We start from the raw sequence: 115,343 nt of genomic DNA on the forward strand, positions 1-115,343 counted from the left end.
TAAGGCCGTTTTAAGGGTTGCACGCTCCACGCTGCCCGGCGCATAATTAAGCACGGGTTCGTTTTGCGGTATCGGGACGTTGAAAAATCCTTTAAGCATAGTAAGTCAGTTAATTAATATAAAGGTACGTATAATGTGCAGATTAGGAATATGCTAAAGGTGCAATTTACGTGCCGCTGACTCACTAAATATAATTGTCATTTCGAGTGAAACGAGAAATCACTACACACGCCATTCAGCAATGTATAGATTTCTCACTACGTTCGAAATGACAGAGGATACTAAATCGTTTACTCAAACACCACAGTTTTATTATTATACACAAACACCCTATCCTCAAAAACCAGTTTAAGTGCTTTGGCTAATACGGCGGTTTCAATTTCTTTACCGGCTTTTACCATATCGGCCACGGTAAACGAGTGGTTCACCGGGTTTATTTGCTGCGCGATAATTGGTCCTTCGTCTAACTCATTTGATACAAAATGTGCGGTTGCACCAATTAATTTAACACCGCGCTCATAAGCCTGGCGGTAGGGGTTGGCACCCACAAATGCCGGTAAAAACGAGTGGTGAATATTAATAACCCGCATAGGATATTGGGCCACAAACTGCGGCGAAAGTATGCGCATAAATTTGGCCAGTACAATATAATCGGGTTCATAAGGCTGTATAATTTGGGAAATTTGCTGTTCAAACTCTTCTTTAGTTTTTTGCTCATGCGACACTAATGAGAAAGGCATACCAAATCGTTCGCAAATATTTTGCAGATCAGGATGGTTGCCAATAACGCATTGTACCGATGCCCCAAGCGTATTAAAAAAGTTGCGGGTAAGTATATCCGTAAGGCAATGATATTCTTTAGTAACCATAACCACTACCTTTTTTAATGGCAACGGATTAATATGTAATATTACATCAGCAGGAAGCACATCTTTTAATTTATTTTCAAGCATTCGGGCATCTGCTGCTTCCTCTATCTCCAATCGCATAAAAAACAAATTGGCTGATGTATCGACATACTCGCGCAGCGAAATAATATTTAGTTGCTCTTTTGCCAGTACATTAGTAATACCGGCTACTAAACCTACCTGGTCCTTACATTGAATTACGATGATCATGCAACAACAAAGTTATAAATAGATAGGATATTTAAATTGGGGTGTTCCAAAGTGTACCACTTCTTAAAAATGGAACACCTTTTCCCTGATTTTTAGGACACGACAAAATTTATGTAAAAATGCGGGTATAAAATTGCTGAATAATCAATTAATCCATTAATTTTGTTGCCATTACAAAGCATAGATATGAAACACCACACTACAGAAGAAAAAAGCTACGATTATTTATACTATTTGGTAGCATTATTTACCGGCGTTTTTGTTGGCGCTATTATAGAGCAAGGATTTGTGTATGTTATTGTTGGCGCTGTTTTGGGCCTGTTATCTGCCGCTTTCTTCCTGAATGTATTAGTTAAAGGACGTGGCGACGCCTGATCCGGAACTGCCATCATTTATAAAAAACTGGAACCAGTTTTACAGCATTGTTGTTGTATGGCTGGTTTTTTTAATTTTGGTATTTTCCATAATTACCAAAATTCTTAAATGAGCCTTATTGATTGGATAGTTCTGGGTGCCACTTTGCTTACCATAGTTGCCTATGGTGTTTGGAAAAGCGGCAACAATAAAAACATTGATCAATATTTAATGGGCGGCCGCTCATTACCCTGGTATCACGTGGGCTTATCGGTAATGGCTACACAGGCCAGTGCCATCACCTTTTTATCGGCTCCGGGCCAAGCTTATTCAGACGGGATGCGTTTTGTGCAGTTCTATTTCGGGCTTCCGCTGGCTATGATTGTTTTGTGTATTACGTTTGTACCTATATTTCATCGCCTTAAAGTATACACCGCTTACGAGTTTTTAGAACAGCGTTTTGACCTGAAAACCCGTGCGTTTACCTCCTTTTTATTTTTAGTGCAGCGCGGGCTATCAACCGGAATAACTATTTATGCGCCGTCAATTATACTATCAACCATACTTAATATCAATACCGTTTATACCACCTTATTTATTGGTTTGCTGGTTATTGGTTATACGGTGTACGGTGGTACAAAAGCAGTGTCTTATACGCAGGTATTGCAAATGAGTATTATTTTTTTGGGGATGTTTGCCGCAGGCCTGGTGGTAGTATTGCTATTACCCGGTGGTGTAGGTTTTACTGATGCGGTGAAGGTAGCAGGCAAGTTGGGCAAAATGAACATTATTGACTGGAAGTTTGACCCTGCCAATCGTTACAATATTTGGAGCGGTATTATAGGTGGGTTCTTTTTACAGTTATCTTATTTTGGCACAGATCAGAGCCAGGTAGGGCGGTATTTAACCGGTAGCTCGGTAGGGCAAAGCCGGATGGGTTTGATCATGAACGGCTTGATAAAAATACCCATGCAGTTTTGCATTTTGCTGATAGGCATATTGGTATTTGCTTTTTACCAGTTTAACAAGCCGCCTATGTTTTTTAACCAATACGAGGTAAAGCAAGTTAAGCAAAGCAGTTATGCTGCCGATTATAAAGTTTTGGAGGATAAGTATTCCGCGGCTTTTAACCAACGCAAACAAAAAACTGATGAACTGATAGTAGCGCTGGATAGTAAAGACAATTCAAAAATAGATATTGCACAACAAGAACTTAAAGCAGCAAGTAAAGAGGCCGCGTCTATTAGGCAGCAAGGTATTGACCTGATGAAGGAAAATAGCAACAAGGCAGATCTGGACGATACTAACTATGTATTCCTGAATTTTGTAACCCATTATTTGCCACGTGGCCTAATAGGCTTGTTAATAGCCATTGTATTTTTAGCTTCGATGGGGTCAACCGCCAGCGCATTAAACTCGCTGGCCTCAACAACCGTTGTTGATATTTATAAAAGGACAATTAATCCTAATGCTACCGCAACCAATTATTTAATTGCATCGCGTATAGCCACCATATTTTGGGGGTTGGTATGCATTGCTATGGCTTTATACGCCAGCCAACTGGGTAATTTGCTGGAGGCAGTAAATAAACTGGGTTCATTTATATACGGTACTATATTGGGGGTATTTATAACTGCCTTTTATTTTAAAAAGATAAGCGGCACCGCGGTTTTTATAGCAGCGGTACTTACAGAAATAGTTATTTGCTTTTGTGGTTTTTATGAAGTTGTAGCTTATTTATGGCTTAATGCCATAGGATGTATATTATTGATCTTAATTGCCTTGCTAATCAATCCGTTTATTAATGAGAAACCCCGCGACCTGGGAAATGTTATAGCTGATATTTAGGAAAATTTGATAAATAAAAAGCCGCCCCTGCCTTGCGCCGGGCGGCTTTCAACCTAAACCTTATCACAATTAAACCGGCAGATTGCCGATTCGTTATATATATAACAATTACTATACCAAAATATTGCAATCAAACTGATTTTTTTGTTCAAAGTAGATAATATTCTTTTTAGGAATAAATTTTATCTGAAACGCTATTGGTGTTTTAAAAATCTTCGTTTACGCAGGAAGGTGTCCAAAAACAACAACCCTATTACTGTATCAAAAAACAGAAAGGCGTTTAACACCGAGCCGTTTAATACCGAATTTAAATTAGGTAATTTTAAACTATTCACAGTTTCGGAACCGGCAGGCCAATCTGTAGTAGAAAGAAATGCAATTAACAGCCCTGCAATTACTAATACAAAAAATATGGCAATACCTTTTATGATGTAGGTGTTTATGCTTGCCTTTAAAGGCTTTTGTGCTTGTTCGGTACGTATGGCCTCCATTACGTTGTAGGTAAAGGGCATTGATGGCTCATCCAGTTCCATGCTATTAAATTCGCTGTTAAGCTGCAACAACGCATGGTATTTGTCCTGGTAGGCTTTATCAGTTTCAATCAATAAACTGATAGCTTTTTGTTCATCGGCAGTGCAGGTACCATCAATATAATCCCAAAGTTTTTCTTCTATGCTTTTCATATCAGTTCTTTAGCTTCATGTTTTAAATTGCGCTCCAGTTTTTCTTTTAAACGCTGGCGCGCCCTAAATAGTTTAACTTTTACCGCGTTGGTTTCTATTCCTAAAGCCTGGCTTATTTCTTCAACAGATTGTTCGCCTTTATAAAATAAGGTAAGCACCGCTGCATCATCAGGTAATAATTGTGCAATAGCTTGGTTAAGGTAATACGATCTTGAATTGTTTTCTGCGTGATTAGTATCTATTACAGCTATTTGTCCTTCTATTTGTGAGTTATCATCGTCATTATGTATAGATGATGTCTCGATCCGTTTCTTTCGTAAACGGGTCATGGCCGTAGTATATACAATACTATACAACCATGTACTAAATTTTGACTGTTGCTGAAAAGAAGCTAATGACCGGTATGCTTTTACAAAGCAATCCTGTGCAATTTCCTCCGCATCCTCACGGGTTTTTGAAAATCGCAGCGCCAGCGTAAATACAAAGCGCTGGTGTCGTTTGATCAGGTCGGCATAGGCGGATTGGTTTCCACCCAGAGTTTGCTGTATCAATTCTATGTCCGAAAGCTGGCTTTGCATTTATGATAGATTTGACGACGAATAACTTATTAAGGTTACACCTATTAGTAAATATACCCAATACTTTACATCGCAAATTTTTATAATTGTCTGTAACCTAATTAAAAATCAGGTAGTCATAGCTTACAAATACATCAGTAATCACTTAAAAAAAATAAAATTATGGATAAAGCAGTAATGACCATTGCCGTATTAGTACCAATAAGCGCTTTTGCATTGATATTCGGCATATTTTACTTACGGTCCAGGGAAAAAATGGGTATGATTGAACGTGGTATGGATCCTACCGCAGGGATAAAACCTCTTAACTCAAGCTATATGTTAAGATTAGGTTTAATTGTAATAGGCACAGGATTGGGCTTTTTAATTTCAGTAATTATAAACAGGTTTGATGACGAGTTAGGTGCATTATACCCTGCGTTGATGGCCATATTCGGTGGTAGTGGCGCTATTTTAGCCTACGTAATTGAAAAAAAAGATATTAATAAAACTGGAGACAACTAAGCTAATGACTCTTTTACAGGTATCGCTCTTTAATTAAATTAATATGGTGCATTTCATGGCCGGCAGCAATATAAAGTAAAGCCCGAACTGAGATTATATTGCTGTTAGCTATACCTGTAGCTAATAACTGCTGTGGCGTTAATGACCGGAACAGAAATAAGTTAGCTTCCCGCACCAATTTAAATTCTTCTGCAAGGTCTGCTAATGTGCGGCTTTTAAAGGTCGACAGGGCCACATATTCATCCTCTTCAAAACCCGGCAATTCTTTTTGTCCGCGCGAAAATGCCAGTATACGATAGGCAAAAGTACGTTCGGCATCAATCATATGGCCAACAACTTCTTTAATAGTCCATTTGCCTTCAGCATAGGCATAATCGGCTTTAGCAACAGGTATAGTGCTTAAAAAGTTATAAGTACTATCCTTTAATTCGGATAGTATGGCTACTACATCACCATCACTTACTTTACTAATATAATTATTGTGAAAAGGAGAATACTCCTCAGGCTTCGGTTGGTTGCTCATCTCTTATACGTTTTAAAGTTATTCTAAAAGTTGTACCCTTACCCATTTCTGATTCGCGAACAACAATATGGCCATTATGATAATTCTCTACCATGCGCTTAGTTAACGATAAGCCCAGCCCCCAACCCCGTTTACGGGTAGTATATCCCGGTTGAAACACCGTTACAAACTTTGAACGGGGTATACCTTTGCCGGTATCGGTAATATCAATAAATATTTGGTCCTGCACCTTATTAGTGGATATGTTTATTGTGATACTCCCTTTCCCTTCAATGGCATTAACCGCATTTTTAAGCAAGTTTTCAATTACCCAATCAAATAATGGGATGTTTAGTCCGGCTTTTAGATCACGGTTGCCGTTCAATTCAAAACTAATATTATTACTAACCCGCACTTCAAAATAATCAACAAATTCTTTTATGGTATCGTAAACTGAATGTTTTTCCAGCTTAGGCACCGAGCCTATTTTAGAAAAACGATCGGCTACTATTTCCAGCCGTTTTACATCGTTCTCCATTTCGGCTACTAATGGATCTTCTTCGGCGTTAAATTTATCTTTTATTAATTCTAACCATGCCATTAATGAGGAGATGGGCGTCCCCAACTGATGAGCTGTTTCTTTAGCCAGGCCTACCCAAACCTGGTTTTGTTCGGACTTGCGCGACGAGTTAAACGCTGTATAAGCTACCAGTAAAAATACCGCGATAACTGATAATTGTATATAAGGGAAAAGTTTTAACCGGGTAAGCAGCACCGAATCTTTATAATATATCAGATTTTCGCCATTACCTATACCCGGCAGGGTAATCCTGATAGGCTCGTGCTGCGACTTCATGATTTCCAGTTCCCGATGAAAATACTCCGGATCATATACAGGAGTTTTTACCCCCGGAGTTTGTTCAATATCATCTAATTTGATAAACGTTTTATTAGGATCCAGGCCTTTTGTAGTAGTAATTTCACCTGTTTCATCAGTAACAATTGCCGGTACTATAGAGCTATCCCGAACGGTAAGTACATAAGGTAAAAAGTCGTTATCTTCAGTCATGATGCTTTGCTTCATGCTCAACGCCCACAATTGCGCACGTGTACGTTCAGACTGTGCAATATTTCTTACCAGGTAGTTAGTGTATAATAACGAACCGCTGGCTATAACAACCGCAAAAACAAGCAGTATATATTTCCAAAGTCGTTTATTTTGGTAAGCATTGATCATATCAGGTATCAAATAACGTAAATAGGTTTGTATAATTATAATATGTTAGTCCGAAAAATCAGTAAGTCTGTATAAGTCCGAAAGTATTAAATGTAATTTCAACATCTTTTTTTAAAGGATAATCCATTTTCTGACTTCCGGACTTTCCGACTTTCCGACTTTCCAACTATCTTCGCGCCATGTCAGATCAAAGAGTCAGGGTTCGTTTTGCGCCAAGTCCAACAGGTGGCTTGCATTTAGGCGGTGTCCGCACAGCGTTGTTTAATTACCTTTTTGCCAAAAAACATAATGGCGATTTTATTTTAAGGATAGAAGATACTGACCAAAACCGTTATGTAGAAGGTGCGGAGCAATATATAATTGATTGCCTAAACTGGTGCGGCCTGACACCTGACGAAAGCCCGGTAAACCCCGGACAGTATGCTCCATACCGCCAAAGTGAGCGTAAAAACCTTTACCGCCAATATGCCGAAAAATTGGTAATGGAAGGACATGCTTATTATGCTTTTGATACTGCCGAAGAATTAGAAAAGAATCGTAAAGAAATACCTAACTTTCAATACGGCCATGCATACCGTAATAGCTTGCGCAATTCGGTAGCGATGCCACAACATGAGGTTGACGCACTTTTAGATGCCCATACACCGCATGTTATACGTATAAAAGTGCCAGAGGATCAGTCAGTAAGCTTTACGGATATGATACGGGGCCGGGTAAGTTTTGAAACTAATCAAATTGACGATAAGGTTTTATTGAAGGCCGATGGTATGCCAACCTATCATTTAGCTGTAGTGGTTGATGATTATTTGATGAAGATATCGCATGCCTTTAGGGGCGAGGAGTGGCTGCCATCAGCACCGGTACATTTATTATTGTGGGATTATTTGGGCTGGAAAGCCGATATGCCGCAATGGGCACATTTGCCATTAATATTAAAACCGGATGGACATGGGAAACTAAGTAAACGTGATGGTGCCCGCCTGGGATTCCCGGTTTATGCTATGGATTGGCAGGATGCCCCCGGATTTAAAGGCATGGGATTTTTGCCCGAAGCATTTATAAACTTTTTAGCCATTTTAGGTTGGAATGACGGAACCGAGCAAGAGATATATACACTGGATGAATTAGTTGCTAAATTTTCAATAGACCGTATTAGTAAGGCAGGGGCTAAGTTTGATTTTGAAAAAGCCAAATGGGTTAATGCCGAGTGGATAAAGAAGCAGAAAGCAGAAAGCTTAAAGGATAAAGTAAAAGAGGTATTGGTAGATAAGGATATCACCATAAATGACGATGCTTATTTGTTAACCATTATTGATCTGGTTAAAGACCGTTGTGTTTTACTGACTGATTTTTACCTGCAAGCCGGGTACTTTTTTGAAGTGCCAAAAGAGTATGACCTGAATTCGGTTAAACCAAAATGGACTGACGAGAAAACCGCATTTTTTAATGCGTTTAAAGATATTTTGAGTGGCGAAGAATTAAATGCTTCCGATATGGAAACCAAATTTAAAGCCTTAGCCGAAGAAAAAGGATTAAAAACCGGTGATGTGATGTTGCCTTTCCGTATTATGCTGGTAGGCGGTAAGTTTGGCCCGCATGTATTTGATATTGCGGCACTATTAGGCAGGGTAGAAACTGTTAATAGAATAGATAAAGCCTTATTAGCTTTTAGATAATTTATTGGTTCATTTGTGCGCCTGATAGGAAATACCCTACCAATTAACCAACCAATTTTAGTACTGTTCTAAAGTAATTTGTCTTTTTATGCTTTCCTCTAATGATATAAAGGTTTCGGTACGTTGTATGCCTTTAACGCTTTGTATTTGCTCGTTCAATATTTCGCGCAGATGGTTGGTATCATGGCAAACAATTTTGGCGAAGATACTCCAGCTACCGGTGGTATAATGTAACTCAACTATCTCTTTTACTGTTTGTAACTGTTTTACGGCTTCGTTGTATTGCGATCCTTTTTCAAGGAAGATGCCTAAGAAAGCGGTAATATCGTAACCTAATTTTTGAGGGTCAACCTCCAAACTGGCACCTTTTATTACACCAAGTTCTTCCAGTTTCTTCATCCTTACGTGTATGGTTCCACCGGATACAATTAATTCTTTTGCGATCTCGGTATAAGGCGTAGTCGCGTTTTTCATCAATATTGATAAAATTTGTATATCAAGATTATCAATTTCTGAATTTAGAGCTTTTCTTTGAGGCATAAATTTTAATATCTATATTGAAATACAAGTTTAATTAAAATTTGAATAAAAATAAAATATTTTTGTTGAAATATTTGCAAGGAATTGATATCTCTTTTAAATTTGTATTATAAATCGACAGAAACCTATTTGTTCTTTTAAAAAATTATAATGTTGGGTGGTGAAATTTTTGGCAGACACACCTCCTTGTCCCGGTGGCGGAGATCATAGGAAACCCTTCGGGGCTAACTACTCTGTGGAGGTTCGAATCCTTCCCCAACAGCAATATCAACCGGCGTTGATATGATATCCTGTAGGATGGTGAAACTTTTGGCAGACACACCTCCTTGTCCCGGTGGCGAAGAATATGGGAAACTCTTAGCAATAAGAATAACCACTTCGTGAAGGTTCGACCCCTTCTCCTACAGCTCTTCTCATAATTTAGGTTTATAATTGGTTAGTAAAGGCCCCTGCCCATCAGGGGCTTTACTTGTTTTAGGCCTTTTTGGAAACCATCTAATAAATAATATCGAATAATGAATGTTGAACATCGAAGTTTTTTACTTCATTATTCAATATTCGTAATTGGGTGTTCGATATTAAAAAAAAAGCGGCTGTCCTTTTGAGACAGCCGCTTTGGATAAATTTTGTTGTCATTAAAAGAATTTAAAGCCTACACTTACGGCCCATAAGTTTTGTTTTTGGCCATAGCTTTTATTAATTTCTGTAAGGCCGCCTTCATAACGTACATCGGCAGTTATGGGGCCTACATCAAAACCGGCACCCGCCTGGTAACCCAGGGTACTATTGTTATAATTGCCAAAATCGGCATAAGCACCACTAAAATTGGCCGAGAAGTTTTTGTCCTGGTTCATAATATAAGAATACACCGGGCCAACCATTAAACGGAAGTTCAAATTGTTGGAGCCAAATGATTTACCGAAAAGTAAAGGCACATTTAATGTGGTAAATTTAATGTCGCCATTGTAAGCAGCTGCACCTACATTGCCGTTAACCTTACCGCCTGAACTGGCTACATAAACCTCGGGTTGTACATAAAAACTGCTGCCAAAACGGGCAAATAATCCTGCCTGGTAACCTGTTACAGTAGATTCGTTTAAATTATCGGTATTGATTTTTGAAAAATTTATACCCCCTTTAATACCAAAGGTACTTGATTGGGCATGTGCGCTTATGCTAATAATTAATAACGCGGCTGCACTTAATAGATACTTTTTCATAGTTTTAAAATTTAGTTAGTATAAAAATATATTAACAATACCCTTGCCAAAATTTTACAAACAGCAACCTTGTTTTTTTATATTTTTGTGAAAACATTTAATTTATGGCCGAGATCAGTATTTCAAATAAAGATTGGGAAAGAATAAAAATAAAAGTGCAAAGAAAATATAACCACTTAACCGATCAGGAATTACAATACACCGAAGGGCAGGAAGATAGCCTGATAACCCGTTTAATGGACCTGGTAAAGCGAGATCGTAAGTATGTGGTTTTTACACTACAAAAAGCTTTAGTAAACATAGATAATAATCGGCTATAAAATCAGTTACTTATATAAACTAGCTTGCTTTTTTGTAGTTTTATATATTATATCAATCATATCTAAACATAATAAAATGAAGGCTTTGGTAAAAGCATATAAAAAGCTGATCATATCCGGTGGGATAGTGTTATTGGCTATAACTACATGGAGTTTTAGCGATGATCTGTTCCAGATATCAAAGAACCTTGAAGTGTTTGTATCTCTGTACAAAGAGATAAACGTTAATTATGTAGATGATATTAACTCATCTAAAATGATTAAAACGGGTGCTGATGCTATGTTACAGGGGCTGGATCCCTATACAGAGTTTGTACCCGAATCGGAAATTGAAGATTACAAGCTGCATTATGTAAGTACACAGTACGGTGGTATAGGTGCCAGCATATTTATACGCGATAAAAAAATATTGGTATCGGGTGTTTTTGAAGGCTATCCGGCTCAAAAGGCTGATATACGTGCAGGGGATGAATTATTGCAAATTAACGGTGTATCGCTTGAAGGAAAGAACAACGACCAGGTAAGCCAATTGCTAAAAGGCTCAAAAGGCGCTACGGTAAAATTAATTGTAAAACGTGGTGATGGCCAACCAACCGAAAAATTGCTTGCCCGCGATGAAATTAAGCAACCCAACGTATCCTACTATGGTATGGTTGATGGTAATATGGGCTATATTAAATTGGACAGGTTTTTAGAGAACTCGGCCCAGGAGGTTATGGATGCCCTTATTGCGGTAAAAAAGAATAATCCCAATGGTATTATATTAGATCTTCGCTCAAACGGTGGTGGTATATTGCAGGAAGCCGTAAAAATTGTAAACCTGTTTGTGCCCAAGGATGTAATGGTGGTATCGCAAAAGGGAAAAATAAAAGAGAAAAATTATACCTGGAATACGGTCAGCACTCCGCTTGCGGCCGATTTGCCTTTAACTGTATTAGTAAATGGTAATTCTGCTTCAGCTTCTGAAATTGTAGCGGGGTCTTTGCAAGACCTGGATAGGGCAGTAATTATTGGCCAGCGTAGTTATGGTAAGGGGCTGGTACAGCAAACATTTCCGTTAGAGTATAATAGCTTAGTAAAAATCACTATAGCCAAATATTATGTCCCATCCGGGCGTTGTATACAAGCACTTGACTATACAAATCGCCAGGATGATGGCAGCGTATTAAAAGTAGCTGATTCGCTTATACACGAGTTTAAAACTAAAAATGGCCGTTCGGTATATGATGGCAGCGGTATTTATCCCGATCTATTTATAAAGCAGGATAAATATGCTACGGTTACCCAAGCATTGATAAGTAAATTATTTTTGTTTGATTACGCTACAAAATATCGCGAAGCTCATCCAAAAATTGCTGACCCGGCCACCTTTAAACTGACCGATGCAGAGTACGATGATTTTGCAAAATATCTGTCAACCAAAAATTACACTTACAGCACCCCGGCCGAAAAAGTGTTGGATAATTTAAAATCAGAGGCAACAAACGAGAAGGAGTTTAAAGAGATACAAACTGAATATGATATTTTAAAGGCAAAACTACTTAATAGCAAAAAGAACGACTTGCAAATACATAAAGATGAAATTAAACAATTGCTTGAAAACGAAATAGCATCGCGTTACTATTTTGAAAAAGGGCGCAGTTTGAATAGCTTTAAGTATGACAAAGAATTAGCCAGCGCTGTAAAAACCATGCAGAATAAAGCACAACTGGCAGCCATATTAAAAGGCGATGGGGCATTTAAGGTTATTGGTAAGCCGGTATTAGCCATGGCCAATAAAAAAGCTGCCGATGATAATTAATAAATAATAATATAATTATATATAATAATAAGTGCCGGGCTATAGTCCGGCATTTATTATTTATAGCTTTTAGCTTTAAATGTTTCCTTATTATGTTAGTAAAAAAATAAACTAAACTATTTGCGATAATGGTTGTCTTATCTTACAAATAACAACTATTATTATGAAAAAGATCATTTTTAGTGCAGCATTGATATTGAGCTGCTTATTAGTCAAAACAGCCGATGCGCAAATACAAGTTAATGTAAACTTAGGTGCTCAGCCAGATTGGGGCCCGGTAGGCTACGAAAGAGCAGATTACTATTATATACCGGATATTGATGCTTATTATGATGTACCGGCGCGCCAGTACGTATATTATAACAACAGTGGTTGGATACACTCATCAAGCTTGCCACCGGCTTACAGTAACTACAATATATACAATGGGTATAAGGTAGTAGTAAATCGCCCTAATCCATGGACGAATCATAAATTCTATAAAACCAAATACGTAGGTTACAAAGGCCGTAAACAAGTAATTTTACGCGACAAACCAGGTGCAAGAACGGTGGTTCATGTTAAAAAGGGTTCGGTTAAAGTCAAAGGTCCGGGCAAATCAAATGGCAAAGGTCACGGTAAACACTAACCTAATAATATTATACAAAACAGGCTCTTTATTTTACGAAGGGCCTGTTTTGTTTTATAACATTTGAGTTGATTGATATACGCCGCGTTGCACGTATTAGATAGTTTAGGGTTTACAATAATTTACACATCTGCATATTTGCACATCTGCATATTATTACCGTACTTTTGAAATAATATGCCCACAGGTAACAAGCTTTATTTCGCATCCGATTTTCATTTAGGAGCAGGTGGTTATTTAGCCAGCCGCGAGCGTGAGGACCGTTTGGTACGCTGGCTGGATACGATAAAAGCCGATGCAGCCGAGGTATATCTAATGGGCGATGTATTTGATTTTTGGTTTGAATACAAAAGCGTAGTGCCCCGTGGTTACATCCGTTTTTTAGGTAAGGTGTCCCAGTTGGCTGATGCAGGTATAAAACTGTATTTTTTTAAGGGCAACCATGATATGTGGATGTTTGATTACTTTGAAAAAGAACTGGGAGCCACCATTATTACCAATGAATTGGAAATAGAGCGCAATGGCAAAAAGTTTTACTTGCATCATGGTGATGGCTTGGGCCCGGGCGATAAAATGTATAAGTTTTTAAAGAAAATTTTCAGAAGTCGTATATGTCAATGGCTATTTGCGCGCCTGCACCCAAACTTAGGCGTAGGCATAGCTAATTATTGGTCAAACCACAGCCGTATTGCAGGTAGCAAAAATATTGAACGCGTAAATACCGAGGATGAGTGGCTGGTTATTTATAGTAGGGAATTATTAAAAGCTAACTTTTATAATTACCTGATATTTGGCCATAGGCATTTGCCATTAGATATTCAATTAACCCAAAATAGCCGTTATATTAACCTGGGCGAATGGGTAAACTATAACTCATACGCTGTTTTTGATGGAGGAGAATTAACCCTACATCATTTTGAACAACCCGATAGCAAAACTTTATAAACGTAAAGTAAGCTTTTGGCTTTCCTCTTTTCGCATTCAGCTTTAATACGTACTTTTGTGGGCTTTTTAAGCGGGTGCTGTCTTTAAAAGACGGTTACAATTAAGAATGATATGTTAGAAAAATTAGAAGCGATATTTCAACGCTGGAAAAACGTAGAAGGTGAATTAAGCAACCCTGATGTAATGTCAGACATGAAGCGTTATGCCCAGTTAAATAAAGAATATAAAGACTTAACCAAAGTTGTTGATGAGTATAACGTATACCGCAACATTATGAGTAATATAGATGCCAACAAACATATATTAGCTACCGAAAAGGATGAAGAATTTAGGGAGATGGCTAAGTCAGAATTGGATGAATTATTAGTTCAGCAGGAGGAAAAGGAAGAGCAGATACGTTTGATGCTGATCCCTAAAGATCCGGAAGATTCTAAAAATGCTTTGGTTGAGATACGTGGCGGTACCGGTGGCGATGAGGCGGCATTATTTGCTGGCGATTTATACCGTATGTATATGCGTTATTGCGAAAAGCGCGGCTGGAAAACTGAATTGGTTGATTATACCGAAGGTACATCGGGTGGTTACAAAGAGATTGTATTTAATGTAATTGCCGAAGATGCTTACGGTAATTTAAAATATGAATCGGGTGTGCACCGTGTACAACGTGTACCTGATACCGAAACGCAGGGCCGTGTACATACATCAGCTGCATCGGTAGTGGTATTGCCCGAAGTAGATGAATTTGATATTGATTTACAGGTAAGTGATATCCGTAAAGACCTGTTTTGTGCTTCAGGACCGGGGGGACAGTCGGTAAATACCACCTATTCGGCAGTGCGTTTAACCCACTTACCTACGGGTATAGTAGCACAGTGCCAGGATCAAAAATCGCAGTTAAAAAACTACGATAAAGCTTTACAGGTATTACGTTCAAGGGTTTATGAGATGGAGTTGCAGAAGCACCTGGAAGAAACATCCAAAAAGCGTAAAACCATGGTTTCTACTGGTGATAGGTCTGCCAAGGTACGTACCTATAATTATCCTCAGGGCCGTTTAACAGAGCATCGCATAGGTTTAACCATATATAACCTTACAGGGGTGATGAACGGTGATTTGCAGGAAATAATGGAAGCCCTGCAATTTGCAGAAAATGCAGAAAAACTAAAAGAGGGAACTGTAGCGTAATTTAAATGCGCCAATCTTTCCACATTTGCACATTTTGGCCATTTTTCATGTTAATTTCATAATAGTCGGTTAGTTTAGCTAATGTGTAGGCAGTGTGTGTTTGTATAAGTGCAAATATTGCTTTGCTATTTTATTAGTTAATTTAATTACTTGACTATGCTGGCAGTAAAAAAATCATTAACAAATAATAATTTAACCATCTTCAGGCATTCTGCGCGATTGATGGGTGATAATTTCGAAATTAGTGTGGTTGGTAATGATCCTGTTTGGGCCAATCAGCATATAGATACTGCTCTTAATGAGATAAGCCGGGTAGAAAAACTTCTAAGCACATTTAGCGATGATAGCATCATCAATCAAATAAACCGTAATGCCGGTATTGCCCCTGTAAAAGTAAGTACCGAGATATTTAATATGTTTAGCCGGGCACTGCAAATATCTGAACTTACCTATGGCGTATTTGATATCACATACGCTTCTGTTGAAAAGGATTTATATACGCGCGACAGTGGTTTATTAACAAAAGACGTTTATTGTATCAATTATAAAGATATAATACTTGACGCTGCAAAAACCACCGTTTTTTTAAATAAAAAAAATATGCGGGTAGGTTTTGGTGCTGTCAGTAAAGGCTATGCTGCTGATAGGGCAAAATACGCTTTGCAAATGGCTGGTGTAAGCAGTGGAGTAATTAATGCAGGTGGCGATTTGCTGACCTGGGGCTTACAACCTGACTTTACAGCATGGACCGTTGCAGTTGCCGATCCGGAACAGGAAGGAAAGCCATATGGGCATATTAACATTAGTGATATGGCAATAGCTACATCAGTTAATACCGAAAAATATGTGGCTATTAATCCGGTTGTATCAAACACCATTGATCCTAAAAGCGGATTTATAGTGAGTGATATTGCCAGTGTAAGCATATTGGGTCCAACCGCTGAATTTGCTGATGCTATGGCTACCCCGGTAATGGCCATTGGTATAAATGGCGGACTTTATTTAGTAAACCAGCTAAACCAAATAGGTTGTATCATAGTTGATGACCATAACCGTGTTTACACATCAAGAGATATCCTTATCACAGAATAGTATTACGCTATTGTATTTTAATTGCAGTTGTATAATTTACAACTGCTTTTTTGTGTAATACAAATTGATACATTAGCTTAAATAAACCACATTTGACATTTTTTAACACTCGTTTTTTTTAAATGGTAAAGCGGATTGCATATATTGTTATGTTATTGGTGTGTGCATCGCGCTTATCATTTGCTGGTGATGTAAAAGTTACCAGCGATGGATCTGCCATTCTATATTTAAAACTAATACAGGTGCCTCAGGATTCTTTGTCAAAGAAGTCAAAACAGCAGCAGGAAGAAGAAAAAAAGAGAATTAAAGAAATTTCAAAAGCAAGGCGCCAGGCAAAGCCAGAAAAAATTGATGAAAATGGAAACGTAGAAGTAATTGTACCTGTAAAACCAAAAAGTCAACGTAGGCCGGTGGGTGTTGAGCGCCCACCAGAAATTCCTAGAAGAAATGGCGATTGATGCATTATCAAACATTATTAAGAAATGAGATACTTTAGCATACTGCTTTTTGTTGTAGCCCTAGCCCCCGTTAAATTAATGGCGTTAAATCGCCATGTGTTAGCTGTTCCTGTAAAGCAGATGGTTGCAGATACTGATACCATAGTTCGTAAGCAATCAGTTTCTGTAGGTATCGCCTACGGCAGTGATGCCTTATTTTTTGGCCGTACCGGTCCAATTAAGTATCCTTTCCTATCAGCTAATGCGGTATATAACACTAAGCAGGGTTTTTTTGCTTATGGTTCAGTATTACGTTTAATAGGTTATCGTACATCAATTGATGAAATTGATATTGGCGGCGGATATTTGTACAAACCTTCAAAACAATTAACCAGTGTTATTAGCTACACGCACTTTATTTTTAATAAAGAGAGGCGAGTTATAGAATCGGCATCGTCGCATGATATTAACTTTAAAAATACTTATGATTGGAAGTTTATGCGTTCAAGCATAACTTTAGATTACCTTTTTGGAAAAGCTTCTGATTTTTTTGTTACCCTAAATGTTTCTAAGTATTTTGAGCCTACATGGCGCCTTTGGGGTGAAGATGATTACTTAACATTTAACCCTGGTATTAGTGCCATAATCGGTACACAAAATTTTGTTGAAAAATATGCTATTGATCAAAAAGACAGATTGGTATATAACAATATTATAGTAAATGGCACTCCAAATCGTGTACCCTATAATAATGGGCGGTTTAATGCGCTTAATTATAGTTTTAAAATACCAATAGCTTATAATACGCCTCATTATACCTTCGAAGCATCTTATAAATATTCAATACCGGTAAATGTTGAAGGGTCATTACGTAACAGTCGCGAAGGTTTTGTTAACTTAACATTTTACTATTTATTTTATTAAAGGCAAATGAATGTTTTAGTAATTGAGGACGAAAAGGCACTGGCGCATGAGTTAGAAGTATTTTTAACCAATTACAATTATAAATGCGAAGTATGTTTAACAGGAAAATCGGCCTCGGAAAAAATAGGGGTTAATTTATTTGATTTCATACTAATTGACCTGGGGCTGCCCGATTACGACGGGTTGGATTTATTAATAGAAGCAAAAAAGAGCAACCCTGATGCGGCTTGCATTATACTAACAGCACGCGCCGAGGTTACTGACCGTATTAAAGGCCTTGACCTGGGAGCAGATGATTACCTGCCTAAGCCTTTCTCATTATTAGAACTGCATAGCCGCATGCAGGCAATAGTACGTCGTAAATTTGGCTTAAAGCAAAATGTGGTGGAGTTGGAGGATTTTGTAATTAATCTTACCGAACGGACTATAGCCTATCAAACTACTGATATAAATACCATTACTAAAAAAGAGTTTGACCTGATAGCCTATTTAATATTGCATAAAAACCGCACACTAACACGTATGCAATTAAGCGAGCATATTTGGGGCAGCATTGTTAATAATGATTATGACTCCAATTATATTGATGCACACATAAAAAACATACGTAAAAAATTAAATGTTTATGCCCAACCCGATTGGTTGGAAACCGTACGTGGTTTAGGGTATAAAATAAAAATTAACGCATAAGTAATTTTGAAACTTAAAACCAAACTTACGCTGTTTAATGCCATCTCAAAACTGGTAATAGTAATACTGTTTATATTACTGTTGCCGGTGATTATTAAAAATATTAATGAAAACTTTACTGATAGTAAGCTTCGTAAGCAAAAAGATCAGATACTGAAAATTATTAAAAATGCAGGTGTTGAAGATTATGTTTACGCTACCTATTCGCCGCTTAAAGAGGAATATTATAGCCTCGATATTGATTCTTTAAATGAGGGCTTAGATACCATAAAGAATGAAAGCCGTAAAATAGAGGGCGATACTATACAGTACCGAATTTTGAGTTATAACTTTGTAGATGGCAATCAAAACTACCTGCTTGAAATTGGGAAAAGTGTTGATACCATAAGCGAAACTGCCGCACCATTACAAAATATAGCTTTCCAGGTTTTGGTGGGGATGGTTTTGCTGACCATATTGGCCGATCAGTTATATTCAAACCATTTACTGCGACCATTAGGCCTTATTATTAAAACCAAGTTAATAGGCCGCAAATTTCCCAATTTTGGTTCGTACGTAGAAGTGAAAACTACTACTACTGATTTTAAGTACCTGGATATCAGCATCCATAAAATGGTTGAAACCATTGAGCAGACCTTCCAAAAGGAACGGGAATTTATTTCAAACGCTTCGCATGAGTTAATGACCCCAATATCAATCCTTCAGTCAAAAATTGAAAATATGTTTGAACAGGATGATGTGGTTGATGAGGTTAAGGTGCGGCTGCTGGAGATGCAAAAAATATTAAATCGCCTAAAAAGCATAACCAAAACTTTACTCCTGATATCTCAAATTGAAAATGAGCAATTTTTAAAGGAAGATAAAATTGAAGTGGTTGACCTATTGCAACAAGTTAATGATGAAATATCCATTAGGCTACAGGATAAAAACATTAATTATGAATTATCAGTTCCGTCAAATTGGATGTTTGTAAACGTCAACAAATTTTTGCTGTTCAATTTGTTTTTCAATTTGATTAATAATGCCATTAAATACAATGTTGATGGTGGCGACATTAAAGTTATTGGTGTTACTGAAGGGAATATTTTAAGCATACATATCATAGACACCGGTATGGGTATTGCCAATGAAGATATGCCCTATATTTTTCAACGCTTTAAAAAACTGAGCCAATCATTACAGCAAGATAGTTTTGGCCTGGGCTTACCTATAGTAAAATCAATAGCCGGCTTTCATGGTATTAAAGTGGAAGTTGAATCTGAAAAAAATGTAGGCAGTACCTTTAAACTGGTCTTCCCACCCGGGTTAATACAAACGTACTATAGTTCATAAAAACCGTTTAGGGGCTTAATGGTTATACTGATTGCTAATCGTTATAATTATGAGGTCTATCTGGAAAGGTTCAATTGGTTTTGGTTTGGTAAGTATACCTGTAAAACTGTTTTCGGCAGTGCAAACCACATCTTTAGATTTTGATATGCTGGATAGCCGCGATCATTCTCGCATACGTTATCAACGCGTAAATGAGCATACCCACAAAGAAGTGCCTTACGATAAAATTGTAAAGGGTTATAAGCTAAATGACGAATATGTGGTGATGGACGACCAGGATTTTGAAGAAGCCGCGCCCGAAAAAAGCAAGGTTATTGAAATTCAAAGCTTTGTTGATATAGCCGAAGTTAATCCCATGTTTTACGAAACATCTTACTATACCGAGCCGGATACAAAAAACAATAAAGCTTACGCGCTTTTATTACAAGCCTTGACCAAATCAAAAAAAGCGGGACTGGCCCGTTTTGTATTACGTAGCACCGAAAGTTTGTGCATGGTGCACCCGGTTGAAAATGTATTAGTGGTAACCCGTATTCGCTTTGGCCAGCAAATACGCAGTACCGAGGATTTGAATATTGCCAAGGTAGAAGTTAACAAGAAGGAATTGGAAGTTGGCATGGCACTAATTGACCAATATGCCGAACAGTTTGATGTATCAAAGTTTAAAGATGAGTACAACGACCAGTTGTTAAACATCATTAAAGCTAAATCAAAAGGTAAACGTGCTACGGTTAAAAAACTAAAACCGCGTAAAACTACAGGTGATGATTTATATGAGCAGCTACTGGAAAGTCTAAAAACAAAAAAAGGTGCCTAAATTTCATTATTAGGATAATTATTTTCTATTAGCGCAATTGTTGGTACGATATGTGTATTTGTATTTGAAAAACATATAAAACATACTACCATGGCAACTACTAAAGTTAAACAACCACAACAAACCGACGACGTACAAGAGTCGGCTTTAAACGAATTATTTATTGACGAATTAAAGGACATTTACTGGGCAGAGAAGCATCTGGCTAAAGCCTTGCCGAAAATGGCCAAAGCAGCTACATCTGAAGAATTGCGTACGGCAATTGAGGATCACTTAGCTGAAACTGAAAACCATATTACCCGTTTAGAAGATGCTTTTGAGTCAATTGGCGAAAAAGCAGTAGCAGTTAAATGCGAAGCTATGGCCGGATTGTTAAAAGAGGGCGACGAAATAGTAGCCGAAACTGAAAAAGGCAGCCTTACCCGCGATGCGGGTATTATATCAGCTGCGCAAAAAATTGAGCATTATGAGATTGCTTCTTACGGTACTTTAAAAACGTTAGCTGCCACATTAGGCTATAGCGAAGCTGCGGAATTACTTGATGCTACTTTACAGGAAGAGAAAAGTGCTGATAGCAAATTAACAGCTATTGCCGAAGCGGGTATCAACCAATCTGCTTCAACCGAAAAGGAATAGTAAAAGTTGAGTTTTTGAAAAGGGATCAGCTAACAATGCTGGTCTCTTTTTTTTTGAAATTAGATTTGTGATAACAAAAAACGCCGCTTCATTCGAAGCGGCGTTTTTTTAGATATTGCTAATTTAAAGTGTTGTTGGCCTTCTGATTATACCTAATATAAAAGCTATTAAAGCAATTACCAATAATATGTGGATTATACCGGTTGCCGAATAAAGAAAAAATCCTAATGCCCATCCTATAACCAGGATAACAGCAATAATATACAATAGTGAATTCATAGTAGTATGTTTTAGTTAATGTTTCATAGATATATATATAATATATATTACTACGAAATTGTTTTAACTAAAACCACACTATTGTAATTTAAGCCACTTGTTTCTTACTGTTTGCTGTTGTGCGCTTAAAGTAGGTAATGACTCTATTGTATATTTTACCTGGGTGTTTTTTAACAGCGTAACAGCTATATCTCTTTTCAACCCGTCTCTGTCAACGGTAAAAATTACTTTGTCGCCGGTTTGTTTGTCATTTAGCAATCCTTTTACTGTAGTTAATGTTTTACCGTCCATCGCCAGTAACTGATCGCCCACATTCAGACCATCCTTCCAGGCGGCACCGTCACGTAATACCGCTGTAACAACTATTTTTTTATCGGCATTAACACCCGTTGCAATACCTAATGCAGGGTCATTACTGCCCGCATATTCGTCTTTTAATTCATAGCCTGCATAGCCCAGGTATTTATTAAAATCAAGCGGAGTTAAACCGTTAATGTAGTTTTTATAAAAATCATCCAGGTTTTTACCCGCAAACTTTTCAAGCCCCAATTTAAACTCGGCATCTGTATAGCCACGTTTTTTTATTTTATAATACTGCTCATACATGTACCTCATCACATCATCTAATGATTTGGTGCCACTGGTATTATTAATGATCTCCAGATCAAGCAGCAACGCAATAAGCGAGCCTTTGCTATAATAGGATATGGTACTATTGGCTGAGTTTTCATTTGGGCGATAAGCCTTTATCCAGGCATCATAACTGGCATCAGCTACCGGTTGTATGTTTACCCCAGGCTGGTTTTCTAACGCGCTTATATTTTCGGCTAAGGTGCCCAGGTAATTTTCAGGCGGATATAATTGCGCGCGCCTTAAAATAATATCCTGGTAGTATGATGTAAATCCTTCGGCTATCCAAAGATTGGTCGTATAATTTTCATTGTCATAATCAAAAGGTCCTAAGGCTATAGGGCGTAAACGTTTAACGTTCCATAAGTGAAAATGCTCATGGGCTACTAAACTTAAAAAGCCTTGGTATCCCTTTTTTTCATCGGTGTATGCGCTACGGGAAGCACCTAATACGGTTGAGCTTAAATGCTCTAAACCACCTCCGCCTTTTAAATAATTATGTACAATAAAAGTATAATGCTTGTTAGGGTTTTCACCAAAAACAGCAACCTCTTCTTCTACAATTTTTGCCATATCTTTTTTAAGGCGCTCTTTATCATAATTGGCTTCTCCGCACATGGCTACATCATATTTTACACCACCTGTGGTAAAGCTAAATACATCCTGGTTGCCAACTTCAATAGGCGAGTCGAACAAAATGTCATAATTAGGAGCTGTTAAAGTAAATGTATCATCGTTAATCGTAGCTAAACTGGTCGATACTTTATCCCATTTTTTATAGGGGATGATATGTATGGTTGACGGTTGATTAAGCATCCCGTTAGGATAAATAAAAATATCTGCTGAGGATAAAAAAGCATGATCAACGTCAATAAAACTGGTACGTACCGAAACTTCAAAAGCATATACCCTGTATTTTACCGTAATAGTCGATATGCCGGTGGTGTTAATATGCCATATATTTTTACGGGTTTTTTGAATAGTAACAGGTTTGCCGTTAGCAGAGGCGCTTATGGTTTCAATATTCCTGGCAAACTCTCTTACTAAGTACGAACCCGGTGTCCATACAGGCATTTTAAGTTCAAGGCTGTTTTGTTTTAAACCACTGAGTTGCATTTCAACATCAACATAGTGCGCCTGCGCTTCAGGAAAAGTTAAAGTATAGGATATGTTTGTTGTCCCTGCTGCATGGCCTGCCGATGTGATCATAAAAGATAGAAATAAGAAAAATAGAACGTTTATATGAAGTTTTTTCATGAATGCAATTTATGAAATTTTATTTTTTTATAAGTTTTAAGTTGTATAAACTCATCGTGTAAAATAGTTGATACAGGTAATTACGTAGAAGAATAACTAACTAAATTTATAGCCGAATAAGTATATAATCCCCCTAAAAATTACTTTGCATAAAGATACCTGCTATAGCACCTTTTAAAACAGGTAAAATAGGTGTATTTTTGCACACATTTTTCCGTTATAGTACAACATTTCAAAGCATTAGTATCACCCATTATATGAAAATCAGGTATATAGTATACATTATAATAGCCTTTGTAATAGGCTTGTTAGTTTACAATAAGTTTTTTAGTGCAAGTGCCAAAAAAAAGGCTGCTGTTAATGAAAGCAAGGGCGGACCTGGAGGACCTGGCGGTGCCAGAGGGGGTAAAAGCGGTCCCGGTGGAGGTAGAAGAGGTGGTCCTATACCTGTTAATGTAATGATTGTAAAGGATACCACCATAAGCAATGATATTGATTTAACAGGTACAATTGATGCCAACGAAAAAGTGAATTTGATAAGTGAAGTATCAGGCAGAATTACCGGCATTTATTTTAATGAGGGAAGTTATGTAAAAAAAGGGCAGCTACTGGTTAAAGTAAATGACCAGGATTTGGTGGCGTCGCTTAAACAAAATGCCTACCAGATAGCGCTGGCCAAGCAAAACGAAAGCCGCAATAAACAATTATTACAAAAGGAAGCGATAAGCGAGGTGGAATACGAAACTTCTTTAACGAGCCTGAATACCTTGAATGCGCAGGCAGATATGATAAAAGCACAGATTGCTAAAACAGAGTTGCGCGCACCGTTTTCAGGCACGATTGGTTTGCGTAGTGTAAGCCCCGGGGGCTATTTATCACCTAATACAGCTATAGCAACCTTGGTAAATATGGATCCTGCCAAGATTACTTTTTCGGTGCCCGAAAAATACCAGGCATATATTAAGCCGGGCAGCAAAATAAGTTTTAGTGTTGCAAGTACACCTGACGATTTTAAAGCAACCGTATATGCTATTGAACCATCTATTGATGTTAGTTCGCGTACAATTACCGTACGCGCAAAGGCAGCTAACTCAAAGGGCTTACTTAAAGCAGGAAGCTTTGCCAAAATAAACCTTGCGCTTGACCAAATACCCAAAACTATTATGTTGCCTACCGAAGCGGTTACACCAGATATTAAAGGCAATAAAGTTTTTATTTATGAAAATGGTGTGGCTGTGCCCCGGTCGGTTACTACAGATCTGCGTACGGATGCTGAAATTCAAATTACCGACGGCTTAAAACCCGGCGATAGTGTGGTAGTATCAGCCATTATGCAAATGCGCCCTAAGGCACAGTTAAAGTTGATTAAAACAATTAGATAATAAGTTTTTGCATGAGTTTATCCTCAGTTAGTATAAAAAGGCCGGTACTGGCAACAGTTATGTCTGTTGTAATAGTTGTATTTGGTATAATAGGCTACAATTTTTTAGGTATTCGTGATTTTCCATCGGTTGATCCACCCATTATAAATGTACGTACATCTTATACGGGTGCAAACTCCGATGTTATGGAGTCGCAAATTACCGAGCCATTGGAAAAGGCCATTAATGGTGTACCCGGTATACGTAATATATCGTCAACAAGCTCGGTAGGTAGCAGTAACATTACTGTTGAGTTTGACCTGGATGCCGACCTTGAAACCGCTGCCAATGATGTGCGTGACAAGGTTAGCCAGGCGCAACGCCAGTTACCTCAGGATATAACTGCCCCACCGGTTGTTAGCAAGGCCGATGCTAATGCCGATAATATTATCACCGTATCAGTAAAAAGCAATAAGCGCAATATTACCCAGGTAAATGATTTTGCCGAAAACGTTTTAATGGAGGGCCTGCAAACCATATCCGGTGTAAGCGCTATCAACTTGTTAGGAACACGTCAGTACGCTATGCGTATATGGATAGATCCATCAAAATTAACGGCCCTGGGCCTGGCAGCTAATGATATTACCACAGCTATCAACCGGGAGAATGTGGAGCTACCTGCCGGTAAAATTGAAGGTAACAGGACAGAACTAAGTATAAGGGCGATAGGCAGAATGACTACCGAAAAGGAGTTTAATGATTTGATAATACGTGCTGATAGTAACCGTGTTATAAGGTTAAGCGATATAGGCTACGCGGTATTAGGATCTGCAAACGAACAAACTGCTTTTAAAGAATCCGGTTCGTTACAAGTGGCATTGGGTATAGTGCCACAGCCCGGAGCTAATTATGTTGAGATTGCCCAAGAGTTTTATAAAAGATTCGATCAGTTAAAAAAGGATCTTCCGGAGGACATAGAGGTTAAAGTATTGAATGATAAAACCAGGTTTATTAAGCAATCAATTAATGAGGTTGAAGAAACATTAGCCATATCGTTCATACTGGTTGTAATTATTATTTATCTGTTTTTTAGGGACTGGCTCATTGCTTTCAGACCGCTTATTGACATACCCGTATCATTAATAGGTACTTTCTTTATCATGTATGCGTGTGGGTTTTCTATCAATATCTTAACCCTATTAGGTATTGTACTTGCAACAGGACTGGTGGTTGATGATGGTATAGTAGTAACGGAGAACATTTATAAGAAAATAGAAGGAGGGATGGAGGTTCGTAAAGCTGCTTTTCAGGGTTCTGCCGAAATATTTTTCGCTGTAATTTCCACATCCGTTACACTTGCGGCGGTGTTTCTGCCGATAATGTTCCTTCAGGGATTTACAGGACGCTTATTCCGCGAGTTTGCGGTGGTTGTGGCAGGTTCTGTATTAATATCGGCTTTCGTATCACTTTCGTTAACACCTATGCTGAGTGTTAAATTAATACGCAAGAATCAGAAAAAGTCTAAATTTTATGAGCGTACCGAGCCATTTTTTATAAAAATGACCAATGCTTATACCGAAACGCTTACTAATTTTATGAAGCGCAAATGGATAGCAATTGTTGTGTTGGTAGCTTCTTTGGGTATTGTATGGGGGCTAAACGGTGCAATACCTTCAGAACTTGCACCTTTGGATGACCGTAGCTTTCTTCGTTATTCTGTAACAGGCCCCGAAGGTGCATCATACGAATTTATGGCCGATTACATGGATAAGGTTTCAAACATGGTGGCCGATTCTGTGCCCGAAGCTACTATGAATGTGGAAATTGTTGCCTTTGGCGGTGGTGGCGGTGGTGTAAATAGTGGTTTGGGTTTGATTGGGCTTGTTGAGCCGGATAAGCGCAAACGCTCACAGCAGGAAATTGCCGACGCGTTAACTAAAAGCTTACAAAAATTTCCTAACGCCAGGGCAATTGTTACCCAGGAACAAACTATAAGCGCTGGTGGTGGCGGTGGCCGAAATGCTCAGCCAATACAATACGTTCTTCAGAATCAAAACTTTGAAAAGATACGTAACGTGCTTCCGGGATTTTTAGAAAAGGTAACACAAAGCCCGGTATTTGTAACACCTGACGTGAATTTAAAATTTACCAAACCCGAATTGAGAGTTACAACTGATAGGGAGCGTGCCCGCGACCTGGGAGTTTCTGTAGCTGATATCGCGCAGGCATTGCAGCTATTTTATAGTAATAGCCGTTTAAGTTACTTTTTAATGAACGGAAAACAATACCAGGTTATAGCGCAAGCTGATAGGGCCAATCGTGATCAGCCGTTGGATCTTAAAACCCTGTATGTCCGTAATTCGCGCGGTCAGCTTATACAGTTAGATAACGTAGTAAAGGTTGATGAGGATGCTACACCACCTTCCATATTACACTTTAACCGTTTTAAAGCAGCAACCATACAGGCGGGCCTTGCTCCGGGTTATACTATAGGCGATGGTATAAAAGAAATGGACCGTATAGCTAAAGAGACTTTAGACGAAACTTTTAGCACGGCACTCAGCGGGCCATCACGGGATTTTGCCGAAAGCGGATCAAATATTATGTATGCTTTCATATTTGCCCTGTTGCTGATATACCTGGTATTAGCCGCGCAGTTTGAAAGCTTTAAAGATCCTGTTATTGTAATGCTTACCGTGCCGTTGGCAGTTGCCGGTGCATATTTGTCGCTATGGTTTTTTGATCAAACATTAAATATATTCGGGCAGATAGGTATAATTACCCTGGTTGGTTTGGTAACCAAAAATGGTATTTTAATTGTGGAGTTTGCTAACCAGCAAATGGAGCATGGCATGAAAAAATACGATGCTGTAGTTGCAGCCGCAACAGCGCGTTTACGTCCAATTTTAATGACCAGTTTGGCAGTAGTGTTGGGTTCGGTACCTATTGCATTAGCATTGGGTGCAGGTGCAAAAAGTCGGGTATCATTAGGTATTGTAATTATTGGCGGTATGCTATTCTCATTGGTGTTAACCTTGTATGTTATACCTACTATGTATGTACTTATAGCATCAAAAACACGCCGCGACCCGGATGAGGAGCCAAGTGAAGAAAAGCCTAAAAAGAGAACACCAAAATTAATTGAACAAGAATAAGTACTAATAGATGAAACTTAAAATAATAGCTTGCTTCATTTTTTTATTTACTGCTTGCATAGGTATGGTAAAGGCACAAGATCCGCCTTTATTAACTTTACAGGAAGCAGTTGAAATTGCATTGCAGAATAACTATAATATTAAAATAACACAAAACGCAAGTACCATTGCCAAAAATAACGTAACGCTGGGTAATGCCGGTTTTTTACCATCAGTTAATGGCAGTTTTAGCTCAACCAATAGTGTGCAAAATACTAACCTTACACGGGCAGATGGTACAAAAACCTCTTTTACTAACGCGAAAAATACTAACATAAGCCGCGGTGTTGCGCTTAACTGGACCATATTTGATGGCTTTGCCATGTTTGCTAATTATGACCAATTAAAGGAACAAAATAAGTTAGGCGAAATATATGCTCGTGATACTATAGTAAGAACTGTAAGTAATGTGGTTTCTACATATTATAACCTCGTTAACCAAAACGAGATATTGTCATCATTAAAGGGTGCTATGCGTATTTCAAAAACGCAGCTGCGATATGCCAATGATAAATTTAGTGTAGGTGCTGTTTCACGACTGGAAGTATTAAACGCGGAAGTAAACGTAAATACCGATACTGCCAATTACGTAAGACAATTACAACAGTTTAAAAATACCAAAATACAGTTGAACCAATTATTGGTAAGGGATCTTCAAACCGATTTTGTGGTGGCTGATACTATAATTGTTGACGATAAAATTGTTTTAGCTGATATATTATCCAATGCAGCTTCGCAAAACCCTACTATTTTAGCAGCGCAGATAAATAATCGTCTGGCCGAAATTAATTTTAAGCAGGTAAGGGCAACCCGTTACCCGCAAATAGGGGTTACTACCGGATATAATTTTAGCAACAGTCGGTCGCCGAGCGGGTTTGCGCAGATGCAAAACGCGCGGGGACTAAATTACGGTTTAACAGCCACCATCAACATATTTGATGGTTTTAATCAAAATCGCCTTGAAAAAAATGCAAAGATCCAGATAGATAATTCGGCATTAGCTTTTAAAAGGGCCAAATTAAATGTAGAGACGCAAATAAATACATTATATACCAGCTACGTTACCGGTTTAGAGTTAACCAGGCTGGGCCAAAGCAATGTTGAAGTGTCGCGCCGTAATTTGGAGATCACTTTAGATAAATATAGGTTGGGTAATATAACTACATTGGAAGTTAGGCAAGCAGAAGAAAACTATGTGAATGCACAGGTAAATTATTTCGCGGCGCAATACCAATCTAAGATAGCCGAAATAACTCTTAAGCAAATTACTAACAATATTAATATTCAATAATATAATATTAAACTAAAAGCTTATTTTTGGTTTAAATGACTGAATATTATCGCACTTCTTATAATACCTGCCTTGTAATTGACGACAATTACATTGATAATTTGGTCACTCGCAGGCTTTTGGAAATGTGCAATTTTGCCAAAAATATTATTTTAACCGAATCTCCTACTGAAGCCATAGAGGCTTTGCGTAATGGAACTGTAGTGCCTGATATTATTTTTTTAGATATCAGGATGCCAATTATGGATGGGTTTGAGTTTATGCAGGAGTTTGAAAAATTGGATATAAGTAAGAAAAATATAAAAATATATTTATTGTCATCGTCACTTGACCCGGCAGATGTGCAAAAATCATCAGACAACGGATATATAACGCAGTTAATACACAAACCGCTTACCAAACAAATACTTGAAGGAATTTCTGTATGATATTAGTTGCTGATAGCGGCTCTTCAAAAACTGATTGGTTGCTTTCGCAGCCCGAACAAAGTCCCAAAGAATTTAGGACACCCGGATTAAACCCTTATTTTTTAACAGAAAAGGAAATTGTAAAAGTACTGCAGGAAAAAGCTAAAGACCTTATTGCCTATGGTGCAAAAGTTGCTGAAATATATTTTTTTGGCGCAGGCTGTTCAAGTCCCGACAGGCATGAGATAGTATCAAACGCGTTAAGCGTATTATTTCCTAAAGCTTATATAAGTGTAGATAGCGACCTGTTGGGTTCTGCATACGCCACTTGCGGGCACGAAAAGGGACTGTGCTGTGTATTGGGTACAGGCTCCAACATATCTTTTTTTGATGGCGAGGAGATACACTCGGGCAAGCATGGCCTGGGTTTTGTTTTGGGGGATGAAGGATCAGGTACGTGGTTTGGAAAAGCCCTGATAACTGATTTTTTATATGGTAATATGCCGAATGACATTCATTTTAAGTTTGATAAAACGTACGGCTTAACAAAGGAGATCGTAGTAAGCAATGTTTACCAAAAACCACGGGCCAACTCATACCTGGCATCGTTCGCGCGGTTTTTAAATGTGATACGCAGTACCGATTACGGACAGGCAAAACTTAAGGAAGGGTTGTTAGAGTTTATTGAAACCAATATCAAATCGTACCCACAATATCATAAGTATAAATGTAATTTTGTAGGCTCAATAGCCTACGTATTTGCCGACGAATTAAAAGTGCTGTGCGAAGCCAGCAATATTAAAGTAGGCAAGATCATCCGCCAACCCATACATGACTTGCTGGATTTTATTTTGACCAGGGAGGAAGGCGGCCCCCGCTAAATGGCGTAGCCTTCATGAACACCACATAAAATTAATTCTATGTGAATAATCTCCCCCGGTAGGGGAGACTTTAAATTAAGTCCTCCCTTCCGGGGAGGGTTGGGTGGGGCTTACTTTCCTTTTCAACCGTACCCGCACCATAATAAACAATATCCCCATTACGGCTAAAAAGCTTCCTGCTTTAGGTACATAATCGCCGTAGGTAACATAAAAGGTAAGGTCCGAATTGAGGTTAATATCTTGCTTAATAGCTGTTTTAACCCACCATTTGCTTTGCTGTACAATATCACCGCGTTGGTTAATAAAAGCCGATATACCCGTATTTGCCGACCGGCACACCCACCTGCGGGTTTCAATAGCACGTAGCTTGGCATAATCTAAATGCTGGTCCTTGCCTGAAGTGTTTTCCCACCAGCCATCGTTGGTAATAATAGCTATGAATTGCGCGCCGCTACGCACAGATCTGGCCACCCACTCGCCCCAAATAGACTCATAACAGATTACCGGGGCAGCACCAATACCGCTTTGGGCATATAATACGCCGGGTTCATCCTGCCCGGTATAGGAGCCTGTGGCCCCGCCCAGATGGGCAAATACCCGTTTTAAAAAAAACAAAATGTTAGCAAAAGGTAATGACTCAGCACCGGGCACCAGTTTTGATTTATGGTAAAACTGCACTTTTGATGAGTTTTCGATATTTAGCGCGGTACTGTAATTATCAATAAACTGATTGGTGCCAGGCATTGCACTTGCCGTTTTTGTCTGGCGAATATTGTATAGTTTATAAGTTTCGGCTCCGGTTATCAAGTTGCCGTTTTTATATTTACTAAGGAAGTTTTGTGCCTGTAAAAAGTAATTATTGGTGCGGATATGTTCCTCATCTATCTGATAAGCAATAGCAGTTTCCGGCCATATAAAAAACTCCGTGTTTACTTGCCCTAAAGAATCAGACAGATGTATTAAAGTTTGCATTTGCTCCTCAACAGATATATCTCCGCTTTTACCATAAGGATCAATATTAGGTTGTACCACTACAATATTTGACGGGTCGTTTTGCTCTTCATAATTATAATAACGGTAAAGCGAAAAGCTAAGTGGCAAAACTAATGTAACGATAAAACCGCCAATTAATAACTGTCTTGTTTTTTTGTTTTGCGCTTCGCGGAAACCAACATAAATTAAAAACGATAAAACATTTATCACCCAAATCCAAATAGTACCGCCATATACACCGGTATACTCATACCATTGTATCCACGAGTGAGATACCGCAAAGCCATTTCCTAAAGTCATCCACGGGAAGTTCAAATCCCAGGTTTGGTGTAAGTATTCGTATCCTATCCAAAAGCAAACCAAGCCGGCTAAACCCCAGGCGCGGTTAGATATAAGCCTAAATCTGTAATATAACCAAAACGCAGTTGCCATTAATATTGGCCCTAATGAATAAGGTATCAAGGTAATAGGTATAGCCACTACTTCGCCTATTGTTTTCAATGAATTATAAACCCAATAAATGGATAAGGTGTTCCATATAAAAAAGCCAATAAAGGCAGTGCCAAATATTTGTTTGCCTTTTTTAGGGGATGGTGATTGGATGATGTTTTCTATCGCTACCAACATTGGCACCATCCCAAAAAATAAAAAGAAGGTGGTATAGTGCATAGGCGGCCATGCCAGCCAAAGCAATAGGCCAGAGAATATGGATAGTAGGATGTTTCTTTTCATATATTAATAAAATCCGTCATTGCGAGGAACGAAGCAATCTCTGCACATGCAAATCAATGTACCATATGTTCATTTATAATTAAAGCAATTATCTGTTTGACTATCCTATGTAGAGATTGCTTCGTTCCTCGCAATGACGCTTGGTTATTTTTTTATTGTTTTCCCGCTACACATATCACAAACTCACCTTTTATCGGGTGCGTTTCAAAATGGGTTTTAACCTCGGTTACGGTGCCACGTACAGTTTCTTCAAACATTTTGGTCAATTCGCGCGATACAGATATCTGACGCTCGGCGCCAAAATAAGTAGCCATTTCATCCAGCGTTTTTAGTAAACGGTGCGGCGATTCGTAAAGTATAATGGTGCGCTCTTCCTCAGCCAAAAACTTATATCGGGTTTGCCGCCCTTTTTTCAAAGGTAAAAAGCCCTCAAAACAAAACTTATCCGTAGGGAAACCCGAATTAACTAAAGCCGGAACAAATGCAGTAGCCCCCGGCAGGCACTCCACAGCAATATCATTTTTTAAAGCCTCGCGTACCAAATAAAAACCCGGATCAGATATAGCCGGTGTACCCGCGTCAGATATTAAAGCAATGTTTTTTCCTTCCAGCAAAAACTTTACGATCTCGTTAGATGATTGATGCTCATTATGCTGATGATGCGAAAATACCTTTTGATGGATATCAAAATGCTTCAGCATAGGTGCAGATGTACGGGTATCTTCAGCCAAAATCAGATCGGCCTCTTTTAAAACGCGTATCGCCCTAAAAGTCATATCCTCCAGGTTGCCTATGGGGGTGGGTACAAGGTATAGCTTACCGCTTTGGTTCATAGTTTTTGGGTGGCAGTTGCAGTGGCTGGTGGCAGTTATTACAGTTGGTGATAAAAAAAACTGCTACTGCTACTTAAAACTGCTACTTAAAAAATATCTTTGCCTAAAAATAAAACAATGCTGCAAGTTAACTATATCCGCGATAACAGGGAACAGGTTTTAGAACGTTTGGCTGTAAAAAATTTTAAACAGCTTGATTTGGTTGATGAAATTATTCAACTGGATGAAAAACGCCGTCAAACTCAAAACCGGGTGGATAGTGTTTCGGCAGAGGCGAACGCGGCGGCCAAACAAATTGGCGAGTTAATGCGCAATGATAAAAAAAAAGAAGCGGAAGCTTTAAAAACTAAAACCGCATCTTTTAAAGAAGAGATAAAACAACAGGGCGACCAACTGGCTGCTTTGGAAGAAGAAGTATATCAAAAGCTGGTATTGCTGCCTAATTTGCCGCACTCATCTGTTCCGAAAGGCTTAACGCCCGAGGACAATGAAGTGGTTTTAGAGAACGGCAACAAGCCCGAGCTACCTGCCAACGCCCTACCGCATTGGGAACTGGCCGCAAAATATAACCTGATTGATTTTGAATTGGGGGTAAAAATAACAGGGGCAGGTTTCCCGGTATACACCAATAAGGGTGCAAAATTACAGCGAGCCCTCATTAATTTTTTTATTGACGAGGCCGAAAAAGCAGGTTACAAAGAAGTAAGTGTACCGTTAATGGTTAACGAAGCTTCTGGTTTTGGTACCAGCCAGTTGCCTGATAAAGAAGGCCAGATGTATCATGTAGGTATTGATAACCTATACCTGATACCAACTGCCGAAGTGCCTATTACTAACTTGTATCGGGATGTGATTTTAAAGGCGGATGAATTGCCTGTTAAAAATTGCGGGCATACGCCATGTTTTCGTCGCGAGGCGGGTTCATATGGCGCGCATGTGCGTGGATTGAACCGTTTGCACCAGTTTGATAAAGTGGAAATTGTACAAGTTGCCCATCCGGATGATTCTTATACCATATTAGAGCAAATGAGCCAGCATGTGCAGGGATTATTGCAAAAATTAGGTTTACCATATAGAGTACTACGTTTATGTGGCGGTGATATGGGTTTTGGCTCGGCACTAACCTATGATATGGAAACATGGAGTGCCGCGCAGCAACGCTGGCTGGAGGTGTCTTCTGTATCTAACTTCGAGACATTTCAGAGCAATCGCTTAAAATTACGTTTCCGTAACACCGAAGGCAAAACCCAATTGGCGCATACCTTAAATGGCAGTGCATTGGCATTGCCACGTATTGTAGCTACGCTATTAGAGAATAACCAAACAGAAAAAGGTATAAAAATACCTGAAGCATTAGTGCCCTATACCAGGTTTGAGTGGATTGATTAATGTATAAAGCGCAAAGCTAATTTGCCGGAGAAAATGCCTTTTAAGGCACTGTTTGATGTTTTAGCGGGAGTAGCTATCGCAGGCTGCTTTTGTTCTTGCGCATAAATAAACTGTTGTACCCCTAACGTTTTTAACAGGTCATCAACCCTGGTATGTGGCTTGGTTTTATAACAGGATATTTTTATATCCTTATAAAACGGATTGGACCTCAGGCGGCGCAGAATTTTCTCCATTTCAACTCCCAGGAAATCATGGTCCAATATGATACCATCGGGTTTATGCTCATGTATGGCCGGAAAAATGCGGTTAATACAATTAATATGTACCAGATTTTTTTTAACCGGTACTATAATATGCGCGGTGGTATTGGCTACAATAAGTAATGATTTAAGTTTGATCTGCATCTCAAGTCTAATTGTGATGTTGCTTTATACGCAAGTTGCAATCAGTAAGTTACAACATATTATTTGTTTTTTTTAAGAGTTTAATTACAGCTTGCTACCTTTACTAAATGCAAATTATCACCTGGGATGATTTTGAAAAAGTAGAGCTGCGGGCAGGTACCATTTTAGAGGTACTTGATTTTCCTGAAGCACGTAAACCTGCTTATAAATTAAAAGTTGATTTTGGTGAGTTTGGTATCAAATGGTCAAGCGCGCAAATAACCAGGCACTATACCAAACAGGAGTTATCCGGCAGGCAAATAGCAGGTGTTATTAACTTCCCTAAAAAACAAATAGCTAATTTTATGTCGGAGTTTTTGGTTACCGGCTTTGCAGATGAAAATGGCGATATAGTTTTAACTACTGTAGATAAACCCGTGCCTAATGGCAGTAAATTGATATGATTATGAAAATAGCCAATTGGATAGTCGGCCCGCAATTAATAGGTGTGATCATTTTATTAGCAGGATGGATCATGGTAAAATATCCCCCTAAAAAAATCAACTACTTATATGGTTACCGCACAGAATTGTCTATGAAAAATCAGCAAACATGGGATGAAGCAAATCGCTTCTCGGCCCGTTTAATGGTAAAAATAGGGGGAGTATTAATAGCTTTGGGTTTAATAATAAGCCTGATTTTTAGCGTTGGTATTTTACGGTCTGATATAGAAAATATACTTCGCACGGCATTATTATTTATTAGTTCAATTGTATCAGCAGTTATTTTAATTGTTGGCACCCAAAGGCATTTAGAGAAAACATTTCCTGAAAACAAATAATGAGATACGTTACATTCGGTGATGAGCCGGCTATATCGCCGGATGATTTTTTTATGAAAGAGGCACTTAAAGAGGCCCGACTGGCTTTGGCTGAGGATGAGATACCTATTGGTGCCATTGTGGTTTGTAACGGGCAAATTATTGGTCGCGGTCATAACCTAACCGAGCGGCTAAATGATGTATCGGCCCACGCCGAAATGCAGGCGCTGACAGCTGCCGCTAACTTTATGGGAGGTAAGTATTTAAAAGATTGTACCCTGTATGTAACCCTGGAGCCCTGCGTTATGTGCGCGGGTGCAAGTTATTGGTTCCAGCTAAGTAAGATAGTTTTTGGCGCTTATGATACCCAGCGGGGTTTTGGCCGCATCAGTCAAAAAATTGTTCACCCAAAAACCGTTGTAACAGGTGGCATATTTGAAAATGAATGCAGCCAGTTAGTGAAGGATTTTTTTAAAAAGAAAAGGTAACTCAACTATAAACTTATAAAAACTGACATTAATATAGAACAATAAGTAGCTTCAAACCTTATATTTGTTTACATTTTTAAACTTTAAAAACACAACAATCATGGCATTTACACTACCTGCGTTACCATACGCCACCGATGCATTAGAACCGCATATTGATAAACTTACAATGGAAATTCACCATGGCAAGCACCACCAGGCTTATGTTACCAACTTAAACAAGGCGCTTGAAGGCAAACCAGAGGCCGATGGTAAAATTGAGGACATCATAAAAAACATCTCTAAATACCCTGCTGCGGTACGTAACAACGGCGGCGGCCACTACAACCACAGCTTGTTTTGGACCATATTAGCTCCAAATGCCGGCGGCGAGCCAACAGGCCCTTTGGCCGATGCTATTAAAAGCACTTTTGGTTCATTTGCTGATTTTAAAACCAAAGTATCTGAAGCAGGTGCAACCCGTTTTGGATCGGGCTGGGCATGGTTAATTGTTGGTGCTGATAAAAAATTAGCCATAACATCAACCCCTAACCAGGATAACCCATTAATGGATCTTCCCGAAGTAACCAAAGGGACTCCTATTTTAGGTATCGACGTTTGGGAACATGCTTACTACTTAAAATATCAAAACCGTCGCCCTGATTATTTGGCGGCTATCTGGAACGTTATTAACTGGGCAAAGGTATCTGAATTGTACGCGAAAGCGATATAGTTGATTTCGTCCCGATAGTTATCAGGATCGAATTTATTGAAAGACTTGCAAGGTTAACCTTTGCAAGTCTTTTTTATTGATAATACATAAAACCAATTTGTAAACACGCTGGTTAGTACTAAAAATCATGGTTTACACTTTTTGATAACGTAAATATATAAATCATTTATTATCAAGTATTTATATAAAAATTAGTTGAAAATGTGTTAAGTTGTGTAAACCATAAAATAAAGGAACTTAAAGAGCTGTTACCAGTCATTTATAAATCCGAAATTGAACATCCGAAATCCGAAATTGAATATGAAAGCCATTGTATTAGAAGCTGCCGATAAACCTTTAACCTGGAAAGAAGTTGCCAAACCAACATTAGCACCCGGCGAAGTTTTAGTGCAAATTAAAGCCGCTGCCCTTAACCGCCGCGATTATTGGATAACAATTGGCAAGTACGCCGGTATAAAGTACCCAACCATTATAGGATCAGACGGAGCCGGGATAGTCGCCGAAGTTGGCAGCGATGCGGATAAGCAATGGCTCAATAAAGAGGTGGTCATTAACCCATCAAACAACTGGGGTGAACACCCGGAGTATCAGGGTAAAGATTTCGCCATTTTAGGTTTACCCGAGGATGGCACCTTTGCTGAGTATGTTAAAATTAAAACAGAATATCTGCACCCAAAACCCACCCATTTAACCTGGGAGCAAGCAGCAGCAGTTCCCCTGGCGGGATTAACGGCTTACCGTGCGCTATTCACCAAAGCCAAACTACATAAAGGCGATAAGGTATTAATTATAGGCGTTGGCAGCGGTACAGGAACGTTTGCTTTGCAGTGGGCCACCGCAGCAGGCTGCCAGGTGTTTGTAACCTCAGGCTCGGGCGAAAAAATTGAACAGGCTAAAAAGCTGGGTGCAGCCGCAGGTGTAAGCTACAAGGCGCAGGATTGGGTACAGCAGCTACAGCAACTGGCTCACGGCTTTGATGTGATAATTGACAGCGCCATTGGTCCTGACTTTGGTAAAGTACTTGACCTGGCTAACCCCGGTGCCAGGATAGTTTCTTTTGGTGCTACGGCAGGAGAAACCGGGGCTTTGCCATTCCGTAAAATATTCTGGAAGCAACTGCAAATATTGGGTACCACCATGGGTACTAAGGAAGATTTTGAAGCGATGTTGCAATTATTAAATGAGCACCAGATCGTCCCGGTTATTGATGAAGTTTTCCCGATGGCAGAGGCTAATGAGGCTATTCAAAAAATGGGTAATTCGGCTCAGTTTGGTAAGATTGTATTGCAGGCGTAGCATATGTTGCAGTTAAGGGTTGAAGCGATAAAACAGGAAACACCGGACACGGCTACCTTTTATTTTGCGCAGCTTTCCGGCAAAAAAATTAACTATACAGCCGGGCAATTTATTACGCTGGTGTTTACCCATCATCAAGAGGAGATACGCCGTTCATATTCCCTTAGCTCATCGCCTGATGAGGATCTGTTATCCATTACCGTAAAACGAATTACCAACGGCGAGATATCCCGCTTTATACTCACCAAAGTAAAGGTGGGCGATATCATCAACGCGGTTGAGCCATCGGGCAGGTTTATTATCTCAGACTTTGCTCAACCTAAAGATATCTTCCTTTTCGCAGGTGGTAGCGGGATAACGCCTATCTATTCTCAATTAAAATACATCCTTAATCGCCACGGTGAAAGTAAACTTACATTGATATACAGCAGCCAGGATGCAGGTGCTGTTTTGTTTAAAGCAGAGTTGGATCAACTACAAATTCAATATCCCGATAGGTTAAAAATTATATACCTGCTTAGCAGCGAGGGCAGGCGGTTAACCAATATTCTAGTGGAGCAATTAGTTCGCATTAATGCGCAAATCGATTTAAGCAAAGCGGAATTTTATCTCTGCGGACCGTTTCCCTATATGCGGATGATAAGGCTCACCTTACTATATATGGGTTTGGACCCGCGCCAAATCCGCAAGGAAAATTTCGTGATCGAAACAGTGCATGTCAGCACTATCCCCATCAATTATCCACCCCAAAAAATCAAGATCAAATTTAACGGCGAAACGCATGACCTGATAGTGGGCGAGAACCAATCTATACTGCAAGCCGCGCTGCAAAATGATATTGCTTTACCTTATAGTTGCCGGGCGGGAATATGCTCGGCGTGCTCTGCCAAATGCAGTAGCGGCAGGGTACAAATGGCGGTTAATGATGTGTTAACTGATTTGGACATGGCGCAAGGTTGGATACTCACCTGCACCGGTCACCCCGTTACTGATGATGTAGTGATTGAGTATCTTTAGATTTTAAATCTATTAAGAATTCGTAACCACTTATCTAAATTAGACTGTTGCTTTTCGCTCAATAAAGCTAACAATCAATTTGCTATCTGTAACCATAAAATAGCCTATTAATGCTTTGAAAAGATAAAAAATAACAAATCCGGTTTGAGGATTTTTTATGATAGAATTATAAATACTTTCATTTTGAAAGTAAATTGAAATAGACCTGCAAAATGCGGGGAATCCCTCAATAAAAAGAAAAGCACCTACTATAATTACAGCTATTTTTAATATCGAATTTTGGGATATATTAAATTCAAACTTATCCTCTTTAAACCTTTGATCCAATCTGAGTTTATCAATCACAATTTCAGTTTTAAAGAGTGCGTATCGTATACCAATTATATAGAGTATAAAAACTATTAAGGCAATTATATATTCCGAAAAAGGATAATAACTTCCATCTGTTTGATTAAAATAGGATGTTAACAGTCCGAGTAATTGAATAGCTATATTGATGGATTGTATTAACATAAAGATAGCTAACAATCTTATCGCTATTAACCAAAATGATCTTGGTGTCATGGTTTATTGTTAAGGTTATAAACCATTAAAGATATAATTTTATATGATATTATAATGGACCGTCAAGTGGTCCCGTACCTTTAGCCAATGTAATAAGCTTTGCTGCAGGTGTCAGAACTTTACGTAGTCAATTGTCTTTTCGTTGTTCTGTGATGAACTGCTTCTTTTGCTTTGTTGGTTTTAGATTTTTTGCGCCTGCCCAGCCAAATGATAAAACCTGTAATGGGTAAACTGGCGCAAATTAAGCTGGCTAAAAAAGCAATAATTTTACCCGGTAAACCTAATATCTGCCCCACATGGATATCATAATTCATGGCATTTATTTTTAAACCGGCACTTTTATTTTGATGAGGGATAAAGCGCATCAGTTTGGCATTGTATTGATCAAAATCATAAATATCGCTTTTGTAATAGTGCATGGATTTGTAATAAGCATAAGCCGTAATAGGATGGCCCTGCACCTTATCATCGGTATGCAAAAAAAACATATGTGCCTGTGGTGAATTATGCTTCACATATTTAAAAGCTTTATCCATTGGGTTAATAATGGCCAAATGCTTTTTTGTAGAATCAGACTTTGGCTCCTCTAATTCATAAGCATAGCTCTTACCAAGGTTGGCTGCTTTGTAAATGCCTTTATCTACCCATTGAAAGGCGATGGATAATCCTGTTATAGCTAATATAAAGGCAATACTGCTGGCATAAAAACCCAATACATTATGCAGGTCATAATTTACCCTGCGCCAGCGTCCGCCCCATTTAATGGTAAAGCTGCGCTTACGGTCGGTTTTACGTTTGGGCCACCAAAGGATAATACCCGTTATCATTATAATAACAAATAGTATAACCGATATGCCTACTATAACTTTTCCAACTTTAGCAGGTAGTAAAAGGTACAGGTGTATATATTCAACTATGATAAAAAAGTTCTTGGTGATATCCTGGCTAAATAAAATTTTCCCGGTGTAAGGGTTTATATACAGGTAGCGGGTGCCAACTTTAGGTATGTCAAGACCAACTACTGCCGGCCTGTCCTCGCCATAATAGCCGTAGTAAGTGGTTTTAGCCGCAGGGTATTTTTTTAGTGCTACAGTTGTTAACTGCGATGGTAGGATGTAGGGTTTGTTTTGCGGTTCAACTTTTCGGTAATCTGCATACAACGCATCCTGTATCTCATCCTGGAATACAAATAAGCACCCGGTTATACTTACAATAACCACCACCAGCCCGGATATAAATCCGAGCCAGCGATGGAAAAAAAGTAATGCTTTTTTAAATGGGGTCATACTTAAAATTTAAAGGCCACACTTGCAATTACTGCCCGCGGGGTTTGTGCCTCAATGGTCGACCATCCTTTGTAATATTGTTTGTTGGTCAGATTATCCATTTTTAAGTTTAAGCTCCATGCTTGTACCGAGTAAAATACAGATGCATTTAATACTGTGTATGATGGTAATGCAAATGTTCCGGTTGTTTGCCTGTTAAGGATATAGTTTTCGCTGGCATAGTTACCGCCAAATCCAAAACCTAAACCTTTAACACTACCTTGCTCAATACGGTAGCTTATCCAGGCGTTAATCATATTTCTTGGTCCGGCTTCTTCCGGCCTTCTGTTTAAATAATCAGATACTGTATTGGTTTTAGTAACCTTGCTGTCATTATGGCTATAGCCTGCAACAATGTTTAAGCCCGGTATTGGGTTGGCGGTGATGTCTACTTCGAAACCACGGCTATAATTTTCGCCATCCTGAGCGTAAACGTTAGGGGCAATGGTGCGTACTACATTATTTACTTTAATATCATAGTAGCTTACTGTAGCCGCTAATTTGCTTTCAAACAGGTTCACTTTGACACCGGTTTCCCATTGGTTGGCCTGCGATGGTTTAAACACATAAGTTTGGCCCGGAACAATTATAGGGGTTACATTTTTAAAGCCATTCATGTAGTTGGCAAATATGGATACCTTATCGGCAATTGGCTGATAAACCAAACCCAATTTAGGCGATAGCGCATTTTGTGAATACCTGCTGGCTGCTGCCGTAGTTAATCCCGTATTACTAAAACGATCTGCACGTAAGCTTAACATGACAGATAATGTTGGTGTAAAGTTAATTACATCAGATGCGTAAACACTGTAAGTTTCTTGTTCGGTGTTGCTGTTGTTTACAGCTAAAGGGGCTATTTTAGCATCAATATTTTGTTTGGATAAAATGCCGGTTTCGCCGCCTGCCATGGTTATTGTACCAACATTGGCATATCCTGTACCGTTGTCAACAGCTACACGGCTCAAATAATCAAAGCCAATAACTATGCGGTTACGTAATTTACCGATCAGAAAATCGCCATTAAAATTTTGCTGAATATCAGTAGTATTAGTAGTAGCGTTTTGATAGTTGATGTAACGGTTAAATGTTGACGGGATATTTGGATAACCCGGTGCAAATTGCGAAACCTCATACAAGTAAGAGTAGTACCCTATTGATTTTGCCGTGCTGCGAGATAAAACGGTTTGCGAGGTCCATTGATCATTAAAACGGTAATTCATTTGCCCTTGCAAGGTAGTTGTAGGGTTGCTTATGCTTAAGTTATTGCTGGTAAATGATTTTTTAGGATCATATCCTAACTCGGCTATGTTTTTAACCTTTAATGCAGTTCCTCTGTCTAAAAATAACATGGTAGGGTTAGTGCCTTCGGATGCTAATATTTCAGCATTGAATAAAAAGGATAATTTATCATTTGCTTTATAGGATAGTGTTGGTGCAAAGAACCTGTTTTTACGGAAACCGGCATCCTGGAAACTGTTTTGATCATGGTAAGCCGCGTTAACACGTAATAATACTTTTTTGTCTTTATCCAAAGGCGTGTTTACGTCGGCAGTAAACCGGTTTAAGCCAAAACTGCCAGAGGTGTAAGCTACTTCAGTTTTAAAACTGTCAAAGGGCTTTTTAGTTACCACGTTTATTAATCCACCGTATGATACCAGGCTGCTGCCAAATAAAGTACCTGACGGGCCTCTTAAAACTTCAATACGTTCAATATTGGCTACATCCAAACCGCCGTTGGTTAAGCCGGGTAGGCCGTTTACCATAGTAGGCTGTACTGCAAATCCGCGTAACGAGAAATAGCCTGCACCGTCGCCACCACGACCGGTCGAGGTCCATAATTTATCAACGCCTGGTGCATTTTTTAATGCGTCGTTAAAGTTGGTTATGGCCTGCTCTTTAATTAATTCGCTTGATATTACACTGTAAGATTGCGGGTTTTCTAAATTTGCCAAAGGCATTTTAGCTACATAATTGCTTTTTTTAATATTAAAACGATTGGTGCGGTTGCCGGTAATATCCACTTGCTGTAATTCAGATGAACTAACGTTAAGTGTTATATCACCTACAGTAGTAGTTTGCCCTGCAGTTATAGCAGCCGTTATATGCTGACTTTGTACGCCCACGTGCGATACTTCTAAAGTATAATTGCCTTGGGGCGCTCTTAGTTCAAATTTTCCATCTTCATCAGTTACGGTAGTTGTTTTTGTTCCTTGAAGGGAGATAGTTACATTTTCTGCAGATTGGCCCGATGAAGTAAGTACACGTCCTTTTACAGTACCCCTGTTTTGAGCGAATACCGCTGTAGTAGTTATTAGGAGTATGGCCAGTAAAATAAGCCTTAGTAAGTTGAGATTTGGTTTAGTTGTTTTCATTTATTTATTTAGACTAATTATTAATAGTGCAAAAGTACAATGCATTTTCATTAATCCAAATATTATTTAGAATAATTCTAATTAATTAAATGATGCTTGAGATTCAAATGGTTAGAACATAAAAAAAGGCAAAGAATACGTTATCTTTACCCTTCAAATACTAATTAGTCAGTCTTAATCACCAATAACTATACGTATATGCGCCAAATGGTGCTTGCCGTGCCAGGCATAAATAGCCAGATTTCTTTTTAATGTGGTGTTTATCCCGGTTTCGGGGTGGATAAATGAGCGGTCCCAGTCGGCATCTGTAAACGACGCAAATAATCCTAATAAGCGTTCATGTATTCCATCCAACATAATTAATGATGGCTCTATCGGCAATTTTGAATCGGCCAATTTGGCCCAGGCAACCTGGTTATAAGGCTTAATAGTTGGGGTATCTTCGGTTAATGCCCATTTAAAACGGATCAATGAATGCATGTGGCTATCGGCCAGGTGATGAATCACCTGTCTTAACGTCCAACCTTCAGGCCGGTATGGCGTTTCCAGTTGTTCTTCGGTTAAAGTAGCGGCAACCTTGCGCAAGTTGGCAGGTAATTCTTTAATATCATTTATAAATCCTGCAATGGCTTCTTTAGTGTATTCGGCAGGTGGCGTAAACTTGCCAATAGGGTATTTCAATTTTTCTTCGGTCATAATAATTCGTTGTTATATAAGCTTTAGGCTAATTTAGCGTTTTGTAGTAATTACTCAAACGCATGGCTAAAAAGTTACTTTTCGCTGTTTTTTTATTTTATGCCAACTTTAGCTGTGCCCAAACTATTAAAACGGATGTGTTGGTTATTGGCGGTACACTCAGCGGAGTTGCGGCGGCAGTACAAAGCGCGAGAAGTAAAGTTAAAACCACCCTAATTATGCCTGGGCCGAGTATCAATATGGGGATGACACTCGCTATTCCTAAAGATATGTTAAAAAGCCTGCCTGACATAAGTAATTATAAGTACATCATAGAAACTAACCGTAATTTAGCATCAGGCATTTGGGGCGAATTTAGAGATAGAGTAAGAACATTTTATAAAACCATTCCGGGTTATGATACTACTTATAGCGCACCAATAAGTTTTGAAGAGTACACAGGCGCAGCCATATTGAAGAGTATAGCTGACACAGTTAAAAACCTCACAGTAAAAGTGAATACTACATTTACCACTATAAAAAAAGATGGTACGGGCTGGGAAGTGAGCGTTACCGTAAATGGCAAAAATAACATCATAAAAGCAAAAGTAGTTGTTGATGCTACTTATGATGCTGAAGTGGTAACCAAAGTAGGAGCAGTTAGGCCCCAATATTTTGAACCATACAGGGATAGAAGTGATGAATTATATAGGACATCAATAGCCGTGGGAGATTATGGTATACCGCCACGAACAAATGAACATACTGATTTTACTACAACAAAGTTTGGGGGCTATGACATACCTATGAAGTATGTTATAGTAAATAATGCTGATAATTTATTGATTACCGAAATTGTAATGCCTAACCTTTCAAGGACAGATTATGTTCCGATACAATTAACATTAGGCCAAGGCGTAGGCTGTATAGCCGCTTATTGCGCATTTTTTAAAACCACTACAAAAAATTTAAATGTGCGTATTATACAGCAAGAGCTACTTGATTTTAAAGGATTTTTAATGCCATATGCTGATGTTAAACAAGATAATAAGTACGTACGTGCGATACAACAGATAGGTGCAACCGGCATTCTTAATAGAATTTTTAAAAGATTTGACATGGTTTTTATGCCCGATACCACGGTTACCACTGCCGAAATAAAACCAGTGTTAAACGAGATTTACAGTCGCGCATTCATCTGGTTCGACAAAGAAAACCCCGCAGAGTTATTCACCGTAGGTAATACCCTATCATTAATAAGCGAGTTTACTTTAACCGATCCTAAAACGCTTCAAGCAACCCTGCAAAAAGACTGGCAGGCAAAATATGGATTTATAAATTTTGATACGGATCGCCCAATAACTCGTTTGGAGTTTGCAGTGTTAGTGAACCAATATTTAAACCCTTTTGCCCGTAAAATAGACCTTGAAGGAAATATGGTTAATTAAGCGTCTACACTGTCCATTACCACTACTTTAGCTATTAGTGGTTTTACATAATCAACTAAAAATTTTTCATGTATAGGGTCAACCTGGTAAGCATCTTGTGCTTCCTTATTGTCAAAAACAGTCAATAATGATGCATGATAGGTGTTGTCAACAACATCTTTAGGTGTACCTGCTACTACACCTATATGTATATACTGTACGCCGCCTATGTTCGCTAACGTTTGTAATCCTTCAATCAATTTAGGCTGATCGGCCTCGTCTTTCAACCAAAAATAAACCTGGTGAACAAATACATTGGTAAGTTTCATAGTGTTGTGTTTAAATTGTAAGGTTACAACATTTTATAAAAAGCTCAATCCAAAATTAAAAAATAAATTACCTACAGTATTAAAAGACAACAATTAATCAACATTAAAACTGCGTAGGAAATACCCATTTTAAGTGTAACCTAATATCACTAACAACCGTATTCCTATCTGTAAATTGTTTAGCCGATGTCAAATCTTGGTTATAAATGTGTTTAAACCATAAATAAATCGCAAATTTGTAATCAATCTAAATACTTAGCCCATCCGTAGCATTGATATGAGCGAAAAAACAATTTTGGTGTGGTTTAGAAATGATTTGCGTGTTCATGACAATGAGATATTGTTAGAAGCAACACGCAAAGCTGATAAAGTACTGCCTGTATATTGTTTTGATCCGTATTATTTTCAGCCAACAACATCAGGCACGCCAAAAACAGGCAGCTTTAGGGCAAAGTTTTTAATTGAATCGGTTGCTGATCTGCGTAAAAACTTGCAGACATTGGGTGGCCAGTTAATTATCCGCATAGGTAACCCTGCCGAAATTATACCTCAGCTGGCCGAAGAATACCAGGTAAGTGAAGTTTATCATCACCGGGAGGTAGCCTATGAGGAAACGGAAATTTCTGAAAAAGTAGAGACCGCACTTTGGAAGATCAAACTCAACCTTAAGCATTTTATAGGACATACCTTATATCATAAAGAGGACCTGCCGTTCCCGATAAAAGACATACCTGATAGTTTTTCGACTTTTAAAAAGAAAGTGGAGCGCGATAGTGATGTAAGGCCATGTATTGCTACACCAACTACTATAATCACTCCGGAAATAACAGACGCAGGAGAATTGCCAGCTTTGCAGGACCTGGGTTTAGAACCACCTGTTGATGATATTCGTGCCACTAACAAATTTATAGGCGGCGAAACAGAAGCTTTAAAAAAATTACAACAGTGTTTTGTAAATATTGATCAGGTTGGTTTATCCAAAGTAAAACCCGGCTCTGTTTATACCGATTGCTCCTCTAAACTTTCTCCATGGATAAGTGTAGGCTGCATATCTCTTCGCCAGGTATATTGGGAAGCGATAAAACATGAACAGGAAACTCATGCCAATGCTCATGGTACACTGATATTGGAATTATTGTGGCGCGACTATTTTAGATTTATGTTTAAAAAGCATGGACAAAAATATTATAAGGCAGAAGTTTTAAATGATGCTGATAAAACAACAGATGTAAACGAAGATGCGGCCTTTGCGAAATGGAAAACCGGCAATACAGGTGTGCCATTTATTGATGCCAGTATGCACGAGTTAAACGCAACCGGCTACATTAACAATTACAGCCGCCAAATGGTAGCCATATATTTAATACGCGACCTGGAAGTTAACTGGGCAAAAGGGGCCGCTTATTTTGAGCAAAAGCTTATTGATTATTCGCCGGCCAGCAATTGGGGTAACTGGGCGTTTATTGCTGGGGTGGGTCACGATCCAAAAGACAATAAGTATTTTAATATTAATAAGTCGTCAGCAGATTTAGAAACCCAAACCGATTTTGTAACTATCTGGCTGTCTGAATTAAATAGCGCAACCGAAGAGTTGAGTACTTCTACATAGTTATTGCGGTTTTATAAAATCATTTTACAATTTATACTATTGTGGTTTTTGCGTGGGTAGATTAAACGGTTTTACGCATATTCTTACCAAAAATAATTAAGTGATAAGTGTTGATGTAACGTTTTTAGTATATAAAACCATTTTGTTTGCTAAAACCTCATTTTTATCATGTTTTTACAAATTAAATTTAAAGTTTATAAGTGGTTATGCTTACTTTTGTACCGTTATAACCATTGGTTTCTACATACATGGATCGTCTCAACTATATTAATAGCGCAAACGCCGCTTTTATTGACTCTTTATACGAAGAATACAAGCAAAATCCCGAATCGGTAGATTTTGGCTGGCAGAAATTTTTTGAAGGTTTTGACTTTGGCCGCGGCTCTGAAGCCCCGGCTGTAAGTGCCGAAACTCCTGATCACTTTTTAAAAGAGATCAAAGTATTAAACCTGATCGACGGTTATCGTAACCGTGGGCACTTATTTACTGATACTAACCCTGTACGCGAACGTCGCAAGTATTTTCCGGGTAAAGAACTGGAAACTTTTGGTTTGTCTGATGCCGATCTGGATACCGTGTTTAATGCCGGTGTTGAAATTGGTTTGGGCCCTGCCAAACTACGCGATATTGTACAAATGGTTGAAGATACTTATTGCGGTACCATTGGTGCGGAGTATAAGTATATACGTAACCCTATAAAAGTTAACTGGTTCCAGGAGCGTATGGAAAGCATACGCAATAAGCCTCAATTTACTGCCGAAGAGAAAAAGCTAATGCTGAATAAACTGAATCAGGCGGTAGTATTTGAGAACTTTTTGGGCACTAAATTTTTAGGACAAAAACGTTTCTCGTTAGAAGGTGCCGAGGCATTAATACCCGCATTAGATTCGGTTATTCAAAAAGGTGCTGAGTTAGGTTTACAGGAATTTATTATTGGTATGGCTCATCGTGGCCGTTTAAACGTACTGGCCAATATCATGGAGAAAACCTATAAAGAGATTTTTGCCGAATTTGAAGGTAAAAACTATGATATGGATTCGCATTTTGGTGGCGATGTTAAATATCACTTAGGTTATTCAACCGATGTGGATACCAAAAGCGGTAACAAGGTTCACTTGAGCCTTTGCCCTAACCCATCTCACCTGGAAACAGTTGACCCGGTGGTTGAGGGAATTACGCGCTCAAAAATTGATTTTAAATATAATGGCGATCATTCAAAGATCGCTCCTATATTGATACATGGCGATGCTTCAATAGCGGGCCAGGGTATAGTGTACGAAGTTTTACAGATGGAAAAACTGGACGGTTACCGTACCGGTGGTACCATCCACCTGGTAATTAATAACCAGATAGGCTTTACCACTAACTATAAAGATGCCCGTTCAAGTACTTATTGTACCGACATTGCTAAAACAGTATTGTCCCCTGTTTTCCACGTTAATGGTGATGATGTAGAAGCATTAGCTTATGTGATCAACCTGGCAATGGAATATCGCCAGCTTTTCCATGACGATGTATTTATAGATATATTATGTTATCGCCGTTATGGCCATAACGAGGCAGATGAGCCTAAATTTACTCAGCCGGTATTATACAAAGCTATTGACGCACACCCTAATCCGCGCGAGATCTACCTTAAAAAATTATTATCCGAAGGTAGTATTAAGGAAGATGAAGCAAAAGCAATGGATAAAAGCTTCCGCGACTTGTTGCAAGGCCAGTTAGATGAAGCCAAAGCCGAGGAAAGATTTAAAGACAGCATAGCCATGTTTGCTGGTGCCTGGAATGGGTTACATCTGGCATCTGACACAGAGGTTGCAGTGCAGTCAAAAACAGCGGTAACTGAGAAAGAACTGTTAGCTATTGGTAAGAGTTTAACGCAGCTTCCGAAAGATAAAGTGTTCTTCAAAAAAATTGAAAAATTATTTGACGACCGTGCCAAAATGGTGAATGATACCCAAAGCTTTGACTGGGCAATGGGCGAGTTATTAGCCTACGGTACTTTATTAAAGGAAGGCCATCGTGTACGTTTAAGCGGCGAGGATGTTAAACGCGGAACTTTTTCGCACCGCCATGCTGTTGTAACATTAAATGAATCGGAAGAGGAGTATACTCCACTTAATACTATTGAAACAGAAGCTAAATTCCATATATATAATTCATTACTATCCGAATACGGTGTGTTAGGTTTTGAGTATGGTTATGCTTTGGCTAACCCTCATGCCTTAACTATATGGGAAGCACAGTTTGGTGACTTTTTTAACGGAGCCCAAATTATAGTTGACCAATATATTGTCAGTGCCGAAACTAAATGGCAGCGAGGTAATGGCTTGGTAATGTTATTGCCGCACGGTTATGAAGGCCAGGGCCCTGAACATTCATCAGCGCGTATTGAGCGCTTTATGGAGCTTTGTGCCGATAATAATATCCAGGTAGCCAACTGTACAACTCCGGCTAACTTCTTCCACATTTTACGCCGCCAGTTAAAACGCGAATTCCGCAAACCATTGGTAATATTTACACCAAAAAGCTTATTACGTAATCCTAAATGTGTATCGCCTTTGGCGGATTTCACTAATGGTGCTTTCAAGGAACTGATTGATGATGACAACGCAGATGCTAAAAAAGTAACCCGTGTATTATTCTGCTCTGGTAAAATATATTACGATTTATTAGAGAAACAACAAACTGATAAACGCAGCGATGTAGCTATTGTGCGCTTAGAACAGTTATACCCAACCCCAATAGATCAGATCGCTAAAGTGAAAGCTAAATATGCTAAAGCTACCGAGTTTGTATGGGTACAGGAAGAACCAGAAAATATGGGTGCATGGCCTTACTTATGCCGTAAGTTCCGCAATAACGATGTTTTTAAATTAGATGTAATATCGCGTGCGGAAAGCGCAAGTACAGCCACCGGTTATTCAAAACAACATACTGCGCAGCAATTGCAAATTATTGCTAAAGCTTTCCATGCATCGCCTGGCGATGCGGTGAAAGAAGTAGTAAAAACAACAACAAAAAAAATGGCTAATGCCGGTGCTGATTGATAGGTACTATATTAAGAAGCATACAACATATAAACCTACAACAAAAACGAAATGAGTTTAGAGATCAAAGTTCCGCCGGTAGGCGAATCAATTACAGAAGTAACCTTATCAAGCTGGATCAAAAAGGATGGCGATACAGTAGCAATGGATGAGGCTATTGCCGAGTTGGAATCAGATAAAGCAACGTTTGAGCTTACTGCCGAAAAAGCAGGCGTATTAAAAACTATTGCTAAAGAAGGCGATGTATTAGCTATTGGTGCTGTGGTTTGCAGTATTGAAGAAGGTGGTGCTGCACCTGCAGCCGCTCCTAAAGCAGAAGCAGCCGTAGCCGCAAAAGCTGAGGCTGCACCTGCTGCCGCTGCTCCTGCCGAAAAAGGTGCTACTTATGCTTCAGGCACTCCATCGCCTGCTGCAGCAAAAATATTAGCCGAAAAAGGCGTCGATGCTGCTTCTGTAAATGGTAGTGGTGTTGGCGGACGTATCACCAAAGAAGATGCTCAAAAAGCATCTGAAAGCCCGCAAAATGTTAAAGCACCCGTTAAAGCTGAAACTGTTGCGGCAGCACCAGTTGCCCAGGCTGGCGAAAGAGGCGAGAAACGCGAAAAAATGTCGTCGTTGCGCAAAACTATTGCTAAGCGATTAGTAGCCGTTAAAAACGAAACCGCCATGCTGACTACTTTTAACGAAGTAAATATGGCTCCAATTATGGAGATGCGTGGTAAGTATAAAGATAAATTTAAAGAAAAACACGGTGTAGGCTTAGGCTTTATGTCGTTCTTCACTAAAGCGGTTACCGAGGCATTAAAAGAATGGCCATCAGTAGGTGCCCGTATTGAAGGCGAAGAGGTAGTATACAGCAACTTTGCTGATGTATCCATCGCTGTATCGGCTCCTAAAGGTTTGGTGGTTCCGGTAATCCGCAACGCGGATAGCATGAGCCTTGCCGAAATTGAAAAAGCCATAGTAGGTTTAGCAACTAAAGCACGCGATAACAAATTGACTATTGATGAAATGACCGGCGGAACATTTACCATCACCAACGGTGGTGTATTTGGTTCAATGCTGTCAACACCTATCATCAATGCTCCGCAGTCAGCTATATTAGGCATGCACAATATTATTGAGCGCCCGGTTGCTGAAAACGGCCAAGTAGTTATTCGCCCGATGATGTACCTGGCTCTTTCATACGATCACCGTATTGTTGATGGCCGCGAGTCGGTAAGCTTCCTGGTAAGGGTTAAACAATTACTGGAAGATCCTGCAAGGTTATTGTTAGGAGTGTAACTCGATAAGACCATAAAAATAAAAAAGCCGGACTTGTCCGGCTTTTTATTTTTATATCCCTTTTTGTCATTCTGAGCGTAGCGATGAATCCATACACGTGCATTCACAGCTTGATAAATGCCTCGTTCTTCAGCATGACCATTGTTCAACTATATCGAACTTAACAACGCCCTTCTCTGCGCCATTATATACCCAAAATGCAATCCCTCATGGAAAGGCAAAAACTTAAAAGCATCTTCAACATTGTTTAGGTCTACACCGTAACGGGTGGTCCAGGCAACATAGTTGGCAAAAAGGTTGTTGTTATAATCTACAATAAATTGATCAAGAGTAGAAGTGAAATAGCCTTTAATTTCCTCCAGCTCTGCCTGGCTGATAAAGCGTTCAGGCTTGCTACCCGGGCCGTAGGTGTTATAGTAATCTTCGCTGATTATCATATCAACACCTGCACGGCGATAGCAAATGCCTTGTTGTGCGGCTACCAGGTGGCCCATGTTCCAGATAATATTATTGTTAAAACCTGCGGGCACCTGGTTTAATTGTTCGATGCTCAGGTCTTTGATCAACTCAAATAACGCAAGTCTTGGTTTTTTTATAATTTCTATAGTTTTGGTCATGGCGGTAAAATATCAGCTAATGTAATAAACTGCTGATAGATGTGAAGCGGCTAAATTATTATTTACCTTTACGCGACAAAACTTTACCTGTTAATGCCGGCATCTACTTTACAAAAACCTGTACGATCTGACAAACCTATACATTGGTTTTTACTATGCTGGACTATATTTAACGCTATACAAGCCTACACTTTAGAGGTGCATGCCGATGAGGCTTATTATTGGATGTACTCCAAGTTTATGGATTGGGGTTACTTTGACCATCCGCCCATGGTGGCACTGTTCATCTGGCTGGGCGACCACGTAATGCATAACGAGTTGGGTCTGCGCTTAGTGACAGTTTTAAGCAGTAGTACGGCAATATATCTGCTATGGCTTATCCTAAAAAAATACACTATAGATGCATGGCTGTTTATACTGGTAATATCGGGTATGCTTATCATTCACATGTATGGTTTTACCACCACACCGGATGCCCCTTTGTTTTTCTTTACGGTGGTATTTTATTACCTCTACCAAAAATATATTGAGGATGATAATTGGTTATTAGCCGCATTGCTTGGCGTTGTAGTTGCCTGTTTAATGTACAGCAAGTACCATGCTATATTGGTAATAGGATTTACACTGGCATCAAACATCAAACTATTAAAACGTGGCACATTTTGGGGTATTGTAGTTATTGCACTGATATTATTTGTACCGCATATTATATGGCAGTTTCAGCATGATTTCCCATCATTAAAATACCATTTGTATGATCGGTCGGCTACGATTTATAACCAAGAAAATACTTATACCTATATACCCGGTCAGTTATTAATGGCTGGGCCGTTTATTGGCTGGTTTTTATATTACAGTGCGTTTAAAGTACAGGTAAAAGATGCTTTTATCCGATGCCTGTTGGTAAACTGCATAGGGGCATTTTGTTTCTTTTTCTTGTCAACTTTTAGGGGCGAGGCACAACCCCATTGGACGCTGATAGCTTTTGCACCTTTAGCCATGTTGGCTTTAATTAGGCTCAATCAAATAAATACTATACCGCGTTGGTTTTATAGCGTGGCCATAATTAATGTGGTTTTAATTCTATTTATCAGGGTGAGTATGATGTTTGGCTTCTCATTTATAAGCCATGTAGGGCAATTGAAAAGTTATTACGGTTTTAAAGATTGGGCACATCAAGTAAAAAATAAAGCCGGAGATAATTATGTGATTATGAGCGATGGTTTCCAGGACCCGTCGAAGTATAATTATTATACCAATTCCATAAGGGCATACTCTTATGATTCGCGGAACTACCGACATACGCAATATGATATATGGCCTATAGAAGAGCAGTTTCAAGGCAAACGGGTTTATTTTTTGCAGGATTTTCCTCAAGAGGAAACGGTAGACACTATAACTAATGCATCAACCAAAACCAATTGGTATGCACAATGGGTAGATGATGCCCGCACCTATCAAAAAATAGTTATTGAAACTGATGTAAAAGCATTAAAACTTTCAGCCGGACGAAAACAAACTATAGGCTTAACAATCACCAATCCGTACCCTTATTCTGTAAATTTTAGCAATAAAAGCACTAAACATCCTGTTACGCTTGAAGCTTGCTACTTTAATGATGGTGTGATTGTAGTTATTTTACCCGCGGATAATTCATTTTATAATTTAATTTTGAACCCGGGAGAGAGCAAGAAATGCAATTTTACTGTTACCGCACCTTATATCGAAAATGGGGATTATGAGTTGTTGTTTTCTATCCGTACTACACCATTTACAGGGGGGAAAAACAGCCGGATGATACCTGTTACAATTAACTAAAATATGTTTAAAAGGATATGCTTATTAACTGCCGTTACCATTTTAACAACTACTGTTGCCATGGCGCAGCAAAGTTTGGATGTAAACTTTAGCGGTTTAGGTTTTTTAGATAACCGCGAGTATAAGGCTTTTATCCCGCGCTCGCGCACCTATTCTGGTACACGTACCGCATTAGATTTTGGCCTGAACCTGGATAGTTTGAACCATTTTGTAGTAGGTGTAAATGCCTTGCATGAATTTGGAGCTAAGCCATTTTTTGGCCAGGTGGACCCTATTGCTTATTATAAGTATGAAAGTAAAAAGTGGTTGTTTAACGCAGGTATGTTTCCGCGAGAGGGTACGCTGAGCAATTATCCGCGCGCTTTGTTAAATGATACCTTACGTTATTACCGTCCCAATGTACAAGGTTTGCTTGCGCGATATCAAAATGAGCACTTTACCGAAACGGGATGGATTGATTGGGTAAGCCGCCAAACTGCTACCGAGCGCGAACAGTTTTTATTTGGCTTTGCGGGTAAGTATAAGCCGGCAGTAAAAGGCCCGTTTTATATTTCGCACTACTTTTTACTAATGCATGATGCGGGGGCAGAAGTGCTATTACCTACCGATCATATTAACGATAACGGTGGCGGCCAAATACGTTTAGGGTTAGACCTTAGCCATAAAACGGTATTTGATTCCTTGGCTGTAGAAGCGGGTGGTATGATGTCGTTTGAGCGGGAACGTGGGGTAGATGGTTTTAAAACTCCGGGTGGTTTTATCGCCAGTGTTTATCTAAGCTACAAGCGGTTTGCTTTGTTTAACGAGTTTTACAAGGGCCAGGGCAGCAATATTATTTACGGTGATTCTTATTATTCAAAACCGACCTACAACCGGTTAGATATTATATATACCCCATTTTTATTTAAGCACGTAAAAGGGCAGTTTATTGCAAGTTTCCACTTTACGCCGGGCTATTCTAATGATAACCAGCAGGCTTTCCGTATCAGTTATGATCTGGGCAGGAAGGTGTTGAAGAGGTTTAGGGATGATAGGTAATTACTTTGCCAGATAATAATTAAACATATCAACCTCTATATTATCTTGTGTTAACCCTGCAATATCAACGGGCTTAAAATCAGTAGTTGGTTTAATAAATTTATAATCGTCGTCTTTAGTTCGTACCCTCACCGGCATATTAAAATCTTTAACATTGGCTACCCAGCGGCTGTTTAGCTTGCCGTTAATAGTTGCAAACTCCAGTTTAGGTAAATCTTTATAATTTAAATATTGCTCAAAAACAGGGGCAAGGTCAATGCCTGCCTGTGCGGATATATAATTAATTACCTGATTTGAAGTTACAGTTTGATGGTAGAATGTTTTATTTAATCCGCGCAATATGGCCAGCCATTTTTTATCATCGTTAATAATAGTGCGCACCATATTTAAAATTACTGAACCCTTATTGTACACATCTCCTGAGCCTTCCTTATTGACATTATATGGTCCAATGATCGGTCTGTCGTTTTTTATTTTGGCACGTAAACCGTACACGTATTCCTGCCCGGCTTGTTTGCCATAATAGCTTTCAATAAACAACGATTCAGAATAATCGGTAAAGCTTTCGTGTATCCAGGTATCGGCAATATCTTTGGATGTAATATTGTTTCCAAACCACTCGTGTCCACTCTCGTGTACCACAATATAATCCCACTTTAACCCCCAGCCTGTTTTTGACAGGTCAGTACCCAAATAGCCATTTGCATATTTATTCCCATAGGCTATAGCACTTTGGTGCTCCATACCCAAGTGAGGGGTTTCAACCAGTTTATACCCATCTTCATAAAACGGATAAGGACCAAACCAATGTTCAAATGATTTAAGCATGGGCTTTACGTTTTCGCCAAATTGTTTTTTGGCTTTCTCCAGATTTTCGGGCAGTACCCAATAATCCAAAGTTAATTTACCTTTCTCCCCATCATAAGTATCATCAAAATGAACATAGTCAGCAATGTTGACGGCCACATCATAATTGTTTATAGGGTTGGCTACAAACCAATCAAAACGCGTATAACCATTATTTAATTCGGTCACTTTACGCAAGCGGCCGTTAGATACATCTTTTAATCCGGTTGGTACACTGATGCTGATCATCATACTATCCACTTCATCGTACTGATGGTCCTTAGTTGGCCACCATGCACTTGCACCCAAGCCCTGGCAAGCTGTAGCCACATAAGGCTTGCCCGATGCAGATTGTGTGTATACAACACCGCCATCCCAGGGAGCATTTTTAGCTATAATGGGATTACCAGAATAGTAAACTGTAAACTCATCCTTACTGCCTTTAACAATAGTTTTAGGGAAGGTGATAAATACGGCATTAAACTCGCGCTGATAAGGCAGTTCTTGTCCTTTATAAACCACCTTCTCAATTTTTAAATTATCAAAAAGGTCAAACTGTAGTTTGGTAAAATCCTGCGTAGCAGCAAATTTAAACAGGTTGCTGCCACTGATGGCTTTGCTGGCAATATCAAACTGCACATCCAAATGATAATAATTGATATTATAGCAGGTGCGTAAAGGTGTCAAGGCACCGCGCAAAGTATCGGCACGGGTAAATACACTTTTGAGTTGCATCAATTGCGCGCTGCAATTCATCACCACAAAAATTAAAATGCCCGACAAAAGGGTAGATATTTTCATTTTATGCATCTAATTTCAAATATACGGTAATGCGGATATATTGCAAACCAACTATATGACCCCAAAATCATAAAAAAGTGACAGTTATACACTTCATTAGGCTATTGAAATGTTTAACTTTACCCACCAAAACAATCCAATATTATTATGCAATATGATGTTATCGTAATCGGTTCGGGCCCTGGTGGCTATGTTGCCGCAATACGTTGTGCCCAATTAGGGTTAAAAACTGCCTGTATCGAAAAATATGCTACCTATGGAGGTACTTGCCTAAATGTAGGCTGTATTCCATCAAAAGCGTTGCTTGATTCGTCTGAACATTACTATAATGCCGGCCATACATTTAAAACACATGGTATTGAGCTGAGCAACCTAAAAGTTGATTTCGGCCAGATGATCAAGCGTAAAGAAGATGTAGTTGCAAAAAATACCGGAGGAATCCAGTTTCTGTTCAAGAAAAATAAAATTGACGGCTACCAGGGTATGGGGTCGTTTAAAGATAAAAATACCATTGTTATTACTGCTGCCGATGGTAAAACACAAGAGATCACCGGTAAAAATGTGATCATTGCTACCGGCTCAAAACCATCAAGCCTGCCGTTTATCAAAATAGATAAAAAAAGAATTATCACCTCAACCGAGGCTTTAAACTTAACCGAAGTGCCTAAACATTTAATATTGATAGGCGGTGGTGTTATTGGTTTGGAGTTAGGATCGGTATATGCACGTTTAGGGGCTAAAGTATCGGTAATTGAGTACATGGATGGTATTATTCCAACTATGGATAAAGCTTTGGGTAAAGAGCTGCAAAAGGTGTTACAAAAACAAGGTATGGAGTTTTACCTTGGCCATAAAGTTACCGGTGCTACCGTAAAAGGTAAAGAAGTTACCGTAACTTTTGATAACCCTAAAGGGGAAAAGCAGGAACTAAAAGGCGATTACTGCCTGGTTGCTGTAGGCCGTGTGGCTTATACTGATAGTTTAGGTTTAGATAAAATAGGCATTACTGTTGAAGAGCGTGGACGCAAAATTACCGTTGACGAGCACATGGAAACCAGCGTTAAAGGTGTATATGCTATAGGTGATGTGGTACGCGGTGCTATGCTTGCCCATAAAGCCGAAGATGAAGGTACATATGTAGCCGAAACCATTGTTGGCCAAAAACCACACATTAATTATAATTTGATACCGGGTGTTGTTTATACCTGGCCTGAGGTTGCCGCTGTTGGACAAACCGAAGAGCAATTGAAGGAAGCCGGTGTAAAATACAAAACTGGTTCGTTCCCGTTCCGTGCAAGCGGAAGGGCTGTAGCCAGTATGGATATGGATGGTTTTGTTAAAGTATTGGCAGATGCCGCTACAGATGAAATACTTGGTGTACATATTATAGGCCCGCGTGCCGCCGATATGATTGCCGAGGCCGTAGTAGCTATGGAGTATCGTGCCAGTGCCGAGGATATCTCTCGCATGAGCCACGCGCACCCTACTTATACCGAAGCAATGCGTGAAGCTTGTTTAGCCGCTACGGATAACAGGCCGATACATATTTAAAAGCTAAAATATAAACTAATAAAGCAAGGCCCATTATTTAAATAATGGGCCTTTTTATGTTTATAGCGGTTTATACTATTACCGGGATAATTTAAGGTAACTTACACCAATTTGGATATCATCTTCGACGAACTCATCGATAGTTACCTTGCCACCAATGTTGGTACGGTCAGTAATTTTCTTAGTGCCGCATTATCAGCACATCTGGTAGATAATATTAACATGCTTTATGCCGACGATAGGATGTTATCGGCAGGTACAGGTAACCATAAGTTGGTTAACCATGATAAATTGGTACGAAGCGATAAAATTTATTGGTTAGACAGGTTGCATAACAACCTTCATGAAAATACTTTTTTTGACTTGATGGATAGTTTTGTAAGCCACCTTAACCGTAGTTGTTATGCAGGTATTACAGGTTATGAGTTTCATTATACACTTTATGAAAAGGGTAGTTTTTACAAACGGCATCTGGATAATTTTAAGCAAAACGGCACCCGCGCATTCTCTATGATCATGTATTTAAATACCGAAGTTAACGGCGGATCGTTGCGCATTTACCAGGGAGATGGATTTCAGGATATTTCACCCAATGCCGGTAAAAGTGTATTTTTTAAAAGTACGTTACTGGAGCATGAAGTTTTAATTACCAATTTACCCAGGATGAGTATCACAGGGTGGCTAAAGACCTAAATTTTCTGCTTGGCTTTTATTTCAAGGTACCTGTTAATGGTATTAACATTTAAGTTTTGTGGAGTACTTAAAATTGATTGTATACCGTATCTGCTTAGTTCCTTTGCAATAAGTTCCTTATCGTAAGCAAATTTTTCGGCAATGGTTTTTATATAAATATCCTCAACATCTTTAGCTTCCTGCTCATTAAGTTTTTTTAGTTCGGTGTTTTCAAAAAATACAACTAATAGTAAATGAAACTTAGCTATTTTTTTCAAATAAGGCAGTTGCCTGTTTAGTGCCGATAAACTTTCGTAGTTGGTAAAAAATACTACCAGGCTACGCTGCTTAATTACCTGGCGAATAGTGGAGTACATCAGCTCCATATTAGTTTCCAGGTAGCGTGTTTTTTCTTTATATAAAACCTCCAGTATTTTGTTCATTTGCATTACCTTACGGTCGGCTGGAACAATGCTGCCCTTTTTTTCTGACACAGTGATAAGCCCTGCCTTGTCTTGCTTTAATAAAGCAACATTTAATAACAATAAGCTGGCGTTTATGGCATAATCAAGTAAGCTTAAACCTTCAAAAGGCATTTTCATACTTCGTGATTTATCAATCACACAATACACGTGCTGCGACCGCTCATCGGTGTACGAGTTGATCATCAAATTACCTTGCCTGGCAGTTGCTTTCCAGTTAATGGATCGGTAATCATCGCCGGTAACGTAATTTTTCACCTGTTCAAACTCAAGACTATGACCCAAGCGACGTATTTTTTTTACACCCATCTCGTTCAACCGGTTTGATATGGCCATCAGCTCGTATTTGCGCATTTGTAAAAACGAAGGGTATACCGGTAATACCTGGTTTTGTGCAAAATTGTAGCTTCTGCTTATTAATCCCAATGCCGACCTGACATATACACGTACCTGGCCAAAAGAGTACTCGCCCCGCTTTAATGGGCGCAAGGAATAGTTAATTATTTTTGTTTGTTGCGGATGTAATTCGGTTTTAAACCATACATCCCGTTTTTGAAACTGAAAGGGAATCTCGTCAATAATACCTGCGCAAATATTAAATGGATAGCGGTTTTCAATATAAATGCCCAGTTCATTATCGTCGTTATTGCTTAAACGCTCGGGCGCTTCCCGACGGGCAAACATTCCGCTAGTAGTACGGTAAAGCAATATTATGTCAATTAAAACCAGTGCAACAACGGCCCAAAGTAATAATTGCGGCAATATACCCAACCATGGGAAGAAGAACGATAGCAAAAAGAATATAACACAGCAAGACAGCGCGATAAAAAACCGGCTGGTTAAAAAAAGGTTACTGTAAAAATTGCTGATTATATTTTTCAACTGAGTATTAACGTGGTACTTCAATTTTTTGAACTATTTGCGCTACGACATCATCAGGTGTAAGGCCTTCCATTTCTTTATCAGGGGTAAGCATAATCCTGTGCCTTAATACAGCCGGTGTTATAAAAATAATATCATCAGGTGTAACAAAATCACGACCTTTTATGGCTGCAAATGCTTTTGCCGCGTTAATTATTGCAAGTGACGCGCGCGGCGAACCACCCAGGTACAATGATTTATTATTGCGTGTTTCGTGAATTATTTTTGCTGTAAACTCTAATAATTTAGGCTCAACATTTAAATTTTTTACCTGTTGCCTTAATGCTACAATATCCTGTATAGATAATACCGGCTTTACATCATTTAATTGATTAATAGGGTTTTGCTGATGCTGTTGAGATATTATGGCAATTTCCTCTTCAAGTGTTGGGTATTTAATCTCTATTTTAAATAAAAAGCGATCCAACTGTGCTTCAGGCAGCCGGTAAGTACCCTCTTGTTCAACCGGATTTTGGGTAGCCAATACAATAAAGGGTTCCTGCATTTTATAGGTTTCGCCATCAATGGTTAGCTGCCGCTCTTCCATTACCTCAAACAAAGCCGATTGCGTTTTTGCAGGAGATCGGTTTATTTCATCAATTAAAATAATGTTGCCAAATATGGGCCCTTTTCTAAACTCAAAATCGCTGGTTTTGGGGTTAAAAACAGATGTGCCTAAAACATCAGATGGCATCAGATCAGGTGTAAACTGTATACGCGAATAGTGCGCATCAATAGCTTTTGCTATCAGCTTGGCAGTTAATGTTTTGGCTACTCCGGGCACGCCCTCTATTAGTATATGCCCATCAGCCAGTATACCCGCTATGATTAGGTCAATGGTATCGTGCTGGCCAACTATTATTTGTGCCAGTGTTGCCTTTATTTGCTCAACCGCGGTGTTAAGTTTGCTAAGGTCGGTTCGTTGTTCAAATATTTCGTCTTCCATATATATTTAAGCTTGTGCGTAAAATTTCTCTATCAGTTGGTTTAATATAATTAGTTCGTGATCGGTAATATTTTGTTGATGGTATATATAATTAATATGGTCAACCAACTCCCGGGTTAATGATTGGTGTACACCGGTTTTATTGGCCATAGTATCAGCAAACTCATGGTCCATTTTACCGGTTTTTAATTGATACCGCTCGCGAAGATAGCTTTGCAGGTAAATTATTTTTTTAACGGCAATGTTGGCATTATCACGTTTGTCATAATATACTTTACCCACTACTTTAACAAAATCAAGCGTCGAGTTTTTTAAAGGTTCAATAACCGGTATAACCCTTTGCCTGCGTTTAACTTCAAACAATAAAAAAATCATTAAAGTTATAAGGGCTAAGTAGTAAGCATACTTTAAATTGGTGTGTTCAAAAATCACCCGCATAGGTGATGAATCTACCGGGATGTCATTATTTTGATGCTGATCCCAATAGATGTTTTGTTTAACAGGTAAATAGGATATTGCTTTTTCTGCGTAATTCTTACCCTGCGCCGATAACAGGCTGTAATTACTAAACAATTGCGGATTGGCACAAACAAACAATTTGCCTTTTCCGTATTGAAAACTCAGGTAATTGCTATGTCCGCCACTATTCATACCCAAAATTGTGGCTTTTGCAGTATCAAACTTGCTAAAGTATCGTTCGCTTATTTCTTTATCAAAGCGGTAATAACCGGGGACTTTTAAACTGGGATTGGTGAAATTTACAAGCGTGTTTTTTTCTTTAATTTCTGTCTCTGCATCAAGGTGCAATTCCGTGCTAAAATATCCATCCCAGCCAAAAGCGCTTATAAATACATTATTGCCGTCCTTTATGTACTTAATCAGCTCATTAAAATCAACCTTGCTTAATTTTACCTCATTAGCAATAATTATATAATTGCCCGGCTCAATACCCTGTTTAAAAAGACTGTAAATGGATTTGTTGGTCCTGGTAATATTGGTTTCTGGAAATATATCATTTAGCTGATGATAAAATATATAGGTTCCAAAAGGTATTTTATCATTGTACCGAAGGCTTGTTTCCCAATTAAATGGCACAGGTTTGTTATACTCAATAACCACATATACAGTTAATAGTAAACAGGCCCCAATAATGTAGTATTTAAAATCTTTCATGCCCTGTTAACTTTAAAATCAGTGAACATTGCATTAATCTGGCTATATATTTTTTCGTTGATGTTAAACTCGCCATACCATACGTATTCAAACTGCCGGGTTAAAATATTAAAAGCCTGCCGCTGATCGGTATTGGTTAATTCATTAACATAAACTGTATTGGTTTTATTAATATCCCAGGCAATTTGCCCGGCATCGCTTAACTGCTTAAGGCATTTTAAATAAAGTAACCTTACTGCCAAGCGGTAATTGTGTTGCTGCGTGGCAATTTGTATACCATTATCCAGGTCCATTTCGTGAATATTCTCCGTAAATTCATCGTAAAGAAGGGCAACGTGTGCCGTTTTACCCTTTATAATGCTTGCATTAAAACCGCTTAGTTTTAAAATTAAAAATATCAATGCGGCTACACCTAACGCTATTAAAAAGTAATTTGTAACGCTGTTAAGGGTAGGGTTTACATCAAACAAATTCCAAAACCACTGCTTAAAACGCTCCCATGGCGATGTGCCTACAAAATTATCATCATATTTAAATTCCCTTTGTTGGCTGTAGTTTTTTAAAGCATTGGTATTAAAATGTCTTGGTGCAACCTTTGTAGTATCGTTACGGACAACCAAAGCAGATAAAACCTGCTTTGGTATCTTAGTAGTCGTATCTGCATTAGCAATAACCGCATTTAGCGTTAAAAAAAAGAAAAATAAATACAGGTATCTAAACATTAGTATTCTTCGGCCGGTAAATTGTTATCAGCATCGTTATTACCTAATTGATTTATGCGGTTCAATAATCCGGCACCTTCTTTACCTTCGCTAACACTAAAATAGCATAGGGCCAGTGTTACAAAAGGTAATACGTACAAAGCATGACAAATTTGCCCAACAATTACCGCTGCAACCGCCATCGGTTTTGAAATTTGCAGGCCTTTTTGCGGGTTTACCAATGTATCAATAAAACTGGTTACCGAGAACGGAGCGACTGCTATACCCATGGCGATACTTACTATTAAACCCATTATAAATAATGACCCAAACACCAGCCACCAATTGTTTTTAATAAGTTTAAAACTCTTACTAAAAGCATAGCCATAACTGGTGTTCTCCACCATCATAATAGGAAATATTAATCCTAAAATGGGGTATAGATATATACCAGGAATAACACAAAAAATGAATCCAATAAATGCTATAACTATGTTTATTAATGTACTGCCAAAAATTTTAAGATAATAGTATTTAAAGTACCCCCAAATTTCTTCGTTGGTAGGAGCAATGTTTCCTTTTTCTCTATACAAAGTTATATATGTCAGCGTGGTTACCATAATAGCTGTAATACTAAGCATTGAAAACAGCAGGGCTAAAAAATATTCGACACTAAAAATTTTGGCCACGGCATTTGATGCCATTTGCGGATCTCTGTAAACATCAGCCATTTTAAATTGATTCAAGATACCTAAAACTGCGGCAGCTAATAAAAAAATACCGCAAAAGGTAAAGAAGGCTGAAATAAGAGATTTAAAATTTTCGCGTACAAATAAAAACGAGTCGGAGATGATCTCTCCAAAATCGCGTACTTTGGCAAATTCAACTTTAGGTTCCATAATTATGAGGGTTAAGGTTTTTTGATAATTTGTTAGGGTAAATAATTACATACCATATAATAAATGCGGTAGAAGCACTTAGTATGAAAATACTCATCCATATAGGCATTTCGGTATGTCGGGTAATAAAACTTTCAAAAAAAGCAGCAATCACAAAAATAGGAGCCAGGCCGATAGCTATTTTCATTCCATCTTTAGCACCTTTTTTTAAAGATACCATACGACTGTAGGTTTTTGGGAACAACAAGCTATTACCTAAAACTATACCTGCGCCACCCGCAATTACAATGCTGGACATTTCAAGTACGCCGTGTATGCAAATAACCAGTATAGATGCCATCCCCAGGTTTTTACTAAAGAAAAAATATTCGAACGATCCAACCATTAAACCGTTTTGTAATAAAAAGTAAACAGAACCCACAGATCCGAATATACCGCACACAAAGGTTACTAATGATACCCAAATGTTATTTGCGCCAATCTGCAAAAACATCAAAAATTCGCCGTCTTGTTTATATACAGCAAATGGGTCGCCTTTGGCTATATTGGCCAGTGTCATATCTACATAAGCATCGCCTAAAATAAGCCGTATAAATGTTTCGTCGTACTTAGCGGAGAGGGCACCCATCAAGCAAAAAACAGTAAAGAAAATAAAAGAATACAGTAGTTTATTTTGGTGGAATTTAAATAGCAAAGGCAGTTCATACTTCCAGTACAAAATAAAGCGGTTACTTTTTTCGGTTTTGTTTTTATAGATGGATTGATGCAGCTGCGAGGCTAACCCATTTAAATAAGCCGTAGTTTTTGATTTTGGGTAAAAGGTTTTAGCATACGCCAGGTCATCAGTTATTTGTATAAAACGGTCCGCCAATTCGTCAGGGTTGCTGGCAGGGTTTTCAAAACTTTTCCATTTGGCCGAGTTTTGCTTTACAAATAATGGTTCGCGCATGGGGCAAGGTTGGTATTATTGGGTTAATTTAATTACAAAATTTGTATCATTCAATTAATTGTTGAATATTCAGTAAATAAATTTTATCACATGCAAACCATCCGTATAACTACATCACAAAATATTGATATTGATTATGAGATTGCCGGCGTGGGCGAGCGCATATTGGCTTACCTTATTGATGGAGCTATTTTTGTATTGGTATTTATAGCACTTTCCATTTCCTCTGCTTTTATTAGTGGCGGTAACAGAACCTTTATAATTATTATAGTGATGATTTGGTTTGCGATATTTATTTTTTACGACTTGATATGCGAGATTTTCATGAACGGCCAAAGTGTTGGCAAGCGTGTGATGAAAATAAAAGTGATAAGCCTTGATGGGAGCCAGCCTACTATAGGCCAGTATATGCTGCGCTGGCTATTCAGGATAGTGGATTTTAGCCTAACCAGCGGCCTTTGTGCGGTGATATCAACCTCTGTAAGTAAAAATAGCCAGCGCGTGGGCGATATGGTTGCGGGCACAACGCTTATTAAAACAACATCGCGTACACAAATAGAGGCTATAGCATTTACCCCGCCTGACGAAAATTATAAACCTGTTTTTACTGAAGTTTCTCAACTAAAGGACAGAGACATTATATTGATACATGAGGTACTGTCCAATTATATAAAGTTTGGCAATTACGATATATTGGCTGTTGCCGCGACTAAAATAAAGGAGTTGTTAAATATTAAAACCGACATGGACGATGTAATGTTTTTAAATACCCTGGTTAGAGATTATAACCATACCATAGCTGCCGAACAAGTTATATAACATTGGCATAACCCAGCATTTTAATAGTGTAACTGAACATTATTATTAATGCAACAATAATTAATAAGGGCTTTAGCGGTATGCTTTTTTGTTGCTTTGATTTTAAAATTAAGGCAAGTAGGTAGTAAATCAAGAGCATCAATATGGGTATAGCCGGTGGATATAGTAAAAAGCTTTTTTTTAAATTCCCCTGAAATAGCTCAATTACCGACCGTTGAAAACCGCACCCCGGACAATCAATACCGGTTAGGTATTTAAAAGGGCAGGGTAGTAAATGATGAAGTATCCAGTTAAACATTAATGCAAATATTTACAATATTATACAAAATGCATAAAGTAGCGGTGATGGTTCAAAGAAATTAATTAGCAGTGTTTGGAACGATCGATTGCACGGATAGAACTACTCCATTTATTTTTTCATCAAGTTCATTTACAGCACTTTCCATCATAGTCAAACAATCTTTATCAAATTCATAATCATATTCTTTAATCACATTCATTAACCCAAGTATGGATGCTACTGGTCTGCGGTATTCATGTGACTGTATGTAGGCGATACTTAAAAGCGACTCGTTTTGAGCTGTTATTTCGGCAAGGTGTTGTTTCTTTTCATTGATATTAGTGGCGTTAAGGCTTATACTAAAAATTTCACCTTCGTCATTTTTTACGGGGTCCAATAATATGTTCCACCAAATGGATGTTTGGTTATCATAATTAACCAAAATTTCACGGTTAACGCTTTTGCCAGATTTTGCTAATTTAAAGTCGTTAATAAAAGTTGCTTCATAACCAGCATTAATAAAATTGAGAAAGTTTTTTCCGTTTTTAATATTTTTCCCGCTTGTTTGTTTAAAGAAATTAAATACAGATTTGTTAAAGTGTAGTATTTCAAAATCTTTTCCTAACAATAAATAGCAGGATGACGAGCTGTTAAAAAACGCCCTTATCTTACTCTCAGAATTTGCTATTTCGATCTGTTGATTTTTAACCACTAACAAATTCATTTCCAACTCCAGTAAGTTCATTACTTGCTTTGATAAGATAGTTAACATTTGTTTTTGACGATCGGTAAAATCTTGCGGGGTTTGGTCAAATACACAAATTGATCCAAGGTGATAGCCATCATTGGTGATTAAAGGTGCGCCTGCATAAAAGCGTACACCGTATTCGCTTTCAACTAAAGGATGGTTTTTAAAACGTTCATCAGCCAAGGTATCCGGTATCACCATGGCCTCATTGGTGTTGATCAGGTGTTTACAAAATGAGTTTTCTCGTGTGTTTTCAGATATATCTACACCTAATACAGATTTTATCCATTGAATTTCTTCGCCCATTAAAGTAATCATGGCAATAGGAACCTGGCATATCTCTGATGCAAGTGTAACCAGGTCATTTAATTCCCGGTTATTCTTAAAATCAAGTTCGTTAAATTTTCTTACTACATCGAGTCTTTTTGTTTCTGAAATCATACATAGCAGCTAATAAACTAATAAGATAAGTACGTAAAGTTGTAAGAGACTGGTTTTGAATACTACTTACAGACAAGTGAAATGATTAATAGTTTCATTGTAATGACAATCTAATTTTTAAGCAAAAAAAAGCCCCGCAGAAATGCGGGGCTTACATAAATTTTATGTCGATCTATTTTACACGTTCAACGTATTCGCCGGTGCGGGTATCTACTTTTATTTTATCGCCTACGTTTACAAATAGCGGCACTTTTATTTCAATACCATTTTCGGTTGTAGCGGTTTTTAATGCGCCCGATGATGTATCGCCTTTAACGGCAGGTTCGGCATAGGTAATTTCCAGTTCCACAAAATTTGGTGCCTGAGCCATTATCGGTTCTTCGCTTTCAAAAGAAACTATTACATCCATGTTCTCTTTTAAAAATTTAACAGAGGGGCCAAACAAAGATTTTGGTATGCTGAATTGATCATAAGTGGTATTATTCATTACCACCATATTATCACCTTCTTCATATAAATATTGGTAATCGTTGGTTTCTACACGGCAAATTTCTACCTGCTCGTCTGTAGCTAAACGGGCCTCTACAATTTTGCCTGTTTTAATATTACGAAACTTATCTAAATAAAAAGCGCCGCCTTTACCCGGTGTACGGTGCAACACTTCGGTAACAGTTACCAGTTCGCCATTGAAACGTAATATGTTCCCAACTTTAATTTCAGATGCTTTTGCCATTGTATGCGTTTATAAATTGTGCCCAAAGATATATTAAGTTGTCGAACCATTAAATTAAAATCAAAGATTGTGATTGTTAACATAATGATAACATGCAATTTTGTAGCATTGAAGTTAATTAAGGCGTAATGATATAAAAAAACACGCTATGAAAACTTTATCAAAACTAATCCTGATTGCACCTGCCTTGATGTTATCAATAGCATCATGTACCAAACAAACCATTACTATTCCCGATGACAACAATTTAACCGCTTGCCCGGTAAACGGCCAATGCCAATCGTTATTTACAGAGAATGCAGATGTGAATGAGCAAGACATGGCACTATTTGCAGGCCAGTATCGGTTGTTTTGGGATGAATATCAAACAGAGAGCCACTCTACAAAAATATTTGTTAAAGCGCCAATGACCGGTAATAGCTTCTATTTAAAGGCAGAGGATATTGCAGCGGGTAAGGTGTTGGTTATTCAAGGCTGCCCTACATGTTTAATGGTGGCTTACAAACCTGTAGCAGGTTATGTAAAGGGAGTAAACCGCGAGCCCGGAAAGCGCGCTGATCAATCGCGATGGTTACTGGAGGCTCAAATAATAAGGCAGGCCATGAACCACCCCGAACTAAAAGATACTCTTTACTTTAAAAGATACTTTACTCCAAATTTTGTATATAATTGATAAACAGTGTTACCTGTTAATCGGATCGTAATTATATACAATTTGGTATGAGGAATTTTTAAGGTTGCTTGATAGCTGGCCAATGCCAAGGTCCTTTAACTGCGGCGTTGGCTCGCATACCGAATAGCTTTTGCCATTATAAACTATTTGCTGGCCTATAGGCTTATTAAATTGTACAGCAATGTTTATATGGGTAGGGTATAAAACAGCTATCATTGGCAGATCATAAATTTCTTTTACCAGGTAAAAAAATAAGGCGGCACGGTCATCGCAATCACTATATTCCGAACTTAATGTTCTTTCAGGCGACAGGCGTTTTTCTTTACCGAAATTACGTTCGTCATCTTCATATAAAAAGGCATAACGGGTAAAACGCATCAGGTAATCAACTCCATCTTTTTGGCTCATGCCCTTTACATTTTTAGCCAGGAAGGGTACAATGGAGTTATAAGTTTCCTTACTAAGGGGGATATTAAAATAAGACTCATAATCTACTACAGGGTAATTAGTAAATATTCTGTCCACATCAGCGTTTAGCCTTATGCTAAAATTATAGCTCTTGTTTTTATAATCAAAGTTGATCTGTTTGGTATAATAGTCCTCCGGTTTAAAATCGGGCATCCTTGTTACTTTATATGAAAATGGTTTTACCGCATCAGGTACGGTAATATTAACAGGTATAGGAAGATATTTATGCAGATCCATATTACCCAGATCATGGTAGTTTAAAGTGGTGTATTTTTTTTTGTCAATAATAAAGTACGGCAGGTCAGAAACATCTTCCTCATTTAAAACATAAAATACCATGCTTTTATTGGCTATGGCCAACCGCGCATCATAGCCCGATTTGGTCATTAAAAACCATTTATACAGCGTGTACCTATCGTAATTAACAGCCTTAGGGCTTATTTGCTGGGCAACTTTACGTACCAGTTGGTAATAAAGCCAATCATTAAGTTGGTGCTTGTTTCTATAATTGGTTAATGAATCAACGATAGGCTGATAATTACCGGCACTTATTTTACTATAAAATTGTTTAACGGATTGGGCTGATAAGCTATCCGGTGCATCAATAATTATAGACTTATCAAACTGCAGATTAAAAACTTTATCATAAAATTCAAAGCATACCTGTTTATTCACATCCTGGCAGTAGCCGGATATGCTCATTACCCATAAGGCAATGCTTAAACAAATTAACTTTAAGTAGCGCATTAAATATAATTGGTATATTAAATCTACGTAATCTAAACGTTAAATACAAGTTAATTGTTTATTATGACATTTATAATGCGCTGTGTATTAAGCTAATATTAAGTTACACTTTGGGCTTAACCGTAACTTTTTTCCAAAGGGAGTAAATACCGTAAAAAAACATGAAAATGATAAATACATATACCCACCACGAGATATTGCGCCCTGCAATAATTATGTAGGTATAGGGAATGCTAAAGAAAACGCAAGCAATTAATAATGGTGTAATTACCGACTTTTTTGTCCTGATATTTTTAAATACCCACCCTAAACTGGTGAAGAAGCATACTTTACTAATCAAGTATAATGAGCCCAATATTAAAGGGTCAACCCCATGTTTTTCGCCCAGGGTAATTACCCATTCTTTAAATATTTCAATGTATTCCATCCTCGGCGCAAGATAGACATATTACCTAGTAGTAGGGTTTGGCAATCAAATTAAAAGCATGTTGTATACGGTGCTTATGAAAGGCTTGTGAATAAATTTTATATTTGTTTGAATTAGCAAGTAACCATTGAGCATAAATATGCCTTTTTTAGATGATGTGTTAAGGCCCCCCAGATACGGATGGCAAAATGAAAAAGGTAAGGTTGTTAAACCTACTTTAAAGCAGCTTTTTGGTGAATATTTTTATAATATCAACATCTTTAAGTCCCCTAAAAACTGGCTTGCTTTTTTCGATTTTATAGTGACAGTATTAACCCAGTTTTGCTTTATAATTTTTATTTTCAAGTTTTTGAGTTGGTTAACCTTAATAGCCCTTATTTTAGGTGTATTTGTGTTGAGTATACATCAAACTGTGTGGTATCATCGTTATTGCACGCACCAGGCCTATAAGTTTCGAAATGCTTTTTGGCGGATAATTACTCAAAATTTAGCCCTTAGGGTGCTTTCTGAAGAAAGCTATACAATATCTCACCATGTGCATCATTTTAAACCAGATCAACCCGGTGATCCTTATAACGCAGAGTGTGGGTTTTTTTATTGTTTATTAGCCATAGTAAATCATCAGCACATTGTCCAGGATCTTGATGAGGGGGCTTATAATAAGATTAAACGTTTAATGAAACATACTGGAGTTCCCGGAAATACCTATGAGCAATATCTTCGTTGGGGAACATATACTAATCCCTGGAAAGCCATGTTATCATGGTTGCTTAACTGGTCATTTTGGAGCCTCATTTTTTACTTAATAGGAGGTATATCTATGTTATTCTGCTTGTGGGCAACAACAGGAGTTTGGCTGGTTTTAGTTCGCAATTTCAATCATGATGGTCATTCGTTTGGTGGAAACTTGCAACGAGATGGAATTGATTTTAATTCCAAAGACCGATCTATTAACCAAGTAGCGTATGGTATTGTAGCCGGGGAATGGCATAACAACCACCATCTATTTCCGACCAGTGCAAGGAGTGGGTTTAAACCTGGTCAGATAGATATGGCCTGGTACTACATTAAGTTTTTGAGTAGGATAGGTGCTGTAAGTTCTTACCGGGATTCAAAAAAGCAGTTCTATGAAAAATATTATATTCCTTATATGAAAAGTAAAGCATCAGTATCTGAAAATGCCGTTTCAAGTATTTAAAAGCAATGCCGGTACTTAGCAACAAGGATATGAAGTATATACGCATATTGTTATCTGATAATAGTTACACTGCCAGAAGCGAGTTTCTTCCCATTATTTGTGATAGTGTAATAATAAGTTCCTGATGGAAGCTGGTTGCCATTATAAAAGCCATCCCACGGAAAATATTTTAAATTTTTGTAAACTAACGAACCATATCTGTCCCAAATAGCGACATCTACACTAGCGCCTTCAATAAGTCCTTTTATTTTCCAACTATCATTTATGCCATCGCCATTAGGTGTAAAAGCATTTGGAATAGTCAATACTCCGATTTCGTCATCAGTAATTTCTATATCTACAATATTGGTAATATCAAATGGCCTGGTATTAAAGTCTGTATTGTCAGCGTTGAAAATAATTTGCCTGTAGTTATAAGGGTTGACAATATTATCATCAAGTACTTTAATTGGAATTTGAAGCCCGTTTTGAAAAGCAGGTAAAACCGCATTATTAATAATAGAGTCAATTCGCTTATCATTGTTTATTTCTACACCCTGCCAAGTGTATTTAACAGCAGTATTGCTTTCCATTACGTAATCTTCAGGAAGTTTTAAAGTATAATGGTCAGAGTTTCCTTCCCTGATGATCAACTTTTGAGGCTGTAATTGAAAAAATGCTTTAGAAAGGTCGTTGTCAACCGCTAATAGCCGTAATGTATCTGAAATTATATTATTGTTTTGCCTGAATTTAAATGCCCCCAGATAATTATCTGAAGCTGATAATGTAATGGTTATATTTTTATCTGTTCGGATCACATGATCATCCGGATAGGTTATAGTAAATACTTTTGAGGGGTTAGCGTTATCAATTATAACCTGATTAGCCGACTGCTGTAAAAAAGAAAACCATTTAACTGAATTGATTTTAATAGTTAAAGGCGATTGTAGTTTGTACGGCGATGCTAATTGTAATGAAAAATCTGCTTTACCGTTCTCTAAAACATCATTAATACCTGATATATCAATAAGTCTGTTTGCAGGTACATTATCAATATCAATTATCTTTATCTCTATAGTATTATTTACAGAAGTAAATGCGCCAAGATTGGTGCTATCGGCAACTATTTTGCCACTAATAAATTCATTGCCCTCCAGCACATTATCAATAGTTGCGCTTAATGGTATAGTTACGCTGTTAGTATCAGCCGGAATTGAAATATTAATAGGATTATAATCAACACCGAGTGTGGCTTGATGCGCCGTAGTATCTATTAAAAAGTTGAAATTTAATCCTTGCTTAAACCAAACATGATCAGGAAAACTAACTTTAATTGTACCGGGAGGACCCCCTTCTGTAAGTTGTGGAGTGTATGAAATTACATATGCTCTGTTTTCATTATCCTCAACCGTAAAAGAAATATTAGGTTCAACTTCATAACCAATTGCTAAAGCTCTTGCTTTAAATTCTAAAACAAACTTTTCAGTATTTTCAACATAATAATCATCAATAACAGGTATGCTAATTGTGGTGTCTGAAGTACCTTGCTTTATAACAATGGTTGAGGGTAATGTAATATCATTATCATTAACACCTGTTAAAATTTTAGTATCAATGACAATATCTTCGCTAGCCGGACAAGATGCCGGAAGCTTAAACTTTAGCTTTACATTCCGTGTCCCCTCTCTTCCGTTTTGCACCAGTTCCACTTTTACCTTTTTACATGAATCTGGGTCTTGAAGTATGTATTTTACCCAAAAATAACTCATATGTAAATTATAAGAGACTGTGTAGTTTTGATTGTTGAAGGTATATGAGGTTGAATATGTGTTATTCCTGCGCATTTGCATATTAAGTGTGTCACCTTCCATTTTAACAAAATTTCGGGTGAAAGCACTTAAACCGCTATTAGGATCTTTAAGTTCGGGCTTTAATATAGTTTGATTTAAATTTTTATCCATAAATATCCAGTCAAACTCTGTCCCGGTAAATCCTACCGGTAAATTTAGATAATAGCCTTTGTCGTTTTTATTGATGCCGTCGTAAATTTTTCTGCCGGTACTGGAATACAGTTTTACAGAATCGATCATGTTGAGGTTTTTATCAAATTTAAAATCATAATAACCTATATGGTACACTCCATTTTGATTATGACCATACAAATTTGTAAGCATTTGATACCCGTTGTTATATTTTCTTAGTTCTGTTGGAAAATCACCGTATAATATAAACGGCTTCTCTGATAATACATTACAATTAGTATTAAGTATTACTGTTTTTCTTGTAGTATTATCACCCCGAAAACTAACTAGTGCCGCGTTATCATTATCAGCAGTAACCATTATTTGAGGTATAGATGCCCTTGTAGGGTCATGGTAAATCGCTGTAATTTGTCCGCTAGAATTTACTTTTGCTACAAAACCATTTGGAGAAAACCCGTTTGGATCATTATTATTTAATGTGTAATTCTGTATTTTTAATTGTCCATAAAATATGGAACTCCAATAAACTCCATCATTGGCCAATGCAATTGGTCCACCTATCATGTTACCTGCATTAGCTGTGTTTTCTGATATGATGCCCCAAAGTGACTTGCCCGCTTTATCAAATTTAATCAGGAATGTCCCTGCGGTTAAATTTTTCCCATCATCAAGCGTAATGCCTCCTCCAGCTCCTGATATATATATATTCTGATTTTTGTCAACTTTGAGGTCATAAATCCTATCTGTAGCATTAATATTGGGACTAACAACTGCCGTTAGTAACCTTGACCATAACAATTGACCCGAACTATTATACTTGCCTATTACTGAATAATCCGAAGATCCGTGTCTTACATATAACTGTCCATGAAAATTTATATCATATCTTGAGTTAATGATGACGTAAGCGTTTCCGACATCATCTTTATATATTTTACAGTTAGAATCTTGTGCATATCCTAAATAAATGGACTGTAAATAAGTGTTTTGAGCGACTGCACTAAAACAAATTATAATACATAACACAAAAAGAATGTAGACTTTCTTCATTAAATTTAAATCATGAAAGTAATATTTTTTAAATAATAAAAGAGCATCATCAGCAAACAAAAAAGCCCCGTGGAAATCGGGGCTTAATCAATCGAACTTAAAACAAACAATCAATTATTATTATTCTGGAAATTCAATTTCTTCAAACATTTTATAGTTGTCGATATTAGTTGCCGGGGCAAAAAAGCATATCACTTTCATTTCCACATCGCCGGTGTTTTTTAGCATATGTACTTTGCCCTGCTCAAATAATATAGCCGAGCCTGTCTTCACTTCTCCAACTTCACCTTCAATCATTACTTTACCATGTCCTGACATAATATAGATCAGTTCCTCGCTTTGCGGATGCGAATGTGCCGGCCTTACGGCTTCGCCCGGTTGCACGCGTATTACGCAAACCGATAAGTTTTTGGCCTGTAATGAATCTTCGTTAACCAGCCAACGCATTGACCTGCCCGGATGCTGTACCTCAGGTACATCTGATTCATGTATAATGGTCATCTTATTATTTCTTTAAAGTTTTTAAAATCGTCTCGCTCAGTTTAGCGCCATTTAAATTATAATGCGCGGCCAATTCGTTATAGGTACCCGAGTGGATATAATGCAATCCGCCTTTGGTTGTGGTATTGATAGCTATCAGGTTTTTGGTGTTGATACTGGCTTCCTGCTCAAATAACACCTTCCTGAAATGCGACCACAAATAACCATTGTTTTGCTCGGCAATAAACACCGGTTTGCCTGAACGATATAGTTCGACAATAGCTTTCTCATCTACTGTAGGCATATCCAGTACATTAACAGTTATTCCCTGCGCCTCTAATTTAGCAGCGGCATCCAAAGCCTCATATACTCCACGGCCCGAGCTAACTATAGTAGCTTGCGCATTTGCTGAGTATTTAGCGTCATAAGCTTTACCAAATTCAAAAGTAAAATCAGCGTCATATAGCGCGATAGAAGGTGCCCGGAGTATACGCAGGTATATCATTCCTTTATTGCCTTCTGCAATCCATTTAAGCACGCCCAATAGCTGTTGCGGGCATGATACGTTGATGATCTTTAATTGAGCAACCTCATTAAACAGCATCACATCATCATTACCCATGTGCGTAGCGCCGTTTGATTGGGTCTCCAAATCAGCAGCGGTAGCAACCATGGTATAATCCAATCCGTGCCCTTCAGATAACCAGCCGTTTTTCTCGGCTATAACCTCCAAACGTTCCTGGTGGCCGACTGCAATACGGCGCATTACTTTCCAGTCAAAGAAAGGGCAGAAGGTACTTACCCAGGCATTTCCGCCCAATATGGCAAAGGCTTCGCCCAATAGCATCATGTTTGATTCGGCCACACCGGCATTTAACGCGCGGTATTTATCTACAAAGCCAATACCAGCCTGCAAGCCACTGGTGGATGCCAAATCCGAGTCGACAGAAAATATTCTATTGTCCTTCGCAAAAACCCTCATAGAAAGCTCGATGATCTTGCTTGACACGTATGACTGGCCTTTTTCTACCTTGGGCAATTGTACCGCTTCGTATTTTATCTTTTTATCCCGGACAGGGGCCTTTTTGGTTTTTACAGGAGTTTCAACAATCCCCAGTTTACCCTTGCCAACTTTGAATCCCATTTTTTCAGCATGTTTTAAGATGGAATCTTTTACACCTGCCAAATCATCGCCCGCTAACTGATCAAAGAATTTGAAAAAGTCTTTTTCCCGTGCATTGCGTTGTTGTATCTGTAGCGCATCTTCCTGGTCTAAGATATCAGCAGCTATTGTAGCCTTATGGGTGTTCATGTAATCAGAAAGCCCGCCGTGACCTTTGGTGGTTTTACAAATGATAACGGTTGGCCTGCCATCCCTATTGCCGTATTTAAACTCCGCCAAAGCAGCATGAACGGTATGATATTTAGTAGCATCAACCTCAAACACCCGCCATCCAAAACTGGCGAAAGTATCGCCCAAGCTATTGTGGGGGAAATGCAGTGTGCTTACAATGTCCAGTTGCCCGCCATTATTGTCTACCAGTACGCAAAAATTATCTAAACGTTTGGAGCCGGCATACATTACAGTTTCCCAAACCGGCCCTTCCTGCAATTCGCCATCGCCGGTTACGGTGTATACATCAAACTTAGGCGAACGTTGCCCTGCAATAGCAAAGCCCTGCGCCACGCCAATACCTTGTCCCATTGGGCCGGTAGCTACGTGTACACCCGGCAATAATGGACCTGGATGCCCATTCAACAAGCTGTTTACCGAACGAGAGTTTTTTAATACAGCGCGGTCAAAATAACCCAGGTCAGCATAAATGGAGGCTAAGGTTGCTACCGCGTGACCCTTGCTCAATACAAACATATCCTGGTCGGTTGCCGTTGGCTGCTCAATGTTTAAGTCGATGATGCCGCCGTAAAATAGGCTCACCATGGGTATTGTGGCAGATGATGCGCCACCTATATGGATAGAGCTATCAACCGCGTGCCTGCACTGGTATAAATTCAATAATCTTATATCAGAATCCTTTACCTCTAACAGGTGCGTGATTCCTTTATTTATTAACGATTTTCTATTCTCTAAATGAACCAAAACGATATTTTTTAATATTACATGATAGACCAGCCGCCATCTACAAAATAGGCAGCACCGGTTACAAATGAGGCTTCGTCTGAAGCCAAAAAGTACATTACGTTGGCTACTTCGGCTGATGTTCCCATACGTCCAAATACACTTTTTGAACCCAGGAATGCTTCTGTCCCGGCAGGGTCAGGAGAATCATTGATTGAGCCTCTTAACAACGGCGTATCAATAGCACCAGGCACCACGCAGTTAACGCGTATGTTATCTGCAGCCAAATCAAAAGCCATGCTGCGGGTTAGCGTATCAATTGCTCCTTTTGATGATGAGTACGCAGCACGCTCGCCAACGGTACGGTAACCTAATATAGAACCGGTGTTTACAATAGCGCCTTTACCTTGCTCTATCATCATTGGCGCGAACGCTTTAGACATATAATAAATACCTTTCAGGTTGATATCATATAAGCGGGTCCAGTCATCTTCTTCGCATTGTAAAATACTGCCACGCACTTCTAAACCGGCGTTGTTTATCAAAACATCCGCACGGCCAAAACGCTCTTTAGTGGTTTTAGCGGCGGCTTTTACCTGGTCGTTGTTAGATATATCGCATAAACAAAAAACAGCGTCAACACCTAAGGCTTTTATTTTATCTTCAGCCTGTTTACCTTTTTCGGCATTGATGTCTATTAATACAATGTTATATCCGTTTTTGGCAAATTTTTCTGCAGCAGCCAATCCTAATCCGGATGCCCCGCCGCTTACAATCATTACTTTATTACTCATATTAGTTTTGATTTTAAATTTTTGTCAATATTATTTGGTGCCCATTCCGTTTGGCTTGGTAGCTACTTTAATAGCGCCCTCTTTTCTACCTTCAAAAACATCCAGCGCGGTTGCAAAATCTTTTAGCGCAAAGCGATGAGTCATTAAAGGATTCAAATCAACACGGCCGTTCACCAACAGGTCAATAGCTTCCTGAGCGGTATTTGGATTGGCACGGTTGCCTATCAGTTCCACCTCGTCCAATACAATCCTTTTTATTGGCAGCGACGGCTCATCATGCGGAATACCTATTAATGATACCACCCCGCCTTTTGATGCCGCTAAACACGCCATTCTTATGGATTCGGCAGTACCGGCACATTCTAATACGGCAGGCACACCCAGGCCATTAGTTAAGTCTTTTATTTTTGCCAATACATCACCTTCTTTATAGCTAATGCCAATAGCGCCTAACTCTTGGGCTTTTTTTAAACGCTCGCCGCTGCCTACTGCCAGTATTCTGCCTGCACCCATTGCCTTGGCGCAAAGTATAGCCATTAAGCCCTGCGGACCTGTACCCAATATTAGTATATCATCGCCCGGCTGCATGCGTGAACGTTTAACGGTATATAATGCGATACTTAATGGATCAACACAAGCCGCATATTCTAAGGTCATAGAATCGGGCACCTTATAAATACTTTTTACTGATGTACGCATATATTGCGCGTAAGCACCCGGCGTATAGTGCCCATATTGGCGGTGACCGCGTTCTTCATGGCCATAATTCAAGCAGTTATTAAAACGGCCCTTCATGCAATTGGCACAATAACCGCAACCGCAATGCGAAATGCCACAAACACGGTCGCCTTCTTTCCAGCCTAATGAAAGTGCTTTTGGTCCTGATTGTACAATGGTACCAGACCACTCATGACCGGGAACAAATGGATATTCTCTTGGCCAAAATTTAGGGAAATCGCCATTAATAATGTGCGGATCTGTTCCGCATATATAGGTAGTATCCACTTCGCAGATAACCTCATCGGCATCCGGCTGTGGTACAGGTACAGTTTGTATGATAAAATCACGAACGCCTTTCAGTACAACGGCATCCATTTCTTTAGGTAAAGCCATAATTATTTTTTGATATTATTTTCAGGAACAATGGCTACCCCTCTGAATGGTGAGCCCGAACCACCCTTAATTTTAAGCGGTAAACCAACAAACCAAAACTCATGGGCAGGTATCATATCTACCTGTGCTAAATTTTCAATATTTAATATCTCTCTTTCGCGGCATACAATGTGGGCTGGCTGTTCTTTTACTACTGCCACCTCGTTGTAGCTATCAATACTTGGCGCGTCGGCACCTATGCTAATGGCACCTAAATCGTTCAGGTATTCAATAGCGCTCCTGTCAACACCAGGATAATCGCGGATGTAGCCAAAATTGTCTTTCCATTTTTTATACCAGCCGGTATAGTATAAAACTACCGATTGGGGCTTAATGGTAACACCTGTTTTAGCAATAGCATCTTCAATATCAGCTTTGCTGATATAGCTGCTTGGTTCTTTATGTGAAAAATCAAACCAAACTCCCGGCGCCATAAACCACTCTAATGGCAGTTCATTAACGGCACGTGCATCAGGCTCGTTCACTACGTGGTTGATAGCATCAACGTGGGTGTTAGAATGATCGCACATGGTAAAGCCAACCACTTTGTAGGAATAGGGTGGTTTGGTTAAGCCCATCTTTTGCGTTTCTTCATGCGAAAGATGGTTCCATATCAGCGTACGCTGGTGGCCAATAAATGTAGGGTCGTCGGCACTGATGGTATGACTGAGGTCGGTAACCACACAGTCAATACCCATAAAGTTCATTTTTGTCTGTAGTTTAAACTCAGGACAAAAGGCTTTTTTAAACATATAATATAAATATTAAGCCCCCTCTAAATCTCCCCGGCAGGGGAGACCTTTAAAGCCCTCCCTTCCGGGGAGGGTTGGGTGGGGCCGGTTAAAATTTACGAGACCACTCTTTTGGCCATCTCTCAATTACAATTTTTGTTTGGGTAAAGAATTCGATGGCGTGACGGCCCTGACCGTGCAGGTCGCCAAAGAAGCTTTCTTTCCAGCCACTGAAAGGGAACTGTGCCATAGGGGCAGCAACACCAATATTAATACCGATGTTACCTGCATTGGCCAAACTCCTGAATTTACGTGCATTGGCACCGCTGTTGGTAAACAAGCAAGCCATATTGCCATACTGTCCGTTATTGATGAAATCCAAAGCTTCATCAACCGTACTTAATTGTATCAGGCTCATTACCGGGCCGAATATTTCAGTTTTTATAACCTCTCCATCTAAAGGCAAACCTTCTAAAATAGTGGGCCTGATGAAGTTTCCGTTTTCAAAACCGGTAATACTGGCTTTACGGCCATCTAATAAAACTTTTGCGCCTTCGCTTTCGGCTTGTGCTATCAGGCTCTCTACGCGCGATTTGCTTTCGCGACTGATAACGGGACCCATTTCGTTTTTTTCGTCTAACCCATAACCGGTTGTACGCTTTTTGGCCGATTCGTATAAAGCTTCTTTAATATTGCCACTATCGCCAACAGTAATAATGTTTGATGCTGCTAAACAACGCTGGCCGGCACAGCCGTACACACTATCAGTAATGATCTGTACAGACATATCAATATCCGCATCAGGCAATACCACTACCGGGTTTTTTGCGCCTCCTTGTGCCTGTACACGTTTGCCATTGGCCGCACCGCGCGCATAAACGTATTTTGCAATTTTTGATGAACCCACAAAGCTGATAGCTTTCACTTCAGGGTGATCTAACAAAGCATCAACAGTTTCTTTACCGCCATGTACCAGGTTAATAACACCTGCGGGCAAGTCAATTTGTTCAATTAACTTAAAAACCTTCATCATGGTTAATGGTACTTTTTCTGATGGTTTAAGGATATAAGTATTTCCGCAGGCAATAGCATAAGGCAAAAACCAAAAAGGTATCATCCCAGGGAAGTTAAATGGTGCTATACAAGCGCAAACTCCCAAAGGCTGGCGTATCATAAACTCATCAACGCCACCGGCAATATTTTCAGAAAATTCGCTTTGTATCAACATAGGTGTACCACAGGCTACCTCTACGTTTTCAATGGCGCGTTGTACCTCGCCGCGTGCCTCAACTAATGTTTTACCACTCTCTGCTGATATAGTACGGGCAATGTCTTCGGCATTTTCATCCAATAATTGTTTTAGCTTGTAAAGTGGCTGTACCCTTTTCATCACCGGTACCTGGCTCCATTCCTTGTAGGCCTGGGCTGCTGCTGCAACTGCCTGGTCAACGTCTGTAGCTGTACCGGTTCCGTAAGGTACTCTTGCCAGTACTTCTTGTGTGGCCGGGTTCAGCACATCAGTAGTACTGGTTTCTTTACTTGTTACCCATTTGGCGTTAATATAATTACTAAGAATTTCCATGTTTATTTTTTGTCTATCCGAGCCCCTCTGTATAAAGAATAAACCGCGGCATTACAATGCAACAAGGCATTGTTGTTATAAATTGTATTTGGTGTTAATTAAATTGTTTTTTTATCGAATTTATAATCCATGTTGGCTAAAAAGTCTCTTGAAATTTTTGCTGCTTCTAATGGGGTATAGGGTGGTTTTACCCGGTTATCATAATCCAGCTCAAACATGATCATGCCTGCCATATCTTTTTTACGCTTTTCAAGCATATCTAATATTTGCTTCATATCCACTTTGCCTTGTCCAAGCGGCGAATAGCCTAAATAACCGTTGTCGCCGCCTATATAATCTTTCAGGTGTACGTGCTCAATCAACGGCATAAAGTCTTTTACAATTTTTACCGGGTCGCCACCACCTTTTTGTATCTGGCCCACATCTGGTCCAAATTTCATATAGCGGGTATCTACATTCTCCATTATAAAGTATATCTCTTCCTCGGTTTCAATAGCGGTGCCGGTATGCGGGTGTAATGCACAAATTAATCCCTGGTCGGTTACGGCTTTTGCATAATCATTCATTGACTCAACCATATATTGTTTGTGGTCTTTATAGTTAAAGGTTCTCCTGTTAACATTGGATGCACAATATTCAATTACCTTACCCCCGTTTGCTTTTGTGAGTTTTGCCCAGCGCGTAAGTTTTTCCATGTCCGCTTGTTTCTTTGATGGATCAACAACATCAGTCATACAAAAAGCGGACATTAACGGCACTTTATACTTTTGTAAAACTTCCTTAACTCCGCCGGGTTTCTTTTCAAAATCATCCAAAACGTTGCCAAAAGTTTCAAAAGAATGGTAGCCTAATGAAGCTATATCCTGCAATGCCTGCTCCAAAACGTTTGAGCCATATCCCCAAAGGATAAAAGTCGCCCCTATATTAAATTTCCTTTTTGCGGCTTCTGCAAAAAGAAGGTTTGGGTTAACTAATGTCGCCGCACCGGCTATACCGGCTATGCGCATAAAGTCTCTCCGATTGTATGAACTTAAATCTTTCATAATATTTACTATTTAATCCTTTTATTTTGAAAGCGTCACAGTAGCAGCACCTGCTACCAATAGTAACGCACCAGCTAATTTTGTCATTGAAATTGGTTCAAGTGGCGATCCGAATAAACCAAAGTGCGAAAATATCATCCCTGAAATTACCTGCCCTGCTATCATTAACACAAAAGCATTACCTGCTCCTAATTTTGGCATGGTCCAGGCAATGCCAAATACCAGCGCACCGCCCATTACACCTGCTGTAAGTAACCAAAGCGGCACTTCTTTTAAACGCGCAAAAACTGCAGGGTCCCAATCTGTAAGGCCAATTAATACAGCGGTAGCAGCACCAATAACCCAAAATATAGCATTACCCATACGTGGATTTTTCAGGATGGCGCCTACTTGCGAATTCATGGCCAGGTGAAGGGTTAATACAAACCCGATAATTAGCATTAGAGCGATCAAATAAATTTTCATAATTTTTTGTTTAGTGGTTTATATAAGGTTAGTTAATAATTGGCACACCAAAATTTATTCTAAGTTACCCGGGACAAAAATCCGGACGACCTTTTATACACAAAAAATAAGCACTGTTTGGTTTATATGATCGGCTACGCTATTAAAACGCATGTTTGCCATATCTTATTTCAAATATACTTCATTAGGTCTGTAAATAATTTATAACTAATTCGCAACAATTAATACTATAGTAACCTATATTTGGATGAATTATACTATTTAAGGTAGATTTTATATCTTTTGTGTTATGAAACCACATTTGTTAAAAGTTCCTGCCAAGCCCGAATCATCCATTACTATATCCAAAGTAGATAAATTTTATAACCAATGGCATTTTCATCCGGAGATAGAATTGATCTACATACATAAGGGGCGCGGAACAAGGTTTATTGGTAATGATGTACACCGTTTTGAGCGAGATGAGTTATGCCTGGTAGGCTCCAATATGCCGCATATGTGGCGCTGTGACCCGGAGTATTTTATAGAAGGATCAAAATTAAAGTTGGATGTGACTGTGATTTATTTTCACCATGATTTTTTGGGGGATAAATTTTTTAATACACCCGAACTAAAAAATATTGATTCGCTATTAGAAGAAGCTAAGCAAGGTATCAGAATAACAGGAAGCACCATGTTACAGGTTAAAGAGTTGGTAGGAAAACTATCCAAAGCAACAGGGCTTGAGCGGATTACTACTCTTTTAAAGATATTGGAAAAAATTACCCTCTCAAAAGAAAAGGAGTACATTAATACCATATATAATCCGGAAAAGATCGAAAAATCAGAAGCTGATAGATTGAATAGCGTATTTCAATATATCTCAGATAATTTTCAACGGAAGATAACGCTGGAGGAAATTGCATCGGTGGCCAACCTGAGTGCTAAGGCGTTTTGCCGATATTTTAAATCAAAAACCCGCAAAACATTTTATAATTTTTTGCTGGAAGTAAAAGTGGCCCATGCCTGCAACCTGATACTGGAAAAGGATATGAGCATTAACGAAGTGTGTTATGATAGCGGCTTTAATAACCTATCAAACTTTAACCGCTACTTTAAAAAGCTGATGAACAAAACCCCGCTGGAGTTTAAAAAGGAGCATAGTTTGTTGAGGGAGTAAACAGCTATAATGTATGTTACATACAAATTACCGGGTAAGTTCTGCAGCTTTTGGGGTTGCTTTTCCTATCCTTTTGTCTCGTTTAGTGATGAGCTCACAAATTTGGATAGCTGCGCTTTCAAAATCATCATGCCCATCTTTAAGTTGTAGCCAGTTAGGCTCAATGGCGTCTTTCTCGTCGAAGACAAAGTCTGTAACAGCAGGTACTTCCGTTTTGAGGCTTGCATGATCTTCCCGACGAGTGGCGATCCATAGCCCATTGTGCTGGCTGTTTTTATTGACTTTGCGAAAGATCAAAACAATTTTACCCTCCCAGTAAATGTAGTACATACCAATGGCTGGTTTTATAACTACACCTGCAGGTAAATAGTCCAGCAGAAAGTCAAATGGCATACTTTTCTTCATATGCACTGTATAAGATGAGAGATGCTTTTTGGCGGGTTAAAAAGTTGATCTTTTACGATATGCGGATTGAATTTAATAGATTCAATTCCTTGTTTATCAAACCACTCATAACTGTAAACCTTGCCATTTATATTTTTTATGAAATTGTCGCCCGGGCGAAGTGTTTCACTTGTTGCATGATAAACTAAGTTAATTTCATGATAATGTTTTTGTTGAAATTCAAAGAAATTCTCAATCAACCATAAAACTGGACCCACTATAATTTTCTCGTTGATCTCCTCCTGCAGTTCTCGTTCTATAGTATGACTTGATTCTTCCCCAAACTTACTTCGTCCGCCAGGCAAGTTATAAAAATCATCTTCTGAGAGTTTATGCAATAGTATAAAGCCATCAATATTGAGCAAGCAAGAAACCCTGTAATTAAATACTTTGAAGTTTGTTAGTTTGTATTGAATATCTGTTTGCATTGCAGGTTAATATTATACCAATATCAGAAAAATTGGCACTATAAAATGCATTGCTCTATCATATTTATTCAAAATCCCACCAGTCATCTTGCTTGGGCGGGTCACCCAGGGTATAAGGCTCGCCAATGCGCGGAACATTTACCGGTATATCCTTCTTTTTTGCAGCGGGAATAAGCTTGTTAATGGGTTCGGTCCACGGATGATCTGCGGCAGGGAATTTTGCCCAATGAATAGGCTGTAACATTTTGGCCTGCAGGTCAACAGCAGCCTGGGCAGGTTTTTCGAGCAGCAAATGCGTCCACGGCCAGTTGGGGCTGTATTGGCCGCATTCCAGTAAGGCAAGGTCAAAAGGACCATATTGTTTCCCTATTTGTTTAAAGTGATCGCCATAGCCACCATCGCCACCATAAAACAAGCGATAAGTACCTGCTTGTATAACATATGATGCCCAAAGTGTTTTGTTTGCTGTAGTATAGGTGCGGTTGCTTTTGTGCTGTGCAGGGGTTGCTGTTATTTGTAAGCCATTAGGCAAAGTTGTTGATTGGTTCCAGTTAAGTTCGATAATTTTTTTTGGATCAAATCCCCAATAACGTAAGTCGGCCCCAACACCCACAGGCACTACTGCCATTTTGATCTGGCTTTTCAATTTCTTTAGGGTACGAAAATCCAGGTGATCATAATGGTCATGCGAAATGATGAGCACATCTATCTGTGGCATGTCCTGAGCGTTATAATTCATAGTACCCGGGAATGCCTTCATCAAACCGGGTACTGGGCCGGCGTGGTTACTAAAAATAGGATCAATCAGTATATTTCCCTGTACGGTTTTGACAAGTAAAGAGGAGTGGCCAAACCAAACAATGGTAGGTGCTGTAGCAGTTAGTTTCCTCAAATCTGTTTTTACCCATGGCAATGGTTTTGAGGGCCGGATAGTTTCGGGACGTTTTTTAAGAAAAAGCCACTTAGTATGCTTTACTGCCGAATCAAGCTGCGCAGTCAAGTTTTGAAACGCGCCATTTTTGTAATTGGGCAAAGTATCCAATCGGGTAAGTTCTTTGCCCCTGGGATTTTCGCCCATTGACTTCCATACACCACACCCGGCAATTACTGTCAGTAACAGCGCAAACATCCCGGCCGTAAACCAATTACTCCTCATGCATTAAAAACGCTCAGTATATGGGGTTTGTTTCCTGATATCCGAAAAGTGACAAATTTATTGGAATACAGAGATTATTTTGTGAGGATGAACTCATCCCATTATGACTATTTATTATTATAAAATAATAAGCGTAATCCATTAAAAACCACCACTATGGTTGAGCCTTCATGACCAACTACTGCCGGGCCCATACCTACAATCCCCAACATGGTTAATGGTATAAGTAAAGCCACCATCCCCATGCTTATAACCAGGTTTTGTTTGATGATATTGCGCGATTGGCGGCTTAAGCCAATGGCGAAAGGCAGGTTATCCAGCCTGTCAGACATCAATGCAATGTCAGCAGTTTCTAAGGCTACATCAGAACCCGCCGCACCCATTGCTATACCTACCGTACTTTTGGCCATTGCAGGTGCATCGTTTACCCCATCACCAATCATTGCTACCTTTTTTTCTTTTTTTATCAGGTCCTCAATGGCTTTAACTTTTTGCTCAGGCAGCAAGCTTCCCCAGACATCAGTTATGCCAATTTGTTGAGCAACAGCCTCGGCTACTTGCTGGTTATCGCCTGTTAACATGATCATACGCTTAATACCCAAGCCTGATAGTTTTCTCAAAGTAGCTTTAGCTTCCTTGCGGGGTACATCCATTAATGCTACTAAACCAATTATATCATCATTTTGTTCAACCAGCATGGTTGTGTTGCCCTCTTTTTCCAGTTGCCCTACCTGCTCATTTATGTCAGCAGGTATCTTTTTAAACAAACTACGATTGCCGATAACTATTTTTTTGGTCCCGACTGTAGCTTTTACCCCGTGGCCGGTTACTGCTTCAAGGTTAGTGGCTGATGGAATGTCTTTTTGCTTTAATCGCTCCAGGCCCCCCTTAACTATAGCCGCTGCCAACGGATGGTCGCTTAGTTTTTCAACCGCTATGGCAATTTCTAATATTTCATTTTCAGTAAATTTCCCAAAAGCTACAACACGCGTTAACCGTGGTTTGCCTTCAGTCAATGTTCCGGTTTTGTCAAAAGCTATTGCCGATAGTCCCCCCAATTGTTCTAATGGCCCGCCGCCCTTTATCAGTACTCCGCCACGCGCGGCCCTTGCAATGCCACTTAATACCGCACTTGGGGTAGATATAGCCAAAGCACAGGGGCTGGCTGCAACCAGTACCGCCATTGCCCTGTAAAAACTACTGCTAAACGGTTCATCAATAACCAAAAACGCTAATAACAGAATAGCTACCAAAATTAATACAGCAGGTACATAGTACTTTTGTATTTTGTCAGTAAATAGCTGTGTTGGCGATTTTTGTGCCTCTGTATCATTAACCAGTTTAATCAATCTGGATAAAGTAGAATCGGCAGCCAGTTTGGTAACTTTTACCTCTAATACATGATTGCCATTAATTGTACCGGCAAAAACCCGGTGCTCGGGCTTTAATATTTTGTCGTTTGTATAATCTTTATCAGGGTCATCTACCGGAGATTTATCTACAGGAACACTCTCACCGGTAATTGGTGCCTGGTTTACACTGCTTTCTCCCTTTATAACCACACCATCGGCAGATATTTTGCTATTGGGTTTAATGATAACTACATCATTTACTACCAATTCTTCAATGCTAACTTGTATTTCTTTTCCGTCGCGGTGTACAATGGCCGTTTTAGGCGAGAGTTCGGCCAATGCAGCAATAGATTTGGTTGCCTTTGCCATGGCATAATGTTCTAACGAGTGCCCCAAGCTAAACAGGAACAATAAGAGTGCACCCTCTGCCCATTGACCAAGGAACGCTGCTCCAACTGCGGCTACTAACATTAAAAAGTCTATTTCAAACTTTCCTTTGCTTAAAGCCAGGTAAGCTTCTTTTGTTGTATAAAATCCACCAAAAAAATATCCAGCCCCATATAAAAAGGTACTCGTTAATGTTGGTAGCGTATTAACAAAAGATATCCCAAATCCTAACACCAGGAATATACCTGAAAGGCCCGCGAAAACTAACTCCGTATTTTTACCAAACAGGCCGCTATGCTCATGCGTGTGCCCGTCATCATGTTTACTGTGGTTATGATCTTCTTTGCTTTTAGTCATTGGGGGAGATGAATTTTGGTTGTATCAGTAACTACTAATGTACATTAAAAATATTAGGGCATAAAAAAAGCCTCGCATTTCTGCGAAGCTTACTGCTCCTGAGGCTGGGCTCGAACCAGCGACCCTCTGATTAACAGTCAGATGCTCTAACCGGCTGAGCTACTCAGGAATCATTTTCCGGTTTGGAGTGTGCAAAAGTATGATTATTGAGCAATTTTCACAATATTTGTTGCAAAAAATTTATAAATATTTTTACATGAGTTTATTAGTTATTGGTACTGTGGCGTTTGACGCTATTGAAACCCCTTTTGGTAAAACAGATAAAATTGTTGGCGGCGCTGCTACCTACGCCGGCTTGGCCGCAACTTACTTTTATGATAAAGTTAAAATAGTAGCCGTAGTAGGTGATGATTTCCCGGCAGCCGAGATCAAAGATTTTGAAAAACACGGCATCGATACCGAGGGGCTGCAGGTTAAAAAAGGCGAGAAATCGTTTTTTTGGAGCGGTAAATACCATAATGATATGAATAGTCGTGATACCTTAATAACCGAACTTAATGTTTTAGCTGATTTTGACCCCGTTATTCCTGAAAGCTATCAGGACTGCGAATACCTGATGCTGGGTAATTTAACTCCGCAGGTGCAACAAACCGTTATAAAACGCTTAGCCAAGCGCCCTAAGCTAATTGTAATGGACACCATGAACTTTTGGATGGACATTGCTATGGACGACCTGAAAGAAACTATAAAACTAATTGATGTATTAACCATTAACGATGCAGAAGCACGCCAATTATCAGGCGAATATAGCCTGGTTAAAGCTGCCCGTAAAATATTAACCATGGGCCCTAAATACCTGATCATTAAAAAAGGCGAACATGGCGCTTTGCTATTTGATAAGGATAGGATATTCTCGGCACCGGCATTGCCATTGGCTGATGTATTTGACCCAACCGGCGCCGGTGATACCTTCGCGGGTGGATTTATTGGTTATTTAGCTAAAGTAGGCACCATCAACTTTAACAATATGAAAAATGCGTTGATCTATGGGTCAGCATTAGCATCTTTCTGTGTTGAAAAATTTGGTACCGAAAAAATTAAAAATCTGACAGAAAAAGAAATTACAAGCCGTATACAGGAGTTTGTAAGCCTGTCGGCATTCGAGATAGTTTAATAGCTCAAAAATAAATATTTAAGCCCTGCAGAGATGCGGGGCTTTTTAGTTACAGGAGTTTCCCTATCGGATCAAAATTTTTAAACACCCATTCATCATGGGGGGCATCAGCAAGTTCGGGGGTAAGGTCCTGGCCGGCCCAGTGTTCGTAGTGTTTGCCGTTGCGCCATAGGCGGCTGTCGGTTACATCATATACCAGCCCTTTATAGGCAATCCATACTTCGGGTTTATCCTGCCCGTTGCGCAGGGCCAGTTGCGATTTGGTATACACAGGTAGTTCGCTCATGCTATTGATCTCTGTTTAAAATATTCAAAAAAGCCTACGTTCATTAACAGCATGGCCATACAGTAAAAATGATCCTCTAAGGGTATGGTGCCTACCCGTATAGCTACATTCTCGAAATCGTTATACAATACTACAGGGATAGCCGTTAGCAAACCATTTACGATATAAAACGGAATTAACGCAACTAAATAGGTTAAGTAAAACCGATTTAACCATTTTACTTTCAAGCCGTATTGTAAAACTGCCAGTAATATTAATAACAAACTAAAGGTTACTAAAGTATATAACCTGTCGTGATAAAAAACTAAAGCCGCTATACAGCCTACCATTAAAAGGTTGGTAATTATGCGTGTTACCGTGTCGCTTATTTGCCATTTAACATAGTAATTTAAACAGGCGTAAATAAACAGGCAGGCAAAAGGTACGGTTAAAAAGAACAGTATCTCTTCCAGCGGCAGTTCCATAAAATTTAGGCCGATGATGCGTTCTGTATTAAAACTCCACACCCCATTAATGGTAAACAATACGTCCCAAAACAAAAAAATAAAACCGGTTATAGCCATACCCGGCCAAATAAACCGCCAGCTATTATAAAACCGTACATTTTTATCAAATGATAGCAGTACCGGGAACAGCACAGTTAAAAAATTGATAATCAGGTAAGTATACTTCACTGTAACAGGGCTAATTGTTTATTTAAATACACATGCTCGGCTGCTGAGTGGATATTAGCTTCCAGTAGAAAGTTAATGATAGTGACCACTAATTCTTTATTATCAGCCGAATAATTTTTTTTGTTGAGTTGTGCTATGATCTCGTCTTTATCCCCTTCCATATTTTTAGTGTAGCCTAAAAGCCCCGGCAGTTTATAATCTACCGAAAAGCGCAAAAACCGTATCTCCATATTATGCGGATCAGCGGCTATGGCTTTGGAAAAAGTTTTTTCGGCATCATTTACATATTTTACTTTGTAATACGGATTCCAGTGGTGCTTGGCTTTTAATGCCTGCAGGGTGCCTATGTAGCCCGTAATTAATGGTGATTTATTGGGCATAGCAGCCAGGATTTTATAAAGGGAGTCGGTGGTTTTACTGCTGTTGATGGCTTGCATAACCTGGCGGCGCAGGGTTTTATTTTTTTGATCGGACGTTTGTGCGGAGGCCGGGTTTTGAGCCAGGCACATTAAAAAAATACCTGCTAAAATTAATATCCGCTTCATGGTTAAATTATCTTCAGTTTCCGTTTAAGCAATGCTTTACAGTACAGGGCACGTTTATGGTTGTCTGATACTCTTATACGTTGTTGCAATATAGTGTTTGCAGATGTATTGACAATTTTTTTAAATAGTTGCAGGTAATATTTATAGGCAATGTATACGCCTAAACGAGAGTTTTTTGGTAATAATAATATGCCTTTATAAGCTTTGTCAAGGTCGGTTTTAATATCCTTTTCTATATCTCTTTTATCCTGCTGTGTGAAATTTGTAAAATCAACTCCCGGAAAATAAGTGCGGCCGCGCTCTTCCAGGTCGGACTTTACATCACGTAAAAAATTAATTTTTTGAAAAGCGGCGCCCAAACTGCGGGCCATAGGTAGTAATGATTGATAAAGCTTATCGTCATTATCGCAAAAAATACGCAGGCACATCAAACCTATAACCTCTGCCGAGCCATAGATATAGGTTTTATAATTAGCTTCATCATAAGCTTTTTTATCCAGGTCCATTTCCATTGAGCGTAAAAAGGCTTCTATCAGTTCCTGCTCAATGTTGTATTGATTTACTACCATTTGAAAGGAGTGAAGTACCGGGTTCAAACTTATTTTTTGGTCGATGGCTTTATAGGTATCTTCCTTAAAATCGGCAATTAGCTGTGCTTTGTCGCGGTCATGAAAGGTGTCTACTATTTCATCCGCATAACGTACAAAACCATAAATGGCATAAACCGGGTATCTTAATTCTTCATGAAAGGCTTTAATGCCGCTGCTAAACGAAGTGCTGTACTTTTCGGTTATTACTTTACTGCATTCAAAACAGGTTTCGTCGTACAGGTTCATTTTAATGGGATCCATTGTAATCAAATGTACAAAAATTAAACCCTATTGTTTTTGAAGTTGCCGTTAACAAATTGCTTACTTTGGTTGCTTAAAGCTGATAATGGATAATTTAAAACATATAGTTGTAATTGGGAGCGGTTTTGCTGGATTATCTGCTGCCTGTGTATTGGCTAAAGAGGGCTATAAAGTTACCGTGCTCGAAAAAAATAGTCAGCCGGGCGGCCGCGCAAGCGTGTGGGAAACTGATGGTTTTAAATTTGATATGGGCCCCAGCTGGTATTGGATGCCAGATGTTTTTGAAAATTTTTTTGCCCTGTTTGGTAAAAAGCCAGCCGATTATTACCACTTAAAAAGACTTGATCCCGGCTATCGTATTTATTACGGCAAGGATGACTTGATGGATGTACCCGCAGATATGGCCGAACTGGAGCAAATGTTTGAAAACAATGAACCGGGAAGCAGCGCGCATTTACGCGAGTTTTTGGAACAAGCCGCATATAAATACAAAGTTGGAATGGGGGAGTATGTTTTTCGTCCGTCGCATTCTATTACCGAGTTTATCGACTGGAACCTGATCAAGAAAAGTTTCAGCATGCAATTGCTCACCAGTTTGCGTAAGCATGTGCGGCAGCATTTTAAAAACCCTAAGCTGGTTAAGTTATTAGAGTTCCCGGTGTTGTTTTTGGGTGCTACTCCGCAGGATACGCCCGCTATGTACAGTATGATGAACTATGCCGACCTGGCTTTGGGTACCTGGTATCCATTGGGGGGTATGAATGAGATTGTGAAAGCCATGGTAAAGCTGGCCAAAGAATTAGGAGTAACTATTAAACTGGATAGCGAGGTTATCAAAATTGAGGTAAATAATAATAAAGTGAGTAATATCATCACCAAAAATGAAACTTTAAAAGCCGATTTTGTAATTGCCGGTGCCGATTATCAGCATGTTGACCAAAAACTTTTAGATAAAGCTTACCGAAACTACACAGATAAGTATTGGGATAGTCGTACTATGTCGCCATCAAGCTTGTTGTTTTTTGTGGGGATAAATAAAAAGTTGAACAGCATTGAACACCATAACTTATTTTTTGATGAAGATTTTGAGCAGCATGCCAAAGAGATATATACCCATCCGCAATGGCCATCAAAGCCGCTATTCTATGTAGCATGTACTTCAAAAACAGATGATACGGTTGCACCTGCCGATAGCGAGAACTTGTTTTTTTTAATACCGGTTGCCCCCGGACTGCATGACGATGATGCTACCCGCGAAAAATATTTTGATATGGTGCTTAGCCGATTTGAAAGCATTACCGGTGAAAACATAAAGGATAACATTGTAGTAAAGCGCAGCTATGCTTTGAATGATTTTAAAGCAGATTACCACTCGTTTAAAGGCAATGCCTATGGCTTGGCCAATACATTGGCACAAACCGCTTTTTTTAAGCCCGCTATGCGTAATAAGCATATTAAAAATTTGCTTTATACCGGGCAGTTGACTGTGCCGGGGCCGGGTGTGCCGCCGGCGTTAATATCGGGGCAAATTGCCGCCAAAGAGGCGATAAAAGCACTATCAGGCAGTATGTCGTAAAAATGACGTAAATAAGTCGACAATTAATTTGCAAATTAGATTTTACTTTTGAGTATTAATCAGCACCAATTATGAATAATTTTGATATCGGGAAAAAGGTCAAAGAACTGCGTAATCGAAAAGGTTTTAGCCAGGAAGAGCTGGCAGACTTAACCCAATTGAGTTTACGTACTATTCAGCGTATAGAAAATAACGAGACTGAAGCGCGAGGCGACAGTTTAAAAAGATTAGCAACCGCTTTTGGTATTGATCCCGAAGAGTTAACAGATCATCCGACTGAGATAGATAAATCAGAAAACGCTAATAGGAATAAATACTTGATAGTAGTTAATTTATCGGCATTTAGTTTCCTGGTATTTCCTATGGCTGGTGCTATCGTACCCTGGGTATTATGGTGGTTAAAAAAAGATGCGATAAAGAATATTGATATAGATAGCAAACGAGTGATCAACTTTCAAATATCATGGTTTATATTTATTACTGTTATTCCAATGGTTATTGTAGTTATGACTATTTATCATATCTCGCATTTTGGCATTTTTAACAGGGAGCACTTTTTAATAGCTGTAATTGCTTTGTATGCTTTTAATATTTTTTATATCATACTTAATACATTACGCCTACGCCAAAATAAAGGAGTGATCTATAAACCGGCAATACCATTTATAAGGTAATAACACTTGTGTAGTACAACAAAAAAGCCTGCCCTTTAACAAACAAGGCAGGCTTTTATTATATAATCGAGTTTAATATATGGATTAGTTTTCTGCGTAGATTGGTTTTTTAATACCATTATCATACGCTTTTAAGTTTTTCTTTAACAGTTTGCGGGCAACGTGTATGCGGGTTTTAACGGTACCGATTGGAATGGTTAAATGATCGGCAATTTCATGGTATTTATGTCCTTCAAAGTACATTGTAAATGGTACATAATAATCAGATGGCAATTTATCCATGGCTCTTTTAATGTCATCCATTACAAATTTTGCTTCGCCTTGATTTTTGCTTGAGCTATATACCAGGTTTGGAGATGATATTTCATCAGATTTAGTTACAAAAGTGCTCATTTTAACAAGGCGACGATAATTGTTAATGAAGGTGTTTTTCATGATGGTATATAACCATCCTTTTAAATTGGTGCCTTCTTTAAACTTATTGTAGTAAGTTATAGCTTTCAACATTGTATCCTGTACAAGATCGTTAGCATCATCTGCGTCGTGTGTAAAATGCAAGGCGTATGACCTTAATGAACTTGCTTGACGTAATACCAGGGTGTTAAACTCAATCTTTGTCATATTGTTTTTGTTTTTTGTACAGTGTTTTATTCAAACATGATACCATCCGCAAAAACATACAGTCTAAAAAAGCATAAGAAGTCATCGAATAAATGAATTACTTATATAGTGTTAAAATTACACCAAAATATACATAACATATTGTATTTAAGATAGATAAAGTAAATTTAAAAAAGGAAATAGCCGGCTTTAATAACTGTTCAAAAAGTAACCTATCTAAAATAGATTTAATTAATAATATTCACTTCACGTTGTAGGGTAACGCCAAATTTAGTGTACACACTGTCTATGATTTGCGACGAAAAGTTAAAAATCTCTTGTCCGGTAGCACCGCCGTGGTTCACTAAAACCAGTGCCTGGTTTTTCCATGTGCCCGTGTTGCCCACCACTTTACCTTTCCAGCCGCATTGCTCAATTAACCAACCGGCGGCCAGTTTAACATAGCCATCCCCGGCAGGGTAATTTACAATCCCCGGGAATTTTGCTTTTATCGGCTCAAACTCGGTTTGGGCAATTACCGGGTTTTTAAAAAAGCTCCCCGCGTTGCCAATGGTTGATGGGTCGGGTAGTTTAGATACACGTATATGTGATACAATCTGTGATACATCTTTAAGGGTAGGGTTGGTTATACCCCTTGTAGACAATTCCTGCTCAATAGCGCCGTAGCGCAAATTAAGGTTAGGTATAAGTGACAGCTGGAATTTTACCGAAGTGATGATATACTGACCTTTTACTTCGCTTTTAAATATACTTTCGCGATAGCCAAATTTACAGTCGGCTTTGGTAAAAGTTTTAAAAGTGCCGGTGGCTATTTCAAATGCCTTGCAGCTATTAAACACATCCTGCAGTTCCACACCATAAGCACCAATGTTTTGAATGGGCGATGCACCTACCGAGCCGGGTATCAGGCTCAAATTTTCTAAACCTGCATATTCGCGGGCCACACAAAAGTTTACCAGGTCGTTCCATACCTCGCCGGCGCCTGCTTCAACAAAGACCTCGGTATGGTTTATGCGGTGCTCAAAGCCACGAATGTTCATATGGATAACCAGCCCATCAAAGTCATTAATGAGCAGCATGTTGCTGCCGCCACCCATTACCAGCAGTTCCATTTGCTTCCATTGCGGATCCATAAACAACTCCACCACTTCATCTTCGTGGTTTATTTCCACAAAATATTTGGCACTGGCTTCAACACCAAATGTGTTAAAGTTTTTAAGGGATACGTTTTGTTGTATTTGCAGCATGGTGAGGGCAAATTTACATTTTTTTAAACCACTTCCTGCTTGCCACCAACAACCCAAACTCTTCCGACGGGTTTTTATCGGTTGATTTATGGTGGATCTTATGCGCGCGGCGTATCCCTGCTAAATAACGGTTATTGCTTTTAAATGATTTATAACGATTATGTATAAATCCATCATGAAAAATAAAATAGATGGTGCCGTATAGGCTTATCCCGGTGCCTATCCAAAAGCGGTAATCTAAATTAGTATGCCCCAACCACAATAAGTATAAAGCGATAGAGGCGAAGAGTAGGCTAAAAATATCATTTAATTCCAGCCAGCCGTGCCTTTGCTGGTGATGTGTTTTATGGATAAACCACAAAGGCCCATGAAAAAGGTATTTGTGTATGGCCCATGAGAAAGCCTCCATCCCCGCCAGGGTCAATAAAACAATACCTGTATTTATTAATATCACCATTTACAGCCAAATTAGTAATTTGCAATTGATAGTTATGAAATTTAAACTCACCCTGCTTTTATTGTTACACGCTTGTGTAACACAGGCACAGGATTCATTGTTTGTCCGGCGAATGGTGGATACGCTTACCTCGCAGTACTTTTGGGGGCGCGGCTACACCAATGATGGTATGGGCAAAGCAGGCCGTTTTATTGCAGACCAGTTTAAAAGCTATGGTTTGCAACCCTTAGCCGGCAATAGTTATATGCAGGAGTTTAGCTTTAATGCTAATACCTTCCCGGGTAAAATGGAGGTGAGTATTAATGGCGTGGCTTTAGTGCCCGGGCGTGAGTTTATTGTTGGTCCGCCAAGTAGGGGAGTAAAGGCAACAGGGAAATTAAGTCAGGCCGACAGTATAAGTTTTATAAATCCTGAGAACAGAATATTAGTCGAATTGAAAAACAAACTTACATGGTCTGTTGATCAAGAGGTAATAGATCATACTATAATACAGGTTGATAAAAAAGCACTTAAGGAGTTACCTTCGACTATAAATGTCAATATCGAAAATAAACTCATTAATAACTTTAAAACAGCTAACATCTGCGGAATGGTGAGGGGTACTACCAAACCCGATTCGTTTATTGTATTTACCGCGCATTATGATCATTTAGGGGGTATGGGGACTGATACTTACTTTCCTGGTGCTAATGATAATGCCAGTGGAGTAAGCCAGTTATTAAGCCTCGCTAAATATTACGCGGCCAACCCTCAGCCCTATAGTATGGTATTTATCGGCTTTTCGGGCGAGGAGGCAGGTTTATTGGGATCAAAATATTTTTCAGAACATCCGCTGATCAATTTATCAAATATCCGTTTCCTGGTTAATATGGATATTTTAGGTACGGGTGATGAAGGTATAATGGTAGTGAATGCCACGGTTTATCCAAAGGAGTTTAATTTATTAAAGGAGCTTAACACATCAGGAAAGTATTTGCCTAAAATAAGCTCGCGCGGCAAAGCGGCCAACAGCGACCATTATTGGTTTACCGAAAAAGGTGTACCTGCATTTTATATGTATACCATGGGCGGAATAAAAGCCTATCATGATGTTTTTGACATCAGCAAAACCTTGCCTTTGAATGGGTATAATGGCGTGTTTAAACTGCTAACAGGTTTTGTAAAAGAGTTATCAAAATAAATAGAATTATAAAATTTAATGTAACATTCTTGTTGTCAATAAATTAAATGGAGTATTCCGGGCAACCATAAGGTATATTTGTTTGTATAGTAATAAACCAATTATTTGCTAATTAAATCATAAAACAATGAAAAAAGCGTATGTTTTTCTTGCTGCAGCAACGGCCGGTGTGCTATTGTTTGCAGGTATCAGTCTTAAGCCAACAGCTCCTTATGGTTTTGTAAAAGGCAGTCCCGAAGTAAAATCAATTACGGCGTTAACCTTTGGGCCAAACGGCGTATTATTTATAGGCGATTCGCAAAGTGCGGCAGTATATGCGGTTGACACTAAAGACGCGGCAAAAGCTACCGCCAAACCTTACGATATACAAGGCATAGATGCCAAAATTGCTTCGGCATTGGGCACTACCAAAGAAACCATCACCATTACTGATATGGCGGTTAACCCGGTTTCAAAAAAATTATACATCGCTGTAAAAGGTGCTGATGGTACGCCGGTATTGCTTACTGTAGATAATAGCAGCAATATTAAAGCAGTTTCATTAAAAGATGTTGATTTTTCATCCGTAGCATTAAATGATGCGGCTACTGACAGAAACCGTGTTTCATCCATATCAGACATGGCCTATGCCGATGGTAAATTAATGTTAAGCGGTTTAAGTAATAAAGAGTTTAGCTCATCATTCCGTACTATCGCGTTTCCGTTTACAGGTAAAGCAGGTGATATAGCCTCATTAGAGATGTATCATGCTTCGCACGGCAGGTATGAAACTACCTCACCAATCCGTACATTTTCGACTACTACAATTGATGGTAAAAACTATATGGTAGCCAGTTATACCTGTACACCATTAGTACTTTTCCCTATGGACGAGTTAAAACAAGGCGCACATGTTAAGGGCCGTACCATTGCCGAGATGGGTAATGGTAACACCCCGGCAGATATGATCTGGCTAAAATCAGATAAAAACTATTTGGTAATGGCTAACAGTGCCCGCCCTGCAGTTAAGGTAAGCTATGATGATATAAAAAGCTTCCAGGGTACTTTAACCGAGCGTGTTGCTACTACCGCAGGTACCAATTTTATTAAACTACCTTACGAAAAAGTATTACAGTTAGATAAACTGGATGATGGCCGTGCTGTAGTTATACAACGTAAAGCTAACGGCGATCTGGACCTTTGGACATCTGATGGCAAAAACATATAATTTAAATTTTTTCATTAACACCAGGCTATACGTAATGTATAGCCTGGTGTTTTTTTTATTGGCAATTTTACCCGCTTGCGATAGTCACCACGACAAAATTGCATTTGCCTGGGATAAAGACAACCATGCCACAGGCATATTGATCCCATCTTACTTGCTGCATGTGGAAGCGGGCGTCCCTATTGAATCTTCTTTAAAAGTAACATTAGCCGATGGCAACCAAAATATATTAGGCACTTTAAGCGAAGACGGCGACGCCATATTATTTACACCGGTTATTCCACCATCGCCGGGACTAACCTATAAAATTATACAGGCAGGTAAATATATAGGCGAGATAAAAGTGCCGTTAAGTAATATTAACGATGCGCCTAAGATCGTAGCCATTTATCCGCAAGGCGATACCTTGCCAGAAAATAACTTAAAATTTTACCTTCAATTTTCACATCCCATGCTTACCGGGAGCGCTATAGATCATATTACACTGCTGGATGGTAAGGATACCCTGCACGATGTTTTTCTTAATCTGCAACCCGAGCTTTGGGATACTACGGGTAAGGTGTTAACCCTATGGCTTGATCCCGGGCGTATTAAGCGTGGATTGGTGCTTAACCGCGAGAGGGGCAATCCCCTAAAAAAAGCAGACAAATATCGGCTGGTAGTTTCATCAAAATGGAAGGATAGCCGTGGTTTAAATTTGCAGGAATATAGTAAGGAATTTGTAGCCGGTGCATGGGATGATCAACAGCCTGACATTAATAAATGGGGAATTAATTTGCCGTCATCAGATACAAAAAACCCATTAGTTATAAAATTGAATGAGCCGTTAGATCATTATTTGTTACAAGAATCAATAGTCATTTTAAACAGCAAAGGAGCAGTGGTGAATGGTGCGGTTAGGATTAGTGACAACGATACCGTTTGGAGTTTTACCCCAACGGCACCATGGCAAAAGGATGATTACACGTTACGTGTTAACTCAAAACTTGAGGACCTTGCCGGCAACAACCTGAACAAAGTTTTTGACCGCGATATAACCAAACAGGCTAAGCGCGATGAATTATACTATCAGCGTAAATTTGCGATAGTACGATGATGAAATTAAACCTTTGCATCTTATAAGTGTATATTAGTAAGGTTTATGATGATGGCAGTACGGTTTTTTCAATTTCGTTTATCAAAGGTTCTTTTATTATCGGGGCTGCTTTTTCAACTATCGTATGTGCGTGCACAAACCACCTGGAAGTTTTTGGGTGAGAAGGATGGGATAAAATCTTACAATAGTGATATACCCAATTCAAAGATCAAAGCCATAAAGTTAGAGTGTGTTATGCAGGCACCGTTAAATCAAATAGTGGGTGTTTTACTGGATATTAAAAGCTCGCCTGAATGGGCGTACAAAACCAAATCGGCTACTGTACTTAAACAGGTGTCGCCTACCGAAGTATATTACTATACCGTATTAAACATGCCCTGGCCCATTGTTAATCGCGATTTTGTCGGACATCTTACAGCTACTCAAAATCCAAACACTAAAGTGGTTACTATTGATGGCCCGGTAGTATCTGATTATATGCCTAAAAAGAAGGACCTGGTACGTATAGAAAAGTCAGTTGGCAAATGGGTGCTTATACCTTTGAATGACCGTGAAACCAAAATAGAATATAGCCTGCAGGTTGATCCCGGAGGTAATGCGCCTGCCTGGTTGGTTAATCTTTTCTCATCAGAAGGGCCAACGCAAAGTCTTAAAAGTTTGCGTGCACAGTTAAAAAAGCCCGATCATAAAAATGACCCGCTGCCTTTCGGCCGTAATTAAAAGTGGGTTTACACAACTTAACACATTTCGCATTTTATTTTAGGTTAAATATTTGAAATTCAATTGTTTAAGTGGTTTACGTACTTGAAAAATGTAAACCATGATTTTGTAGTCAAATTTCATCACTTCACCCCCTTGTCATCTCGAACAAAGTGAGAGATCTATACACAAGTCGGTGACTAATATGCAGGTTATGAATGTGCACAAGCAAACTTTTTTTTAAAATAAATTTTGAATTCTAAATACCTTATCTATATTTGTAGTGTACTATTTAACTAATACACTGTTATGATAGAAATTTCCAACCTAACCTTCGGATACGGCAAAAAAATGCTGTTCCAAAATTTAAACCTTTCGCTTAAAGCCGGGCATATTTATGGTTTGCTGGGTAAAAACGGCGCGGGTAAATCAACCCTGCTTAAAAACATAGCCGGATTGGTATTCCCAACTGCAGGCACCTGTAAAGTGAATGGCTATACTTCAAAAAACCGTTTGCCTGATTTTTTACAGGAACTATTTTTTGTGCCCGAGGATATTTACATGCCCGCCATCAGCGCCAGGCAGTTTGCGGATAGCACAGGTCATTTCTATCCAAATTTTGATAATATGCAATTTAACAAGATCCTGGCCGAGTTTGATGTGCCCGACAATAAGCCCTTAACGCAATTGTCATTTGGCCAGCAAAAAAAGGTGGTCATAGCATTTGGCATTTCAACCAATACCTCCTTGTTAATTATGGATGAGCCTACCAACGGATTGGATATCCCTTCAAAGGCACAGTTCCGTAAAATAATAGCTTCATCGCTTACCGAAGACAGGTGTGTTATTATATCAACCCACCAGGTACGTGACCTGGATAACCTGATCGATAGCATACTGGTATTGCACGATCAAAAAATTGTAGTGAATACCGGTATGGATCAAATTGCCGAAAAGGTAAACTTTGGCATCATACCTGCCGACACTACCGACTATTTATATGCTGAGCCAACATTCCTGGGCTTGCAAGCCATCACTATTAATATTGATAATGGTTACAGCAAAGTTGATATGGAAATTTTGTTCAACGCTATTATCAGCAATAATGAACAATTGATCGAAACCCTAAACCAATAATCATGAATAATACATTTGATATCAAACGTTTTAGTATGCTTTTTAAAAAGCATACGGTTGAGCACAGCAAAACTTATGGTTTATCAATAGCTGTACTATTTGGCGTAATGTTTTTAATATTGCTGTTCTTCTCTATGATGAATAGATGGCATTTAGATGAGGGAGCCCAGATAATGTTATTTGTATTTACTATCTCTGGTTTTGGAAGTATATTTGGCAGCATGATGTTTGCCGACCTGGGCGATAGAAGTAAAGTGATTCCCGCTTTAATGCTTCCTTCATCACATTTCGAAAAATTTTTGGTGGGCTTATTGTATTCCTATTTTATTTTTTTGATAGTATACCTGGCTTCGTTTTATTTGGCCGACTATATTGTGGTGAGTTTAGGAGATCAAAGTCCGGAAGAAAGCAAAATGATCAATGTTTTTGAAACCACAGGCAGAAAGCCGGCAATAGCATTCATGAGTTTTACCTTGTTCCATGCGTTTGTTTTTTGGGGATCTGTATTTTTTAAAAAGCTGCATTTTGTTAAAACAACTATCGTGTTCTTTTTATGCCTTGGTGTCTTAGCGCTTTTAAATGGTTTAGTTTTAAACATGTTTTTTGCCGCTCATACCAGGTTTAGTGCAGCTATGCCTTTTACTCCAATATATATTTATGATCTAAATAGTACTTATGGAGGATGGAATATACAAGCGTCGGATAAATTTGATACTTACGGATTAACAGTTTTTGTATTTGTAGTTTTATTATTTTGGACTACAACTTATTTCAAACTAAAAGAAAAAGAAGCTTAAGCCTATGAATTTCAAAGAAAAAGAGGCCATATACCTGCAAATTGCCGATAGAATAAGCGAGCATATTATGTTGGGTAAGTGGAAACCCGATGAAAAAATACCATCGGTACGCGAAATGGCAGGCGAGTTGCAGGTTAACCCCAATACGGTAATGCGTACCTACGAGCATTTACAAAACCAGGAGATCATATTTAACAAACGTGGTATGGGACATTATGTGGCTGTAGATGCCATTAAAAAAATAAAGAGTATGCGCAAGGAACGCTTTTTACAACAGGAACTGCCTGATTTTTTCAAAAGCTTGTATCTGTTAGATATCAGCTTTGAAGAAATGCAGAAGCGTTACGAAGAATATAAATCAAAAAATTATCCAACCTAAACCTTATCATAAAATGAAAACAAGTAGTAAGTTATTGGTAGTAGTTACCATAGTAGTTATAACCTACCTGGTAGTGTTTGACGCGGGATTAAAGGCTGAATATTTAAAAGGTGATTTTAAAAACCCATTTTTTGGCATGGAGCAATTACCAATTAAAGACTTTAGTAATGTTGAGCATCTTTCGGCCAATGTAATTGATGCCTCTATTGAAAAAGGGCCTAAATTTTCACTATGGATCAGGAAGGACTTAAAAGACATAGTTAAGATCACAAAGCATGGAAAAACTTTAGTGATAACTTATACCGGCGAAAGCGGGCGCCAAAACAGTTATTATTCCGGTGGTGTTGTAATAACCTGCCCGCAGTTAGATAGCGTAATAACTAAGGCTTTTATTTGGAAAAGTAATGGTGAAGATGATTCTAACAAAAGAGTTAATGAATATGTAGGAGATATAGATGTTATAGGATTTGACCAGCAAAAAATGACTGTTAACCCAGGCCCTTTAACGCAAATTGAATTAAAAAACAACAAGCTGGAAAGTATGAATGCCATAGTTGGCGATAATTCAAATGATATAGGTGGATTGAATGTTAATTCCAACAATCAAATTAAATTTGCCAATATAAAAGTACTGGGTAGTAGTGAGTTGAAAATGACCAATCCTGATATTACTACGCTTGAGCATAGTTTTTCTGATAGTGCATCTTTAATTTTAACTGGTAAAGTAATCCGCCTTTTAAAATAATTATCCCTTTTGCTAAAAGTGGAAACGCCGGGATTTCCACTTTTAGCTTAATCCTTTCCGCTTTCCGCGCCAAATCCTATCTTTGCCGATTATCATTTCGATCTGATGAAGATATCATACAATTGGCTTAAAGAATTTATACAGACTGATAAAACTCCGCAGGAGATATCTACCATATTAACCGGTACCGGTTTAGAGGTAGAGAGCCTGGAGAAAGTACAAGCCGTTCCCGGTGGGTTAGAGGGGTTGGTAATTGGCTATGTTAAAGAAATTGCCCAACACCCCAATGCCGACAGGCTGCGCATTACCAAAGTCGATGTAGGCGGTGCCGAAGACTTGCAGGTAGTATGCGGCGCGGCTAATGTTGATGCCGGCCAGAAGGTGGTAGTAGCTACCGTAGGCACTACAGTATACCCAACCTCGGGAGAACCTTTCCAGATCAATAAATCAAAAATACGCGGCGAGGTATCTGAAGGGATGATTTGCGCCGAAGACGAAATAGGTTTAGGCACCGGCCATGAGGGTATTATGGTGTTGGATGAACACGCTGTTGTGGGTACCCCTGCAAAAGAATATTTTAAACTGAACGACGATTATCAATACGAAATTGGCTTAACCCCCAACCGTGCCGATGCTACTTCGCATTTAGGTACAGCCAGAGATATTGCCGCTTTCCTGAAAATAGGTATCACCAAACCTGATGTTTCTGCTTTTAAAGTGGATAATACCAATTTGCCTATTGAGGTAGTGGTAGAGAATGAGCAGGCTAGTCCACGTTATTCAGGATTAACGATATCAGGTGTTGAAGTAAAGGAATCACCGCAATGGTTAAAAGAGCGTTTGGCGGTTATTGGTGTGCGTGCTATCAATAATATTGTGGATGTGACCAACTATGTATTGCACGAGTTGGGCCAGCCGTTGCACGCTTTTGATGCAGATGCTATTAAAGGCAATAAAGTCATCGTGAAAAACTGCGCCGAAGGCACGGTATTTAAAACGCTGGATGATGTTGAGCGTAAGCTATCTGCCGATGACCTGATGATATGCAACGCTACCGACCCCATGTGTATTGCCGGTGTATTTGGCGGTGCGGAATCGGGTGTTAAAGCCTCAACCAAAAATATATTTTTAGAGAGCGCTTACTTTAACTCGGTTTCGGTACGTAAAACTTCCAAGCGTCACGGTTTAAAAACGGATGCGTCTTTCCGTTTTGAGCGCGGTACCGATCCGGATATGACGGTGTTTGCTTTAAAGCGCGCGGCTTTGTTAATTCAGCAGGTGGCAGGCGGTTCGGTATCATCAAATATAGTCGACCTATATCCAAACCCGGTTGCACCGTTTGATGTGGAACTGTCGTATAAAAACACTTTACGCTTAATTGGTCAGAATATCCCTCACGAAGAAATAAAAAGCATTGTTAAGGCTTTGGATATACAGGTAGTGAATGAAACTGCCGAAGGTTTAACGCTGAAAGTACCACCTTACCGTGTAGATGTAACCCGCGAGGTGGATGTGATCGAAGATATCCTGCGTATTTATGGCTATAACAATATCCATATTCCAACGCAGGTAAGGGCGTCGTTAAGCGCGTCGCCAAGGCCGGAGAAAGATACGGTTCAAAACATGCTATCTGATCTGTTAACCGCTAATGGATTTAACGAGATATTATCCAACTCGTTAACCAAATCGGCTTATTCAGATAATTTAGATACCGCGGTTAAAATATTGAACCCGCTAAGCTCTGACCTGGATGTTATGCGTCAAACTATGCTGTATTCGGGTTTGGAAGCGATTGCCTACAACCAAAACCGCCAAAACTCAGATATTAAGTTTTATGAATTTGGTAAGGTTTACAAAATTCAGGACGATAAATATAACGAGAGCCAGCGCTTCGCGATATTTATGAGTGGTGCATCAGTTACCGCCCAATGGAACCAAAAGGCACAGTCGGCATCATTTTATAATCTAAAGGCTATTGTCGACAATATATTGCAGCGCCTAAACATTACCGATGTGGTGATTGAGGATTGCACCTGCAAAAAAATGGCTTACGGCCTCAACTATAACCGCAATAACAAAACGCTGGTTAAATTTGGTAAGGTGGCCGCAGCAGCTTTAAAAAAAGCGGATGTAGATAAAGAAGTTTTTTATGCCGATTTCAGTTTCGACCAGTTGATTACCATCGCCAAGAAAAATAAGATAGTTTACCAGGAAGTATCTAAGTTCCCGGCTGTGAGGCGCGACCTTTCTATGCTGATTGATAAATCCGTATCGTTTAGCCAGCTAAAGCAAATAGCCCAAAAAACCGAGCGTAAGCTATTGCAGGATGTAGATGTGTTTGATGTGTACGAGGGCGATAAACTACCTGTAGGTAAAAAGTCATACGCGTTAAGTTTTATTTTGCAGGACAGCGAGAAGACACTGACCGACAAAGCAATTGATAGCATTATGCAAAAGCTTATTTATAATTTGAGCAAAGAAGCGGGGGCGGAAATAAGGAAGTAATTATTTAAATAAAAATTAATAAATTCACTCGTTCAATAAATCACAAATAAGTAATGTCTCAAGTAGCTTCGCAGTTAAACAATGTGATCGATAAAGCCGGAAGGTTGATCGAACTTTGCTCGGCATTGCAAGAGGAAAACGATTTATTAAAACTCGAGAACCAGTCGTTAATGGCAGCGCTTGATGCGAGTAAAAATAAGAACAAAGAGTTGGACGAAAAGATGAATGTATTGAAGCTGGCTAAGTCGTTTTCAGAAACAAATGAAAAAAGTCTTGACATAAAGCAAAAAATTAACGACTTTGTGCAAGAAATAGATAAGTGCATTGTATTATTAAAAAAATAATACATAAAGTGAACAAGCTCAAATGGGAGAAATCTCAATAAAAATAAATATTGCTGACAGAGTTTACCCGTTAAAGGTGAACATGGAGGAGGAAGAAATAATACGTAGGGCAGCTAAATTGATTAACGACCGCATAAAAGAGTACCAGGAAAATTATGCGGTAAGGGATAAGCAGGATTTGCTGGCAATGAGTGTGTTGCATTACGCCACATCGTCATTAAAAGCAGAAAAAAGAGTTACGGTCGAGGATTCGGACGTGGCCGAAAAGGTTTATCAGTTAGATCATTTACTGACCGAGTTTTTCTCGAAGTAATACGTTCTTATATATCAGAGCCAATTAAGATTTAACCGTGGTTAAATTTTATGTTCACTATTAAAAACTTAACGCTTCAATATCAGGCGGACAAGAAATAGGGTATGCGTTACTTGCTTGCATTTAACGGTAACCTGGTCCAATAATCTGAAAAAGAAGTTTTACAATAATGAGCGTGAAATTTAGTTGCGGTTTTTTTATTTATATAACCTAAAATAATGAATATACTTTACATCATAATAGGGCTACTGATAGGTATCCCCAGCGGAATCGTCATAGGGCGTTTCCTCCTTAAAAAACTCTTTAAAGACCAGGAAGCATCGGCACAAAATAAGGTAAAAAAGATTCTTAAAGATGCCGAGAACGACGCCGAGATATTAAGAAAAAATAAGTTGCTGGAAGCTAAAGAACGCTTTTTACAAATGAAAGCCGAGCATGAGCAGGAAATAAATAGCCGCAATAATGAAGTGCTTCAACGCGAGAATGGTATTAAGCAAAAGGAGCAGTCATTAAACCAGCGTATAGAGAACTTTACCCGTAAGGAAGCCGAAATAGACAACGTTCGTAAAAACCTGGAGCGCCAAACCGAAATTGCTGTTAAAAAGCAGGAAGAGGTTGAAGTGTTAAAAAACCAGCACGTACAACAACTGGAAACCATTGCCGGCTTATCTGCCGAAGATGCCAAGAACCAGCTGATAGATAACCTGCGCGAAGAAGCCCGCAGCAAAGCCATGATTCAGATCAAGGATATTGTTGACGAGGCTAAACTGACCGCTACCAAAGAGGCTAAAAAGATCGTTATTCAAACCATCCAGCGTACCGCTACCGAAAGTGCTATTGAGAATACGGTATCTATTTTCAACATCGAAAATGATGAGATAAAGGGCCGTATCATTGGGCGCGAGGGACGTAATATCCGCGCGCTGGAAGCAGCTACCGGTATTGAAATTATTGTGGATGATACACCGGAAGCCATTATCCTATCGGGCTTTGACCCGGTAAGGCGCGAGATAGCCCGTTTGGCTATGCACCGTTTGGTAACCGATGGCCGTATTCACCCGGCACGTATTGAAGAGATAGTTGCTAAAACCAAGAAGCAGATAGAAGAAGAGATTGTTGAGATAGGCGAGCGTACCGTGATAGACTTAGGTATTAACGGCCTGCACCCGGAACTGATACGCATGGTTGGCCGTATGCGCTACCGTTCATCATACGGGCAGAACCTATTACAACACTCGCGCGAGGTAGCTAACTTTTGCGCTACTATGGCTGCCGAGTTAGGACTTAACGTAAAACTGGCTAAACGTGCCGGCTTACTGCATGATATTGGTAAAGTGCCTGATGATAACCCGGAACTGCCACACGCTATTTTAGGTATGCAACTGGCCGAAAAATATAAAGAGCACCCTGAAGTTTGTAACGCCATTGGCGCCCACCACGACGAGGTAGAGATGACCTCGATGTTATCACCAATCATACAGGTTTGTGATGCGATATCAGGTGCACGCCCGGGCGCACGCCGCGAGGTGGTGGAGAGCTACATTAAACGTTTGAAAGAACTGGAAGAACTGGCCATGTCATACCCTGGTGTTGAAAAAACATTCGCTATACAGGCAGGCCGCGAGCTACGTGTGGTTGTAGAAAGCGAAAAGATAAGCGACGCGCAATCGGAAGTGTTAGCAGCCGATATATCTAACCGTATACAAACTGAAATGACCTATCCGGGCCAGATCAAAGTTACCGTAATCAGGGAAACCCGTTCGGTAGCGTTTGCTAAGTAATTATATAGTAACCTATATTTGTAAAGCGATGGCTTAAGCCATCGCTTTTTTTCATACCATGAAAGCACCAGCCACACCCCAGCGCCCCATTGATGTTTACTTTGATAAATACAATGAGTACCATACCAACCCGGTAAACAGGGTTATTAATTATATCTGTATTCCCGTTATTTCATTTAGCATATTGGCGTTTGTATGGTCATTGCCTTTTCCGCATTTGGGGTTTTTAGGCAAATACAACGGTTATTTAAACTGGGGCTCGTTTGTAATTGCCTTTAGCATTTATTATTACCAGCGGTTATCACCCATATTATCTTATTTAATGTTGCTGGTTGTATTTGCATTTAGCTACTTTATTATACAACTGGAATATTGGCAGCATGCCGGTGGTATGATATTACCGCAGGTATGTATTATTCTTTTTGTTGCGGCCAACATCCTGCAACTAATAGGCTATAAGCTGGAAGGCAAAAAGCCCATGCTGTTTTGGGATTTTAAATTTTTGCTGATAAGCCCGCTATGGTTATTGAGTTTGATATTGAAGAAATTTAATATTAAGTACTAATTTCCTATTTTAACGGTTGATTTGAAGCAGGCAACCAAAGTAATAAAAAGTTATCTGTCCGTTACCAAAAAGGAATGGAACGGGATGGTAGTGTTGCTTGTACTGATCTTGTTGATTTTAGCGGCACCCTACATCTACCAATACTTCCATAAAGAAACCCCGACAGATTTTAAAGATTTTGATAAAGCGGTAGCTTTGCTTAATTCAGGCAAGGGTAACAACCTCTCCGAAGAAAAAATAGCCAACCCGGTATTATTCAAATTTGATCCTAATAACCTGCCTGCCGAAAAATGGCAGCAACTAGGGTTAAGCGAAAAACAGATCAACACCATTAAAAATTACGAAGCCAAAGGTGGGCGGTTTTATAAAAAGCAGGATGTACAGAAAATATACGCTATTACTCCTGATGATTATAAGCGGCTAGCACCCTATATTGATATTCCCGAGGGATACACCAATAAGCCCAATATAATTGTTGAATTGAACAGTGCCGACTCGGCCAAACTTACCCGCATTAATGGTATTGGTCCGGCCTTTGCCCAGCGGATACTGGAATATCGCAAGCGTTTGGGTGGATTTTTAAATAAGGGGCAGTTAAAAGAAATATATGGCCTGGACGAGGAAAAATATAACCATATCAAAGATCAGGTGAGTATAAACCCGGCCCTGATCACCAAAATAAAAATTAACCAGGTGGATTTTGAAGGGTTAAGGCGCTTTCCATATCTTACCAATAAACAAACCAATGCCATTATACAATACCGTAACCAACACGGCAATTATAGTAGTATTGACGATATGCGAAATATTGTGATACTTGATGAGGTTATTTTGCGTAAAATTGAACCGTATATAGTTTTTTAAAATGATAGAAGAGCAAATTAAAGCATCAGTACGTGATATCCCTGATTTCCCGAAACCGGGTATAGTTTTTAAGGATATTACACCTATACTGAAAGACCCCGTTTTATGCGAGAATATTTTAAATGCTTTTGTAGAAAAACTAAAGTATACCCGTGTTGACGTGGTAGCAGGGGTAGAGAGCCGCGGGTTTTTATTTGGGTTGACCCTAGCTACCAAATTGGGTGTGCCTTTTGTACCTGTGCGTAAAGCGGGTAAGTTGCCTTTTACCATTAAGCAACGGGCCTACAAATTAGAATACGGTACCGCCGTTATTGAAATGCATACCGATGCCTTTGAGCCTGGCCAGCATATACTGATACACGATGATTTATTAGCTACCGGAGGTACTGTAACGGCCGCCAGCGACCTGATACAGGAAATGGGTGGCATTGTATCCGGTTTCTCATTTGTAGTTGGCCTGGGCTTCCTACACGGCCGCGAGCGTATTGAGCCAATTAATGATAATGTTATTATACTGGCGGAATATTAAAACACTTTCCGTCATTCCTCGCAATGACGCGTGGAGAAGTTGAATGTTACGCTGTCGGCAAAGTGAACCAAAAGGTACTGCCATCACCCAAAGTGCTTTCTGCTCCAATTTTACCGCCATGGCGGGATATAATTTCGGCACTAATATACAGCCCCAAGCCTAATCCCGAAAATTGATGCCCCAAAGCATCCACACGGTAATAGCGGTCAAACAAATGCGGTAATTTATCAGGGTTAATGCCTATACCAAAATCACGTACTGATACCGTAACGTTATCCTCATCACTGGTGATATTTATCTCCACTTTTTTAGCCTGCGGCGAATATTTAACCGCGTTATTCAATAGGTTTACCATCACCTGGTCAATGCGCCTGTAATCGGCATCAACCAATAAAAAATCAGCTCCGGTAATGATAAACTCATGGCTGCCGTCCGTATGTATATGTTCGCAGCAATCTTTAATTAGTTCGGTAAGGTTAAAGCTGGTTTTATTTAGTGCCAACTGGCCCTGTTGTATTTTGGTAACGTTTAACAGGTCATCTAACAAATGCACCAACTTGTTTAAATTATTACTGGCCTTATTTATAAATAATGATACATTATCAGGCAGGTCCTCGGTTTTAGTAAACTTCTGCAATATCTGCATAGATGCGCTTATAGAAGTAATTGGAGTTTTAAGCTCATGACTGGCAACACTTATAAACTCATCTTTACGTAATTGTAACTGGTAATCTTCAGTAACATCTTCTAAAATACCACTAAAGCGTGTTGGGTTGCCCTCATTATCAAACATGGCCTTACCTTTTGCCGCTACTATGCGTTTAATTTTATCTTTTGGATTTTGAATGGTATAAACCACGCTATAATTACCGTCCGATCCTTTTTCAAGGGCCTTAAGTATAGCATCGGTTACCTTCACACGGTCTTCTTCAATAATAACTTCAAGCGCATCTTTCAGGTCTACTTCATGTTGCTGGTCAACGCCAAACCATGATTTTAACCGGTGGTTGCCAATAAAATGGTTAGTTTTTGGGTTAAGGTCCCACGTGCCTAATTCGGCAGATTCAATGGCAAATTCCAATTCCTTTTTGGCATCCTGTAATGCGTTAAATGATTGCACCTGGGCCGTAGTTTCGGTACAAATAACCAATACACCCGCTGCTTTGCCTGCTTCATCAATAACCCTGCTATAGCTAAATGTCCAATATACATCTTCCAATTTATTGTTACGATATATGGGTATAAGCTGATTTTCGCTCCAGGTTGGTTCGCCGGTGGTTAGTACCTGATCAATTAACGGTTTTATTACCGGCCATATCTCGGGCCAGCATTCTTCGCCGCGTTGCCCTAAAGCTTTGGGGTGCTTCCCATCGTTACCTAAGCTTGGGCGGTAGGCATCATTATAAAATTGTATTAACTCCGGGCCCCACCATAAAAACATGGGGAAGCGTGAGTTTAAAAGAGTACTAATGGTAGTTAAAAGGCTTTGCGGCCAGATATCAGGGGTGCCTATAGCTGTTTTTGACCAATCAAATGACCGGGTTAACTCGCCCATCTCTCCGCCGCCGTTAAGGTAATTATTATAGGATGTTATTGATTGACCAGGCATTAAGGTTGATGTGTTTTGGCTATAAATATAATGACATCAAAACGAACTTTTTGGAAGAATGTTTTGTATTTGTACAGATTACCCATGATTAAATTATTGTATAATATTAATAAACTAATACATATATATTAATATATTTACAATAGCCATTAAAAACCAATTAAATACACGTGGTGCAAGTTGTGAATAATATGTTTTATGATCATAAAACATATTTGATGTTGTTTTCGTAAACAAATCATTGCCAATTTCCTTAAATGGATAATAAATCAGCCAGTATATCGCTAACAGGTTCGGCCAGTCATAAATCAGAAAAAATGCGCCCATTTTTTAAAGACATTATTAAACCATTGCTGCTAATATGCTTGATGTTGGCTTTATTTTGCTGCAAAAATTTATATGCGCAAGGCTTATCCGGCAATAAAAACGTAAAATTTACTCATCTAAACACCGAAGACGGGCTATCGCAAAGTACGGTTACCTGTATTCTAAAGGATAAGTATGGTTTTATGTGGTTTGGCACCGAAGATGGGTTAAATAAATATGATGGTTACCGTTTTACAATTTACCGAAAGAATTTAAATGATAAAAATAGTTTAGCAGGTAATACAATAAGTGCACTTTACGAAGATAAGGCAGGTAACTTATGGATAGGAACTAAAGAAGGGTTAAGCAGGTACAATCGTACTAATGATACTTTTATAAATTATTATAATGACCCCGCTAATCCCAATACGCTTTCTAATGCCAGTATTAACGCCATACACGAGGGCGATAATGGTAATATATGGGTTGGTACCTTTATAAACCTTAACCTTTTAGATCCCAAAACAAATAAAGTTGTACGCTATATAGCAGACGGTAAACCAGGCAGCCTAAGCTATACCCGTGTAACTGTTATTTTAAAAGATAGCCTGAACCGTTTATGGGTAGGCACAAATAATGGTTTAAACCTTTTTAACCCTAAAACCCAAAAGTTTACAAACTATTATCATAGTAGTAATAATAATAGCATAGGTGGCAACTATATTAAGGCTTTGGCCGATGCAGGAAATGGAAAACTTTTGATTGGAACTGATGATGGGGGGGTGGATATGCTTGACCCCCGCAGCGGTATATTTAATCACCATGTAAATAAAAAGGGAGACGCATTAAGCATAAGCGATAATAAAATTCATGTTATCGCACCCACCGGGGCCGGAAATTTTTGGATCGGTACTGAAAATGGGCTTGATTTTTATAATACCCGTAATAATACATTTACCACCTATAAAAACTCTCCTGCTGATAATACCAGTTTAAGCGGAGAATCGGTAAGGGCTATATTGGTTGATAATTTAGGTACCCTGTGGGTGTCGGCCACTTCGGCTGGTATAAGCAAGTATGATAAAAGCTTGCTTTTATTTAAACTATATCGTTATTTGTATGGCGATGAAAGGGGATTGTCAGGTAAAGAGGTAACATCATTTGCAGACGCGGATAACGGGAATATATGGGTAGGGACAGATGGCGGCGGCGGCGGATTAAATTTATTTAACAAAGAAAGCAATACATTTCGGCATTATAATTATAATGAAAAAGCCAGGAACGGAATATCGGCTAACAGTATACTTACCCTGTTAAAAAGCAAAACAGGTAACCGGCTATGGATAGGCTTCTATGGCGGGGGATTAGATCTGTTTGATATTAGCAAAAACTCATTTACCCATTTTGCAAAAGGCAGCCGTGCAAATCAGTTATCAAACGAAAGCGTGTTTGCCTTAATGGAAGATAGCAAAAATAATTTGTGGATAGGTACTAATGGGGGAGGTATTAATATACTTGACCCGTCAATGAAAAAAATTACACAAATAAGGAGCGAACTTAATAATAATCAAACCATAAGCAGCGATGTAATACGTTGCTTTTTTGAAGACAAGAATGGGGATATATGGATTGGTACTTATAATACCGGGATTAGCATTTACCATACCGCAACACGCACTATTAGCCGCCTCAATAAGGCTAACAGTAACCTTTCAAATAATATTATTTTTTGTATTAATAGCGATAAAAAAGGGAACATATGGGTGGGTACCGGCGGGGGATTAAACAAATATATACCTGAAAAAAAGCAATTTATATCCTATACAACTGAACAAGGGCTGGCAAATAATACTATTAATGGGATGGTTAGGGGCGATGAAAATTATATGTGGTTAACCACAAATATGGGATTAAGCTGTTTTGATACCGAAAAGTACACGGTTAAAAATTACACATTAAAAAATGGGCTGCAGGATCATGAGTTTAGAATAAATGCAGCTTTTAGATCAACTAATGGCGAAATCTATGTTGGAGGTATAAATGGCTTTAACTCTTTTACCCCCGAGTCTATAACCGAAAATAAAAATATTCCTCCTGTTATTATAACAGGTTTTGAATTGTTTAATAAACCGGTATTTGCAGGGGCTGATAACTCCCCGTTAAAGCAATCAATTAGCGATACGCGCAGTATTACCTTAAATTATAAACAATCCATATTTACATTTGAGTTTGCCGCATTAGATTATACGGTGCCGGAAGATAATACGTATGCCTATATTTTGGAAGGCTTTGAAAATGACTGGAACTACGTAGGCAATCACCACAGGGCCACCTACACTAATCTTAACCCCGGTGAATATACATTTAAGGTTAAAGCCGCCAATAATGATGGTGTTTGGAACGAGAAGGGTACTTCTATCCAGATTATAATAACACCGCCTTTTTGGTTAACCTGGTGGTTTAAGTTATTGGTAGCATTAGCAGGTATTTTAGTTTTGTATATTATATACAATTATAGGTTAAGAAATATCAGGGCTCAAAAATTGGCGCTTGAAAAAGAGGTGACACAACGTACGCAAGAGGTACTTAATCAGGCAGAAGATTTGAAAACACTGAACGGTGAATTAATAAATCAAACCGAAGAACTGCAAGCCTTAAATGAAGAGTTATATGAACAGCGTTTGCAAGAAGAAAAAGCCCGTGCCGATGCAGAGCAGGCGCGGTTAGATGCAGAGCAGGCAAACAAAGCCAAAAGTATATTTTTAGCCACCATGAGCCATGAAATACGTACCCCAATGAATGGTGTTATTGGTATGGCAGCGTTACTTGGCGAAACTAAACTTAACGAAGAGCAGCATGAATATGCCGAAACTATTATCCACAGCGGCGAGGCTTTATTAAATGTTATTAATGGGATTCTCGACTTCTCAAAGATCGAATCAGGAAAAATG

111 protein-coding genes and 2 tRNA genes (2 of these 113 only partly in view) are annotated in these 115,343 nt (G+C 39.0%); 60 read left to right on the top strand and 53 right to left on the bottom strand.

What is annotated here, in order from left to right; genetic code table 11:
• A protein-coding gene (gene pruA / locus ACYVJ6_RS02975) for an L-glutamate gamma-semialdehyde dehydrogenase (RefSeq protein ID WP_460692539.1) crosses the window boundary here: on the bottom strand, nt 1-99 show its beginning. The gene continues 1,539 nt to the left of window position 1, outside the view; 99 of the gene's 1,638 nt are visible here — the first part of the coding sequence; it begins with the start codon at nt 97-99; its stop codon lies off the left edge, out of view.
• Between the two features lie 191 nt (nt 100-290).
• Nucleotides 291-1,118 carry a formyltetrahydrofolate deformylase gene (purU, locus tag ACYVJ6_RS02980; RefSeq protein WP_460692540.1) on the bottom strand — a complete coding sequence of 276 codons (828 nt, stop codon included), beginning with the start codon at nt 1,116-1,118 and terminating at the stop codon, nt 291-293.
• A 186-nt stretch (nt 1,119-1,304) separates the two neighbouring features.
• Between purU and ACYVJ6_RS02985 the strand changes: the two genes are divergently transcribed.
• Both ACYVJ6_RS02985 and ACYVJ6_RS02990 read left to right on the top strand, forming a co-directional pair.
• The gene (locus tag ACYVJ6_RS02985; RefSeq protein ID WP_460692541.1) at nt 1,305-1,493 is read left to right on the top strand and encodes a hypothetical protein; all 189 of its coding nucleotides are present in this window, start codon (nt 1,305-1,307) and stop codon (nt 1,491-1,493) included.
• A gap of 108 nt (nt 1,494-1,601) precedes the next feature.
• Complete coding sequence (locus ACYVJ6_RS02990) at nt 1,602-3,320, top strand: sodium:solute symporter family protein (protein WP_460692542.1); 1,719 nt, start codon at nt 1,602-1,604, stop codon at nt 3,318-3,320.
• A gap of 194 nt (nt 3,321-3,514) precedes the next feature.
• On the opposite strand, the gene ACYVJ6_RS02995 is transcribed toward ACYVJ6_RS02990, so the two are convergent.
• A complete protein-coding gene (locus ACYVJ6_RS02995; protein WP_460692543.1) occupies nt 3,515-4,003 on the bottom strand; it encodes an anti-sigma factor in 489 nt (162 codons plus the stop codon).
• Nucleotides 4,000-4,581 carry an RNA polymerase sigma factor gene (locus ACYVJ6_RS03000; protein ID WP_460692544.1) on the bottom strand — a complete coding sequence of 194 codons (582 nt, stop codon included), beginning with the start codon at nt 4,579-4,581 and terminating at the stop codon, nt 4,000-4,002. The genes ACYVJ6_RS02995 and ACYVJ6_RS03000 overlap by 4 nt, the downstream gene beginning before the upstream one ends.
• A gap of 162 nt (nt 4,582-4,743) precedes the next feature.
• On the opposite strand from ACYVJ6_RS03000, the gene ACYVJ6_RS03005 reads away from it, so the two are divergent.
• Nucleotides 4,744-5,085, top strand: a complete 342-nt coding sequence (locus ACYVJ6_RS03005; protein WP_460692545.1) for a DUF6249 domain-containing protein — start codon at nt 4,744-4,746, stop codon at nt 5,083-5,085.
• Nucleotides 5,086-5,098: 13 nt separating this feature from the next.
• On the opposite strand, the gene ACYVJ6_RS03010 is transcribed toward ACYVJ6_RS03005, so the two are convergent.
• Together ACYVJ6_RS03010 and ACYVJ6_RS03015 are read right to left on the bottom strand one after the other, a co-directional pair.
• Entirely contained in the window at nt 5,099-5,608 is a 510-nt protein-coding gene (locus ACYVJ6_RS03010; RefSeq protein WP_460692546.1) for a DinB family protein, read from the bottom strand.
• Complete coding sequence (locus ACYVJ6_RS03015) at nt 5,586-6,821, bottom strand: sensor histidine kinase (RefSeq protein ID WP_460693293.1); 1,236 nt, start codon at nt 6,819-6,821, stop codon at nt 5,586-5,588. Before ACYVJ6_RS03015 ends, ACYVJ6_RS03010 begins: the two co-directional genes overlap by 23 nt.
• 182 nt (nt 6,822-7,003) lie before the next feature.
• Here ACYVJ6_RS03015 and gltX point away from each other — a divergent pair, with 182 nt between their 5' ends.
• The gene (gene gltX, locus ACYVJ6_RS03020) at nt 7,004-8,500 is read left to right on the top strand and encodes a glutamate--tRNA ligase (protein WP_460692547.1); all 1,497 of its coding nucleotides are present in this window, start codon (nt 7,004-7,006) and stop codon (nt 8,498-8,500) included.
• Nucleotides 8,501-8,557: 57 nt separating this feature from the next.
• On the opposite strand, the gene ACYVJ6_RS03025 is transcribed toward gltX, so the two are convergent.
• Nucleotides 8,558-9,040 carry an Lrp/AsnC ligand binding domain-containing protein gene (locus ACYVJ6_RS03025; RefSeq protein ID WP_460692548.1) on the bottom strand — a complete coding sequence of 161 codons (483 nt, stop codon included), beginning with the start codon at nt 9,038-9,040 and terminating at the stop codon, nt 8,558-8,560.
• Between the two features lie 151 nt (nt 9,041-9,191).
• Between ACYVJ6_RS03025 and ACYVJ6_RS03030 the strand changes: the two genes are divergently transcribed.
• Nucleotides 9,192-9,302, top strand: a tRNA-Asp gene (locus tag ACYVJ6_RS03030).
• Nucleotides 9,303-9,675: 373 nt separating this feature from the next.
• Here ACYVJ6_RS03030 and ACYVJ6_RS03035 read toward each other — a convergent pair.
• Nucleotides 9,676-10,260, bottom strand: a complete 585-nt coding sequence (locus ACYVJ6_RS03035) for a porin family protein (RefSeq protein ID WP_460692549.1) — start codon at nt 10,258-10,260, stop codon at nt 9,676-9,678.
• 104 nt (nt 10,261-10,364) lie between these two features.
• Here ACYVJ6_RS03035 and ACYVJ6_RS03040 point away from each other — a divergent pair, with 104 nt between their 5' ends.
• The 12 genes from ACYVJ6_RS03040 to ACYVJ6_RS03095 all read left to right on the top strand — a co-directional run bounded on the left by ACYVJ6_RS03040 (nt 10,365) and on the right by ACYVJ6_RS03095 (nt 21,067).
• Nucleotides 10,365-10,580, top strand: coding sequence for a hypothetical protein (locus ACYVJ6_RS03040; RefSeq protein WP_460692550.1), 216 nt, complete (start codon nt 10,365-10,367; stop codon nt 10,578-10,580).
• Nucleotides 10,581-10,656: 76 nt separating this feature from the next.
• The gene (locus ACYVJ6_RS03045) at nt 10,657-12,381 is read left to right on the top strand and encodes a S41 family peptidase (RefSeq protein WP_460692551.1); all 1,725 of its coding nucleotides are present in this window, start codon (nt 10,657-10,659) and stop codon (nt 12,379-12,381) included.
• A gap of 163 nt (nt 12,382-12,544) precedes the next feature.
• Nucleotides 12,545-13,009 (top strand): hypothetical protein, encoded by a 465-nt coding sequence (locus ACYVJ6_RS03050; RefSeq protein WP_460692552.1) that lies wholly within the window; start codon nt 12,545-12,547, stop codon nt 13,007-13,009.
• Nucleotides 13,010-13,186: 177 nt separating this feature from the next.
• Nucleotides 13,187-13,954: a UDP-2,3-diacylglucosamine diphosphatase gene (locus ACYVJ6_RS03055; protein WP_460692553.1), complete on the top strand. Its 768-nt coding sequence runs from the start codon at nt 13,187-13,189 to the stop codon at nt 13,952-13,954.
• Between the two features lie 111 nt (nt 13,955-14,065).
• On the top strand, nt 14,066-15,139 hold the full coding sequence (prfA, locus tag ACYVJ6_RS03060) for a peptide chain release factor 1 (protein WP_460692554.1): 1,074 nt from the start codon (nt 14,066-14,068) through the stop codon (nt 15,137-15,139).
• 156 nt (nt 15,140-15,295) lie between these two features.
• Complete coding sequence (locus tag ACYVJ6_RS03065; RefSeq protein ID WP_460692555.1) at nt 15,296-16,231, top strand: FAD:protein FMN transferase; 936 nt, start codon at nt 15,296-15,298, stop codon at nt 16,229-16,231.
• Between the two features lie 122 nt (nt 16,232-16,353).
• Entirely contained in the window at nt 16,354-16,689 is a 336-nt protein-coding gene (locus ACYVJ6_RS03070; RefSeq protein WP_460692556.1) for a hypothetical protein, read from the top strand.
• A 24-nt stretch (nt 16,690-16,713) separates the two neighbouring features.
• Nucleotides 16,714-17,592, top strand: a complete 879-nt coding sequence (locus tag ACYVJ6_RS03075) for a hypothetical protein (protein WP_460692557.1) — start codon at nt 16,714-16,716, stop codon at nt 17,590-17,592.
• Nucleotides 17,593-17,598: 6 nt separating this feature from the next.
• Nucleotides 17,599-18,282 (top strand): response regulator transcription factor, encoded by a 684-nt coding sequence (locus tag ACYVJ6_RS03080; RefSeq protein ID WP_460692558.1) that lies wholly within the window; start codon nt 17,599-17,601, stop codon nt 18,280-18,282.
• Between the two features lie 6 nt (nt 18,283-18,288).
• Complete coding sequence (locus ACYVJ6_RS03085) at nt 18,289-19,614, top strand: sensor histidine kinase (RefSeq protein ID WP_460692559.1); 1,326 nt, start codon at nt 18,289-18,291, stop codon at nt 19,612-19,614.
• 49 nt (nt 19,615-19,663) lie between these two features.
• Complete coding sequence (gene ku, locus ACYVJ6_RS03090) at nt 19,664-20,431, top strand: non-homologous end joining protein Ku (protein WP_460692560.1); 768 nt, start codon at nt 19,664-19,666, stop codon at nt 20,429-20,431.
• 90 nt (nt 20,432-20,521) lie between these two features.
• Entirely contained in the window at nt 20,522-21,067 is a 546-nt protein-coding gene (locus ACYVJ6_RS03095; protein WP_460692561.1) for a YciE/YciF ferroxidase family protein, read from the top strand.
• A gap of 123 nt (nt 21,068-21,190) precedes the next feature.
• Here ACYVJ6_RS03095 and ACYVJ6_RS03100 read toward each other — a convergent pair whose 3' ends face one another.
• Together ACYVJ6_RS03100 and ACYVJ6_RS03105 are read right to left on the bottom strand one after the other, a co-directional pair.
• Nucleotides 21,191-21,346: a lmo0937 family membrane protein gene (locus ACYVJ6_RS03100; protein ID WP_460692562.1), complete on the bottom strand. Its 156-nt coding sequence runs from the start codon at nt 21,344-21,346 to the stop codon at nt 21,191-21,193.
• Between the two features lie 78 nt (nt 21,347-21,424).
• Complete coding sequence (locus ACYVJ6_RS03105; protein WP_460692563.1) at nt 21,425-23,233, bottom strand: M61 family metallopeptidase; 1,809 nt, start codon at nt 23,231-23,233, stop codon at nt 21,425-21,427.
• A 257-nt stretch (nt 23,234-23,490) separates the two neighbouring features.
• Here ACYVJ6_RS03105 and ACYVJ6_RS03110 point away from each other — a divergent pair, with 257 nt between their 5' ends.
• From ACYVJ6_RS03110 to ACYVJ6_RS03130, 5 genes are read left to right on the top strand one after another with little or no spacing between them, the layout of a single operon-like run.
• Nucleotides 23,491-24,615: an efflux RND transporter periplasmic adaptor subunit gene (locus ACYVJ6_RS03110; RefSeq protein WP_460692564.1), complete on the top strand. Its 1,125-nt coding sequence runs from the start codon at nt 23,491-23,493 to the stop codon at nt 24,613-24,615.
• A gap of 11 nt (nt 24,616-24,626) precedes the next feature.
• Entirely contained in the window at nt 24,627-27,749 is a 3,123-nt protein-coding gene (locus ACYVJ6_RS03115; RefSeq protein ID WP_460692565.1) for an efflux RND transporter permease subunit, read from the top strand.
• 10 nt (nt 27,750-27,759) lie between these two features.
• Nucleotides 27,760-29,079, top strand: a complete 1,320-nt coding sequence (locus ACYVJ6_RS03120; RefSeq protein WP_460692566.1) for a TolC family protein — start codon at nt 27,760-27,762, stop codon at nt 29,077-29,079.
• Nucleotides 29,080-29,114: 35 nt separating this feature from the next.
• Nucleotides 29,115-29,507 carry a response regulator gene (locus ACYVJ6_RS03125; RefSeq protein WP_460692567.1) on the top strand — a complete coding sequence of 131 codons (393 nt, stop codon included), beginning with the start codon at nt 29,115-29,117 and terminating at the stop codon, nt 29,505-29,507.
• Nucleotides 29,504-30,367, top strand: coding sequence for an N-acetylglucosamine kinase (locus ACYVJ6_RS03130; protein ID WP_460692568.1), 864 nt, complete (start codon nt 29,504-29,506; stop codon nt 30,365-30,367). The genes ACYVJ6_RS03125 and ACYVJ6_RS03130 overlap by 4 nt, the downstream gene beginning before the upstream one ends.
• 75 nt (nt 30,368-30,442) lie before the next feature.
• Here the strand turns inward: ACYVJ6_RS03130 and lnt are convergent, their stop codons facing one another.
• Together lnt and rsmI are read right to left on the bottom strand one after the other, a co-directional pair.
• Nucleotides 30,443-32,092 carry an apolipoprotein N-acyltransferase gene (lnt, locus tag ACYVJ6_RS03135; protein WP_460692569.1) on the bottom strand — a complete coding sequence of 550 codons (1,650 nt, stop codon included), beginning with the start codon at nt 32,090-32,092 and terminating at the stop codon, nt 30,443-30,445.
• A gap of 152 nt (nt 32,093-32,244) precedes the next feature.
• Nucleotides 32,245-32,925, bottom strand: coding sequence for a 16S rRNA (cytidine(1402)-2'-O)-methyltransferase (gene rsmI, locus ACYVJ6_RS03140; protein WP_460692570.1), 681 nt, complete (start codon nt 32,923-32,925; stop codon nt 32,245-32,247).
• A 117-nt stretch (nt 32,926-33,042) separates the two neighbouring features.
• Here rsmI and serS point away from each other — a divergent pair, with 117 nt between their 5' ends.
• Nucleotides 33,043-34,314: a serine--tRNA ligase gene (gene serS / locus ACYVJ6_RS03145; RefSeq protein ID WP_460692571.1), complete on the top strand. Its 1,272-nt coding sequence runs from the start codon at nt 33,043-33,045 to the stop codon at nt 34,312-34,314.
• Here serS and ACYVJ6_RS03150 read toward each other — a convergent pair.
• Nucleotides 34,311-34,718 (bottom strand): hypothetical protein, encoded by a 408-nt coding sequence (locus ACYVJ6_RS03150; protein WP_460692572.1) that lies wholly within the window; start codon nt 34,716-34,718, stop codon nt 34,311-34,313. The genes serS and ACYVJ6_RS03150 overlap by 4 nt on opposite strands.
• 107 nt (nt 34,719-34,825) lie before the next feature.
• On the opposite strand from ACYVJ6_RS03150, the gene ACYVJ6_RS03155 reads away from it, so the two are divergent.
• From ACYVJ6_RS03155 to ACYVJ6_RS03180, 6 genes are all read left to right on the top strand, one after another.
• A complete protein-coding gene (locus tag ACYVJ6_RS03155; RefSeq protein ID WP_460692573.1) occupies nt 34,826-35,161 on the top strand; it encodes a tRNA-binding protein in 336 nt (111 codons plus the stop codon).
• Nucleotides 35,162-35,163: 2 nt separating this feature from the next.
• Nucleotides 35,164-35,538, top strand: coding sequence for an SdpI family protein (locus ACYVJ6_RS03160; RefSeq protein WP_460692574.1), 375 nt, complete (start codon nt 35,164-35,166; stop codon nt 35,536-35,538).
• Nucleotides 35,538-36,005, top strand: coding sequence for a nucleoside deaminase (locus tag ACYVJ6_RS03165; protein ID WP_460692575.1), 468 nt, complete (start codon nt 35,538-35,540; stop codon nt 36,003-36,005). Before ACYVJ6_RS03160 ends, ACYVJ6_RS03165 begins: the two co-directional genes overlap by 1 nt.
• 100 nt (nt 36,006-36,105) lie before the next feature.
• On the top strand, nt 36,106-36,717 hold the full coding sequence (locus tag ACYVJ6_RS03170) for a superoxide dismutase (protein ID WP_460692576.1): 612 nt from the start codon (nt 36,106-36,108) through the stop codon (nt 36,715-36,717).
• Between the two features lie 300 nt (nt 36,718-37,017).
• Nucleotides 37,018-38,013 (top strand): quinone oxidoreductase family protein, encoded by a 996-nt coding sequence (locus ACYVJ6_RS03175; RefSeq protein WP_460692577.1) that lies wholly within the window; start codon nt 37,018-37,020, stop codon nt 38,011-38,013.
• Nucleotides 38,014-38,016: 3 nt separating this feature from the next.
• Nucleotides 38,017-39,030, top strand: a complete 1,014-nt coding sequence (locus tag ACYVJ6_RS03180) for a 2Fe-2S iron-sulfur cluster-binding protein (protein WP_460692578.1) — start codon at nt 38,017-38,019, stop codon at nt 39,028-39,030.
• Nucleotides 39,031-39,069: 39 nt separating this feature from the next.
• On the opposite strand, the gene ACYVJ6_RS03185 is transcribed toward ACYVJ6_RS03180, so the two are convergent.
• The 4 genes from ACYVJ6_RS03185 to ACYVJ6_RS03200 all read right to left on the bottom strand — a co-directional run bounded on the left by ACYVJ6_RS03185 (nt 39,070) and on the right by ACYVJ6_RS03200 (nt 43,987).
• Nucleotides 39,070-39,594, bottom strand: a complete 525-nt coding sequence (locus tag ACYVJ6_RS03185) for a hypothetical protein (RefSeq protein WP_460692579.1) — start codon at nt 39,592-39,594, stop codon at nt 39,070-39,072.
• A 119-nt stretch (nt 39,595-39,713) separates the two neighbouring features.
• Nucleotides 39,714-40,880 carry a PepSY-associated TM helix domain-containing protein gene (locus tag ACYVJ6_RS03190; protein ID WP_460692580.1) on the bottom strand — a complete coding sequence of 389 codons (1,167 nt, stop codon included), beginning with the start codon at nt 40,878-40,880 and terminating at the stop codon, nt 39,714-39,716.
• Nucleotides 40,881-40,882: 2 nt separating this feature from the next.
• The gene (locus ACYVJ6_RS03195) at nt 40,883-43,291 is read right to left on the bottom strand and encodes a TonB-dependent siderophore receptor (RefSeq protein WP_460692581.1); all 2,409 of its coding nucleotides are present in this window, start codon (nt 43,289-43,291) and stop codon (nt 40,883-40,885) included.
• A 174-nt stretch (nt 43,292-43,465) separates the two neighbouring features.
• Complete coding sequence (locus ACYVJ6_RS03200; protein WP_460692582.1) at nt 43,466-43,987, bottom strand: YfiT family bacillithiol transferase; 522 nt, start codon at nt 43,985-43,987, stop codon at nt 43,466-43,468.
• Nucleotides 43,988-44,049: 62 nt separating this feature from the next.
• Between ACYVJ6_RS03200 and ACYVJ6_RS03205 the strand changes: the two genes are divergently transcribed.
• Nucleotides 44,050-45,414 (top strand): FAD-dependent oxidoreductase, encoded by a 1,365-nt coding sequence (locus ACYVJ6_RS03205; protein ID WP_460692583.1) that lies wholly within the window; start codon nt 44,050-44,052, stop codon nt 45,412-45,414.
• On the opposite strand, the gene ACYVJ6_RS03210 is transcribed toward ACYVJ6_RS03205, so the two are convergent.
• Nucleotides 45,411-45,722 (bottom strand): Dabb family protein, encoded by a 312-nt coding sequence (locus ACYVJ6_RS03210; protein ID WP_460692584.1) that lies wholly within the window; start codon nt 45,720-45,722, stop codon nt 45,411-45,413. The two genes, ACYVJ6_RS03205 and ACYVJ6_RS03210, sit on opposite strands and share 4 nt — an antisense overlap.
• Before the next feature lie 277 nt (nt 45,723-45,999).
• On the opposite strand from ACYVJ6_RS03210, the gene ACYVJ6_RS03215 reads away from it, so the two are divergent.
• From ACYVJ6_RS03215 to odhB, 3 genes are all read left to right on the top strand, one after another.
• Nucleotides 46,000-47,331, top strand: a complete 1,332-nt coding sequence (locus ACYVJ6_RS03215; RefSeq protein WP_460692585.1) for a DASH family cryptochrome — start codon at nt 46,000-46,002, stop codon at nt 47,329-47,331.
• A 248-nt stretch (nt 47,332-47,579) separates the two neighbouring features.
• Nucleotides 47,580-50,381, top strand: coding sequence for a 2-oxoglutarate dehydrogenase E1 component (locus ACYVJ6_RS03220; protein WP_460692586.1), 2,802 nt, complete (start codon nt 47,580-47,582; stop codon nt 50,379-50,381).
• A 51-nt stretch (nt 50,382-50,432) separates the two neighbouring features.
• Nucleotides 50,433-51,665, top strand: a complete 1,233-nt coding sequence (gene odhB, locus ACYVJ6_RS03225) for a 2-oxoglutarate dehydrogenase complex dihydrolipoyllysine-residue succinyltransferase (protein ID WP_460692587.1) — start codon at nt 50,433-50,435, stop codon at nt 51,663-51,665.
• A gap of 149 nt (nt 51,666-51,814) precedes the next feature.
• Here odhB and ACYVJ6_RS03230 read toward each other — a convergent pair whose 3' ends face one another.
• Complete coding sequence (locus ACYVJ6_RS03230; protein WP_460692588.1) at nt 51,815-52,282, bottom strand: DinB family protein; 468 nt, start codon at nt 52,280-52,282, stop codon at nt 51,815-51,817.
• A gap of 93 nt (nt 52,283-52,375) precedes the next feature.
• Between ACYVJ6_RS03230 and ACYVJ6_RS03235 the strand changes: the two genes are divergently transcribed.
• The gene (locus ACYVJ6_RS03235) at nt 52,376-54,100 is read left to right on the top strand and encodes an ArnT family glycosyltransferase (protein ID WP_460692589.1); all 1,725 of its coding nucleotides are present in this window, start codon (nt 52,376-52,378) and stop codon (nt 54,098-54,100) included.
• A gap of 3 nt (nt 54,101-54,103) precedes the next feature.
• On the top strand, nt 54,104-55,138 hold the full coding sequence (locus ACYVJ6_RS03240) for a hypothetical protein (protein ID WP_460692590.1): 1,035 nt from the start codon (nt 54,104-54,106) through the stop codon (nt 55,136-55,138).
• Here the strand turns inward: ACYVJ6_RS03240 and ACYVJ6_RS03245 are convergent, their stop codons facing one another.
• The gene (locus tag ACYVJ6_RS03245; RefSeq protein WP_460692591.1) at nt 55,139-56,785 is read right to left on the bottom strand and encodes a M1 family metallopeptidase; all 1,647 of its coding nucleotides are present in this window, start codon (nt 56,783-56,785) and stop codon (nt 55,139-55,141) included.
• Between the two features lie 147 nt (nt 56,786-56,932).
• On the opposite strand from ACYVJ6_RS03245, the gene lpdA reads away from it, so the two are divergent.
• Complete coding sequence (gene lpdA / locus ACYVJ6_RS03250; RefSeq protein ID WP_460692592.1) at nt 56,933-58,336, top strand: dihydrolipoyl dehydrogenase; 1,404 nt, start codon at nt 56,933-56,935, stop codon at nt 58,334-58,336.
• Nucleotides 58,337-58,447: 111 nt separating this feature from the next.
• Nucleotides 58,448-59,029, top strand: a complete 582-nt coding sequence (locus tag ACYVJ6_RS03255; protein WP_460692593.1) for a 2OG-Fe(II) oxygenase — start codon at nt 58,448-58,450, stop codon at nt 59,027-59,029.
• Here the strand turns inward: ACYVJ6_RS03255 and ACYVJ6_RS03260 are convergent.
• Genes ACYVJ6_RS03260 through ACYVJ6_RS03285 form a run of 6 tightly spaced genes read right to left on the bottom strand, consistent with a single transcriptional unit; the run spans nt 59,026 to nt 65,079 of the window.
• Nucleotides 59,026-60,372 carry a DUF58 domain-containing protein gene (locus tag ACYVJ6_RS03260; RefSeq protein WP_460692594.1) on the bottom strand — a complete coding sequence of 449 codons (1,347 nt, stop codon included), beginning with the start codon at nt 60,370-60,372 and terminating at the stop codon, nt 59,026-59,028. The genes ACYVJ6_RS03255 and ACYVJ6_RS03260 overlap by 4 nt on opposite strands.
• A 7-nt stretch (nt 60,373-60,379) precedes the next feature.
• Nucleotides 60,380-61,357 carry an AAA family ATPase gene (locus tag ACYVJ6_RS03265; RefSeq protein ID WP_460692595.1) on the bottom strand — a complete coding sequence of 326 codons (978 nt, stop codon included), beginning with the start codon at nt 61,355-61,357 and terminating at the stop codon, nt 60,380-60,382.
• A 6-nt stretch (nt 61,358-61,363) separates the two neighbouring features.
• The gene (locus ACYVJ6_RS03270) at nt 61,364-62,530 is read right to left on the bottom strand and encodes a DUF4350 domain-containing protein (RefSeq protein ID WP_460692596.1); all 1,167 of its coding nucleotides are present in this window, start codon (nt 62,528-62,530) and stop codon (nt 61,364-61,366) included.
• Nucleotides 62,527-63,252: a DUF4129 domain-containing protein gene (locus tag ACYVJ6_RS03275; RefSeq protein WP_460692597.1), complete on the bottom strand. Its 726-nt coding sequence runs from the start codon at nt 63,250-63,252 to the stop codon at nt 62,527-62,529. The genes ACYVJ6_RS03270 and ACYVJ6_RS03275 overlap by 4 nt, the downstream gene beginning before the upstream one ends.
• Nucleotides 63,252-64,130 carry a hypothetical protein gene (locus tag ACYVJ6_RS03280; RefSeq protein WP_460692598.1) on the bottom strand — a complete coding sequence of 293 codons (879 nt, stop codon included), beginning with the start codon at nt 64,128-64,130 and terminating at the stop codon, nt 63,252-63,254. Before ACYVJ6_RS03280 ends, ACYVJ6_RS03275 begins: the two co-directional genes overlap by 1 nt.
• Complete coding sequence (locus ACYVJ6_RS03285; RefSeq protein ID WP_460692599.1) at nt 64,120-65,079, bottom strand: stage II sporulation protein M; 960 nt, start codon at nt 65,077-65,079, stop codon at nt 64,120-64,122. Before ACYVJ6_RS03285 ends, ACYVJ6_RS03280 begins: the two co-directional genes overlap by 11 nt.
• 90 nt (nt 65,080-65,169) lie before the next feature.
• On the opposite strand from ACYVJ6_RS03285, the gene ACYVJ6_RS03290 reads away from it, so the two are divergent.
• Nucleotides 65,170-65,898: an RDD family protein gene (locus tag ACYVJ6_RS03290; RefSeq protein ID WP_460692600.1), complete on the top strand. Its 729-nt coding sequence runs from the start codon at nt 65,170-65,172 to the stop codon at nt 65,896-65,898.
• On the opposite strand, the gene ACYVJ6_RS03295 is transcribed toward ACYVJ6_RS03290, so the two are convergent.
• The 3 genes from ACYVJ6_RS03295 to efp all read right to left on the bottom strand — a co-directional run bounded on the left by ACYVJ6_RS03295 (nt 65,891) and on the right by efp (nt 68,100).
• Complete coding sequence (locus ACYVJ6_RS03295) at nt 65,891-66,196, bottom strand: DUF2752 domain-containing protein (protein ID WP_460692601.1); 306 nt, start codon at nt 66,194-66,196, stop codon at nt 65,891-65,893. The two genes, ACYVJ6_RS03290 and ACYVJ6_RS03295, sit on opposite strands and share 8 nt — an antisense overlap.
• Nucleotides 66,197-66,257: 61 nt before the next feature.
• Nucleotides 66,258-67,367 carry a GAF domain-containing protein gene (locus ACYVJ6_RS03300; protein ID WP_460692602.1) on the bottom strand — a complete coding sequence of 370 codons (1,110 nt, stop codon included), beginning with the start codon at nt 67,365-67,367 and terminating at the stop codon, nt 66,258-66,260.
• 172 nt (nt 67,368-67,539) lie between these two features.
• Nucleotides 67,540-68,100: an elongation factor P gene (efp, locus tag ACYVJ6_RS03305; RefSeq protein ID WP_460692603.1), complete on the bottom strand. Its 561-nt coding sequence runs from the start codon at nt 68,098-68,100 to the stop codon at nt 67,540-67,542.
• 148 nt (nt 68,101-68,248) lie between these two features.
• Between efp and ACYVJ6_RS03310 the strand changes: the two genes are divergently transcribed.
• Nucleotides 68,249-68,773, top strand: coding sequence for a hypothetical protein (locus tag ACYVJ6_RS03310; protein ID WP_460692604.1), 525 nt, complete (start codon nt 68,249-68,251; stop codon nt 68,771-68,773).
• Nucleotides 68,774-68,782: 9 nt separating this feature from the next.
• Here the strand turns inward: ACYVJ6_RS03310 and ACYVJ6_RS03315 are convergent, their stop codons facing one another.
• Nucleotides 68,783-69,988 carry a hypothetical protein gene (locus ACYVJ6_RS03315; RefSeq protein WP_460692605.1) on the bottom strand — a complete coding sequence of 402 codons (1,206 nt, stop codon included), beginning with the start codon at nt 69,986-69,988 and terminating at the stop codon, nt 68,783-68,785.
• Between the two features lie 103 nt (nt 69,989-70,091).
• Complete coding sequence (locus ACYVJ6_RS03320) at nt 70,092-70,415, bottom strand: hypothetical protein (protein ID WP_460692606.1); 324 nt, start codon at nt 70,413-70,415, stop codon at nt 70,092-70,094.
• Between the two features lie 139 nt (nt 70,416-70,554).
• Between ACYVJ6_RS03320 and ACYVJ6_RS03325 the strand changes: the two genes are divergently transcribed.
• Complete coding sequence (locus ACYVJ6_RS03325) at nt 70,555-71,613, top strand: fatty acid desaturase (RefSeq protein ID WP_460692607.1); 1,059 nt, start codon at nt 70,555-70,557, stop codon at nt 71,611-71,613.
• Between the two features lie 50 nt (nt 71,614-71,663).
• Here the strand turns inward: ACYVJ6_RS03325 and ACYVJ6_RS03330 are convergent, their stop codons facing one another.
• The 9 genes from ACYVJ6_RS03330 to ACYVJ6_RS03370 form a co-directional block, all read right to left on the bottom strand.
• The gene (locus ACYVJ6_RS03330; protein ID WP_460692608.1) at nt 71,664-74,684 is read right to left on the bottom strand and encodes a T9SS type B sorting domain-containing protein; all 3,021 of its coding nucleotides are present in this window, start codon (nt 74,682-74,684) and stop codon (nt 71,664-71,666) included.
• Between the two features lie 60 nt (nt 74,685-74,744).
• Entirely contained in the window at nt 74,745-75,125 is a 381-nt protein-coding gene (locus tag ACYVJ6_RS03335) for a cupin domain-containing protein (RefSeq protein WP_460692609.1), read from the bottom strand.
• A 4-nt stretch (nt 75,126-75,129) separates the two neighbouring features.
• The gene (locus tag ACYVJ6_RS03340; RefSeq protein ID WP_460692610.1) at nt 75,130-77,118 is read right to left on the bottom strand and encodes a transketolase C-terminal domain-containing protein; all 1,989 of its coding nucleotides are present in this window, start codon (nt 77,116-77,118) and stop codon (nt 75,130-75,132) included.
• A gap of 101 nt (nt 77,119-77,219) precedes the next feature.
• Nucleotides 77,220-77,975, bottom strand: coding sequence for an SDR family NAD(P)-dependent oxidoreductase (locus tag ACYVJ6_RS03345; protein WP_460692611.1), 756 nt, complete (start codon nt 77,973-77,975; stop codon nt 77,220-77,222).
• Nucleotides 77,976-78,005: 30 nt separating this feature from the next.
• A complete protein-coding gene (locus ACYVJ6_RS03350; RefSeq protein ID WP_460692612.1) occupies nt 78,006-79,088 on the bottom strand; it encodes a zinc-dependent alcohol dehydrogenase in 1,083 nt (360 codons plus the stop codon).
• 2 nt (nt 79,089-79,090) lie between these two features.
• Nucleotides 79,091-79,879, bottom strand: coding sequence for a cyclase family protein (locus tag ACYVJ6_RS03355; RefSeq protein ID WP_460692613.1), 789 nt, complete (start codon nt 79,877-79,879; stop codon nt 79,091-79,093).
• An 88-nt stretch (nt 79,880-79,967) separates the two neighbouring features.
• Nucleotides 79,968-81,440 (bottom strand): CoA-acylating methylmalonate-semialdehyde dehydrogenase, encoded by a 1,473-nt coding sequence (locus ACYVJ6_RS03360; RefSeq protein ID WP_460692614.1) that lies wholly within the window; start codon nt 81,438-81,440, stop codon nt 79,968-79,970.
• 98 nt (nt 81,441-81,538) lie between these two features.
• Complete coding sequence (locus ACYVJ6_RS03365; RefSeq protein WP_460692615.1) at nt 81,539-82,483, bottom strand: sugar phosphate isomerase/epimerase family protein; 945 nt, start codon at nt 82,481-82,483, stop codon at nt 81,539-81,541.
• Nucleotides 82,484-82,504: 21 nt separating this feature from the next.
• Nucleotides 82,505-82,948, bottom strand: coding sequence for a DMT family transporter (locus tag ACYVJ6_RS03370; protein WP_460692616.1), 444 nt, complete (start codon nt 82,946-82,948; stop codon nt 82,505-82,507).
• A 289-nt stretch (nt 82,949-83,237) separates the two neighbouring features.
• Between ACYVJ6_RS03370 and ACYVJ6_RS03375 the strand changes: the two genes are divergently transcribed.
• Nucleotides 83,238-84,107, top strand: coding sequence for an AraC family transcriptional regulator (locus ACYVJ6_RS03375; RefSeq protein ID WP_460692617.1), 870 nt, complete (start codon nt 83,238-83,240; stop codon nt 84,105-84,107).
• Nucleotides 84,108-84,134: 27 nt separating this feature from the next.
• Here the strand turns inward: ACYVJ6_RS03375 and ACYVJ6_RS03380 are convergent, their stop codons facing one another.
• The 5 genes from ACYVJ6_RS03380 to ACYVJ6_RS03400 form a co-directional block, all read right to left on the bottom strand.
• Nucleotides 84,135-84,512, bottom strand: a complete 378-nt coding sequence (locus ACYVJ6_RS03380; RefSeq protein WP_460692618.1) for a hypothetical protein — start codon at nt 84,510-84,512, stop codon at nt 84,135-84,137.
• A complete protein-coding gene (locus ACYVJ6_RS03385; protein ID WP_460692619.1) occupies nt 84,509-84,979 on the bottom strand; it encodes an NUDIX hydrolase in 471 nt (156 codons plus the stop codon). The genes ACYVJ6_RS03380 and ACYVJ6_RS03385 overlap by 4 nt, the downstream gene beginning before the upstream one ends.
• Nucleotides 84,980-85,043: 64 nt before the next feature.
• A complete protein-coding gene (locus ACYVJ6_RS03390; protein WP_460692620.1) occupies nt 85,044-86,135 on the bottom strand; it encodes an MBL fold metallo-hydrolase in 1,092 nt (363 codons plus the stop codon).
• Between the two features lie 107 nt (nt 86,136-86,242).
• The gene (locus ACYVJ6_RS03395; RefSeq protein WP_460692621.1) at nt 86,243-88,231 is read right to left on the bottom strand and encodes a heavy metal translocating P-type ATPase; all 1,989 of its coding nucleotides are present in this window, start codon (nt 88,229-88,231) and stop codon (nt 86,243-86,245) included.
• A 95-nt stretch (nt 88,232-88,326) separates the two neighbouring features.
• Nucleotides 88,327-88,400: transfer RNA gene (locus ACYVJ6_RS03400), tRNA-Asn, on the bottom strand.
• Between the two features lie 87 nt (nt 88,401-88,487).
• On the opposite strand from ACYVJ6_RS03400, the gene ACYVJ6_RS03405 reads away from it, so the two are divergent.
• Nucleotides 88,488-89,405, top strand: a complete 918-nt coding sequence (locus ACYVJ6_RS03405; RefSeq protein ID WP_460692622.1) for a PfkB family carbohydrate kinase — start codon at nt 88,488-88,490, stop codon at nt 89,403-89,405.
• Nucleotides 89,406-89,454: 49 nt separating this feature from the next.
• On the opposite strand, the gene ACYVJ6_RS03410 is transcribed toward ACYVJ6_RS03405, so the two are convergent.
• Genes ACYVJ6_RS03410 through ACYVJ6_RS03425 form a run of 4 tightly spaced genes read right to left on the bottom strand, consistent with a single transcriptional unit; the run spans nt 89,455 to nt 91,761 of the window.
• Nucleotides 89,455-89,691 carry a cytochrome b5 domain-containing protein gene (locus ACYVJ6_RS03410; protein ID WP_460692623.1) on the bottom strand — a complete coding sequence of 79 codons (237 nt, stop codon included), beginning with the start codon at nt 89,689-89,691 and terminating at the stop codon, nt 89,455-89,457.
• Nucleotides 89,688-90,365 carry a lycopene cyclase domain-containing protein gene (locus ACYVJ6_RS03415; protein WP_460692624.1) on the bottom strand — a complete coding sequence of 226 codons (678 nt, stop codon included), beginning with the start codon at nt 90,363-90,365 and terminating at the stop codon, nt 89,688-89,690. The genes ACYVJ6_RS03410 and ACYVJ6_RS03415 overlap by 4 nt, the downstream gene beginning before the upstream one ends.
• Nucleotides 90,362-90,910, bottom strand: coding sequence for a hypothetical protein (locus ACYVJ6_RS03420; RefSeq protein ID WP_460692625.1), 549 nt, complete (start codon nt 90,908-90,910; stop codon nt 90,362-90,364). Before ACYVJ6_RS03420 ends, ACYVJ6_RS03415 begins: the two co-directional genes overlap by 4 nt.
• Before the next feature lie 2 nt (nt 90,911-90,912).
• Complete coding sequence (locus ACYVJ6_RS03425; RefSeq protein WP_460692626.1) at nt 90,913-91,761, bottom strand: phytoene/squalene synthase family protein; 849 nt, start codon at nt 91,759-91,761, stop codon at nt 90,913-90,915.
• A gap of 85 nt (nt 91,762-91,846) precedes the next feature.
• On the opposite strand from ACYVJ6_RS03425, the gene ACYVJ6_RS03430 reads away from it, so the two are divergent.
• The gene (locus tag ACYVJ6_RS03430) at nt 91,847-93,337 is read left to right on the top strand and encodes a phytoene desaturase family protein (RefSeq protein ID WP_460692627.1); all 1,491 of its coding nucleotides are present in this window, start codon (nt 91,847-91,849) and stop codon (nt 93,335-93,337) included.
• A 71-nt stretch (nt 93,338-93,408) separates the two neighbouring features.
• The gene (locus tag ACYVJ6_RS03435) at nt 93,409-94,011 is read left to right on the top strand and encodes a DUF4870 domain-containing protein (RefSeq protein ID WP_460692628.1); all 603 of its coding nucleotides are present in this window, start codon (nt 93,409-93,411) and stop codon (nt 94,009-94,011) included.
• 84 nt (nt 94,012-94,095) lie between these two features.
• Here ACYVJ6_RS03435 and ACYVJ6_RS03440 read toward each other — a convergent pair whose 3' ends face one another.
• The 3 genes from ACYVJ6_RS03440 to ACYVJ6_RS03450 form a co-directional block, all read right to left on the bottom strand.
• On the bottom strand, nt 94,096-94,632 hold the full coding sequence (locus ACYVJ6_RS03440; protein WP_460692629.1) for an RNA polymerase sigma factor: 537 nt from the start codon (nt 94,630-94,632) through the stop codon (nt 94,096-94,098).
• A 227-nt stretch (nt 94,633-94,859) separates the two neighbouring features.
• A complete protein-coding gene (murB, locus tag ACYVJ6_RS03445; RefSeq protein WP_460692630.1) occupies nt 94,860-95,879 on the bottom strand; it encodes a UDP-N-acetylmuramate dehydrogenase in 1,020 nt (339 codons plus the stop codon).
• Between the two features lie 13 nt (nt 95,880-95,892).
• Complete coding sequence (locus tag ACYVJ6_RS03450) at nt 95,893-96,336, bottom strand: sterol desaturase family protein (RefSeq protein WP_460692631.1); 444 nt, start codon at nt 96,334-96,336, stop codon at nt 95,893-95,895.
• A gap of 34 nt (nt 96,337-96,370) precedes the next feature.
• On the opposite strand from ACYVJ6_RS03450, the gene ACYVJ6_RS03455 reads away from it, so the two are divergent.
• The 15 genes from ACYVJ6_RS03455 to ACYVJ6_RS03525 all read left to right on the top strand — a co-directional run bounded on the left by ACYVJ6_RS03455 (nt 96,371) and on the right by ACYVJ6_RS03525 (nt 110,477).
• Nucleotides 96,371-97,516 carry a M28 family metallopeptidase gene (locus ACYVJ6_RS03455; RefSeq protein ID WP_460692632.1) on the top strand — a complete coding sequence of 382 codons (1,146 nt, stop codon included), beginning with the start codon at nt 96,371-96,373 and terminating at the stop codon, nt 97,514-97,516.
• Between the two features lie 127 nt (nt 97,517-97,643).
• Complete coding sequence (locus ACYVJ6_RS03460; protein ID WP_460692633.1) at nt 97,644-98,723, top strand: hypothetical protein; 1,080 nt, start codon at nt 97,644-97,646, stop codon at nt 98,721-98,723.
• Complete coding sequence (locus ACYVJ6_RS03465) at nt 98,707-99,819, top strand: Ig-like domain-containing domain (RefSeq protein ID WP_460692634.1); 1,113 nt, start codon at nt 98,707-98,709, stop codon at nt 99,817-99,819. Before ACYVJ6_RS03460 ends, ACYVJ6_RS03465 begins: the two co-directional genes overlap by 17 nt.
• Nucleotides 99,820-99,945: 126 nt before the next feature.
• Nucleotides 99,946-100,539 carry an START domain-containing protein gene (locus tag ACYVJ6_RS03470; RefSeq protein ID WP_460692635.1) on the top strand — a complete coding sequence of 198 codons (594 nt, stop codon included), beginning with the start codon at nt 99,946-99,948 and terminating at the stop codon, nt 100,537-100,539.
• A gap of 288 nt (nt 100,540-100,827) precedes the next feature.
• Nucleotides 100,828-101,655 (top strand): ABC transporter ATP-binding protein, encoded by an 828-nt coding sequence (locus ACYVJ6_RS03475; RefSeq protein WP_460692636.1) that lies wholly within the window; start codon nt 100,828-100,830, stop codon nt 101,653-101,655.
• 2 nt (nt 101,656-101,657) lie between these two features.
• Nucleotides 101,658-102,452 (top strand): hypothetical protein, encoded by a 795-nt coding sequence (locus ACYVJ6_RS03480; protein WP_460692637.1) that lies wholly within the window; start codon nt 101,658-101,660, stop codon nt 102,450-102,452.
• A 4-nt stretch (nt 102,453-102,456) separates the two neighbouring features.
• Entirely contained in the window at nt 102,457-102,831 is a 375-nt protein-coding gene (locus ACYVJ6_RS03485; RefSeq protein ID WP_460692638.1) for a GntR family transcriptional regulator, read from the top strand.
• Between the two features lie 13 nt (nt 102,832-102,844).
• Nucleotides 102,845-103,576 carry a hypothetical protein gene (locus ACYVJ6_RS03490; protein ID WP_460692639.1) on the top strand — a complete coding sequence of 244 codons (732 nt, stop codon included), beginning with the start codon at nt 102,845-102,847 and terminating at the stop codon, nt 103,574-103,576.
• 105 nt (nt 103,577-103,681) lie between these two features.
• The gene (pheT, locus tag ACYVJ6_RS03495; protein ID WP_460692640.1) at nt 103,682-106,081 is read left to right on the top strand and encodes a phenylalanine--tRNA ligase subunit beta; all 2,400 of its coding nucleotides are present in this window, start codon (nt 103,682-103,684) and stop codon (nt 106,079-106,081) included.
• Nucleotides 106,082-106,134: 53 nt separating this feature from the next.
• Nucleotides 106,135-106,425: a hypothetical protein gene (locus ACYVJ6_RS03500; protein WP_460692641.1), complete on the top strand. Its 291-nt coding sequence runs from the start codon at nt 106,135-106,137 to the stop codon at nt 106,423-106,425.
• A gap of 22 nt (nt 106,426-106,447) precedes the next feature.
• Nucleotides 106,448-106,738, top strand: a complete 291-nt coding sequence (locus ACYVJ6_RS03505; RefSeq protein WP_460692642.1) for a cell division protein ZapA — start codon at nt 106,448-106,450, stop codon at nt 106,736-106,738.
• Between the two features lie 218 nt (nt 106,739-106,956).
• A complete protein-coding gene (gene rny, locus ACYVJ6_RS03510) occupies nt 106,957-108,519 on the top strand; it encodes a ribonuclease Y (RefSeq protein ID WP_460692643.1) in 1,563 nt (520 codons plus the stop codon).
• Nucleotides 108,520-108,577: 58 nt separating this feature from the next.
• Nucleotides 108,578-109,084: an Mpo1 family 2-hydroxy fatty acid dioxygenase gene (locus tag ACYVJ6_RS03515; protein WP_460692644.1), complete on the top strand. Its 507-nt coding sequence runs from the start codon at nt 108,578-108,580 to the stop codon at nt 109,082-109,084.
• Between the two features lie 21 nt (nt 109,085-109,105).
• Nucleotides 109,106-109,948 carry a ComEA family DNA-binding protein gene (locus ACYVJ6_RS03520; RefSeq protein WP_460692645.1) on the top strand — a complete coding sequence of 281 codons (843 nt, stop codon included), beginning with the start codon at nt 109,106-109,108 and terminating at the stop codon, nt 109,946-109,948.
• A gap of 1 nt (nt 109,949) precedes the next feature.
• The gene (locus tag ACYVJ6_RS03525) at nt 109,950-110,477 is read left to right on the top strand and encodes an adenine phosphoribosyltransferase (RefSeq protein ID WP_460692646.1); all 528 of its coding nucleotides are present in this window, start codon (nt 109,950-109,952) and stop codon (nt 110,475-110,477) included.
• 46 nt (nt 110,478-110,523) lie between these two features.
• On the opposite strand, the gene ACYVJ6_RS03530 is transcribed toward ACYVJ6_RS03525, so the two are convergent.
• Nucleotides 110,524-112,086 (bottom strand): PAS domain-containing sensor histidine kinase, encoded by a 1,563-nt coding sequence (locus ACYVJ6_RS03530; protein WP_460692647.1) that lies wholly within the window; start codon nt 112,084-112,086, stop codon nt 110,524-110,526.
• Nucleotides 112,087-112,343: 257 nt separating this feature from the next.
• Between ACYVJ6_RS03530 and ACYVJ6_RS03535 the strand changes: the two genes are divergently transcribed.
• A protein-coding gene (locus ACYVJ6_RS03535; RefSeq protein WP_460692648.1) for a hybrid sensor histidine kinase/response regulator crosses the window boundary here: on the top strand, nt 112,344-115,343 show its 5' portion. The gene runs 1,329 nt beyond the window's last position; the window shows 3,000 of its 4,329 coding nt (coding positions 1-3,000); it begins with the start codon at nt 112,344-112,346; its stop codon lies off the right edge, out of view.

The sequence above is a fragment of the Mucilaginibacter puniceus genome, from assembly GCF_054783175.1.

Bases quoted from the DNA above. Each gene is read 5' to 3' on its own strand.
- ACYVJ6_RS03050 (WP_460692552.1), top strand. From the start codon at position 12,545: ATGAAAAAGATCATTTTTAGTGCAGCATTGATATTGAGCTGCTTATTA.
- ACYVJ6_RS03505 (WP_460692642.1), top strand. From the start codon at position 106,448: ATGGGAGAAATCTCAATAAAAATAAATATTGCTGACAGAGTTTACCCG.
- ACYVJ6_RS03125 (WP_460692567.1), top strand. From the start codon at position 29,115: ATGACTGAATATTATCGCACTTCTTATAATACCTGCCTTGTAATTGAC.
- ACYVJ6_RS03025 (WP_460692548.1), bottom strand. From the start codon at position 9,040: ATGCCTCAAAGAAAAGCTCTAAATTCAGAAATTGATAATCTTGATATA.
- ACYVJ6_RS03420 (WP_460692625.1), bottom strand. From the start codon at position 90,910: ATGAAGCGGATATTAATTTTAGCAGGTATTTTTTTAATGTGCCTGGCT.
- ACYVJ6_RS03485 (WP_460692638.1), top strand. From the start codon at position 102,457: ATGAATTTCAAAGAAAAAGAGGCCATATACCTGCAAATTGCCGATAGA.
- ACYVJ6_RS03265 (WP_460692595.1), bottom strand. From the start codon at position 61,357: ATGGAAGACGAAATATTTGAACAACGAACCGACCTTAGCAAACTTAAC.
- ACYVJ6_RS03455 (WP_460692632.1), top strand. From the start codon at position 96,371: ATGAAATTTAAACTCACCCTGCTTTTATTGTTACACGCTTGTGTAACA.
- ACYVJ6_RS03105 (WP_460692563.1), bottom strand. From the start codon at position 23,233: ATGAAAAAACTTCATATAAACGTTCTATTTTTCTTATTTCTATCTTTT.
- ACYVJ6_RS03100 (WP_460692562.1), bottom strand. From the start codon at position 21,346: ATGAATTCACTATTGTATATTATTGCTGTTATCCTGGTTATAGGATGG.
- ACYVJ6_RS03360 (WP_460692614.1), bottom strand. From the start codon at position 81,440: ATGGAAATTCTTAGTAATTATATTAACGCCAAATGGGTAACAAGTAAA.
- ACYVJ6_RS03460 (WP_460692633.1), top strand. From the start codon at position 97,644: ATGAAAAAAGCGTATGTTTTTCTTGCTGCAGCAACGGCCGGTGTGCTA.
- ACYVJ6_RS03195 (WP_460692581.1), bottom strand. From the start codon at position 43,291: ATGAAAACAACTAAACCAAATCTCAACTTACTAAGGCTTATTTTACTG.
- ACYVJ6_RS03185 (WP_460692579.1), bottom strand. From the start codon at position 39,594: ATGACACCAAGATCATTTTGGTTAATAGCGATAAGATTGTTAGCTATC.
- odhB (WP_460692587.1), top strand. From the start codon at position 50,433: ATGAGTTTAGAGATCAAAGTTCCGCCGGTAGGCGAATCAATTACAGAA.
- ACYVJ6_RS03035 (WP_460692549.1), bottom strand. From the start codon at position 10,260: ATGAAAAAGTATCTATTAAGTGCAGCCGCGTTATTAATTATTAGCATA.
- ACYVJ6_RS03245 (WP_460692591.1), bottom strand. From the start codon at position 56,785: ATGAAAATATCTACCCTTTTGTCGGGCATTTTAATTTTTGTGGTGATG.
- ACYVJ6_RS03120 (WP_460692566.1), top strand. From the start codon at position 27,760: ATGAAACTTAAAATAATAGCTTGCTTCATTTTTTTATTTACTGCTTGC.
- ACYVJ6_RS03110 (WP_460692564.1), top strand. From the start codon at position 23,491: ATGAAAATCAGGTATATAGTATACATTATAATAGCCTTTGTAATAGGC.
- ACYVJ6_RS03450 (WP_460692631.1), bottom strand. From the start codon at position 96,336: ATGGTGATATTAATAAATACAGGTATTGTTTTATTGACCCTGGCGGGG.
- ACYVJ6_RS03070 (WP_460692556.1), top strand. From the start codon at position 16,354: ATGGTAAAGCGGATTGCATATATTGTTATGTTATTGGTGTGTGCATCG.
- ACYVJ6_RS03175 (WP_460692577.1), top strand. From the start codon at position 37,018: ATGAAAGCCATTGTATTAGAAGCTGCCGATAAACCTTTAACCTGGAAA.
- ACYVJ6_RS03325 (WP_460692607.1), top strand. From the start codon at position 70,555: ATGCCTTTTTTAGATGATGTGTTAAGGCCCCCCAGATACGGATGGCAA.
- ACYVJ6_RS03410 (WP_460692623.1), bottom strand. From the start codon at position 89,691: ATGAGCGAACTACCTGTGTATACCAAATCGCAACTGGCCCTGCGCAAC.
- ACYVJ6_RS03010 (WP_460692546.1), bottom strand. From the start codon at position 5,608: ATGAGCAACCAACCGAAGCCTGAGGAGTATTCTCCTTTTCACAATAAT.
- rsmI (WP_460692570.1), bottom strand. From the start codon at position 32,925: ATGAACCAAAGCGGTAAGCTATACCTTGTACCCACCCCCATAGGCAAC.
- ACYVJ6_RS03080 (WP_460692558.1), top strand. From the start codon at position 17,599: ATGAATGTTTTAGTAATTGAGGACGAAAAGGCACTGGCGCATGAGTTA.
- ACYVJ6_RS03345 (WP_460692611.1), bottom strand. From the start codon at position 77,975: ATGAGTAATAAAGTAATGATTGTAAGCGGCGGGGCATCCGGATTAGGA.
- ACYVJ6_RS03115 (WP_460692565.1), top strand. From the start codon at position 24,627: ATGAGTTTATCCTCAGTTAGTATAAAAAGGCCGGTACTGGCAACAGTT.
- purU (WP_460692540.1), bottom strand. From the start codon at position 1,118: ATGATCATCGTAATTCAATGTAAGGACCAGGTAGGTTTAGTAGCCGGT.
- ACYVJ6_RS03210 (WP_460692584.1), bottom strand. From the start codon at position 45,722: ATGAAACTTACCAATGTATTTGTTCACCAGGTTTATTTTTGGTTGAAA.
- ACYVJ6_RS03435 (WP_460692628.1), top strand. From the start codon at position 93,409: ATGAATAATTTTGATATCGGGAAAAAGGTCAAAGAACTGCGTAATCGA.
- prfA (WP_460692554.1), top strand. From the start codon at position 14,066: ATGTTAGAAAAATTAGAAGCGATATTTCAACGCTGGAAAAACGTAGAA.
- ACYVJ6_RS03230 (WP_460692588.1), bottom strand. From the start codon at position 52,282: ATGACCAAAACTATAGAAATTATAAAAAAACCAAGACTTGCGTTATTT.
- ACYVJ6_RS03220 (WP_460692586.1), top strand. From the start codon at position 47,580: ATGGATCGTCTCAACTATATTAATAGCGCAAACGCCGCTTTTATTGAC.
- ACYVJ6_RS03430 (WP_460692627.1), top strand. From the start codon at position 91,847: ATGGATAATTTAAAACATATAGTTGTAATTGGGAGCGGTTTTGCTGGA.
- ACYVJ6_RS03160 (WP_460692574.1), top strand. From the start codon at position 35,164: ATGAAAATAGCCAATTGGATAGTCGGCCCGCAATTAATAGGTGTGATC.
- ACYVJ6_RS03525 (WP_460692646.1), top strand. From the start codon at position 109,950: ATGATAGAAGAGCAAATTAAAGCATCAGTACGTGATATCCCTGATTTC.
- ACYVJ6_RS03235 (WP_460692589.1), top strand. From the start codon at position 52,376: ATGCCGGCATCTACTTTACAAAAACCTGTACGATCTGACAAACCTATA.
- ACYVJ6_RS03075 (WP_460692557.1), top strand. From the start codon at position 16,714: ATGAGATACTTTAGCATACTGCTTTTTGTTGTAGCCCTAGCCCCCGTT.
- ACYVJ6_RS03190 (WP_460692580.1), bottom strand. From the start codon at position 40,880: ATGACCCCATTTAAAAAAGCATTACTTTTTTTCCATCGCTGGCTCGGA.
- ACYVJ6_RS03000 (WP_460692544.1), bottom strand. From the start codon at position 4,581: ATGCAAAGCCAGCTTTCGGACATAGAATTGATACAGCAAACTCTGGGT.
- ACYVJ6_RS03130 (WP_460692568.1), top strand. From the start codon at position 29,504: ATGATATTAGTTGCTGATAGCGGCTCTTCAAAAACTGATTGGTTGCTT.
- ACYVJ6_RS03310 (WP_460692604.1), top strand. From the start codon at position 68,249: ATGAAAACTTTATCAAAACTAATCCTGATTGCACCTGCCTTGATGTTA.
- ACYVJ6_RS03385 (WP_460692619.1), bottom strand. From the start codon at position 84,979: ATGCAAACAGATATTCAATACAAACTAACAAACTTCAAAGTATTTAAT.
- ACYVJ6_RS03200 (WP_460692582.1), bottom strand. From the start codon at position 43,987: ATGACCGAAGAAAAATTGAAATACCCTATTGGCAAGTTTACGCCACCT.
- ACYVJ6_RS03365 (WP_460692615.1), bottom strand. From the start codon at position 82,483: ATGAAAGATTTAAGTTCATACAATCGGAGAGACTTTATGCGCATAGCC.
- ACYVJ6_RS02990 (WP_460692542.1), top strand. From the start codon at position 1,602: ATGAGCCTTATTGATTGGATAGTTCTGGGTGCCACTTTGCTTACCATA.
- ACYVJ6_RS03395 (WP_460692621.1), bottom strand. From the start codon at position 88,231: ATGACTAAAAGCAAAGAAGATCATAACCACAGTAAACATGATGACGGG.
- ACYVJ6_RS03170 (WP_460692576.1), top strand. From the start codon at position 36,106: ATGGCATTTACACTACCTGCGTTACCATACGCCACCGATGCATTAGAA.
- rny (WP_460692643.1), top strand. From the start codon at position 106,957: ATGAATATACTTTACATCATAATAGGGCTACTGATAGGTATCCCCAGC.
- efp (WP_460692603.1), bottom strand. From the start codon at position 68,100: ATGGCAAAAGCATCTGAAATTAAAGTTGGGAACATATTACGTTTCAAT.
- ACYVJ6_RS03390 (WP_460692620.1), bottom strand. From the start codon at position 86,135: ATGAGGAGTAATTGGTTTACGGCCGGGATGTTTGCGCTGTTACTGACA.
- ACYVJ6_RS03295 (WP_460692601.1), bottom strand. From the start codon at position 66,196: ATGTTTAACTGGATACTTCATCATTTACTACCCTGCCCTTTTAAATAC.
- ACYVJ6_RS03285 (WP_460692599.1), bottom strand. From the start codon at position 65,079: ATGCGCGAACCATTATTTGTAAAGCAAAACTCGGCCAAATGGAAAAGT.
- serS (WP_460692571.1), top strand. From the start codon at position 33,043: ATGCTGCAAGTTAACTATATCCGCGATAACAGGGAACAGGTTTTAGAA.
- gltX (WP_460692547.1), top strand. From the start codon at position 7,004: ATGTCAGATCAAAGAGTCAGGGTTCGTTTTGCGCCAAGTCCAACAGGT.
- ACYVJ6_RS03240 (WP_460692590.1), top strand. From the start codon at position 54,104: ATGTTTAAAAGGATATGCTTATTAACTGCCGTTACCATTTTAACAACT.
- ACYVJ6_RS03490 (WP_460692639.1), top strand. From the start codon at position 102,845: ATGAAAACAAGTAGTAAGTTATTGGTAGTAGTTACCATAGTAGTTATA.
- ku (WP_460692560.1), top strand. From the start codon at position 19,664: ATGAGGTCTATCTGGAAAGGTTCAATTGGTTTTGGTTTGGTAAGTATA.
- ACYVJ6_RS03500 (WP_460692641.1), top strand. From the start codon at position 106,135: ATGTCTCAAGTAGCTTCGCAGTTAAACAATGTGATCGATAAAGCCGGA.
- ACYVJ6_RS03475 (WP_460692636.1), top strand. From the start codon at position 100,828: ATGATAGAAATTTCCAACCTAACCTTCGGATACGGCAAAAAAATGCTG.
- ACYVJ6_RS03530 (WP_460692647.1), bottom strand. From the start codon at position 112,086: ATGCCTGGTCAATCAATAACATCCTATAATAATTACCTTAACGGCGGC.
- ACYVJ6_RS03370 (WP_460692616.1), bottom strand. From the start codon at position 82,948: ATGAAAATTTATTTGATCGCTCTAATGCTAATTATCGGGTTTGTATTA.
- ACYVJ6_RS03205 (WP_460692583.1), top strand. From the start codon at position 44,050: ATGGCTAAAAAGTTACTTTTCGCTGTTTTTTTATTTTATGCCAACTTT.
- ACYVJ6_RS03315 (WP_460692605.1), bottom strand. From the start codon at position 69,988: ATGCGCTACTTAAAGTTAATTTGTTTAAGCATTGCCTTATGGGTAATG.
- ACYVJ6_RS03320 (WP_460692606.1), bottom strand. From the start codon at position 70,415: ATGGAATACATTGAAATATTTAAAGAATGGGTAATTACCCTGGGCGAA.
- ACYVJ6_RS03045 (WP_460692551.1), top strand. From the start codon at position 10,657: ATGAAGGCTTTGGTAAAAGCATATAAAAAGCTGATCATATCCGGTGGG.
- ACYVJ6_RS03290 (WP_460692600.1), top strand. From the start codon at position 65,170: ATGCAAACCATCCGTATAACTACATCACAAAATATTGATATTGATTAT.
- ACYVJ6_RS03055 (WP_460692553.1), top strand. From the start codon at position 13,187: ATGCCCACAGGTAACAAGCTTTATTTCGCATCCGATTTTCATTTAGGA.
- ACYVJ6_RS03215 (WP_460692585.1), top strand. From the start codon at position 46,000: ATGAGCGAAAAAACAATTTTGGTGTGGTTTAGAAATGATTTGCGTGTT.
- ACYVJ6_RS03380 (WP_460692618.1), bottom strand. From the start codon at position 84,512: ATGAAGAAAAGTATGCCATTTGACTTTCTGCTGGACTATTTACCTGCA.
- ACYVJ6_RS03480 (WP_460692637.1), top strand. From the start codon at position 101,658: ATGAATAATACATTTGATATCAAACGTTTTAGTATGCTTTTTAAAAAG.
- ACYVJ6_RS03155 (WP_460692573.1), top strand. From the start codon at position 34,826: ATGCAAATTATCACCTGGGATGATTTTGAAAAAGTAGAGCTGCGGGCA.
- ACYVJ6_RS03275 (WP_460692597.1), bottom strand. From the start codon at position 63,252: ATGTTTAGATACCTGTATTTATTTTTCTTTTTTTTAACGCTAAATGCG.
- ACYVJ6_RS02995 (WP_460692543.1), bottom strand. From the start codon at position 4,003: ATGAAAAGCATAGAAGAAAAACTTTGGGATTATATTGATGGTACCTGC.
- ACYVJ6_RS03350 (WP_460692612.1), bottom strand. From the start codon at position 79,088: ATGGCTTTACCTAAAGAAATGGATGCCGTTGTACTGAAAGGCGTTCGT.
- ACYVJ6_RS03270 (WP_460692596.1), bottom strand. From the start codon at position 62,530: ATGAAAGATTTTAAATACTACATTATTGGGGCCTGTTTACTATTAACT.
- ACYVJ6_RS03095 (WP_460692561.1), top strand. From the start codon at position 20,522: ATGGCAACTACTAAAGTTAAACAACCACAACAAACCGACGACGTACAA.
- lnt (WP_460692569.1), bottom strand. From the start codon at position 32,092: ATGAAAAGAAACATCCTACTATCCATATTCTCTGGCCTATTGCTTTGG.
- ACYVJ6_RS03280 (WP_460692598.1), bottom strand. From the start codon at position 64,130: ATGGAACCTAAAGTTGAATTTGCCAAAGTACGCGATTTTGGAGAGATC.
- ACYVJ6_RS03150 (WP_460692572.1), bottom strand. From the start codon at position 34,718: ATGCAGATCAAACTTAAATCATTACTTATTGTAGCCAATACCACCGCG.
- ACYVJ6_RS03425 (WP_460692626.1), bottom strand. From the start codon at position 91,761: ATGGATCCCATTAAAATGAACCTGTACGACGAAACCTGTTTTGAATGC.
- ACYVJ6_RS03005 (WP_460692545.1), top strand. From the start codon at position 4,744: ATGGATAAAGCAGTAATGACCATTGCCGTATTAGTACCAATAAGCGCT.
- ACYVJ6_RS03180 (WP_460692578.1), top strand. From the start codon at position 38,017: ATGTTGCAGTTAAGGGTTGAAGCGATAAAACAGGAAACACCGGACACG.
- lpdA (WP_460692592.1), top strand. From the start codon at position 56,933: ATGCAATATGATGTTATCGTAATCGGTTCGGGCCCTGGTGGCTATGTT.
- ACYVJ6_RS03465 (WP_460692634.1), top strand. From the start codon at position 98,707: ATGGCAAAAACATATAATTTAAATTTTTTCATTAACACCAGGCTATAC.
- ACYVJ6_RS03300 (WP_460692602.1), bottom strand. From the start codon at position 67,367: ATGATTTCAGAAACAAAAAGACTCGATGTAGTAAGAAAATTTAACGAA.
- ACYVJ6_RS03515 (WP_460692644.1), top strand. From the start codon at position 108,578: ATGAAAGCACCAGCCACACCCCAGCGCCCCATTGATGTTTACTTTGAT.
- ACYVJ6_RS03355 (WP_460692613.1), bottom strand. From the start codon at position 79,879: ATGTTTAAAAAAGCCTTTTGTCCTGAGTTTAAACTACAGACAAAAATG.
- ACYVJ6_RS03335 (WP_460692609.1), bottom strand. From the start codon at position 75,125: ATGACCATTATACATGAATCAGATGTACCTGAGGTACAGCATCCGGGC.
- ACYVJ6_RS02985 (WP_460692541.1), top strand. From the start codon at position 1,305: ATGAAACACCACACTACAGAAGAAAAAAGCTACGATTATTTATACTAT.
- murB (WP_460692630.1), bottom strand. From the start codon at position 95,879: ATGCTGCAAATACAACAAAACGTATCCCTTAAAAACTTTAACACATTT.
- ACYVJ6_RS03040 (WP_460692550.1), top strand. From the start codon at position 10,365: ATGGCCGAGATCAGTATTTCAAATAAAGATTGGGAAAGAATAAAAATA.
- ACYVJ6_RS03405 (WP_460692622.1), top strand. From the start codon at position 88,488: ATGAGTTTATTAGTTATTGGTACTGTGGCGTTTGACGCTATTGAAACC.
- ACYVJ6_RS03065 (WP_460692555.1), top strand. From the start codon at position 15,296: ATGCTGGCAGTAAAAAAATCATTAACAAATAATAATTTAACCATCTTC.
- ACYVJ6_RS03375 (WP_460692617.1), top strand. From the start codon at position 83,238: ATGAAACCACATTTGTTAAAAGTTCCTGCCAAGCCCGAATCATCCATT.
- pheT (WP_460692640.1), top strand. From the start codon at position 103,682: ATGAAGATATCATACAATTGGCTTAAAGAATTTATACAGACTGATAAA.
- ACYVJ6_RS03165 (WP_460692575.1), top strand. From the start codon at position 35,538: ATGAGATACGTTACATTCGGTGATGAGCCGGCTATATCGCCGGATGAT.
- ACYVJ6_RS03440 (WP_460692629.1), bottom strand. From the start codon at position 94,632: ATGACAAAGATTGAGTTTAACACCCTGGTATTACGTCAAGCAAGTTCA.